General features: G+C 75.1%; 114 protein-coding genes and 2 pseudogenes (2 of these 116 only partly in view). 73 read left to right on the forward strand and 43 right to left on the reverse strand.

Annotation, left to right across the window (positions count from 1 at the left end; genetic code table 11):
- On the reverse strand, positions 1-608 hold the 5' portion of the coding sequence (locus H7X46_RS03530; RefSeq protein ID WP_186358032.1) for a sugar phosphate isomerase/epimerase. The gene continues 241 nt to the left of window position 1, outside the view; 608 of the gene's 849 nt are visible here — the first part of the coding sequence; the start codon lies at positions 606-608; its stop codon lies off the left edge, out of view.
- Positions 609-704: 96 nt separating this feature from the next.
- Between H7X46_RS03530 and H7X46_RS03535 the strand changes: the two genes are divergently transcribed.
- Positions 705-1,610, forward strand: a complete 906-nt coding sequence (locus H7X46_RS03535; RefSeq protein ID WP_186358033.1) for a LysR family transcriptional regulator — start codon at positions 705-707, stop codon at positions 1,608-1,610.
- Between the two features lie 16 nt (positions 1,611-1,626).
- Here H7X46_RS03535 and H7X46_RS03540 read toward each other — a convergent pair whose 3' ends face one another.
- The 3 genes from H7X46_RS03540 to H7X46_RS03550 are packed head-to-tail and all read right to left on the reverse strand — an operon-like array spanning position 1,627 to position 3,757.
- Positions 1,627-1,851, reverse strand: coding sequence for an exodeoxyribonuclease VII small subunit (locus H7X46_RS03540; protein WP_186358034.1), 225 nt, complete (start codon positions 1,849-1,851; stop codon positions 1,627-1,629).
- Positions 1,848-3,116 (reverse strand): exodeoxyribonuclease VII large subunit, encoded by a 1,269-nt coding sequence (gene xseA / locus H7X46_RS03545; RefSeq protein WP_186358035.1) that lies wholly within the window; start codon positions 3,114-3,116, stop codon positions 1,848-1,850. Before xseA ends, H7X46_RS03540 begins: the two co-directional genes overlap by 4 nt.
- Complete coding sequence (locus H7X46_RS03550) at positions 3,113-3,757, reverse strand: lipid droplet-associated protein (protein WP_186358036.1); 645 nt, start codon at positions 3,755-3,757, stop codon at positions 3,113-3,115. The genes xseA and H7X46_RS03550 overlap by 4 nt, the downstream gene beginning before the upstream one ends.
- Positions 3,758-3,859: 102 nt before the next feature.
- Between H7X46_RS03550 and H7X46_RS03555 the strand changes: the two genes are divergently transcribed.
- Entirely contained in the window at positions 3,860-4,822 is a 963-nt protein-coding gene (locus H7X46_RS03555; protein WP_186358037.1) for a 4-hydroxy-3-methylbut-2-enyl diphosphate reductase, read from the forward strand.
- Positions 4,823-4,883: 61 nt separating this feature from the next.
- Here the strand turns inward: H7X46_RS03555 and H7X46_RS03560 are convergent, their stop codons facing one another.
- From H7X46_RS03560 to H7X46_RS03585, 6 genes are all read right to left on the reverse strand, one after another.
- A complete protein-coding gene (locus H7X46_RS03560) occupies positions 4,884-5,426 on the reverse strand; it encodes a L,D-transpeptidase (RefSeq protein ID WP_186358038.1) in 543 nt (180 codons plus the stop codon).
- A 309-nt stretch (positions 5,427-5,735) separates the two neighbouring features.
- Entirely contained in the window at positions 5,736-6,770 is a 1,035-nt protein-coding gene (locus H7X46_RS03565; protein ID WP_186358039.1) for a DUF6542 domain-containing protein, read from the reverse strand.
- A gap of 4 nt (positions 6,771-6,774) precedes the next feature.
- On the reverse strand, positions 6,775-8,370 hold the full coding sequence (rmuC, locus tag H7X46_RS03570; protein WP_370588588.1) for a DNA recombination protein RmuC: 1,596 nt from the start codon (positions 8,368-8,370) through the stop codon (positions 6,775-6,777).
- A 71-nt stretch (positions 8,371-8,441) separates the two neighbouring features.
- Positions 8,442-8,939, reverse strand: a complete 498-nt coding sequence (locus H7X46_RS03575) for a methylated-DNA--[protein]-cysteine S-methyltransferase (protein ID WP_186358040.1) — start codon at positions 8,937-8,939, stop codon at positions 8,442-8,444.
- Positions 8,936-10,414 (reverse strand): AlkA N-terminal domain-containing protein, encoded by a 1,479-nt coding sequence (locus tag H7X46_RS03580; protein ID WP_186358041.1) that lies wholly within the window; start codon positions 10,412-10,414, stop codon positions 8,936-8,938. Before H7X46_RS03580 ends, H7X46_RS03575 begins: the two co-directional genes overlap by 4 nt.
- A gap of 60 nt (positions 10,415-10,474) precedes the next feature.
- Complete coding sequence (locus tag H7X46_RS03585) at positions 10,475-11,041, reverse strand: hypothetical protein (protein ID WP_186358042.1); 567 nt, start codon at positions 11,039-11,041, stop codon at positions 10,475-10,477.
- Positions 11,042-11,399: 358 nt separating this feature from the next.
- Between H7X46_RS03585 and ychF the strand changes: the two genes are divergently transcribed.
- On the forward strand, positions 11,400-12,473 hold the full coding sequence (gene ychF / locus H7X46_RS03590; RefSeq protein WP_186358043.1) for a redox-regulated ATPase YchF: 1,074 nt from the start codon (positions 11,400-11,402) through the stop codon (positions 12,471-12,473).
- Positions 12,474-12,621: 148 nt separating this feature from the next.
- Here the strand turns inward: ychF and H7X46_RS03595 are convergent, their stop codons facing one another.
- The 3 genes from H7X46_RS03595 to H7X46_RS03605 all read right to left on the reverse strand — a co-directional run bounded on the left by H7X46_RS03595 (position 12,622) and on the right by H7X46_RS03605 (position 14,876).
- Entirely contained in the window at positions 12,622-13,401 is a 780-nt protein-coding gene (locus H7X46_RS03595) for an SDR family NAD(P)-dependent oxidoreductase (protein ID WP_186358044.1), read from the reverse strand.
- Positions 13,402-13,599: 198 nt separating this feature from the next.
- Positions 13,600-14,244: a maleylpyruvate isomerase N-terminal domain-containing protein gene (locus tag H7X46_RS03600; RefSeq protein WP_186358045.1), complete on the reverse strand. Its 645-nt coding sequence runs from the start codon at positions 14,242-14,244 to the stop codon at positions 13,600-13,602.
- Positions 14,241-14,876, reverse strand: a complete 636-nt coding sequence (locus tag H7X46_RS03605; protein WP_186358046.1) for a maleylpyruvate isomerase N-terminal domain-containing protein — start codon at positions 14,874-14,876, stop codon at positions 14,241-14,243. Before H7X46_RS03605 ends, H7X46_RS03600 begins: the two co-directional genes overlap by 4 nt.
- A 203-nt stretch (positions 14,877-15,079) precedes the next feature.
- Here H7X46_RS03605 and H7X46_RS03610 point away from each other — a divergent pair, with 203 nt between their 5' ends.
- The 3 genes from H7X46_RS03610 to H7X46_RS03620 all read left to right on the forward strand — a co-directional run bounded on the left by H7X46_RS03610 (position 15,080) and on the right by H7X46_RS03620 (position 16,347).
- Positions 15,080-15,262: a hypothetical protein gene (locus tag H7X46_RS03610; RefSeq protein ID WP_186358047.1), complete on the forward strand. Its 183-nt coding sequence runs from the start codon at positions 15,080-15,082 to the stop codon at positions 15,260-15,262.
- A complete protein-coding gene (locus H7X46_RS03615; RefSeq protein ID WP_186358048.1) occupies positions 15,244-15,963 on the forward strand; it encodes a hypothetical protein in 720 nt (239 codons plus the stop codon). The genes H7X46_RS03610 and H7X46_RS03615 overlap by 19 nt, the downstream gene beginning before the upstream one ends.
- Positions 15,964-16,149: 186 nt before the next feature.
- On the forward strand, positions 16,150-16,347 hold the full coding sequence (locus tag H7X46_RS03620; RefSeq protein ID WP_186358049.1) for a hypothetical protein: 198 nt from the start codon (positions 16,150-16,152) through the stop codon (positions 16,345-16,347).
- A gap of 6 nt (positions 16,348-16,353) precedes the next feature.
- Here H7X46_RS03620 and H7X46_RS03625 read toward each other — a convergent pair whose 3' ends face one another.
- The 3 genes from H7X46_RS03625 to H7X46_RS03635 are packed head-to-tail and all read right to left on the reverse strand — an operon-like array spanning position 16,354 to position 19,367.
- Positions 16,354-17,103: an IclR family transcriptional regulator gene (locus H7X46_RS03625; RefSeq protein WP_370588589.1), complete on the reverse strand. Its 750-nt coding sequence runs from the start codon at positions 17,101-17,103 to the stop codon at positions 16,354-16,356.
- 18 nt (positions 17,104-17,121) lie between these two features.
- Positions 17,122-18,336, reverse strand: a complete 1,215-nt coding sequence (locus H7X46_RS03630; protein ID WP_186358050.1) for a cytochrome P450 — start codon at positions 18,334-18,336, stop codon at positions 17,122-17,124.
- Between the two features lie 47 nt (positions 18,337-18,383).
- Positions 18,384-19,367 carry a 2Fe-2S iron-sulfur cluster-binding protein gene (locus H7X46_RS03635; protein ID WP_370589048.1) on the reverse strand — a complete coding sequence of 328 codons (984 nt, stop codon included), beginning with the start codon at positions 19,365-19,367 and terminating at the stop codon, positions 18,384-18,386.
- Between the two features lie 277 nt (positions 19,368-19,644).
- Here H7X46_RS03635 and H7X46_RS03640 point away from each other — a divergent pair, with 277 nt between their 5' ends.
- The 3 genes from H7X46_RS03640 (at position 19,645) to H7X46_RS03650 (ending at position 21,266) form a co-directional block, all read left to right on the forward strand.
- Positions 19,645-20,208: an RNA polymerase sigma factor gene (locus H7X46_RS03640; RefSeq protein WP_186358052.1), complete on the forward strand. Its 564-nt coding sequence runs from the start codon at positions 19,645-19,647 to the stop codon at positions 20,206-20,208.
- Positions 20,205-20,795 carry an Asp23/Gls24 family envelope stress response protein gene (locus H7X46_RS03645; protein WP_186358053.1) on the forward strand — a complete coding sequence of 197 codons (591 nt, stop codon included), beginning with the start codon at positions 20,205-20,207 and terminating at the stop codon, positions 20,793-20,795. The genes H7X46_RS03640 and H7X46_RS03645 overlap by 4 nt, the downstream gene beginning before the upstream one ends.
- A gap of 90 nt (positions 20,796-20,885) precedes the next feature.
- Complete coding sequence (locus H7X46_RS03650; protein ID WP_186358054.1) at positions 20,886-21,266, forward strand: STAS domain-containing protein; 381 nt, start codon at positions 20,886-20,888, stop codon at positions 21,264-21,266.
- A 75-nt stretch (positions 21,267-21,341) separates the two neighbouring features.
- Here H7X46_RS03650 and H7X46_RS03655 read toward each other — a convergent pair whose 3' ends face one another.
- Positions 21,342-22,412: a 3-deoxy-7-phosphoheptulonate synthase gene (locus tag H7X46_RS03655; protein WP_186358055.1), complete on the reverse strand. Its 1,071-nt coding sequence runs from the start codon at positions 22,410-22,412 to the stop codon at positions 21,342-21,344.
- 231 nt (positions 22,413-22,643) lie between these two features.
- On the opposite strand from H7X46_RS03655, the gene H7X46_RS03660 reads away from it, so the two are divergent.
- Positions 22,644-23,456: a carbon-nitrogen hydrolase family protein gene (locus H7X46_RS03660; protein ID WP_186358056.1), complete on the forward strand. Its 813-nt coding sequence runs from the start codon at positions 22,644-22,646 to the stop codon at positions 23,454-23,456.
- Between the two features lie 28 nt (positions 23,457-23,484).
- On the opposite strand, the gene H7X46_RS03665 is transcribed toward H7X46_RS03660, so the two are convergent.
- The 3 genes from H7X46_RS03665 to H7X46_RS03675 form a co-directional block, all read right to left on the reverse strand.
- The gene (locus H7X46_RS03665) at positions 23,485-23,787 is read right to left on the reverse strand and encodes a 4a-hydroxytetrahydrobiopterin dehydratase (RefSeq protein WP_186358057.1); all 303 of its coding nucleotides are present in this window, start codon (positions 23,785-23,787) and stop codon (positions 23,485-23,487) included.
- 115 nt (positions 23,788-23,902) lie between these two features.
- Positions 23,903-24,730 (reverse strand): hypothetical protein, encoded by an 828-nt coding sequence (locus H7X46_RS03670; RefSeq protein WP_186358058.1) that lies wholly within the window; start codon positions 24,728-24,730, stop codon positions 23,903-23,905.
- On the reverse strand, positions 24,727-25,809 hold the full coding sequence (locus H7X46_RS03675; protein ID WP_370588590.1) for an ATP-binding cassette domain-containing protein: 1,083 nt from the start codon (positions 25,807-25,809) through the stop codon (positions 24,727-24,729). Before H7X46_RS03675 ends, H7X46_RS03670 begins: the two co-directional genes overlap by 4 nt.
- A gap of 114 nt (positions 25,810-25,923) precedes the next feature.
- On the opposite strand from H7X46_RS03675, the gene H7X46_RS03680 reads away from it, so the two are divergent.
- Both H7X46_RS03680 and H7X46_RS03685 read left to right on the forward strand, forming a co-directional pair.
- Complete coding sequence (locus H7X46_RS03680) at positions 25,924-26,748, forward strand: (deoxy)nucleoside triphosphate pyrophosphohydrolase (protein WP_370588591.1); 825 nt, start codon at positions 25,924-25,926, stop codon at positions 26,746-26,748.
- A 96-nt stretch (positions 26,749-26,844) separates the two neighbouring features.
- Positions 26,845-27,810, forward strand: coding sequence for a type IV toxin-antitoxin system AbiEi family antitoxin domain-containing protein (locus tag H7X46_RS03685; RefSeq protein WP_186358060.1), 966 nt, complete (start codon positions 26,845-26,847; stop codon positions 27,808-27,810).
- Positions 27,811-28,052: 242 nt separating this feature from the next.
- Here H7X46_RS03685 and H7X46_RS03690 read toward each other — a convergent pair whose 3' ends face one another.
- Complete coding sequence (locus H7X46_RS03690; protein ID WP_186358061.1) at positions 28,053-28,202, reverse strand: hypothetical protein; 150 nt, start codon at positions 28,200-28,202, stop codon at positions 28,053-28,055.
- A 64-nt stretch (positions 28,203-28,266) separates the two neighbouring features.
- Here H7X46_RS03690 and typA point away from each other — a divergent pair, with 64 nt between their 5' ends.
- From typA to H7X46_RS03745, 11 genes are all read left to right on the forward strand, one after another.
- Positions 28,267-30,222 carry a translational GTPase TypA gene (typA, locus tag H7X46_RS03695; RefSeq protein WP_370588592.1) on the forward strand — a complete coding sequence of 652 codons (1,956 nt, stop codon included), beginning with the start codon at positions 28,267-28,269 and terminating at the stop codon, positions 30,220-30,222.
- 44 nt (positions 30,223-30,266) lie between these two features.
- Positions 30,267-32,159 carry an ABC transporter family substrate-binding protein gene (locus H7X46_RS03700; RefSeq protein WP_186358062.1) on the forward strand — a complete coding sequence of 631 codons (1,893 nt, stop codon included), beginning with the start codon at positions 30,267-30,269 and terminating at the stop codon, positions 32,157-32,159.
- A 290-nt stretch (positions 32,160-32,449) separates the two neighbouring features.
- The gene (locus H7X46_RS03705; RefSeq protein ID WP_186358063.1) at positions 32,450-34,189 is read left to right on the forward strand and encodes an ABC transporter family substrate-binding protein; all 1,740 of its coding nucleotides are present in this window, start codon (positions 32,450-32,452) and stop codon (positions 34,187-34,189) included.
- A 57-nt stretch (positions 34,190-34,246) separates the two neighbouring features.
- Entirely contained in the window at positions 34,247-35,227 is a 981-nt protein-coding gene (locus H7X46_RS03710; RefSeq protein WP_186358064.1) for an ABC transporter permease, read from the forward strand.
- Positions 35,220-36,155 carry an ABC transporter permease gene (locus H7X46_RS03715; protein WP_186358065.1) on the forward strand — a complete coding sequence of 312 codons (936 nt, stop codon included), beginning with the start codon at positions 35,220-35,222 and terminating at the stop codon, positions 36,153-36,155. The genes H7X46_RS03710 and H7X46_RS03715 overlap by 8 nt, the downstream gene beginning before the upstream one ends.
- Positions 36,152-37,222, forward strand: a complete 1,071-nt coding sequence (locus H7X46_RS03720; protein WP_186358066.1) for an ABC transporter ATP-binding protein — start codon at positions 36,152-36,154, stop codon at positions 37,220-37,222. Before H7X46_RS03715 ends, H7X46_RS03720 begins: the two co-directional genes overlap by 4 nt.
- Positions 37,219-38,256: an ABC transporter ATP-binding protein gene (locus tag H7X46_RS03725; protein WP_370588593.1), complete on the forward strand. Its 1,038-nt coding sequence runs from the start codon at positions 37,219-37,221 to the stop codon at positions 38,254-38,256. Before H7X46_RS03720 ends, H7X46_RS03725 begins: the two co-directional genes overlap by 4 nt.
- A 57-nt stretch (positions 38,257-38,313) precedes the next feature.
- Complete coding sequence (tsaD, locus tag H7X46_RS03730; RefSeq protein ID WP_186358067.1) at positions 38,314-39,423, forward strand: tRNA (adenosine(37)-N6)-threonylcarbamoyltransferase complex transferase subunit TsaD; 1,110 nt, start codon at positions 38,314-38,316, stop codon at positions 39,421-39,423.
- A gap of 9 nt (positions 39,424-39,432) precedes the next feature.
- A complete protein-coding gene (mshB, locus tag H7X46_RS03735) occupies positions 39,433-40,341 on the forward strand; it encodes an N-acetyl-1-D-myo-inositol-2-amino-2-deoxy-alpha-D-glucopyranoside deacetylase (RefSeq protein ID WP_186358068.1) in 909 nt (302 codons plus the stop codon).
- Entirely contained in the window at positions 40,338-40,721 is a 384-nt protein-coding gene (locus H7X46_RS03740) for a hypothetical protein (protein WP_186358069.1), read from the forward strand. The genes mshB and H7X46_RS03740 overlap by 4 nt, the downstream gene beginning before the upstream one ends.
- Positions 40,721-41,521, forward strand: coding sequence for a hypothetical protein (locus H7X46_RS03745; protein WP_186358070.1), 801 nt, complete (start codon positions 40,721-40,723; stop codon positions 41,519-41,521). Before H7X46_RS03740 ends, H7X46_RS03745 begins: the two co-directional genes overlap by 1 nt.
- Here H7X46_RS03745 and H7X46_RS03750 read toward each other — a convergent pair whose 3' ends face one another.
- A complete protein-coding gene (locus H7X46_RS03750) occupies positions 41,522-42,604 on the reverse strand; it encodes an N-acetyltransferase (protein ID WP_186358071.1) in 1,083 nt (360 codons plus the stop codon). It lies immediately after the preceding gene.
- Positions 42,605-42,731: 127 nt separating this feature from the next.
- Between H7X46_RS03750 and fdxA the strand changes: the two genes are divergently transcribed.
- The 3 genes from fdxA to H7X46_RS03765 are packed head-to-tail and all read left to right on the forward strand — an operon-like array spanning position 42,732 to position 45,405.
- Complete coding sequence (fdxA, locus tag H7X46_RS03755; protein WP_186358072.1) at positions 42,732-43,058, forward strand: ferredoxin; 327 nt, start codon at positions 42,732-42,734, stop codon at positions 43,056-43,058.
- Entirely contained in the window at positions 43,055-44,158 is a 1,104-nt protein-coding gene (dapC, locus tag H7X46_RS03760) for a succinyldiaminopimelate transaminase (RefSeq protein ID WP_186358073.1), read from the forward strand. The genes fdxA and dapC overlap by 4 nt, the downstream gene beginning before the upstream one ends.
- Positions 44,159-44,205: 47 nt before the next feature.
- On the forward strand, positions 44,206-45,405 hold the full coding sequence (locus tag H7X46_RS03765) for a CynX/NimT family MFS transporter (RefSeq protein ID WP_186358074.1): 1,200 nt from the start codon (positions 44,206-44,208) through the stop codon (positions 45,403-45,405).
- A gap of 6 nt (positions 45,406-45,411) precedes the next feature.
- On the opposite strand, the gene H7X46_RS03770 is transcribed toward H7X46_RS03765, so the two are convergent.
- The 3 genes from H7X46_RS03770 to H7X46_RS29365 are packed head-to-tail and all read right to left on the reverse strand — an operon-like array spanning position 45,412 to position 48,046.
- On the reverse strand, positions 45,412-46,386 hold the full coding sequence (locus H7X46_RS03770) for a CHAD domain-containing protein (protein WP_222131185.1): 975 nt from the start codon (positions 46,384-46,386) through the stop codon (positions 45,412-45,414).
- Between the two features lie 2 nt (positions 46,387-46,388).
- Entirely contained in the window at positions 46,389-47,327 is a 939-nt protein-coding gene (gene dapD / locus H7X46_RS03775) for a 2,3,4,5-tetrahydropyridine-2,6-dicarboxylate N-succinyltransferase (RefSeq protein ID WP_186358075.1), read from the reverse strand.
- 11 nt (positions 47,328-47,338) lie between these two features.
- On the reverse strand, positions 47,339-48,046 hold the full coding sequence (locus H7X46_RS29365) for a helix-turn-helix transcriptional regulator (protein WP_186358076.1): 708 nt from the start codon (positions 48,044-48,046) through the stop codon (positions 47,339-47,341).
- A gap of 480 nt (positions 48,047-48,526) precedes the next feature.
- Between H7X46_RS29365 and dapE the strand changes: the two genes are divergently transcribed.
- The 7 genes from dapE (at position 48,527) to H7X46_RS03815 (ending at position 53,273) form a co-directional block, all read left to right on the forward strand.
- Positions 48,527-49,609 carry a succinyl-diaminopimelate desuccinylase gene (gene dapE, locus H7X46_RS03785; RefSeq protein ID WP_186358077.1) on the forward strand — a complete coding sequence of 361 codons (1,083 nt, stop codon included), beginning with the start codon at positions 48,527-48,529 and terminating at the stop codon, positions 49,607-49,609.
- A 47-nt stretch (positions 49,610-49,656) separates the two neighbouring features.
- A complete protein-coding gene (locus H7X46_RS03790) occupies positions 49,657-50,427 on the forward strand; it encodes a TIGR00730 family Rossman fold protein (RefSeq protein ID WP_186358078.1) in 771 nt (256 codons plus the stop codon).
- A complete protein-coding gene (locus tag H7X46_RS03795; protein WP_186358079.1) occupies positions 50,427-51,002 on the forward strand; it encodes a TIGR00730 family Rossman fold protein in 576 nt (191 codons plus the stop codon). Before H7X46_RS03790 ends, H7X46_RS03795 begins: the two co-directional genes overlap by 1 nt.
- The gene (locus H7X46_RS03800) at positions 50,999-51,976 is read left to right on the forward strand and encodes a glucosyl-3-phosphoglycerate synthase (RefSeq protein WP_186358080.1); all 978 of its coding nucleotides are present in this window, start codon (positions 50,999-51,001) and stop codon (positions 51,974-51,976) included. The genes H7X46_RS03795 and H7X46_RS03800 overlap by 4 nt, the downstream gene beginning before the upstream one ends.
- A gap of 12 nt (positions 51,977-51,988) precedes the next feature.
- The gene (locus tag H7X46_RS03805) at positions 51,989-52,330 is read left to right on the forward strand and encodes a DivIVA domain-containing protein (protein WP_186358081.1); all 342 of its coding nucleotides are present in this window, start codon (positions 51,989-51,991) and stop codon (positions 52,328-52,330) included.
- Entirely contained in the window at positions 52,327-52,914 is a 588-nt protein-coding gene (locus H7X46_RS03810) for a DNA-3-methyladenine glycosylase I (protein WP_186358082.1), read from the forward strand. The genes H7X46_RS03805 and H7X46_RS03810 overlap by 4 nt, the downstream gene beginning before the upstream one ends.
- A gap of 191 nt (positions 52,915-53,105) precedes the next feature.
- Positions 53,106-53,273: a DUF3117 domain-containing protein gene (locus H7X46_RS03815; RefSeq protein WP_186358083.1), complete on the forward strand. Its 168-nt coding sequence runs from the start codon at positions 53,106-53,108 to the stop codon at positions 53,271-53,273.
- A 66-nt stretch (positions 53,274-53,339) separates the two neighbouring features.
- Here H7X46_RS03815 and glgA read toward each other — a convergent pair whose 3' ends face one another.
- A complete protein-coding gene (glgA, locus tag H7X46_RS03820) occupies positions 53,340-54,503 on the reverse strand; it encodes a glycogen synthase (RefSeq protein WP_186358084.1) in 1,164 nt (387 codons plus the stop codon).
- A gap of 136 nt (positions 54,504-54,639) precedes the next feature.
- Between glgA and glgC the strand changes: the two genes are divergently transcribed.
- On the forward strand, positions 54,640-55,875 hold the full coding sequence (gene glgC, locus H7X46_RS03825) for a glucose-1-phosphate adenylyltransferase (protein WP_186358085.1): 1,236 nt from the start codon (positions 54,640-54,642) through the stop codon (positions 55,873-55,875).
- Positions 55,876-55,892: 17 nt separating this feature from the next.
- Here glgC and H7X46_RS03830 read toward each other — a convergent pair whose 3' ends face one another.
- Entirely contained in the window at positions 55,893-56,525 is a 633-nt protein-coding gene (locus H7X46_RS03830) for an O-methyltransferase (RefSeq protein WP_186358086.1), read from the reverse strand.
- Positions 56,526-56,692: 167 nt separating this feature from the next.
- On the opposite strand from H7X46_RS03830, the gene sigE reads away from it, so the two are divergent.
- The 4 genes from sigE (at position 56,693) to tatB (ending at position 60,040) form a co-directional block, all read left to right on the forward strand.
- Entirely contained in the window at positions 56,693-57,343 is a 651-nt protein-coding gene (gene sigE, locus H7X46_RS03835; RefSeq protein WP_222131186.1) for an RNA polymerase sigma factor SigE, read from the forward strand.
- Positions 57,340-57,924, forward strand: a complete 585-nt coding sequence (locus H7X46_RS03840) for a zf-HC2 domain-containing protein (RefSeq protein ID WP_186358087.1) — start codon at positions 57,340-57,342, stop codon at positions 57,922-57,924. Before sigE ends, H7X46_RS03840 begins: the two co-directional genes overlap by 4 nt.
- A gap of 70 nt (positions 57,925-57,994) precedes the next feature.
- Positions 57,995-59,542: a S1C family serine protease gene (locus H7X46_RS03845; protein WP_186358088.1), complete on the forward strand. Its 1,548-nt coding sequence runs from the start codon at positions 57,995-57,997 to the stop codon at positions 59,540-59,542.
- A 51-nt stretch (positions 59,543-59,593) separates the two neighbouring features.
- On the forward strand, positions 59,594-60,040 hold the full coding sequence (gene tatB, locus H7X46_RS03850) for a Sec-independent protein translocase protein TatB (RefSeq protein ID WP_186358089.1): 447 nt from the start codon (positions 59,594-59,596) through the stop codon (positions 60,038-60,040).
- Between the two features lie 31 nt (positions 60,041-60,071).
- Here the strand turns inward: tatB and H7X46_RS03855 are convergent, their stop codons facing one another.
- Together H7X46_RS03855 and H7X46_RS03860 are read right to left on the reverse strand one after the other, a co-directional pair.
- On the reverse strand, positions 60,072-61,478 hold the full coding sequence (locus tag H7X46_RS03855) for an amidase (RefSeq protein ID WP_186358090.1): 1,407 nt from the start codon (positions 61,476-61,478) through the stop codon (positions 60,072-60,074).
- Complete coding sequence (locus H7X46_RS03860; RefSeq protein WP_186358091.1) at positions 61,475-62,464, reverse strand: D-2-hydroxyacid dehydrogenase; 990 nt, start codon at positions 62,462-62,464, stop codon at positions 61,475-61,477. The genes H7X46_RS03855 and H7X46_RS03860 overlap by 4 nt, the downstream gene beginning before the upstream one ends.
- A gap of 125 nt (positions 62,465-62,589) precedes the next feature.
- Here H7X46_RS03860 and H7X46_RS03865 point away from each other — a divergent pair, with 125 nt between their 5' ends.
- The 5 genes from H7X46_RS03865 (at position 62,590) to H7X46_RS03885 (ending at position 67,332) form a co-directional block, all read left to right on the forward strand.
- Positions 62,590-63,087: a DUF3830 family protein gene (locus tag H7X46_RS03865; RefSeq protein WP_370588594.1), complete on the forward strand. Its 498-nt coding sequence runs from the start codon at positions 62,590-62,592 to the stop codon at positions 63,085-63,087.
- Positions 63,088-63,127: 40 nt separating this feature from the next.
- Complete coding sequence (locus tag H7X46_RS03870) at positions 63,128-63,856, forward strand: maleate cis-trans isomerase (RefSeq protein ID WP_186358092.1); 729 nt, start codon at positions 63,128-63,130, stop codon at positions 63,854-63,856.
- Positions 63,857-63,868: 12 nt separating this feature from the next.
- Positions 63,869-64,540, forward strand: a complete 672-nt coding sequence (locus H7X46_RS03875) for a GntR family transcriptional regulator (RefSeq protein ID WP_222131599.1) — start codon at positions 63,869-63,871, stop codon at positions 64,538-64,540.
- 79 nt (positions 64,541-64,619) lie between these two features.
- Positions 64,620-65,549: an AEC family transporter gene (locus H7X46_RS03880; RefSeq protein WP_186358094.1), complete on the forward strand. Its 930-nt coding sequence runs from the start codon at positions 64,620-64,622 to the stop codon at positions 65,547-65,549.
- Positions 65,550-66,075: 526 nt separating this feature from the next.
- Positions 66,076-67,332: an aspartate aminotransferase family protein gene (locus H7X46_RS03885; RefSeq protein ID WP_186358095.1), complete on the forward strand. Its 1,257-nt coding sequence runs from the start codon at positions 66,076-66,078 to the stop codon at positions 67,330-67,332.
- Positions 67,333-67,396: 64 nt separating this feature from the next.
- On the opposite strand, the gene H7X46_RS03890 is transcribed toward H7X46_RS03885, so the two are convergent.
- Entirely contained in the window at positions 67,397-68,545 is a 1,149-nt protein-coding gene (locus H7X46_RS03890) for an Mrp/NBP35 family ATP-binding protein (RefSeq protein ID WP_186358096.1), read from the reverse strand.
- Positions 68,546-68,653: 108 nt separating this feature from the next.
- Between H7X46_RS03890 and H7X46_RS03895 the strand changes: the two genes are divergently transcribed.
- On the forward strand, positions 68,654-69,136 hold the full coding sequence (locus H7X46_RS03895) for a MarR family winged helix-turn-helix transcriptional regulator (protein WP_186358097.1): 483 nt from the start codon (positions 68,654-68,656) through the stop codon (positions 69,134-69,136).
- On the opposite strand, the gene H7X46_RS03900 is transcribed toward H7X46_RS03895, so the two are convergent.
- Together H7X46_RS03900 and H7X46_RS03905 are read right to left on the reverse strand one after the other, a co-directional pair.
- Positions 69,126-69,671, reverse strand: a complete 546-nt coding sequence (locus tag H7X46_RS03900) for a DUF1003 domain-containing protein (RefSeq protein ID WP_186358098.1) — start codon at positions 69,669-69,671, stop codon at positions 69,126-69,128. The two genes, H7X46_RS03895 and H7X46_RS03900, sit on opposite strands and share 11 nt — an antisense overlap.
- The gene (locus tag H7X46_RS03905; RefSeq protein WP_255426073.1) at positions 69,664-71,022 is read right to left on the reverse strand and encodes a magnesium transporter MgtE N-terminal domain-containing protein; all 1,359 of its coding nucleotides are present in this window, start codon (positions 71,020-71,022) and stop codon (positions 69,664-69,666) included. The genes H7X46_RS03900 and H7X46_RS03905 overlap by 8 nt, the downstream gene beginning before the upstream one ends.
- A 73-nt stretch (positions 71,023-71,095) precedes the next feature.
- Here H7X46_RS03905 and H7X46_RS03910 point away from each other — a divergent pair, with 73 nt between their 5' ends.
- From H7X46_RS03910 to H7X46_RS29005, 5 genes are all read left to right on the forward strand, one after another.
- Positions 71,096-72,049, forward strand: coding sequence for a PhzF family phenazine biosynthesis protein (locus H7X46_RS03910; protein ID WP_370588595.1), 954 nt, complete (start codon positions 71,096-71,098; stop codon positions 72,047-72,049).
- 149 nt (positions 72,050-72,198) lie between these two features.
- Positions 72,199-73,158: a CoA ester lyase gene (locus tag H7X46_RS03915; protein ID WP_186358099.1), complete on the forward strand. Its 960-nt coding sequence runs from the start codon at positions 72,199-72,201 to the stop codon at positions 73,156-73,158.
- Positions 73,159-73,203: 45 nt separating this feature from the next.
- Positions 73,204-74,397 (forward strand): acyl-CoA dehydrogenase family protein, encoded by a 1,194-nt coding sequence (locus tag H7X46_RS03920; RefSeq protein WP_186358100.1) that lies wholly within the window; start codon positions 73,204-73,206, stop codon positions 74,395-74,397.
- Positions 74,398-74,582: 185 nt separating this feature from the next.
- Entirely contained in the window at positions 74,583-75,104 is a 522-nt protein-coding gene (locus H7X46_RS03925) for a general stress protein (protein WP_186358101.1), read from the forward strand.
- Positions 75,105-76,175: a methyltransferase domain-containing protein gene (locus H7X46_RS29005; protein ID WP_370588596.1), complete on the forward strand. Its 1,071-nt coding sequence runs from the start codon at positions 75,105-75,107 to the stop codon at positions 76,173-76,175.
- A 21-nt stretch (positions 76,176-76,196) separates the two neighbouring features.
- Here the strand turns inward: H7X46_RS29005 and corA are convergent, their stop codons facing one another.
- A complete protein-coding gene (gene corA, locus H7X46_RS03935; protein WP_186358102.1) occupies positions 76,197-77,297 on the reverse strand; it encodes a magnesium/cobalt transporter CorA in 1,101 nt (366 codons plus the stop codon).
- 370 nt (positions 77,298-77,667) lie between these two features.
- On the opposite strand from corA, the gene H7X46_RS03940 reads away from it, so the two are divergent.
- Positions 77,668-78,171 carry a MaoC family dehydratase gene (locus H7X46_RS03940; RefSeq protein ID WP_186358103.1) on the forward strand — a complete coding sequence of 168 codons (504 nt, stop codon included), beginning with the start codon at positions 77,668-77,670 and terminating at the stop codon, positions 78,169-78,171.
- Positions 78,172-78,207: 36 nt separating this feature from the next.
- Here the strand turns inward: H7X46_RS03940 and H7X46_RS03945 are convergent, their stop codons facing one another.
- Complete coding sequence (locus H7X46_RS03945) at positions 78,208-78,615, reverse strand: NUDIX hydrolase (protein WP_186358104.1); 408 nt, start codon at positions 78,613-78,615, stop codon at positions 78,208-78,210.
- 104 nt (positions 78,616-78,719) lie between these two features.
- Here H7X46_RS03945 and H7X46_RS03950 point away from each other — a divergent pair, with 104 nt between their 5' ends.
- The 8 genes from H7X46_RS03950 (at position 78,720) to H7X46_RS03985 (ending at position 84,200) form a co-directional block, all read left to right on the forward strand.
- Positions 78,720-78,872, forward strand: a complete 153-nt coding sequence (locus H7X46_RS03950) for a hypothetical protein (protein WP_186362997.1) — start codon at positions 78,720-78,722, stop codon at positions 78,870-78,872.
- A gap of 4 nt (positions 78,873-78,876) precedes the next feature.
- A complete protein-coding gene (locus H7X46_RS03955; protein WP_186358105.1) occupies positions 78,877-79,431 on the forward strand; it encodes a PH domain-containing protein in 555 nt (184 codons plus the stop codon).
- Positions 79,432-79,453: 22 nt separating this feature from the next.
- The gene (locus H7X46_RS03960) at positions 79,454-80,329 is read left to right on the forward strand and encodes a PHP domain-containing protein (protein WP_186358106.1); all 876 of its coding nucleotides are present in this window, start codon (positions 79,454-79,456) and stop codon (positions 80,327-80,329) included.
- 51 nt (positions 80,330-80,380) lie between these two features.
- On the forward strand, positions 80,381-81,265 hold the full coding sequence (locus H7X46_RS03965) for a PD-(D/E)XK nuclease family protein (RefSeq protein ID WP_186358107.1): 885 nt from the start codon (positions 80,381-80,383) through the stop codon (positions 81,263-81,265).
- Between the two features lie 13 nt (positions 81,266-81,278).
- A complete protein-coding gene (locus H7X46_RS03970; protein ID WP_186358108.1) occupies positions 81,279-81,890 on the forward strand; it encodes a hypothetical protein in 612 nt (203 codons plus the stop codon).
- A 43-nt stretch (positions 81,891-81,933) separates the two neighbouring features.
- Complete coding sequence (locus H7X46_RS03975; RefSeq protein WP_186358109.1) at positions 81,934-83,025, forward strand: sensor histidine kinase; 1,092 nt, start codon at positions 81,934-81,936, stop codon at positions 83,023-83,025.
- Positions 83,022-83,681 carry a response regulator transcription factor gene (locus H7X46_RS03980; RefSeq protein ID WP_186358110.1) on the forward strand — a complete coding sequence of 220 codons (660 nt, stop codon included), beginning with the start codon at positions 83,022-83,024 and terminating at the stop codon, positions 83,679-83,681. The genes H7X46_RS03975 and H7X46_RS03980 overlap by 4 nt, the downstream gene beginning before the upstream one ends.
- A gap of 123 nt (positions 83,682-83,804) precedes the next feature.
- Positions 83,805-84,200 (forward strand): hypothetical protein, encoded by a 396-nt coding sequence (locus tag H7X46_RS03985; RefSeq protein WP_186358111.1) that lies wholly within the window; start codon positions 83,805-83,807, stop codon positions 84,198-84,200.
- Positions 84,201-84,223: 23 nt separating this feature from the next.
- On the opposite strand, the gene H7X46_RS03990 is transcribed toward H7X46_RS03985, so the two are convergent.
- Positions 84,224-85,396: a hypothetical protein gene (locus H7X46_RS03990; RefSeq protein WP_186358112.1), complete on the reverse strand. Its 1,173-nt coding sequence runs from the start codon at positions 85,394-85,396 to the stop codon at positions 84,224-84,226.
- Positions 85,397-85,492: 96 nt separating this feature from the next.
- Positions 85,493-87,229, reverse strand: coding sequence for a DEAD/DEAH box helicase (locus H7X46_RS03995; RefSeq protein WP_370588597.1), 1,737 nt, complete (start codon positions 87,227-87,229; stop codon positions 85,493-85,495).
- Positions 87,230-87,572: 343 nt separating this feature from the next.
- Here H7X46_RS03995 and H7X46_RS04000 point away from each other — a divergent pair, with 343 nt between their 5' ends.
- Positions 87,573-88,229 carry a ferritin-like fold-containing protein gene (locus H7X46_RS04000; RefSeq protein ID WP_186358113.1) on the forward strand — a complete coding sequence of 219 codons (657 nt, stop codon included), beginning with the start codon at positions 87,573-87,575 and terminating at the stop codon, positions 88,227-88,229.
- Between the two features lie 60 nt (positions 88,230-88,289).
- On the forward strand, positions 88,290-88,520 hold the full coding sequence (locus tag H7X46_RS04005; RefSeq protein WP_186358114.1) for a DUF3107 domain-containing protein: 231 nt from the start codon (positions 88,290-88,292) through the stop codon (positions 88,518-88,520).
- Between the two features lie 82 nt (positions 88,521-88,602).
- On the opposite strand, the gene H7X46_RS04010 is transcribed toward H7X46_RS04005, so the two are convergent.
- Positions 88,603-88,917: a DUF4873 domain-containing protein gene (locus H7X46_RS04010; RefSeq protein WP_186358115.1), complete on the reverse strand. Its 315-nt coding sequence runs from the start codon at positions 88,915-88,917 to the stop codon at positions 88,603-88,605.
- Positions 88,914-89,612, reverse strand: coding sequence for a TetR family transcriptional regulator (locus tag H7X46_RS04015; protein ID WP_370588598.1), 699 nt, complete (start codon positions 89,610-89,612; stop codon positions 88,914-88,916). The genes H7X46_RS04010 and H7X46_RS04015 overlap by 4 nt, the downstream gene beginning before the upstream one ends.
- 46 nt (positions 89,613-89,658) lie before the next feature.
- Between H7X46_RS04015 and H7X46_RS04020 the strand changes: the two genes are divergently transcribed.
- Together H7X46_RS04020 and H7X46_RS04025 are read left to right on the forward strand one after the other, a co-directional pair.
- Positions 89,659-90,594: a diiron oxygenase gene (locus tag H7X46_RS04020; protein ID WP_370588599.1), complete on the forward strand. Its 936-nt coding sequence runs from the start codon at positions 89,659-89,661 to the stop codon at positions 90,592-90,594.
- Between the two features lie 35 nt (positions 90,595-90,629).
- Positions 90,630-91,529, forward strand: a complete 900-nt coding sequence (locus tag H7X46_RS04025; protein ID WP_186358116.1) for an alpha/beta hydrolase — start codon at positions 90,630-90,632, stop codon at positions 91,527-91,529.
- Positions 91,530-91,555: 26 nt separating this feature from the next.
- Here H7X46_RS04025 and H7X46_RS04030 read toward each other — a convergent pair whose 3' ends face one another.
- The 3 genes from H7X46_RS04030 to H7X46_RS04040 form a co-directional block, all read right to left on the reverse strand.
- Entirely contained in the window at positions 91,556-92,188 is a 633-nt protein-coding gene (locus tag H7X46_RS04030) for a TetR/AcrR family transcriptional regulator (RefSeq protein WP_186358117.1), read from the reverse strand.
- 92 nt (positions 92,189-92,280) lie between these two features.
- Positions 92,281-94,122: an HAD family hydrolase gene (locus H7X46_RS04035; RefSeq protein WP_186358118.1), complete on the reverse strand. Its 1,842-nt coding sequence runs from the start codon at positions 94,120-94,122 to the stop codon at positions 92,281-92,283.
- Between the two features lie 3 nt (positions 94,123-94,125).
- Positions 94,126-95,025: a hypothetical protein gene (locus tag H7X46_RS04040; protein WP_186358119.1), complete on the reverse strand. Its 900-nt coding sequence runs from the start codon at positions 95,023-95,025 to the stop codon at positions 94,126-94,128.
- A 153-nt stretch (positions 95,026-95,178) separates the two neighbouring features.
- Between H7X46_RS04040 and H7X46_RS04045 the strand changes: the two genes are divergently transcribed.
- From H7X46_RS04045 to H7X46_RS04065, 5 genes are all read left to right on the forward strand, one after another.
- On the forward strand, positions 95,179-96,171 hold the full coding sequence (locus tag H7X46_RS04045) for an alpha/beta fold hydrolase (protein ID WP_186358120.1): 993 nt from the start codon (positions 95,179-95,181) through the stop codon (positions 96,169-96,171).
- Positions 96,172-96,251: 80 nt separating this feature from the next.
- Positions 96,252-97,424: an adenylyltransferase/sulfurtransferase MoeZ gene (moeZ, locus tag H7X46_RS04050; protein WP_186358121.1), complete on the forward strand. Its 1,173-nt coding sequence runs from the start codon at positions 96,252-96,254 to the stop codon at positions 97,422-97,424.
- A 238-nt stretch (positions 97,425-97,662) separates the two neighbouring features.
- Positions 97,663-100,389: a hypothetical protein gene (locus H7X46_RS04055; RefSeq protein ID WP_186358122.1), complete on the forward strand. Its 2,727-nt coding sequence runs from the start codon at positions 97,663-97,665 to the stop codon at positions 100,387-100,389.
- Between the two features lie 109 nt (positions 100,390-100,498).
- A complete protein-coding gene (locus H7X46_RS04060; protein ID WP_186358123.1) occupies positions 100,499-101,326 on the forward strand; it encodes a TIGR02569 family protein in 828 nt (275 codons plus the stop codon).
- Positions 101,323-102,132: an NAD-dependent epimerase/dehydratase family protein gene (locus H7X46_RS04065; protein WP_370589049.1), complete on the forward strand. Its 810-nt coding sequence runs from the start codon at positions 101,323-101,325 to the stop codon at positions 102,130-102,132. The genes H7X46_RS04060 and H7X46_RS04065 overlap by 4 nt, the downstream gene beginning before the upstream one ends.
- A gap of 83 nt (positions 102,133-102,215) precedes the next feature.
- On the opposite strand, the gene H7X46_RS04070 is transcribed toward H7X46_RS04065, so the two are convergent.
- Together H7X46_RS04070 and H7X46_RS04075 are read right to left on the reverse strand one after the other, a co-directional pair.
- Positions 102,216-102,419: an HNH endonuclease signature motif containing protein gene (locus tag H7X46_RS04070; protein WP_186358125.1), complete on the reverse strand. Its 204-nt coding sequence runs from the start codon at positions 102,417-102,419 to the stop codon at positions 102,216-102,218.
- Positions 102,420-102,527: 108 nt separating this feature from the next.
- A pseudogene (locus H7X46_RS04075) lies at positions 102,528-103,500 on the reverse strand (DUF222 domain-containing protein); the annotation flags it as partial.
- 197 nt (positions 103,501-103,697) lie between these two features.
- Between H7X46_RS04075 and H7X46_RS04080 the strand changes: the two are divergent.
- The 6 genes and pseudogenes from H7X46_RS04080 to nirD all read left to right on the forward strand — a co-directional run.
- Positions 103,698-104,971 (forward strand): annotated as a pseudogene (locus H7X46_RS04080) (integrase core domain-containing protein).
- Between the two features lie 247 nt (positions 104,972-105,218).
- A complete protein-coding gene (locus tag H7X46_RS04085; protein ID WP_186358128.1) occupies positions 105,219-106,586 on the forward strand; it encodes a NarK/NasA family nitrate transporter in 1,368 nt (455 codons plus the stop codon).
- A gap of 2 nt (positions 106,587-106,588) precedes the next feature.
- Positions 106,589-108,715 (forward strand): molybdopterin oxidoreductase family protein, encoded by a 2,127-nt coding sequence (locus tag H7X46_RS04090; RefSeq protein WP_370588600.1) that lies wholly within the window; start codon positions 106,589-106,591, stop codon positions 108,713-108,715.
- A gap of 255 nt (positions 108,716-108,970) precedes the next feature.
- Complete coding sequence (locus H7X46_RS04095) at positions 108,971-110,401, forward strand: FAD-dependent oxidoreductase (RefSeq protein ID WP_186358129.1); 1,431 nt, start codon at positions 108,971-108,973, stop codon at positions 110,399-110,401.
- A gap of 11 nt (positions 110,402-110,412) precedes the next feature.
- On the forward strand, positions 110,413-112,944 hold the full coding sequence (gene nirB / locus H7X46_RS04100) for a nitrite reductase large subunit NirB (RefSeq protein WP_186362431.1): 2,532 nt from the start codon (positions 110,413-110,415) through the stop codon (positions 112,942-112,944).
- On the forward strand, positions 112,941-112,983 hold the 5' portion of the coding sequence (gene nirD, locus H7X46_RS04105) for a nitrite reductase small subunit NirD (protein WP_222131188.1). 353 nt of this gene lie beyond the right edge of the window; the window shows 43 of its 396 coding nt (coding positions 1-43); its start codon is at positions 112,941-112,943; its stop codon lies off the right edge, out of view. Before nirB ends, nirD begins: the two co-directional genes overlap by 4 nt.

Here is a 112,983-nt window from a genome sequence, read left to right on the forward strand (position 1 = left end):
TGGGCGAGGTGCGGGCCGAGCAGCTCGACCGCGGTGTCGTGGTCCTCGTAGCCCTCCACCAGCAGGTTCCCCGCGTCGTAGATGACACCGACCCGTGCGGGGTCGGCGTGCCCGACGACCCGCCGGGTCAGCGAGGCGCTCGGACAGATCGTGCGTTGGTGCAGCTCGAGCAGGGCGCGGACGCCGTGGCGGCGGGAGATCGTCTCGAGGTCGTCGACGAAGCGGCGGGCGCGGTCGGCGAGCTCGTTCCACGGTGTCCCGTCGCGCCACGGGGCACGGAACCGGAACCAGGGGACACCCGCGTCCGCGGCGACGGCGGCCGCCTGCCCGGCCGTGGCGAGGTCACCGCACTCGACGTATGTGTCGAGGCCGATCACCTCCAGCCCGTGCCGACGGCAGCGGGCGGTGACCTCGGTGACCTCGTCGAACCGGAGGGTGCAGCGGTTGTCGGTGAAGACGTCCGTCCCGCGGCCCGCGCCGGTCTCGGTGACCCGCCACTCGATGCCGGTCACACCCTCCGCGGCCGCCACCGCGATCGCCTCGTCCGGGGAACGGTCGTGCAGCATGATCGAGCAGATGCCGATCGGGTTCGTCGTCGCCGCCGTCATGCCGTGAAGTGAACGCTCCCCGTGTTCGAGCTGTCCAAGACCGGCTGAGCCACCCCTGTCATGCCTCACAGGTATGGCCGGGCGCATACTTCGCCGGTGGAGCTGCGTCACATGCGGTACGTCCTGGCGGTCGCCCGGCACGGCTCGTTCAGCCGCGCGGCCGAAGCGCTCCTGGTCGCCCAGCCCGCGCTCAGCCGCCAGATCCGCGACGTCGAGGCCGAGATCGGCGAGACGCTGTTCGAGCGGGGCTCCACCGGGGCCACGGTGACGCCCGCCGGCCGGACGTTCGTCGCCCACGTCCGCCAGGTCGTCGCGCTCGCCGACGCGACCCGCGAGGTGGTCCGGGCGGAGTCCCCGCCGCGCGAGCTCGTCCACGTCGGGCTGCCGCCCGGCCTGTCGCCGCGGTGGACCGTGGCGGTCGGCCGCCGGCTGGTCTCGACGGTGCCGACCGCGTCCGTCCGGTTCGTCGAGGCCGGGAGCGCGGAACAGCTACGGCTGCTCGCCCGCGGCCGGCTAGACATCGCCGTGGTGCATCAGCTGCCGCCCGCGGACGTGCAGTCGCTCCTGCTGGCCACCGAACGGCTCGGCGTCGCGGTCCGGCCCGACCATCCGCTCGCCCGCGCGGACCGTTACCGGCTCGAGGACCTCGACGGCATGCGCATCCTGGTGCACTCGCGCGACCAGATCCCCACCCAGCAGGACGGCCTGCTGGCTGCCGCCGGCTCCGCCGGGATCGAACCCGAATGGATCTTTGCGCGGTTCGTCGAGCACGCGCGGGCGTGCGCCGAGGCCGCCGAGGCGGACGCGGTCATGGCCGGATCGCACACCGCGAACGCCCAGCTGGCCGGGTGGGTCTGGCGGCCCATCGAGGATCTCGATCTCGCCATGAGCACCTGGGTGGTCCGGCGCACCGATGCCCGCGACATCGTCTCGCCCGTGATCGCCGCCATCCGGGAGGCCGACCCGCCGCCGGGGAGCGACGGATCGGTGTCCCGGCGGTAGCGGCTCGCCGCCGGGCTCATCCCTCGCCGGGGTCGGCGGCGTCGGCGAGCTTCTCCTCGATCCGGGCGCGGGCCCCGGCGAGCTGGTCCTCGCAGCGCCGCGCCAGTGCCTCGCCGCGCTCCCACAGCGCGACGGACTCGTCCAGCCCGAGGCCGCCCACCTCCAGGGCGCGGACGACCTCGACGAGCTCGTCGCGGGCCTGCTCGTAGCCGAGGGTGTCGACGGCCGGTCGCTCGCTCATCCGGTCTCCTCCGGGGTGGTCGTGGGGGCGGGATCCGGCTGGTCGGCCGCGCCGGTCACGGTGGCGGCGACGGCGCCGTCGGCGACCCGGATCCGCAGCGCGGTGCCCGCGGGGGCGTCGGTGGCCGAGCGCAGCAGCGGCGGGACGTCGTGCCCGGTGCCGCTCAGCTGCACGATCGCGTAGCCGCGGGCCAGGGTGGCAGCCGGCCCCAGCGCGGAGAGCCGCGCCGTCAGGTGCTCCAGCTCCGCCGCCGAGCGGTCCAGCCGGCGCCGGACCGCCCGGTGCGCGGCGGCCCGGGCGTCGGCGACCTCGCGTTCCCGGGACTCGATCATCCGGAGCGGTTCGGCGAGCACCGGGCGGTGCCGCAGGTCGGCGAGCCGCCGCTGCTCGCGGTCCACCCAGCCGTGCAGGGCGCGGCGGGCCCGGTCGCGCAGCCCGGCGATCCGGGCGGTCTCCTCGGCCAGGTCCGGGACCAGGCTGCGGCCGGCCTCGGTCGGCGTCGAGCACCGGACGTCGGCGACGTGGTCGACCAGCGGGGTGTCCGGTTCGTGCCCGATCGCGGACACGACCGGTGTCCGGCACGCGGCGACCGCGCGGCACAGCGTCTCGTCGGAGAACGGCAGCAGGTCCTCCACGCTGCCGCCGCCGCGGGCCAGGACGATCACCTCGACGTCCGGGTCCCGGTCCAGCACGCGCAGCGCGTCGACGATCTGTTCCACTGCGAGCCCGCCCTGCACGGCGACGTTCTCGATCCGGAACCGCACCGCGGGCCAGCGGGCGGTCGCGTTGGTGACGACGTCGTGCTCGGCGGCCGAGTCCCGGCCGGTGACCAGGCCGATGGTCGTCGGGAGCAGCGGCGGCCGCCGCTTCAGCGCGGGGTCGAACAGTCCCTCCGCGGCGAGCAGGCGGCGCAGCCGCTCGATCCGGGCGAGCAGCTCACCGAGACCGACGGCGCGGATGCGGTCGACCCGCAGGCTCAGGGTGCCGCGGCCCAGGAAGAACGACGGCTTGCCGTGCACGATCACCCGGTTGCCCTCGCTCACCGCGCCACCGGAGTCGCGGACCAGCGCGGACGGGGCCGTGAGCTGGAGCGACACGTCGGCGGCCGGGTCGCGCAGGGTGAGGAACGCGGTGCCGGAGCGGGCGTTGACCTGGGCGAGCTGCCCCTCGACCCACACCGGCCCGAGCCGGTCCACCCACTCGGCGATCTTGCGGGCGACCGTGCGGACCGGCCAGGGGCTCTCCTCCGACGTCGGGGGGTTCACTTCTCCTGGGACAGCGTCGCGATCCGGTTCGTCAGCATCGTGACGTACGGCGGGCGGTTCTCGTGCGCCGTCTCCCAGGCCAGCAGGTCGGACAGATCGTCGATGCTCAGCGTGCGGAGCTTCCCGCGCAGCTGGGGGACCGTCAGCGTCGGGTACTCGGGGACGGCGTTCGGGGCGCTCGCGGTGGCCTCCGGCTGGTTCGACGCCGCGGCGGGCCGCTCGGACCGCGCGATCGGGATGCCGGAGCGTGCCGGGCGCAGCGCCGAGATACTGCCGTTGCGCGGCTCGTCGATACTGCTGCGGCGCGGCTCGTCGAGACTGCCGTTGCGCGGCTCGTCGCCGGCCGGGGCCGAGGTGACCGGCTCCGGGTCGGGGAGCCGGAGGTCGGTGTCGTCGGCGAGGTCGTCGTCGAACGTGGCCCAGCTCGGGACCTCGTCGCCCGCGCGCAGCGTGCCCAGGGCCCGGTCGCCCTTGATGGCCAGCTCGGTGATCCTCTGCTGCACGCGCATCGACACCTGCAGCGCCTGGCTGACCGCGGTCACCGGCAGCTCGACGGCGTGGCGGGGCAGGTCGCGGGCCTGCTCGACGGCCGTCACGACGAGGCCGGCGGCGATCCGCACGGGGAACGGCAGCGGTGACATGGGCGCCATTGTCCCCCGCGCCGGGTGCTCGTGTCGCGCCGGGCGGGTCGAGCGGGTCACGTGTCGCTGCCCGGTCCGATCGTGGTCCGTACGCTGGAGGCCATGTCCGGTTCTGCCAAGCAGGTCCTGCTCGCCAAGCCCCGCGGCTACTGCGCGGGCGTCGACCGTGCCGTCGAGGCGGTGGAGCAGGCCCTCGACAAGTACGGGGCCCCGGTGTACGTCCGCAAGGAGATCGTGCACAACAAGCACGTCGTGGAGACGCTGCGCGAGCGTGGCGCGATCTTCGTGGAGGAGGCCTCCGAGGTCCCCGAGGGTGCGCACGTGGTGTTCTCCGCACACGGTGTCTCGCCCGCGGTGCGGGACCAGGCGAAGGACCGGCAGCTGAGGACGATCGACGCGACCTGCCCGCTGGTGACCAAGGTGCACCAGGAGGCGAAGCGCTTCGCCCGCGAGGACTACGACATCCTGTTGGTCGGGCACGCCGGGCACGAGGAGGTCGAGGGCACCTCCGGTGAGGCGCCGGAGCACATCCAGCTCGTCGAGTCGGCCGCCGACGTGGACAAGGTCACCGTCCGGGACCCGGACAAGGTGGTCTGGCTGTCGCAGACCACGCTCTCGGTCGACGAGACGATGGAGACCGTGCGTGCGCTGCGCGAGCGGTTCCCGAAGCTGCAGAACCCACCGTCGGACGACATCTGCTACGCCACCCAGAACCGTCAGGTGGCTGTGAAGACGATGGCACCGCGGTGCGACCTGGTGCTGGTCGTCGGCTCGCGGAACTCGTCGAACTCGGTGCGGCTGGTCGAGGTCGCGCTCGGCGCCGGCGCCGGTGCCGCCCATCTGATCGACTACGCCAAGGAGATCGACGAGTCCTGGCTCGACGGCGTCGACACGGTCGGCGTGACCAGCGGTGCCTCGGTGCCGGAGGTATTGGTGCGGGGCGTCGTCGAGCACCTCGCCGAGCGCGGTTTCGGCTCGGTGGAGGAGGTCGACACCGCCGAGGAGACGCTGGTCTTCTCGCTGCCCCGCGAGCTGCGCCCGCCGCGCCCCGCCGCCACGCACTGACCCTGGCGATCACGAACGGCCCCGGACCTGCGCGGTCCGGGGCCGTTCGTCGTGGTGGTCGTCAGGCGCGGTCGGCGTGCACCTGCTTGGCCGAGACGACCTGGACCTGGTCGCCGATCTGCAGGTGGTTGAACCAGGTGATCGCGTTGTCCCGGGTGAGCCGCACGCAGCCGGCGGACGGGGCGTCGACCCGGCCCTCGTGGAACGCGATACCACCGTCCTGGAAGAACACCGACCAGGGCATCGGGGCGGGCTCGCCGTTCGTGGCGGTGTACTCGCCGCTGTGGTGCAGCTGCTCCTTGCGGTACACACGCAGCGAGTGCCCGATCGGGGTCTCCTTGCCCGGGCCGCCGGTCGCGACCGGCACCGGGCCGTGGGCGATCTTGCCCTCGTGGAACAGCCAGGACCGCTTCGTGTCGAGGTCGACGCACGCCCGCGCGGTGACCGTGCAGGGGGTGCCGGGGACCAGCGGCTGGTCGCGGAACGCCTGCGCCGCAGGGGTGGAGGCCAGCGCCGTGCCGGCACCGATCAGCGCGACGGCCGTCGCCACGAGCGCGACGAGGACCGCGGGCCGGGGGAAGCGGGTGCTCCGGGTGGTGGACATCGTTCTCCAGGTCGTGCGGCGGGGGAGCGGCGGGGTTCGGGGCCTGCCCTCGCTAGATGTGACGCCCGGGTGGGCGCCAGGTTGCCTCGATTCTCCGGACAGATCGTCGGCCCGGTCGAGCCGGGGTCGGTGCGGGCGGTTCACCTGCGACGACGCGGACGACCGGGTCGAGTCGCCCGAGCCCGGACGTGCCGCACCCTCCCTCGGCGTGCCGCACCCCGCCCGTGAGGTGCGGCACGCCGTGACGGGGTGCGGCAGGTGTGCGGGCGCCGGGTCACCCCGGCCGGCCGCGCGGGCCCCGGGCCGGGGTCACGAGGAGCGGCGGCGTGTCCGGTCGGGTGCGCCGTCGCGAGCCGGGGACGTCCCGCGTGTCGTGGAGGCTCCGCTGCGCGTCCCGGACGCCCCGCCGTGCGTCGCAGCCGACGGGCGCCCGCCCGCGCTGTCGCCGGAGGCGCGGCCGCGCCCGCCGCTCCGCCCGGGTACACGGTCGCGGTTGCCGGTCGCCCCGGGCGCCCGGCCACGGCTGTCGGCTCCGGAAGCACGGTCGTGGCTGTCGGCCCCGGATGCCCGGCCACCTCGGTCGGCTCCGGAAGCACGGTCGCGGCGGTCGGCCCCCGAGGCACGGTCGCGGTCGCCTTCGGAAGCCCGGCTCCGGTTCCCGGCTCCGCGGGCACGGTCGCGGTCGCCCTCGGGAGCGCGGTTCCGGTTCCCGGCGGGCCGGGCCCGGTCGCCGGGGCCGCCGCCGGCCCGTGCCCGGCCCGCCGGGCGGGAACCCGGGCGCGGGCTCCGCGGACCGTCCGGGTCGTGCCCGCCGGGGTCCCGGCCGAGCCGGCTACGCAGCCGCCCGACAGCGTCGTCCGGGCCGAGCCGCTGGCGCACCAGCCGGAACGCGGTGAGGAGCAGGACGGCCGCCGTCGTCACCGCCATCGCCGGGAAGGCGTTGATCAGCGGGGCACCCGCCAGCAGCACGCTCTGGGCGGACAGCCCGCCCGACGGCGCGCCGATCAGCACCGCCATCAGCGGCACGACCACGGCGAGCAGCAGCGGCGGCTGCACCGCGGGCAGGAAGATGCCGCGCCGGCGTACCCAGCCCACCGCGAGCACGCAGCCGAGCAGGTAGCCGATCTCGAAGACCCGGCCGACGGTGCCGATCCGCAGCAGGTCCACGAACACGCCGAGGGCCGTGGCCCCGACGGCCAGGCCGACCGCGGCCACCGGCGGGATGCCGAGCACCGGCCGGAGCAGCGACCGCTCCCGGACCGGCCAGCCACCCCGCCCGGGAGCGGGCGGCCGGGACGACGTCCCGCCGGGCCGGCGGGCCGAGCTCGTACGGGCGGCGGTCACCCGGTCAGCCTAACTCCCCCCGTCGCAGCGAGCCGGACCCCTCGGCCGGGGCCCCGCCGCCGTCACCGGACGGGGCGACGCGGGCGCCGTCCGGCCGGGCCGGGTCCGGCTGCGCGACGCCCGACCACGGTCCGCGGCCCCGCTCGCCGGCCTCGCCGGCCCGCCCGAGGTCCTCCAGCGACACGAGCGACTCCCCGGCGGAGGCCACGAGCTCGGGGGCGGAGATCCCACGCGGGGTGCGGTCGACCGTGGACGGCCCGTCGAGCTCGGCGTCGGTGACCTGGAGCTCGGTGAACTTGCGGGCACTGACCAGCACCCGGGCCTCGAGCGACGACACCGTGCGGTTGTAGCTCTCCACCACCGAGTCGAGGCTGCGGCCCAGCTTGGCGACGTGCGTGCCCATGGTGGCGAGCCGGCCGTGCAGCTCGCGGCCGAGCTTGTGCACCTGCGCGGCGTTGCGGGCCAGCGCCTCCTGCTTCCAGCCGTAGGCGACCGTGCGCAGCAGCGCGACCAGCGTGGTCGGGGTCGCGAGCACGACGTTGCGGCCGAACGCGTGCTCCAGCAGCCCGGGGTCCGAGCGCAGGGCCGCCTCCAGGAACGGGTCCCCGGGCACGAACAGCACCACGAACTCCGGCGTCGGCTCGAACGCCTCCCAGTACGCCTTCCCCGCCAGCTGGTCCACGTGGGTGCGCAGCTGGCGGGCGTGCGCGGTCAGCTTCCGGGCGTGGACGTCCGGGTCCGCCTCCTCGACCGCCTCCAGGTAGGCCGCGAACGGCACCTTCGCGTCCACCACGATCTGCTTGCCGCCCGCGAGCCGCACCAGCATGTCCGGGCGGACCCCGCCGTCCTCGCCGTCCGCGACGACCTGGGTGGAGAAGTCGCAGTGCTCGACCATCCCGGCCATCTCGGCGACCCGCTGCAGTTGCATCTCGCCCCACCGCCCGCGGACCTGCGGGGCCCGCAGCGCGTTCACCAGGGCCCGCGTCTCGGTGCCGAGCTTCTCCGAGCTCGTGGCCATCGCCCGGACCTGCTCGCGCAGCCCCGCGTAGGCCGACTCGCGTTCCTTCTCCACGGACCGCAGCTGGCCCTCGACGCGGCCGAGCGCCGTCGTGACCGGGTCGAGCAGCTGCTCGACGGCCTTGGCCCGGGCCTCCTCGTCGCCCTGGACCCGCTCCGACAGCGCGGCCGTCGCCTCCTTGAGCCGACTCTCGGCGAGCGCCACGAACGCCTCGTTGTTGCGGGCCAGCGCGTCCTGCGACAGCGCGGCGAACGAGTCCTTCATCCCGGCCTCGGCCTCCGCGCGGGCCTGCCGCTCGGCCCGCAGCGCCGCGGTCGCGCCCGCGGCCTCGGACTCGGCGCGCCGGGCCCGCGCGGTGGCGTCCTCGAGGGACTCGTGCAGCTCCTCGATGCGCTCCAGCAACCCGGTCCGCTCGGCACGCAGGCCGGCCGCGTCGGCCCGGGTGGTCGCGGCGGTGTTCGCGGCGACCCGGGCCGCCTCCGCCGCCTCGGCCCGGAACCGGGCGGCGGCGAGCAGCCAGGTGACGACGGCGGCGACGGCCGCACCGAACAGCGTCCCGGCGAGCAGGCTGATGGCATCCACGTCGCGCAGCGTGCACCCGACCCCTGACAGTCACGGCGAACCCGCAGGCCGCGGGCGTGTCCGGGGCCGGCTCAGCCCGCCTCGTGGTCGAGCAGCCACCGCTTCACCGGCAGCCCCCAGCGGAAGCCGCCGAGCGAGCCGTCGGTGCGCAGCACCCGGTGGCAGGGCACGAACAGGGCCGCGGCGTTGTGCGCGCACGCCCCGGCCGCCGCCCGGACGGCGGCCGGGCGTCCCGTCTTCCCGGCGTAGCCGGTGTAGGTGACCGGGGCGCCGGCCGGGACCGTCCGCAGCACCTCCCAGGCGTGCTCGCGGTACGGGCCGGAGCGCTGCCGGACCGGGACGTCGTCGATCGCCGTCAGGTCGCCGCCGAGGTAGCGGTCGAGCGCCTCGCCGACCGGCCCGAGATCGCCCTCGGTGACCTCGTCCGGGGCGAGCGAGTCGTGGATGAGCGGCAGCAGGTCGTCCACCGACGCGGTCCAGCCCGAGGCGAGGACGTACCCGTCGGCGTCGACGACGGCGGTGAACGGGCCGGCCGGGGTGGGCCGGGTCGCGAAGACGGCGGTGGTCATGCGTTCCTCCGATCGGCGGGCACGGCGGCCCGCCACAGGTGGGTGGCGGCGTAGGACCGCCAGGGGGCCCAGGCGGTGGATCGCGCCACGAGCGCGTCCTCGTCACCGGGCAGGCCGAGCGCCGCGGCCCCGCGGCGCACCGCGAGGTCGGACGCCAGCAGCTCGTCGGGCTCGCCCAGCACCCGCATCGCCAGGTAGCCGGCGCTCCACGGCCCGATCCCGGGCAGCGCCCGCAGCTCGGCGCGCAACGCGGCGGGATCCCGGCCGGCGTCGAGGATCAGCTCACCGGACGCGAGCGCCGCGCACAGCCGGCGCAGCGACGTCGCCCGCCGTGCGGGACCGGCGAGTTCCACGCCGGCGAGCGTCTCCGGAGCCGGGAACAGCAGGTCGGGGCCGTCGTCGTCGTGGAGCGCGGCCGGCAGCGGCGTCCCGTGCGCGACGGCCAGCCGGGACGCCGCGGTCCGCGCCGCCGCCACCGACACCTGCTGGCCCAGCACCGTGCGGACCGCGGTCTCTGCCGGGTCCGCGGTCCCGGCCAGCCGGATGCCCGGTGTGGCCGCGACCAGCGGTGCGAGGACCGGGTCGGTGGCGAGGGCAGTGTCGATCGCGAGCGGGTCCGCGTCGAGGTCGAGCAGCCGGCGCAGCCGGGACACGGCCGGCCCGATGTCGCGCGGGTCGGCGGTCCGCAGCGTCGCGAGCACCGCGCCGGGCCGTGCGGTCAGGTCCAGCGCGACGGCGGCGGGGCCGTGCGGCAGCCGCAGCGTGCGCCGGTAGACACCGCCGTCGACCTGCTCGACCCGGTCGACCGCCCGTGCCGCCAGGTGCTCCAGCAGCCCGTGCGGATCGAACGGCGCCCGGTACGGCAACCGGAGCGTGATCGTTCCGGGGCCGGCCTGCGGGGTGCCCCGCCGCCGGGCCGCCTCGGCCCGCAGCCGCGAGGGCGGCACCCCGTACACGGCGCGGACGGTGTCGTTGAACTGGCGGACGCTACCGAACCCGGCCGCGAACGCGACGTCCGCGAGCCCGAGCGGGGTCGTCTCCACCAGCACGCGGGCGGTGTGCGCTCGCTGCGCGCGGGCCAGGGCGAGCGGGCCGGCGCCGAGCTCGGCGGACAGGATCCGGCCGAGCTGGCGCGGCGAGTACCCGAGCCGCGCGGCGAGCCCGGGCACCCCCTCCCGTTCGACGACGCCGTCGGCGATCAGCCGCATCGCCCGCCCGGCCGCGTCGGCCCGCAGGTTCCACTCGGGTGATCCCGGGACGGCGTCCGGCAGGCAGCGCCGGCACGCCCGGTACCCGGCCGACTGGGCGGCCGCCGCGGTCCGCAGGAACTCGACGTTGCGCGCCTTCGGCGGCGGTACCGGGCAGGACGGCCGGCAGTAGATGCCGGTGGTGCGCACAGCCGTGACGAACTGGCCGTCGAACCGCGCGTCCTTGGCGGCGACGGCGCGGTAGCAGGTGTCGTGGTCGAGCAGCACGGCATCGACTCTGCCACCGCGCCGCGGCGCGGACTCGCGGGAATCGGTCGCGGGTGTCGGTCAGTTCCGGCGGCACATCGAGCCGGAGATCCAGCCCTGCCGGCAGGCGTACTCGACCTGCTGCTCGCGCTCCTCGGCGTTGTCCGGGGCGCCGCGGGGCGGCGTGCCGCCGTCGTCGTCGCGGTCCGGCTGCGGCCGGCTCGGCCGCTCCGCGCCGCCGTCGGAGCCGCCGCCGGAGCCGCCCGTGCCGCCCGAGCCGCCCGAGCCGCCGGAGCCCGAGCCGCCGGAGTCACGGGAGCCGTCCGAGCCGCCGGAGGCGCTGCCGGACCCGTCCGCGGATCCACGGCCCGAGCCGGACGACCCCGAACCGGAGCCGCCGGAACCGGAGGATCCCGAACCGTCGGGCGCCGGGTCAGCGGAACCGGTCTCCGGGGCCGGCGGTGCGGGCGCGGGCGGCGGGAGGACCGGCGGCGCCGGCGGGGGCGGGGCGGATGTCGCGGGCGGCCGGGGCGGCAGCGCCGGCGCGTCGGACCCGGTCGACGTCAGCGACACCGCCGACACGGTGCCGGCGGTGGCGAGCACCGCCACTCCTGCGGTCAGCAGCGCGTGCATTCCCGGCAGGCGCATGAATCCCCCTCGGTCTCGGCACGGTGGTCCCGGCCCGCGTCGGGCGTGCGCCCGGACGGGTGAGGCGCCCCGGCCGTACCGGCGAACGATGCGCCACGACCGGGTGCTCGGCGTAGTATGGCGTACGCCTCTCGGAGTAGTGACGGCGACGGTCGGTGACGTGCCGGGCTCACCTGTCGATCGCCGCCGATCCCGCGTCGCCGCACGGGTTCGGTGCCCGCCGCACAGGCCACGACTTGTGCGGCGCCCGCCCAGCCTGTGCGGCACCCGGTCAACCCGTGCGGCGCCGCCCACACCGGTGCGCGGTGCCGGCCACCGGCTCGAACCGGGCCGGTGCGCGCGACTACCCTGGTCGTCCGTGTCCCTCACCCTCGGCATCGTCGGTCTGCCCAACGTCGGCAAGTCGACCCTGTTCAACGCGCTGACCCGGAACGACGTCCTCGCCGCGAACTACCCGTTCGCCACGATCGAGCCGAACGTCGGGGTGGTGCCGCTGCCGGACTCCCGCCTGGAGAAGCTGGCCGAGATCTTCGGTTCCGAGAAGATCCTCCCGGCGACGGTGTCGTTCGTCGACATCGCCGGCATCGTCAAGGGGGCCTCCGAGGGCGCGGGCCTGGGCAACAAGTTCCTCGCGAACATCCGCGAGTCCGACGCGATCTGCCAGGTCGTGCGGGTCTTCGACGACCCGGACGTGGTGCACGTCGACGGCCGGATCGACGCCGCGAGCGACATCGAGACGATCGCGACCGAGCTGGTCCTCGCCGACCTGCAGACCCTGGACAGGGCGCTGCCACGGCTGGAGAAGGAGGCGCGCACGCACAAGGACCGGCGCCCGGCGCTGGAGGCCGCGCAGCAGGCCCGGGCCGTCCTCGACGAGGGCAGGACGCTGTTCCAGGCCGGTGTCGACCCGGAGCCGCTGCGCGAGCTGACCCTGCTCACCACGAAGCCGTTCCTCTACGTGTTCAACGCCGACGAGGCCGTCCTGTCCGACGAGACCCGCCGCAAGGAGCTCACCGACCTGGTCTCCCCGGCGCAGGCCGTGTTCCTGGACGCCAAGGTCGAGGCCGAGCTGCTGGAGCTGGACGAGGAGTCCGCCGCCGAGCTGCTGGCGTCCATCGGGCAGGACGAGCCCGGCCTGGCCCAGCTGGCCCGGGCCGGTTTCTCCACCCTGGGGCTGCAGACCTACCTGACCGCCGGGCCGAAGGAGGCCCGCGCGTGGACGATCCCGCAGGGCGCCACCGCCCCGCAGGCCGCCGGCGTGATCCACACCGACTTCGAGCGGGGCTTCATCAAGGCCGAGATCGTGTCCTACGACGATCTCGTCGCCGCGGGTTCGATGAACGCCGCCAAGGCCGCCGGGAAGGTCCGGATGGAGGGTAAGGACTACGTCATGCGGGACGGCGACGTGGTGGAGTTCCGGTTCAACGTGTAGCCGGGAGCGTTCGCGCGCTGGTCATCGGGGGTGTCGTCCTTCCGTTGCCCGCACGAGGGCGGCCAGGCCGAGGCCATCCGCGTACCGCTGGCCGACTGTCTGACATGCGGGAGCTGCGAGTCGCGCGCGGTCGTTCCGCCGGGAGCAGTCACGATCCGCCCGTCGCGGGGACGACCGCTCCGGTGACGTAGGAGGCGTCGGGACCCAACAGCCAGCTGATCACCGCGGCGATCTCGTCCGGCTCGGCGACCCGCCCCATCGGGATGCGACCGGCGATTCGTGCCGGTCGGTCGGGATCTCCGGACCGGGCATGGATACCCGTCGCCGTCGTGCCCGGTGCCACGGCGTTGACCCGCACCCCGAGTGGTGCGACCTCCTTCGCCAGACCGACCGTCAGTGCTTCCACTCCGGCCTTGGCCGCGGCATAGGCGACGTACTCGTGCGGTGCTCCCGACGAGGCGGCGACGGAGGACACGTTGACGATCGAGCGCCCGGACGGATCCGGCTGCCAACGGCGGACGGCGAGCCGGCACAGGAGGACCGGCGCGACCAGATCGACCTCGATGGCACGCCGGATGTCCTCGGGTCGGGACCGTGCCAGATCGCCCAACGGGTAGGTGACTGCGGCGTTGTTGACCAGCGCGGTGACGCGACCCATCGCGTCGGCCCGGTCGAAGACGGCTTCCATGCCGTCGAGGTCGGTCGCGTCGGTACGGACGGCACACACCCGCTCCGGTTCCCCGATCTGCGCCACGAGGTCGGCCGCTGCCTCGGCAGCGTCGACGTAGGTGAAGCAGACGGACATGCCGAGCCGGACGCACCGGCGCACGACCGCAGCGCCGATTCCCCGAGCGCCACCGGTGATCAGGACGACCTCCGGGGCGCGGCTGCCCGCCAGAGCTCGGTGAGCCCGTTCCTCCGTGCTCATGCGGGCCGTCCCCGGTGCCGGGATCGCGTCGGTCGTCTGCTCCCGAGGGCGATCGGACGTGGTCTGAGAGAGCGCATGCCCGCGTTCCTACCGTCCCGGGCTGACAGGACCCTGATCCCGGACGGCCGCGGCACGAGGATGCCGGCGTGGCGGACATGACGAAGGCCGGCACGACGAGCGACCCGAACCACGCGGTCATCAGCCGAACAGCGGCTCGAACCCGCCGCCCGGCCGGCCGAGCAGGTGGCGCAGCAGGGCGACGGCGCCGCTGGTGCCGGCCGCCGCGGCAACCGCCGTGTGGAGCGCGCTCCGCAGCGCCGCCTCCGAGGGAGAGAACGGCATGCCCGTGGCCGCCGCGATGTCGAGGCCGTGCACCGTCAGCTCGAAGGTGCGCGTCGGCAGGTAGTCGCCGAGGTGCATTCCACCGGCCACGGTGCTGATCACCGGGTCTCCCCGGACGGCACGGAGCACCTCGCGGGCCCGGGTGATCGCGGCGCGCACGGTCGCCGCCGGATCCGGCCCGAGCCGGCGCCCCGCATCGTGACCGCGCTCGGCGACCGCGCGGGCACCGGCGTCACCGAGGGCCCGCACCCGCACCAGGTACTCGCCCGCGCTGCGGCACGTCACGGCGTCCGGTCCCGGCTCCTCGAGGTATGCGGTCACGGTCGTCACCGCACGCAGGGTGTGCCCCACCAGCGCCCGCACGTCCCACTCGCCGAGGCCGGGCAGGTCCCACCGGTCGCCGGTGATGCGGTCGCAGAGGCCGGCGAACGTGTCTGCCACCGCCAGGAAGGTCGCGGACTCGGCGCTGACGATCGCCGCCCGTTCCCCGTCGGCGGTCATGACAGCAGCGGCACGGCCGGATCACCGGTCGCGATGCGGCCGGTGGCGACCCGTACCAGCTCCAGGCCCCGCCACCGCGGCGGCCGGCCGGTCGCCTCCTCGTAGGCGGCCGCGAACACCCCGCACACCAGCGCGACCGCTGCACCCACCAGGGGGCCCGGACGCTGCGGGCCGAGGCGGCGGTGCAGATCGTCTCCGTGCGTGACCAGCTCGATCAGCCGGGTGAGCAGGAAGTCGTCGCGCCGCAGCGGGCCCCGGCGGCCGAGCACCACGTCGGGGAGCCCACCGTCGAGTGCCTGCCATGTCTCGTCCGCGAGCCGGTCGACGGTCCGGAGCTCGGCCCCGCGCGCGGACGCTGCGATCCCGGCCGTCTCGGCGGCGATCCGGTGCTGCGCGGGGGCGTACCCGGCGACGTACTCGGCGATGCCGATCGGCTCCCGGCCCGCCGCGGACCCGAGGTCGGCGACCATCCGGAGCCCGAAGCCGAGGTGGACCACCAGGTCGCCGACGGTCCATCCGCCCAGACCGGACGGCTCCGACGCGTGGTCGAGCACCCGCTCGTCCTCGATCCACGCCCGCAGGACCGCCCACTGGTCGCGCAGCACGCGCTCGACCTCACTGGTGGTCGTCATGGCGTGACGGTAGGGCGTGCCGCTGACAGCGCGCTGACCGTAGGACGACATGGCGCCACCAGCCGCCCGTCAGCCGGCCCGTCAGCCGGTTGTCAGGCGACGCGGCCAATGTGGTCGTACCGGGCGGATACGCTGCGACCGGGCCCGCCGAGGCGGACCCGGAGTGAGGTAGGTGGGCCATGGCCGGGTTCGACGGCTCCTCCGTGGCAGCGTCTCGGCGCAGCTCCGAGCGTGCGCTGTGGCGGCTGGTCGAGGCGTATCACGCGCTGGTGTACTACGCGCCCGAGCGCGCGCCGGCGTACACGGCGCTCGGTCTCAAGGGCGGCTGGATGGGATACTTCGCGAGCCGCTCGCGGCACTGGGCACGGTGCCGCCCGATGTGGTGACGGCCTGCTTCTACGGGTTCGCACCGCGGATGGTCGAGCGGGCGCTGCCCGACGCCTGGCGGTACACGACGCCCCAGCAGGCGCTGGATGCGCGGCTCGGTGTGTTCGACCGGGCGATCCGCCGGCACGTCGGTGACCGCGTCGACGACCTCGCCGTGGGCGCCCTGGTGACACGGCTCGTCGAGATGGTGGACGCGTTGCCGTCGGCGGGCGCCCCGCTGTTCGCCGCGCACCGCGCCCTGCCCCGGCCGACCGTGCCTCACCTGGCGTTGTTCTGGGCCACGACGGCGTTGCGGGAGTTCCGCGGCGACGCGCACGTCGCCGCCCTGCGCGCGGCGTCGCTGGGCCCCGCCGCCAGCAACGTGCTGATGACGGCCCTCGGCCTGGTGCCGCAGGACCATCGCCGGTATCGCGGCTGGAGCGTCGACGAGTGGGAGGCGGCCGCCGCCGACCTGACGGCGCGTGGCTGGCTCGACGAGGACCACACGGTGACGCCGACGGGTCGGCGCGAGCGGGCGGCGATCGAGGACCTCACCGACGCCATGACCGCCCACGCATGGGCCGGGATGCCGGACGGGGCGCTGCGCGCGACGGTCACGGACCTCACCGCACTGACCGAGCCGGTGATCACCGCAGGGGGCGTGCCCTATCCCAACGGGATGGGCATGGCGCCCGCGGCGGAACTGGCGGTGACCGAGTGAACGACCGGCCGCTGGTCCGCATCCTCGGCCCGATCACGGTCGGCCTGCCGTCGGGGGAGGAGGTGGCGCCGGCCCGGCTGGATCGCGCGTGCTCGCCCACCTCGTGCTCGCCGACGGACGCGGGGTGCCCGCGGACGATCTCCTCGAGGCGATCTGGAGGCCGTCGCACTCACCCACGACGACGCCGTGACGCGGGCACGGGCGCTCGGCGGGGCACGGCAGCTGCGACGGGTCATCCGCTCGCCGCTCCCGGCCCCGATCGCGACACCGCTGCGCGCCGTGCACGACCGGCTCGCTGCGCGCTGGGGAACCGACCTCACACGCCTGCTCGACGAGGGTGGGCAGCAGGCGCGGGCGCTCGCGGGCCTCGGCGCACCGTCCTGACCCGCCTCAGGGAGGGGCGGCGGCCCCGTAGGCCCGTGCGATCCCGTGCGCGGCCGCCCGCAGCGCGGCGACGACACCTGCGGCCCGGCCGTCGTTCGGCTGCACGGTCCCCAGCGCGGCGACCACCGTGCCGGTCCGGTCGCGGACGGGGGTCGCGATCCCGGCGGCGTCCGGATGGACGTGCCCCTCGGTGATCACGTAGCCGTCCCGCCGGATCCGCGCCAGCAGCGCTCGCAGCTCGCGCGCGTCGGCGACGGTCGCAGGCGTCAGCCGCTCGAGCGGGGAGGCGAGCACGTGTTCCTGCAGCTCGGGGCTGCTGTGGGCGAGCAGGATCAGCCCGGACGACGACACGTGCAGCGGCAGCCGCCCGGCGATCCTGGTGAGGTTGATGACCGCGCCCGGTGCGGACAGCCGCTCCAGGAAGATCACCTCGGCGTCGTCGAGCACGCCGAGCTGCACGTGGTGCCCGACCGCGGCGTGCAGGTCCTCGAGGAACGGCATGGCCGCCTCGCGCAGCGACAGGGTCGGCGACGCCCGCTGGCCGAGCTCCCACAGCCGCATCCCCACCCGGACCCGGCCGGTCGGGGTGCGGCTCAGCAGCCCGTGCTCGACGAGCTGCCCGACCAGCCGGGACGCCGTCGCGATGTGCAGGCCGGTCGCCCGCGCGATCTCGGCGACGCCGGCCTCGGCCCGGTCGGGGGTGAAGACGGCGAGGATGCGCACGGCGCGTGCGAGCACCGACTCCCCGCGGGTCACGCGCCGATTGTGCCCGGTCTAGGCGACGCGGACACGGACCGGCAGCGACTCCCACGACCGCAGGGTGTTGTTGCGGCGGCGCCGGGCAGGTCCGGACAGCTCGATCGTCTCGACCCGCGCGGCGAGCGCCCGCAGCACCGACTCGGCCTCCAGCCGCGCGACGTGCTGGCCCACGCACTGGTGCAGGCCCATCCCGAACCCGACGTGCCCCGACGGGTCCCGGCCGAGGTCGAACGCGTCCGCGTCCGGTCCCCAGCGGCGCGGGTCGCGGTTGGCGGACCCGAGGAACATCAGGACCTTGCGCCCGGCCGGGATCGGCACCCCGCCGAGCTCGGTGTCCCGGGTGGTGGTGCGGAAGAACGTCTGCACCGGGGACTCCCAGCGGACCGCCTCGTCGAAGGCCACCCGGGACAGCTCGGGCCGCTCGCGCAGCCGCGCCCACTGCTCCGGGTGGGTGGCGAACGCGTGGAGCACGGCCGCCAGCCCGTTCACCGTGGTGTCGACGCCGGCCGAGAGCAGCGACCGGACGACCAGCGGTGCCTGGTCGTGGGTGATGTCCCCGCGGTCGGCCGCCGCCCAGATCGCGGCACCGAACCCGTCGGGGGTCAGCGCCTCGCGTGCGCACTGCGCGTTCACCCACGCCGAGAGCTCGGCCATCCGCGGGAGCTTCTGCTCGAGCAGCGCGTTGCGCGGGCCGAAGGCGTTGAACAGCAGGTCGCCGTAGGGCAGCAGGTTCTCCCGGCCGTCCGGGCCGAGGCCGACGGCGTCCGGGAACACCCGCAGCGGGAAGGCCTCGGACACGGCGGGGACGGCGTCGAACTCGCCTCCGGCGGCCAGCAGGTCGTCGACCAGCGCTTCGGCGTCGGCGGCCCAGCGGTCGCGCAGCCTGCGCAGCGCGCGCGGACCGAGGATCGCCGACAGCACCCGCCGGGGCGCGTCGTGCCGTGGCGGGTCGGCCTCCAGCAGCAGCGACGGCGGCCGCCACGGTGGCTCGTGGTCGAAGTCGGCCAGTCCGACGCCCGCCCCCGACCGGAAGGTCTGCCAGTCGCTCAGCGCCGCCCGCACCTGCTCGTCGCGGCCGAGGGCGTCCACGTCGTAGCGGCTCAGCCGGGCGACCGGCCCGGCCTCGCGCAGCCACCGGTGGAACGGGACCGGGTCGTCCAGCAGCTCGGGGCCGAACGGGTCGGCGTCGGTGACCGGGACCGGGTGGGCGGGGTGCTCGGCGAGCGTCACGGCAGCAGCTCCATCGGTGCGGTGGGGGATCGGAGGTCGAGGACGGGTCAGAGGTCGAGGACGAGGCGGGGCCCGCACGAGCGCGACACGCACACGAACATGCAGTCGCCCGCCGCGCGGCCGGCGTCGTCGAGGATCGAGTCGCGGTGGTCCGGTTCGCCGGCCAGCACCGGTGTCTCGCAGGTGCCGCAGGTGCCCTGGCGGCAGGAGGACAGGACGTCGACCCCCGCCCCGGCGAGCGCCTCCAGCACCGTGCGGTCGGGCGTGACGGTGACGGTCGCGCCGTTGCGGGCCAGCTCGACCTCGAACGGGGCGTCCCGCACCGGCGCGCCGGCCTCCCGGGCCACGAACCGCTCGGTGCGGACCGCGTGCGGCGGCCAGTCCGCCGTCGCGTCGGCGAGCGCGGCGAGCAGCGGCGCCGGGCCGCACGCGTAGACGCGGGTGTCCGCGTCGGGGCCGCCCAGGAACCCGGGCAGGTCCAGCAGGCCCGTCTCGTCCTGGGGCGCGACGCGGACCCGGTCGCCGTAGCGGGCCAGCTCGTCGAGGAACGCCATCGACGACCGGGTCCGCCCGCCGTAGAGCAGCTGCCAGTCGGCGCCGAGCAGGTCGGCCTGGTGGATCATCGGCAGGAGCGGGGTGATCCCGATGCCGCCGGCGACGAAGCGGTAGCGCCGGGCCGGGACGAGCGGGAAGTTGTTGCGCGGCCCGCCGAGCCCCACCGTGTCCCCGGCGCCGAGCCGGTCGTGCACGTACGCCGAGCCGCCGCGACCCGCGGGTTCGCGCAGGACGGCGATCCGGTAGCGGTGCGCGTCCCAGCGGTCGCCGCACAGCGAGTACTGCCGGACGGTCCCGTGCGGCAGCACGAGGTCGACGTGGGCGCCCGGGGCCCAGTCCGGCAGCCGCCGCCCGTCGGCGGCCACCAGCTCCAGCGACACCACGCCGTTGGACTCGTCCCGTCGGGCACCGACGACCACGGTGGCCGCCGCGTCGGCGACGGCCCGTCCGGGGTCCCGGGCGGTGCGTGTGTCGATGCTGGTCACGGGGTGCCCTCCTGTCATCGGGTGTGGCAGGAGCATGCAGCGGGGCCGGCGAGCCGAGGAAGGCGACTCTCGTTCACCGAGAGCCGGGCAGGATGTGAGCCAGGTCACGGCGGTCCGGCCGTGACGATCGCGGTGACGCCGTGTCCAACAGGTGTCGGGGTCCCCGGGGGAGCACGTCGCACCGTGTCCGGCGACGTCCATCGGGCCGCGGCGGCCGGGCCCCGTGGGGGCGGGGCCCGGCTTCGTACGTCGGGGGAGCGGAGGTGTGGTGACAGCGGGGGACGACGGTGCGGACGGCCTCGACGCCGCTGCGGACGCCTGGCTGGTGGCGAAGGCCAAGAGCGGGTCCCCGGACGCCTACGAGGTGCTGGTCCGCCGGCACCGCGACCGGATCTACCGGATCGCGCTGCGGATGGTCGGCAACACCCACGACGCCGAGGACATCTCGCAGGACGTCGTGCTCCAGCTGTGGACGGCGCTGACCGGGTTCGCCGGGGACAGCATGTTCACGACCTGGATGTACCGGATCGTCGTCAACCGGTGCCTCAACATGATCAACCGCCGGCAGCGGCACGAGCCGCTCGACGACCTCAACGTGCTCACCGCCCCGGGCGCGGACACACAGGTGATGGCCGAGGGCCGGGCCCGTGCGGCGCTCGCCGCGGTGACCGCGCTACCGGCCGAGCTGCGCGCCCCGATCGTGCTGGTCGACGTGGAGCAACTCAGCTACCAGGAGGTGGCCGCGATCCTGAACGTGCCCGAGTCGACGGTCCGGGGGCGCCTGTACCGGGCACGTCGTCAGCTCGTCGACACCCTGCGGGAGTGGGCATGAGCGCCGGGGAGCAGGACGCGATGGGCACCGAGCGCCTGGTGTGCGGCCGCTCGGCCGACGAGCTGATCGACCAGGTCGCCTCCGGCCGGGGCGACCGGCGGGACGCGCACCAGCAGGACTGCGTGCACTGCCGGGCCGCGCTGGCCGAGTACTCGCGGCTGTGGTCGCCGGTCCAGGACCTCGCGGCGGAGAAGATCACCGCTCCGGAGGGACGCTTCGACCGGATGATGAGCACGCTGCGCGGTGTGCTGTCCGAGCCGGACTACGCGACGCTGCCCGGACCGGACGGGGTCACCCGGATCGCGGCGCGGGTCGTCGTCGTCACCGCCCGGCGGTCCGCGCAGCAGGTCCCCGGGGTCCGGGTGGCGCTGAGCCGCAAGCTCGACGGCGACGCCCCCGGCTCGGGCGTCTCGGCCGGGGTCGCGGGCACGAGCACGGTCATCGAGATCGTGCTGGCCGCGAACTACGGGGAGGACCTGCACGCCCTCGCCGACCGGGTCCGCCGGACCGTCACCGAACGGGTCCGGGCCCTCACCGGCCTGTCGGCCACCGAGATCACCGTCGTGATCGACGACGTCCTGGAGTGAAGGGGTGTGGCAGTGCAGGCGTGCCTTCGTGACCGTACGGTCCCGCCCGACCGGCGGGGCGTCCGTGGCTGCTCCCGTGAGGCCCGGGCCGTGACCCCCGCACCCGGCGCCCGGCCGATGCTGCGGCTCGACGTCGTCGGAGGCCCGGGGCGTCCGGTGCGGGTGCGGTGCCTCGGTGAGGTGGACACGACCACCGCCGCGCAGCTGGAGCGGGACCTGTGCCGGTGGATCGACGCGTCGTGCTGCGTGCTGCTGGACCTGTCGAGCCTGGAGTTCGTCGACGCGTCGGGGCTGTCCGGCCTGGTCGCGGCGTTCGAGCACGCGCGGCGGGCCGGGCACCCGCTGCGCCTGGGCCGGCGGTGCTCGCGCCCGGTGCGCCGGGCCCTGGCCGCGTCCGGACTGCTGACGCTGTTCGACGAGGCCGGGGCCGGGCCCGGCTGCCCGCGCCACCCCGGCACAGGACGGGCGTGAGCCGGACCCGGCGACCGGGCCGGTGACCGCCGAGACGGGGGCCGTGCGAGGGGGCACGGCCCCCGTCGTCCCGCCTCAGCGACGGCCGGAACGCACCGCGGCCGCCAGCGTGCCGAGCAGCTCGTCGGTAGTGTCCCAGGACAGGCACGCGTCGGTGACCGAGCGGCCGCGCACCATGCCCGGGCCGACGTCCTGACGCCCCGCCTCGAGGAAGCTCTCCATCATCAGCCCGGTGACCGCGCGCTCCCCGGCACCGATCCGCTCCGCCAGCTCACCGACGACGACGGCCTGGCGCACGTGGTCCTTGCCGCTGTTGCCGTGGCTGGCGTCGACGACGACCCGCTCCGGCAGGCCGGCCGCGCGCAGCCGGCCCGCGACGTCGGCGACATCGGCGGCCGAGTAGTTGGGCCGGGCGCCGCCGCGCAGGATGACGTGCGTGTCCGGGTTGCCGGTGGTGGTGACCAGCCCGGCGAGCCCGTCGGCGTTGACCCCCATGAACACGTGCGACGCGGCCGCCGCCCGCATGCCGTCGACCGCGGCGTTGATGTCGCCGTCGGTCGCGTTCTTGATCCCGACCGGCATCGACAGCCCGCTCACGAGCTGGCGGTGCACCTGGCTCTCCGCGGTTCGCGCCCCGATGGCCCCCCAGGTCACGACGTCGGCGATGTACTGCGGGGTGATCGGGTCGAGGAACTCGCAGCCCACCGGCAGGCCCAGCGCGGAGATGTCCAGCAGCAGCCTGCGGGCGGTGCGCAGGCCGCGGTTGACGTCGAACGTGCCGTCCAGCCCGGGGTCGTTGATGAGGCCCTTCCAGCCGACGGTCGTGCGCGGCTTCTCGAAGTAGGTCCGCATCACGACGCACAGCTCGCCGGACAGCTCGTCGGCGCGGGCCGCGAGCCGCCGGGCGTAGTCGGTGGCGGCGTCCGGGTCGTGCACCGAGCACGGGCCGACGACGACGAGCAGCCGGTCGTCGGTGCCGTCCAGGACGTCGGTGACGGCGGCCCGCCCCCGGGTGACGGTGTCGGCGACGGCGGGCGTGCACGGCAGCTCGTGGCGCAGCAGTGCGGGCGAGATCAGCGGGCTGATCCGCTCGATGCGCCGGTCGTCGAGCGGCGTGTCGAGCAGCGGGGCGGAGGGGGTACTCATGTGGAGGACGGCGGTCCTTTCCCGGCGGACCGCCCCGGAGCACCTCGCCCGAACCGGTCCGTGAGCCGGCTCGAGGGGATGGAGGTCAGCGCGCTACGGCACCGGCCGACCCATCCCGGGCCGGCTGGCGAAACCAGTAGTAGTACGCGCGCAGCACGCCTCGACCGTACCGCACCGGTGGCCCCCGGATCGACCGGCGTGTCCGCGGCCCGGTCGTGGTACGACCGACACATGCGGATCGCACTGGCCCAGATCTCGTCCACCCCGGACCCGGAGGAGAACCTCGCCGAGGTCGGCAGGCGGGCCCGGGACGCGGCCGCGGCCGGGGCGCGGCTCGTCGTGTTCCCGGAGGCCACGATGTGCTGCTTCGGGGTCCCGCTCGGCCCGGTCGCCGAGCCGCTGGACGGCCCGTGGGCGAGCCGGGTGCGCGAGGTCGCCGCCGGCGCCGGGATCACGGTGGCCGCCGGGATGTTCACCCCGTCCGGCGACGGCCGGGTCCGCAACACCCTGCTCGTGACCGGTGCGGGGGTGGACACCCACTACGACAAGATCCACATGTTCGACGCGTTCGGGTTCGCCGAGTCCGACACGGTGGCACCCGGGACCGAACCGGTCACGGTCGACGTGCCGGACGCGGCCGGCGCCGGCACCGGTACGGCCCGGGTCGGCCTCACCACCTGCTACGACGTTCGGTTCCCCGGGCTGTACCAGCGGCTCGCCGACACGGGGGCCGCCCTGCTGGTGGTCCCGGCGTCCTGGGGTGCCGGGGAGGGCAAGCGCGAGCAGTGGGAGCTGCTGGTCCGGGCCCGCGCACTGGACACCGGGTCGTTCGTCGTGGCCTGCGACCAGGCCGACCCGACGACCGTCGGCCGGGAGCACGGCAAGGCCCCGACCGGGATCGGGTACAGCCTGGTGGCCGGCCCGCGCGGCGAGGTGGTGGACGCCCTCGGCGCCGAGCCGGGCCTGCTCGTCGTCGACGTCGACCCGGCCGCGGCCGAGCGGGTCCGCGAGCAGATCCCGGTGCTGCGCAACCGCCGCTTCTGACGCGCCCTCGTCGGCGCGGCGCGGCGGGTCAGCCGCCGGCCGCGGAGATCCGGTCCGAGATCTGGCCGGCCAGATCGGTGTCCTTCGCGGTGAGCCCGCCCTCGGAGTGCGTCGAGAGCCGGAAGGTCACCTTGGAGTACCGGATGTCGATGTCCGGGTGGTGGTCGGCCGCCTCGGCGTCCTCGGCGACCCGGTCGACCAGCCACACGGCGGCGACGAAGTCGGGCAGCCGCGCGGTGCGGACGATCGTGTCGCCGTCCCGCTCCCAGCCCGGGAGCTTCTGCAGGGCGTCGGTGATCTCGGCGTCGGACAGCAGGGGGGTCGTGGCCATTGCCCCATCGTGGCGCAGACCGGGCGCTCCGGCGCGCCGGAGCGGCGCTGATGCCTCGGCCCTCGGCCGCCGGGCCTCGGTGCTGATGCCTCGGCCCTCGGCCGCCGGGCCTCGGTCAGCCGTCCCGCCGGGTCAGCAGGAACAGCGTGATCCCGGCGCCGGCGACGGCGAACCCGCCGGCCCGCACCGTCGTCGCCCAGAGCGCGCCGGTCTCCGCGGGCACCGCCGTCACCGCGGCGAGTACCTCGTGCCACTGCCCCGACGGCAGGACCGGCGCCGCCGGGCGCCAGACGGCCGCCACCAGCGGCGCGATGGTCAGCGCGGCGAGCCCGGCGGCGACGACGGCGGCGGGCCGGCGGACCGCCGCGGACAGCGCCAGCAGCAGCAGGCCCGCGCCGGTCAGCTGCCCGGTCATCCAGGCGCCGAGCAGCAGCGCCCGGCCGAGGGTGGCGGCGGTGCCGTAGGGCCCGGTCCCCAGCACCAGCGACCCGGCCACCAGCCCGGCACCGACCACGACGGCCGCGGCCGCCGCCGCGGCGGCCGCCACCGCCGACGCCTTGAGCAGCAGCAGCCGGCCCGGGCCGACCGGGGACAGCCGCAGGCCGTCCAGGGTGCGCCGGCCCCGTTCGGTGGCGAACGCGTCCGCCGCGACCAGCACCACCGGCATGCCCAGCGAGAACGCGGCGAACTCGGACAGCGCGACGGCCACGACCCCGAGCGCGTGCGCCGCGTGCGCCGGCCCGCCGGACAGCGCGACCGCCGCGAGCACCGGGACCAGCACGGCGGCACCCAGGACCACCGCGGTCCGCGGGCGCAGCAGGGCCAGCTCGAGCTCGGAGCGCAGCAGCCGGGGCAGCGGGGCCGCCGTCCGGCGGCGGGCGCGGTTCCGCGCCCGGGGATCGCGGGCCGCGTGCGGGGGCCGGACACCCGCCCGGGGGCTCATCGGAGGGCCCCGTACGGGACCGGTGCCGCCGGGTGCTCGGGCTCGGCGGGTGACGCGACCGCGTCCGGGAACCCGGGCCCGGCAGCCTCCGGGTAGGTGAACGCCGGTGCCGCCACGGGCGGTCCGGGGTCACCGGTGAGCCGCGCGAACACCTCCTCGAGCCGCGCCGCCGGCCGGGTGATCTCGTGCACCGCGACGCCGGCGTGCACCAGCACGGCGACGACGTCCGGCGCGGGCGGCCCCGGCGGCACGGTGACGCGGGCGCCGGGCCCCGCCGCGGCGTCGATCCCGCGGGCCCGCAGCGCCCGGACCGCCCGGTCACCGTCCGGCGTGGTCACCACCAGGCCGGGCCCGGTGCCGAGCAGGGCCCGCAGCGGGCCGGCCGCGACCAGCCGGCCCGCCTGCAGCACGGCGACGTGCGTGCAGGTGGCCTCGATCTCGGCGAGCAGGTGCGAGCTGACGACCACGGTCGCGCCCGCCGCGTTCATCTCCGCGATCAGCCGCCGGACGTCCCGGGTCCCGGCCGGGTCGAGACCGTGGGTGGGCTCGTCGAGCACGACCAGCCGGCGCCGGGTCAGCAGCGGGACGGCCAGCCCGAGCCGCTGCCGCATGCCGAGCGAGTACCCGTGGACCCGCCGGTCCGCGGCCCCGGTCAGCCCGACCCGGTCCAGCACGGCGGCGACGGCGACCGGGATGCGGGCCGTGTCCAGCAGCGGCTCGGCCGCCGCGTACCGGAGCAGGTTCTGCCGGCCCGTGCGGTGCGGGTGCAGCGCCGGGCCCTCGATCAACGCGCCCACGTGCGGCAGCACCTCCGCGGCCCGGCCGGGGAGGCGCCGGCCCAGCAGCTCCACGGCCCCCTCGGTCGGCGCCAGCAGGCCCAGCAGCATCCGCAGCAGCGTCGTCTTGCCCGCACCGTTGGGCCCGAGCAGGCCGAGCACCGCACCCATCGGGATGTCGAGATCGACCCCGTCGACGGCCCGGACGGCGCCGAACCCGCGGCTCAGCCCGATCGCGCGGACGGCGGGCGGCCGGCCGGGGACGGCGTCGTACGGCGGGTGCGCGGTGTGGGTCGGCGGCACGGGGTCAGCGTGACCGGCCGCGGCCGCGAGCGCGGCGTTTCCGCGAGATCCGCCGTGGTCCGCTTCGGTGCGCCGGCCGTGGCGGCCGCGCCGTCCCTTGCGAGGATCACCGCCGTGCCGGTGCTGCGCCTCGACCATCACGTGGACGGACCGCCGCGGCTGGTCGCCGGGGTGCTGCGGGAGACCGCGCCGTCGGCGGAGGCCGTCGCCCGGGCCGGGGCGCGCCTGACCGCGCCGGTCCGGTTGCTCGTCGCCGGGGACGAGGTCCGGGTGGCGCTGCCCGGCGGGGTCCTCGCCTGCCGGACCCGGGTGACCGGGGCCGGGGTGGACGGCCTGCGGTCCGAGCTCGCGGCGGGCCCGGCCGCGGCGCTGCAGCACGTCACCCGGGTGATCCCGGACGGGTGCGGGACGCTCGTGCGCGACGAGCTCGCCTGGGCTGCGCCCGGCGGCGCGGCGGGCCGGCTCTCGGACCCGGTGCTGCGCCGGTGGGGGCGACGGCTGCTCGAGGCCCGCCGGGACGTCGTCGCCGGCCGGGTCGCCGAGCTCGGCCGGGCCCCGGCCGTCGTCGGGGCGGCGATCGTCCGGGACGGGCGGCTCCTCGCCGCGCAGCGCTCATACCCGGCCGAGCTCGCCGGGCGGTGGGAGCTGCCCGGGGGCGGGGTCGAGCCCGGCGAGCCCGAGCCGGACGCGCTGGTCCGCGAGTGCGCCGAGGAGCTGGGCGCGCGGATCGTCGTCGGTCGCCGGATCGGGACCGACCTGCCGATCGGGCGGCGGGTGCTGCGCATCCACACCGCCCGGCTCGCGCCCGGGTCACCCGAGCCGGAGGCCCGCGAGCACCGGTCGCTGCGCTGGGTGGGCCTGCGGGATGTCGCGGCGCTGGGCTGGCTGGACGCCGACCGGGCGGTCGTCGCCGAGCTGGTCGCGCTGCTGCGGGGGTGACGGGCGCCGGGGTTCACCCGCGGCGTGCGGTGCCGAACCGGTGATCGTCGCCGAGACCCGGTGGAACCGCCCGGGCGCGGCCGTCGTCCAAGCCGCATGACCCGCACAGCCACCCCACCCGCCCCCACCGCCCTCGACGCGCTGATCGCCGCGCAGGGCGGACTCGTCACCCGGAGCCAGGCGACCCGGCTCGGCCTGTCCCCGGACGCGATCGACCGGCTGCTCGCCGCGCGCCGCTGGGTCCCGGCGCACCCGCGGGTCCACCGCGACGTCCGCTACCCGGCCACGGAGGAGACCCGGGTCCGGGCGGCCGTGCTGTGGGCCGGCGCGGGCGCGGTGCTGACCGGGGCGGCCGCGGCGTGGTGGTGGGGCCTGCTCGACACGGCGCCGGAGGTGGTCACGGTGACCGTGCCGCGGCGCCGGGCGCCGCGGCCCCGGGCGGGTGTCCAGGTGCGCCGCCGGGGGCTCGACCCGGCCGACGTCGCCGAGCACGCCGGCCTGGCCGTCGCCGCGCCGGCACTCGCGGTCCTGGAGTCCGCGCTGGACCCGGACGTGGCGGGGGAGGCGTACCTCGCCCGGATCCTGGTCGGAGCTGCCGGAACAGCCGGGGCCGGGCGGGCGGGGCGCATCGCCGCGCCACCGCCGGACCTGGCCGCGCTCGCCGCCGCCCGGGCCCGCAACGCCGGAGCGCACGGCTCGGCGACGACCGCCCGGATGCTCACGTCCGCGGCCCGGCAGGCGTCCACGAGCGCCGTGCACCGCCTGCGCGCGCTGCTCGTGCAGGAACGGCTGCCGGGCTGGTGCAGCGACCACGAGGTCGCCGGCGTCGTGCTGCGGCTGGCGTTCCCGGCCTCCCGGGTCGCCGTCGAGGTCCGCGGCGACGGCCCGGACCCCCTTGCACGGCCCGGCGGACCCGCCTGGCGGCATGCGGTGCTGCGCCGGCAGGGATGGCAGGTCCACACCCTGGAGCCCGCCGACCCGTGGCAGCGGCCCGAGGCCACGCTCGCCGGGCTGCGGGGTGCCCTCGCCGGGACCGGCCCGGCCGGCCGCGCCGCCGGGTGAGCGTCTGATGACCGAACTCCTCGCACCCACGGTGGCCGACCCGACGGTGTGATTCCGCCCATGCGCCCGAGGGCCGTCACCGGGCGCGTCCGGACCGCGCCGGCCGGTCCCGGGCACCGGCGATGCCGCCTCCCGGGGCGCTCCCTCGTGGACGGCGCGACGGCAGCACGGCGCCGTCGGGTGGATCTTCCGGCCGGTCGCCGGCCACGGTGTCCCCGCTGCTCACCCGCCCCGGAACGCGATCAGTAGATGCGCGCGACCTTCAGGGCCCGCTCGTAGGCCTTGCCACTCAGCTCGTCGGCGCCGGCCTTGCGCAGGCGCATCGCGACGACCGGGCAACGCGCGCAGCGTTTCGGTTTCGAACGGCAGCATTTCTTCTTGACCTTGCCCATTGTCAGGTCAGGCTAACCTGCACCGCACGCCGGGGACAGGCCTTGCAGCCGATACCGTGGTGGTGTGACCATCCCACGTTCCGCCTCGGCTCTCGACGCTGCCTCCGCCATCGGAAGCGACGCCGTGCCCGATTCCGCGGGCCGCCCCGAGCTGCGCAACGTCGCGATCGTCGCGCACGTCGACCACGGCAAGACCACCCTCGTCGATGCCATGCTGCGCCAGTCCGGCGCCTTCGGCGAGCGCACCGAACCCGTCGACCGGATCATGGACTCCGGCGACCTGGAGCGCGAGAAGGGCATCACGATCCTCGCCAAGCACACCGCGGTGCGCTGGCACGGATACACGATCAACGTCGTAGACACCCCCGGGCACGCCGACTTCGGCGGCGAGGTCGAGCGCGGCCTGTCCATGGTGGACGGCGTCGTGCTGCTGGTCGACGCCTCCGAGGGCCCGCTGCCGCAAACCCGGTTCGTGCTGCGCAAGACCCTCGCCGCCCACCTCCCGGTGATGCTCGTGGTCAACAAGACCGACCGCGGCGACGCCCGGATCGCCGAGGTCGTCGACGAGTCCCTGGAGCTGCTCCTCGAACTGGCCGACGAGCTCGAGCTCGACGAGTCGGTCACCGCGCACCTGCTCGACCTGCCGGTCGTCTACGCCTCCGGCCGCGCGGGCAAGGCGTCCCGGCTGCGCCCCGCCGACGGCGAGCTGCCCGACTCCGACGACCTGACCCCGCTGTTCGAGACGCTGCTCGACGTCGTCCCGGCGCCGGCCGACGACCCGGACGCGCCGCTGCAGGCGCACGTCACCAACCTCGACGCGTCGAGCTTCCTCGGCCGGATCGCGCTGTGCCGGGTCCGGGCCGGCGTGCTGCGCCGCGGCCAGCAGGTCGCCTGGTGCCGCGAGGACGGCACCACCCCGCGCGTCAAGATCACCGAGCTGCTGCGGACCGAGGCGCTGGACCGGGTCCCCGCCGACGAGGCCCGAGCCGGTGACCTCGTCGCCGTCGCCGGGATCGCCGACGTCACCATCGGCGACACGCTCGCCGACCCGGAGCGCCCCGCCGCGCTCCCGCGGATCGCCGTCGACGAGCCCGCCATCTCGATGACGATCGGCACCAACACCTCGCCGCTCGCCGGCCGCGACCCGGTCCCGGGCAAGAAGCTGACCGCGCGCCTGGTGAAGAACCGGCTCGACGCCGAGCTGGTCGGCAACGTCTCGGTCCGGGTGCTGCCGACCGAGCGCCCGGACACCTGGGAGGTCCAGGGCCGCGGCGAGCTCGCGCTGGCCGTGCTGGTCGAGACCATGCGCCGGGAGGGCTTCGAGCTCACCGTCGGCAAGCCGCAGGTCGTCACGAAGACGATCGACGGGAAACTGCACGAGCCGTTCGAGCAGCTCTCGGTGGACGTCCCCGACGACAGCCTCGGCGCCGTCACCCAGCTGCTCGCCGCCCGCAAGGGCGAGATGGGCGACATGGTGCACGGCGAGGGCCGGGTCCGGATGGAGTTCCGGGTCCCGTCCCGCGGTCTCATCGGGTTCCGCACCGAGTTCCTGACGATCACCCGCGGCGCCGGCATCGCCAGCCACGTCTTCGACGGCTACGGCCCCTGGGTCGGCGAGATCCGCACCCGCAGCAAGGGCTCGCTGATCGCCGACCGCTCCGGCCCGGTGACCGCCTACGCGGTCGACCAGCTCGCCGACCGCGGCACCCTGTTCGTCGGCCCGACCACGATCGTCTACGGCGGCATGGTCGTCGGCGAGTACACCCGCGCCGAGGACCTCGAGGTCAACATCTGCCGGGAGAAGAAGCTGACCAACATCCGCTCCTCCACCGCGGACGAGCTGGTCAAGCTGACCCCGCCGACGATCCTGTCGCTGGAGCAGTCGCTGGAGTTCTGCGCGGCCGACGAGTGCGTCGAGATCACCCCGCAGAACGTGCGGATCCGCAAGATCGAGCTGGACCCGAACCTGCGGGCCCGGGCCCGTTCGCGGGCCAAGGCGGCGGCGAACGCGGCGAAGTGAGACCGGGGGCGGGCCGGCTCGGGGGCGGCGGCGATACTGCCGGAGTGACCGCACGTCGACCGTTCCGAGCGCTCCCCGCGCTGCTGCTGGCCGGCCTGCTGGCGCTGACCGCGTGCTCCGCGGACCCGCAGCCGGCGCCCCCGCCGGAGCCGGCACCGCCGACCGAGCCGGTCACCAGCCCGACCCGGGTGGTGGCCGGGATCGACGAGCTGGGGCCGGGGTTCAACCCGCACCTGCGCTCGGACCAGTCGCCGGTCACGACCGCGATCGCGGCGATGGCGCTGCCCTCGGTGTTCCGGCCCGACGCCCAGGGCGTGCCCCGGCTCGACCGCACCGTCGCCACCGACGCGAAGGTCACCTCGCAGAGCCCGTTCACGGTCAGCTACGAGCTCAACGTCGAGGCCGGCTGGTCGACCGGGGCCCCGATCGCCGCCGAGGACTTCGTCTACCTGTGGCAGCAGATGCGCAGCCGGCCCAACACGATCAACGCGGCCGGCTACCGGGAGATCATCGACGTGCGCTCGCGGGCCGCGGGCAAGGCCGTCGACGTCGTCTTCGCCGAGCCGTACCCGCACTGGCAGGAGCTGTTCGACAACCTGCTGCCGGCGCACCTGCTCAAGGATGCGCCCGGTGGCTGGACCGCGCCGTTCCGCAACGGCGTCCCCGCATCGGGCGGCCCGTTCCGGCTCATGCAGGTGGACCGGCTGCGGGGCGAGGTCCTGCTGGCCCGCAACGATCCGTACTGGGACACCCCGTCGGTGGTCGACGAGATCGTCCTGCGCCGCATCCCGCCGAACACGCTGCCGACCGCCCTGCAGAGCCAGGGCATCGACCTCGCCCTCCCGGACGCCCGGCCGGACGTGACCCGGGCCCTCGACGTGCTCGCCCGCTCGCCGGAGCCGCCGACCGTGCAGCGCGGCCCGCGCCCGGCGGTCCAGCAGCTGTCGTTCCGGACCCAGGACGGGCCGCTGGCCGACCCCCGGGTGCGCGAGGGCGTTGCCGCGTCCCTGGACCGGGACGCGATCCGGGAACGGGTCAACCCCGGCTCCGTCGCCGCCGACGCGTTCGGGCTCGCCCCCTCCGACCCGGGGTACGCGCCGACCGCGCCCGCCGGCGCGCCCGGCCGGCCCGACCCGGCGGCCGCCGCCGCGGCGTTCACCGAGGCCGGGTACGTGCGCGGCGCCGACGGCCGCTGGTCGCTCGGCGGGCGGCCGCTGACCGTGGTGGTCGGCGCCGGGGCCGAGCGCAGCGAGGACGTCGAGGTCGCGCGGGCGGTCGCCGAGCAGCTGGAGGCGGGCGGGATCGGTGCGACCGTCGTCGCCCCCGCCACCCCGGAGCTGCTGACCAGCGCGGACGTGCCGCCCACGCCGCCGACCACGACCGCACCGGCGCCCGGCGCCGGCGGCGCTCCCACCACCACCACCCCGGCGCCCGGCGCCGCCCCGCCGCCCGGCGCGCAACAGCCGGCCCCGGCGCCCACGCCGGACCCGGCCACCGCGCCGACCACGACGAGCACGGCCCCCGGCGGGGGCGGCCCGGTCGCGGTGGACATCGTCGTCGCACCGCGGCCGGCGTACGGGGCGATCGGGCCCCGGCTGGACTCCGACTACGGCTGCCCGCCGGACGACGTCCCGGACGACCTGCCGGGCACGTCCTGCTTCCCGGCGCTGCAGCCGCTGCTCGACGAGCTGCGCACCGGCCCGGCGGACCCGTCGGTCGTCGTCGAGGCCGAGCGGGTGCTGTGGCGCCAGCTCCCCGCCCTGCCGCTCTACCAGGCCCAGGGACTGGTGATCAGCAACCGGGAGACCGACGCCGCGACGCACGTGACGCCCGGCCCGATCGAGACCGGCCCGATGAGCGGGGCCCGGACCTGGGCCGAGCCGGCGGGCTCGAGCGAGGTCGTCCCGACCGACGAGGCGGGCGAGCCCGAGAACTGACGCGCCACCGCGTCGATGAGTGGTACGTGTGTACCAAACAGGTTGCGAAGTGCGGTGAAGGTCTGCCGGACACCCGTGCGCGTTGTTAGCGTCCGGTCCGTCCGCGACCGCGCTCGTCGACGTGGAGGTCACCCTTTGGACACGATCGACGACGGGGCGTCGCGGTGGGGCGACGCGATTCCTAGCGTTCCTCCGGACGCGTTACCCGGCAGTACATCCGGGCGCTCGTCCCGTCCGAGCGGGTGCCACACCGGCGTGCACCCCACCGATCTCGAGAGGCACGTTCGACGATGAGAATCAAGGCGGCGGCCGCGGTCGCGGTGGCGGGCGTGAGCGCCCTGCTGCTCAGCGCGTGCGGCGTGGGGGGCGGCGGTGGAGGCAGTGCCACCGCCAGTGGCAACTTCGCCGACTGTCCCGCGAACGTCAACACCTGCAACGCCGTTCCGGCGGACCAGCTGCAACGGGGCGGTACGATCACGTTCGCGATCGAGAAGAACATCCCGAACTGGAACGTCGTCTCGGCCGACGGCAACGTGTTCGAGACCGGCATGGCCACCCAGGCCTACCTGCCGGCCGCGTTCAAGACCCAGCCGGACCTCAAGCTGGCGCTCAACACCGACCTCATGGTGTCCGCCGACCTGGTCAACCCGACCACCATCGTCTACAAGATCAAGCCCGAGGCGGTCTGGAGCGACGGGACGCCGATCAGCGCCCAGGACTTCATCTACGCCTGGAAGATGCAGAGCCCGGCCCGGTGCCCGGACTGCTCCACCGCGGGCAACGGCGGCTGGGAGCTCGTACAGAACGTGACCGCCTCCGACGGCGGCAAGACCGCGACCATGACGCTGAGCAAGCCGTTCACGGACTGGCAGAACTACTTCAGCTCCGGCCAGCCCCTCTACCCGGCCCACATCGCCGCCCAGCACGGCGACCTCAACACCCCGCAGGGCGTCGCCGCCTCGTTCGACTGGTTCGGGAAGAACCCGCCGACCTACTCCGGTGGCCCGTACGTCGTCGAGCGCTGGCAGGACAACCAGGCGCTGACGCTGGCCCCCAACCCGCGCTGGTACGGGGCGACCAAGCCCACGCTGGACAAGCTGATCATGCGGGTGATCACCGACGCCACCCAGGAGCCGATCGCCCTGCAGAACAACGAGGTGCAGGTGATCTACCCGCAGCCGCAGGTGGACATCGTCCAGCAGCTCCAGCAGATCCCGAACGTCTCCCAGCAGCAGCAGCTCGGCCTGACCTGGGAGCACTACGATCTCAACCTGCGCAACCCGGCCCTGCAGGACAAGGCGCTGCGGCAGGCGATGTTCACCGCGGTGAACCGGCAGGACATCATCGCCAAGACCGTCGGGCAGTTCAACCCCGAGGTCGGGCCGCTGAACAGCCTGATGTTCCTGCCCCAGCAGGAGGGCTACACCGACAACATCGCGCAGACCGGGCTCGGCTCGGGCGACGTCGAGCGGGCCAAGAAGATCCTCACCGACGCCGGCTACACCGGGGTCGGGCAGGCGCTGGTCGCCCCGGGCGGGAAGCCGGTGCCGGCCATGCGGATCCGCTACACGGTCGGCAACGCCATCCGGCAGAACGAGAGCGAGCTGTTCGCCGGCTACATGCGTCAGCTCGGGATCAACGTCACCGTCGAGCCGACCGACGACCTCGGGACCACCCTGACCGCCGGTGACTACGACATCATGGTGTTCGCCTGGGTGCAGTCGCCCGCGCCGTTCGCCAACGCCCAGCAGACGTTCCTGTCGACGTCCGGGAACAACTTCGGCCAGTACAAGAACCCGGCCACCGACAAGCTGCTGACCGAGGCGGCGTCCTCGGTGGACAAGGCGGCGGCCACGGCGAAGCTGAACGAGGCGGACCGGATCATCCTCGGGGACGCCTACGTCCTGCCGCTGTACCAGAAGCCGGTCCTGCTCGCGACGCAGAACGGCGTCGCCAACGTGCGGAGCAACGCGAGCCTGAACGGGCCGATGTACAACGCCGGGGAGTGGGGCCTCCGCACCGGCGGCTGACCCGGCCCGGCCGTCCCGGCCGCCCCCGCGGCGGCCGGGACGGCGAAAGGACTGCACATGCTCATCTACGCCGTGCGCCGGATCGTGGTCTCGATCCCGATCCTGCTCGTGTCCTCGTTCGTCGTGTTCTGGCTGGGGACCCTGTCCGGGAACCCGCTGACCCCGCTGATCCTGCGCAACCCGCCGCCCCCGCCGCACGTCCTCGCCGCCGAGGCGGACCGGCTGCACCTGAACGAACCGCTGGTCCCGCGGTACCTGTCGTGGCTCGGCGGGGTGCTCCGCGGCGACTTCGGGCCCTCGGTCATCGCCACCCAGGACATCGGCGCCGAGCTGGGCGCCCGGTTCTGGGTCACCATGCGGCTGATCATCGTCGCGATGGTGATCGCACTCGTGCTCGCCGTCCTGGTGGGCGTCTACACGGCGGTGCGGCAGTACTCGAAGGCCGACTACACCGCGACCTTCCTCGGGTTCCTGTTCCTGGCGATGCCGTCGTTCTGGCTGGCGATCCTGCTCAAGCAGGGCGGCATCGACTTCAACACGATCGTCGGCGACCAGGTCATCTACACCATCGGCGCGTCGTCGGTCCCGGCGCCGCCGGGCTTCCTCGCCCGGGTCGTGGACATCGCCGGGCACCTGGTGCTGCCGACGATCGCCCTCGCGCTGATCTCCTACGCCGCCTGGAGCCGCTTCACCCGGGCGTCGATGCTCGAGACGCTGAACTCCGACTACGTGCGGCTCGCGCGGGCGAAGGGCCTCTCCCGGCGCACCGTCATGTTCCGGCACGCCCTGCGCACCGCGCTGATCCCGCTGACCACGGTGACCGCGCTCGACGTGGCGACCATCCTGGGCGGTGCGGTGATCACCGAGCGGGTGTTCCAGTGGCGCGGGCTGGGGGACTTCCTGATCGAGTCGATCCGGCAGTTCGACACCTACGCCGTGACGTCCTGGCTGCTGGTCTCGGCCGCGATCGTGATCGCGTTCAACCTGGTCGCCGACCTGCTCTACGGCGTCCTCGACCCCAGGATCCGCTATGCCTGACGCCTCGACCACGCACCGTGCCGGGTCGGCGCCCGCCGCCGTCGCGGGCGCGGCCGACGACCGCGAGTTCACCGTCGCCGAGCGCAGCCAGGGCCGGCTCGTGCTGCGCCGCTTCCTGCGGCACCGGGCCGCGATGGTCAGCCTCGTGGTGCTGGTCGGGCTGATCCTGCTCGCCTACGTCGGCGGGGCGCTCTGGCGCTACGACGTCGGCGAGATCACCCCGGACAACTCGGCGGCCCCGTCGCTGCAGCACCCGTTCGGCACCGACGCCGTCGGCAAGGACCAACTCGCCCAGGTGCTCGGCGGCACCCGGATCTCGCTGCAGGTCTCGGTGATGGTCGCCGTGCTGGCGACGCTCGTCGGCACGCTGTGGGGCTCGGTCGCCGGGTACTTCGGCGGCTGGATCGACACGCTCATGATGCGGATCGCCGACCTGGTGCTGACGCTGCCGCTCATCGCGGTGGCCGCGATGCTCGCCCACCACTTCGGCGGGACCTGGTACCTCATCGGGCTGGTCATCGCCGGCCTGTACTGGGCCTACGTCTCCCGGGTCGCGCGCGGCGTCGTCCTGTCGCTGCGGGAGAAGGAGTTCATCGAGGCGGCCCGGGCGCTGGGCGCGTCGAACTCCCGGATCATCCTGCGGCACCTGGTCCCCAACGCGCTCGGCTCGATCTTCGTCAACCTGACGATCCTGGTCGCGTTGGCGATCCTGCTGGAGACGGCGCTGTCCTACCTGGGCTTCGGCGTGCAGACGCCGGACACCTCGCTGGGGCTGCTCGTCTCGGAGGCACAGACGGCGCTGACCACCCGGCCGTGGCTGTTCTACTTCCCGGGCCTGTTCATCATCACGATCGCGCTCACGATCAACTTCATCGGCGACGGCCTGCGTGACGCGTTCGACCCGCAGCAGACGAAGGTGCGCCAGTGACAGCAGCTACCCCCGAGGCGGTCCTCGAGGTCTCCGGGCTCACCGTCACGTTCCCGAGCGACGAGGGCCCGGTCCGCGCCGTCCGCGGTGTCGACTACCGGCTCGGCCGCGGCGAGGTGCTCGGCATCGTGGGCGAGTCCGGGTCCGGCAAGTCCGTCACCTCGCTCGCGGTGATGGGGCTGCTGCCCCGCACCGCGCAGGTGACCGGCGAGATCCGGTTCGACGGCCGCGACCTGCTCACCCTCTCCGAGCGTGAGCTCAACACGGTCCGCGGCGAGCGCATCGCGATGATCTTCCAGGACCCGATGACCTCTCTGAACCCGGTCTACACGGTCGGCTACCAGATCGAGGAGGCGGTGCTCGCGCACCGCGACGTGTCCCGGGCCCGGGCCCGGGAACGGGCGGTCGAGCTGCTGGAGCTGGTCCGGATCCCGAACCCGGAACAGCGCGTCGCGTCCTACCCGCACGAGCTGTCCGGCGGCATGCGGCAACGCGTGGTGATCGCGATCGCGATGGCCAACGACCCGGACGTCATCATCGCCGACGAGCCGACGACGGCACTGGACGTGACCGTCCAGGCCCAGGTCCTGGAGGCGCTGCAGGCCGCGCAGCGGTCGACCGGCGCCGCCATGGTGCTGATCACCCACGACCTGGGGGTGATCGCCGGCCAGGCGGACCGCGTGCTGGTCATGTACGCGGGCAAGCCGGTCGAGGTCGGCGGCGTGGAGGACATCTTCTACCGGCCGCGGATGCCCTACACGCTGGGCCTGCTCGGCAGCCTGCCCCGGCTCGACCGACCCACCGAGCGGCTGACGCCGATCCCGGGATCCCCGCCGTCGGTGGTCGCGATGCCGCCGGGCTGCCCGTTCACGCCGCGCTGCCCGCTGGCCACCGAGATCTGCGGCCGGTCCGAGCCGGAGCTCGCCGAGGTCGGCGACGGGCACCGCGCCGCGTGCCACCACTCGTCGCAGGTGGACGGTGCGGCGCCGCAGGACGTGTTCGGTGCGGACCCGGCCCGTGGCGAGGCCGAGGATCAGGCCGCGGTCGGAGCGGAGGGCACCCGGTGAGCCACCCGGCGGACACGGCCACGACGACGGCGCTGCTGTCGGCCCGCAACCTGGTCAAGAACTTCCCGATCCGCTCCGGCGGCCTGCTGCGCCGCACCGTCGGCACCGTCCAGGCGGTCAGCGACGTCTCGTTCGACATCGCCGAGGGCGAGACCCTGGGCCTGGTCGGCGAGTCCGGCTGCGGCAAGTCGACGCTGGCCCGGGTCGCGCTCAACCTCGTCCCGGCGACCTCGGGCGAGGTCCGGTTCGGCGACCAGCGGATCACCGGGCTGTCCGGGGCACGCATGCGGTCGCTGCGCCGGCAGATGCAGCTGGTGTTCCAGGACCCGTACGCGTCACTGGACCCGCGGATGCCGGTGAGCGAGCTGATCGCCGAGCCGCTGCGGATCCACGGCTGCTACGGCGACGGCGGCCGGCAGCAGGTGCGCGACCTCATGGCGACGGTCGGGCTGCGCCCCGAGCACGGCAACCGCTACCCGCACGAGTTCTCCGGCGGCCAGCGCCAGCGCATCGGGATCGCCCGCGCGCTCGCGCTGGCGCCCCAGCTGATCGTGCTCGACGAGCCGGTGTCGGCGCTGGACGTGTCGATCCAGGCGGGCGTGCTCAACCTGCTGCAGGAGCTGCAGGGCGAACGGGGGCTGTCGTACCTGTTCGTGTCGCACGACCTGTCGGTGGTGCGGCACATCGCCGACCGGATCGCGGTCATGTACCTGGGCAAGATCGTGGAGACCGGGCCGGCGGCCGCCCTGTTCGGGGCTCCCGGGCATCCCTACACGCACGCCCTGATCTCGGCGATCCCGCTGCCGGACCCGCGCCGCGAGCGGGCCCGGGAGCGGATCACCGTCGTCGGGGACCTGCCCAGCCCGGCGGATCCGCCGTCCGGCTGCCGGTTCCGCACCCGCTGCCCGAAGTTCGCGCTCGAGCTGACCCCCGACGAGCAGCAGGCGTGCGTCGAGACCGAGCCCGCCCTGGTCGACCGGGGCGCCGGGCATCCGGTGGCGTGCCACTACGCGGAGGCGCGCTCGCTGCTGTGAGCGCTGTGAGCGGGGTCTTCCGGTCGGCGGCCCGCGGCCGGTGGGACACTGGTCGGCGTGTCGCTGGTGCTGGGGATCGAGACGTCGTGTGACGAGACCGGGGCGGGCCTGGTCCGGGACGGGGTGCTGCTCGGTGAGGGCCTGGCGTCGTCGGCGGACGAGCACGCCCGCTTCGGCGGGGTCGTCCCGGAGGTCGCGGCCCGCGCACACGTGAGCGCCGTGGTGCCGATGGTGCGGGCGGCGATCGAGGCGGCCGGGGTGTCGCCGTCCGACGTGGACGCCGTCGCCGTCACCGCGGGACCGGGCCTGTCCCCGGCCCTGCACGTCGGCGTCGCCGCGGCGAAGGCGTACGCGACGGCGCTGGACGTCCCCCTCTACGGCGTGCACCACCTGGCCGGGCACGCCGCCGTCGACGTCCTGGAGCACGGGCCGCTGCCGGAGCGCTGCGTCTGCCTGATCGTCTCCGGCGGGCACACCTCGCTGCTGTCGCTGTCCGACCTGGCCCGCGACCCGGTCGAGCACCTCGGCGACACCGTCGACGACGCGGCCGGCGAGGCGTTCGACAAGGTCGCCCGGCTGCTCGGGCTGCCCTACCCGGGCGGGCCGTCGGTGTCGCGGGCCGCCCTCGACGGGGACCCCGCCGCGATCGCGTTCCCCCGGCCGATGACCGGGCCGCGCGACGCCGTGTTCGGGTTCTCCTTCTCCGGGCTGAAGACGGCCGTGGCCCGGCACGTCGAGGCCGCGCAGGACGCGGGGCGCCCGGTCCCGGTCGCGGACGTGGCGGCGTCGTTCCAGATGGCCGTGGTCGACGTGCTGGTGCGCAAGGCGCTGCGGGCCTGCGCCGAGCGGGGCGCGGACACCCTGCTGATGGTCGGCGGGGTCGCGGCGAACCGGGTGCTGCGCACCGAGATGGAACGTGCCTGCGCGGACGCGGGGATCACCCTGCGGGTGCCGGCGCCCCGGCTGTGCACCGACAACGGCGCCATGATCGCCGCGCTGGGGGACCTGCTGGTGCGGGCCGGGATCGAGCCGGCCGGGCTGGCGACGACGGCGGTGCCCACGGTGGCGCTCACCGGGGCGTCGGTCCCGGTGCCGGCCGCGACCGGCGAGGCCGCGGACTTCCCGCTGCCGACCACCGTCGCGGAGCGGGCGAGCAGCGCCCCGTAAGCTCCGCCGGTGTCTCCCGCCCGACCGTCGCCCGGCCGCCGCCTGCTGCTCGTCCACGCCCACCCGGACGACGAGACCCTGACCACCGGCGGCACCATCGCGCGCTACACCGCCGAGCCGGACACCGGTGTCACCGTCGTGACCTGCACCCTCGGCGAGGAGGGCGAGGTGATCCCGCCGGAGCTGGCCGAGCTCGCCCCGGACCGCGGTGACCAGCTCGGCGGGTACCGGACCCGTGAGCTGGACGGCGCGCTCGCCGCGCTCGGCGGCCCGGACCACCGCTACCTCGGCGGTGCCGGGCGCTGGCGGGACACCGGGATGGTGCTCGCCGGGCACGGCACCCGCGCCGCGCTGCCCCCGGACCTGCACCCGCGGGCGTTCGCCGCGCCCGCGGTGTTCGGCACCCAGCTCGCCCAGCTGCTGGAGATCGTCGACGAGGTCCGCCCCCAGGTGCTGGTGTCCTACGCCGACGACGGGGGCTACGGGCACCCCGACCACGTCCGCGCGCACGAGCTGACGGTCGCCGCCGCGGCCGCGCGACCGGACGTCGTCGCGAAGCTGTACTTCACGGTGCGCTCGGCCGCGCTGCTGGCCGACGGGCTGGCCGAGCTGCTGCAGGCCTGCGGCGGGGACCCGGCACGGACCGGGCTGCGCTGGCCGGAACCCGACGAGCACCCCGGGCACGACGCCGCCGCCGTCACGACCCGGCTCGACGTGTCGGCCCACGACGACGCGCGGATCGCCGCCATGCGGGCGCACGCCACCCAGATCGACGTCCGGACCGGGGACGGGTGGGCGGCGTTCGCGATGAGCAACACGATCGTCCAGCCGTTGCTCGGCGTGGAGGAGTTCGTGCTGCACGGGGCGGACCCGGAGGAGATCATCGAGACGGACCTGTTCGAGGGGGTGGAGCCGTGAGCGACCCGACCCGGCTGCCGTTCGCCGGGCTGCTGCTGCTGATCTCGGTGCTGCTGGCTGCCGTCGAGCTGATGTTCCAGATGCTCTACATCGGGCCGGTGCCGGTCCCGGTCGGGACCGTGGTCGCCGTCGTGTCGCTGCCCTGGCTGGTGCACACGACGGTCACCGAGATCTCCCCGACACCCGCCGGTGCGGCCGCGCCGCTGCTCGTCTGGTTCGTCTCGGTGCTGGTGCTGGGCATGCTGGGTCCGGGCGGTGACGTGCTGCTCCCCGGCACCTGGCAGTCGCTGCTGTTGCTGCTGGCGGGGTCGGCGGCCGGCCTGCACGCGTTCCGCCGGGCCGTCGAGAACCTGGCCGGTGGGCCGAAGGGAGTCCGGTGATGATCGGGAAGATCTCCGACGAGCAGATCGTGACCGTGCTGCGCCCGTTCGTGCGGGCCACCCGGCCGGTGCTCGACGGGCTGCGCGAGTCCGACCCGTTCGGCCTGCGGGCCCGGGTGACGCCGGACGGTGCGGGCGCCCGGGACGTCCCGCCGGAGGAACGCTCGCTCGCCGACAAGATCCTCGACGCGCTCGCCTCGGTCCAGGTGCCCGGGACGGCGGCCTGGGCCCGGATGGACGTCGACGCCCGCGCGCACTGGTGGGTCTACCGGGTCGGCCGGTTCACCACGTTGATCGCCGCGATCCCCGGCCTCGGCGGCGCGCTGGCGCGGACGCTGCCGGTGTCCGATGCCGTCGGCGCCGCGGGGGAGGGGCTGCTGCTGGTCGCGCTGGCCGGTGAGCACGGCGTCCGCGACGAGGACCGGCTGGTGGAGCTGCTGGCGGCGGTGCTGTTCCGGCGTGAGCTCGCCCTCGGCGACCGTGCCCTGACCCCCGCGGAGGACGCCGCCGCCGACGCCCGCGCCTCGGAGCTCACCGGGGACCTGGCGGAGTCGGGGACGCGCGCGACGCTGAAGAAGGTCGGCGCCGCGGTCTGGCGGCTCGGCCGGGCGCTGTGGTCGGTCGAGGAGGAGCTCGACAAGCGGCCGCACGGACGCTTCTACCACGAGTGGCTCGGGATGCTGCCGGTCGTCGGGGTGCTCGGGAAGTACCTGGGGGAGTGGTCGGGTCTCAAGCGCGCGGCCCGCGAGGGCCGCACCTGGCTGGACCGGCACGGGCTCGCCGCCCGCCCCGGGGCCTGATCAGCCCGGTTCTGTCCGGCCGGGCACCAGGTAGTGCGACCGGTGGTGCTCGGACCAGCCCTCCCGCGCGTACAGGGCGCGGCCGCCGGGATTCCCGGTCGCGACCTCGACGACGGCGTGCCGGGCGCCGCGGGCGGCGGCCCAGGCGAGCGCGGCGCGGGTGAGCCGGGTGGCGAGCCCGCGGCGGCGGAAGCGGGGCAGCACGGTGAGCCGGCCGAAGTGCACGTGGTCGCCGACCACCGCGGCGCGGACCGCCGCGACCGGGCCCTCCTCCGGGTCGTCGAGCACCCCGAACCCCACCACCTCCGGCACTCCTCTGCTCTGCTCACCGGGGCGCGCGGGGGCACCAGCACGGGCCGCTTTGCTCTGCTCACGAGGGCGCACCGGACTCGCCGCATTGCTCTGCTCACCTGGGGGCGCCACCCCGAACGGGCCGTCACCGGTCAGGACCGCCAGGGCGGGGGAGCCCGCAGGGAAGGGGCCCTCGCCGGTCACCGCCCACCAGGCCGCGGTCGGGCGGGCCGGCCAGTCGGGTGCCGCCACCACGGGTTCCACGCCGGTCACCAGCACCAGGCTCTCCCCGTCCCCGGCCGGCAGGACCTGCCAGCCGGCGTCGAGGACCCGGTTCGACCACGGCGAGCCCACCGGGGCCTGCACGCGCGGGGCGATCCCGTGCGCGGCGGCGAACGCCTGCACCCGGGCGAGCGCCTGCTCCACCGGCATCCCGGGGTCGCCGAGGGCGAGCGCGGAGTTCGCCCGCTTCGTCCAGCCCCCGGCCGCACGCAGCACCCAGCCGCCGAGGTCCTCGCGGACCGGCGCCGGCCAGGCCGCGGCCCGGACCCGTTCGAGCTCCGCCACCGCGGCCCGGGAGGCCCGCCGCGCCGGTGCCGGCGGCACCTCGCGGACGGCGACGATGGCGTCCCGGGCCACCCGCACCGGCCCGGTCCGGGTGTGGACGGTCACCGTCCCCGGCTCCTCGGACGTGAGGTTCCCCACGGCGTCGGTGAATCTCGGGCCCGGCGCACCGTCCGGGGCGATCCGGTGCCGGAGCGCGACCCGGCGTCCCAGCAGCTCGTCCAGCATGGCGCCGACCACCTCACTCCTGCCCCACTCCGGGGCGAGGGTTAACCTGCGGGAGTCCCAGTTTGACCGGGCACCCCACCACCACACGATCTCCGGGTGCCCGCGGCCCGAGTGGAGGACCACCGAAGTGACCTACGTGATCGCCGAGCCCTGCGTCGACCTGCTCGACAAGGCGTGCATCGAGGAGTGCCCGGTGGACTGCATCTACGAGGGTGGCCGGATGCTCTACATCCACCCCGACGAGTGCGTCGACTGCGGTGCGTGCGAACCGGTCTGCCCCGTCGAGGCGATCTACTACGAGGACGACGTCCCGGAGCAGTGGGCCGCCTACACCAAGGCCAACGTCGACTTCTTCGACGAGCTGGGCTCGCCGGGCGGCGCCTCGAAGGTCGGCAAGGTCGACTACGACGTCGAGCCCGCCAAGAGCCTGCCCCCGCAGGAACACGACGAGTGAACCGGCTGAACCTGCCCGACTTTCCCTGGGACTCGCTGACCGCGGCACGCGAGCGGGCCGCGGGCCACCCGGACGGGATCGTCGACCTCTCGGTCGGCACCCCGGTGGACCCGGTTCCGGGGCTGCTGCGGGACGCCCTGTCCGGACCGGCGGCCGCGGAGCCCGGCTACCCGACGACGCACGGCCCCGCGGCGTTGCGCGAGGCGGTCGCCGCCTCCCTGCAGCGGCGCTTCGGCGTGCCCGGGGTGGACCCGGCCGCGGTCCTACCGACGATCGGGTCCAAGGAGCTGGTCGCCTGGCTGCCGACGCTGCTGGGGCTCGGCGCCGGGGACACCGTCGTCATCCCCGAGCTGGCGTACCCGACCTACGAGGTGGGGGCCCGGCTGGCGGGCGCCGGCCACATCCGGTCGGACGGCCTGACGGCGGCCGGCCCGGCCCGGGTGAAACTGATCTGGCTGAACTCGCCGTCGAACCCGACGGGCCGGGTCCTGCCGGTCGAGCACCTGCGGAAGGTGGTCACCTGGGCCCGCGAGCGGGGCGCGGTCGTCGCCTCCGACGAGTGCTACCTGGGCCTGCCCGGCGTGGCCGACCCGGCGCCGCTCTCGGTGCTGCACCCGGACGTGTGCGACGGCGACCACACCGGTCTGCTGGCCGTGCACTCCCTGTCGAAGGTGTCGAACCTGGCCGGGTACCGCGCGGGGTTCGTGGCCGGTGACCCGTCGCTGGTCGCGGGCCTGCTCGAGGTGCGCAAACACGCCGGGATGATCGTCCCGCGGCCGGTGCAGGCCGCGCTGGAGGCGGCGGTCTCCGACGACGGGCACGTCGCCGAGCAGGCCGACCGGTACGACGCCCGCCGCTCCCGCCTGCGGGCGGGGCTGGAGAAGGCCGGGCTCGAGATCGAGCACTCGTCGGCCGGCCTGTACCTGTGGGCCACCGCCGGTGAGCAGTGCAGGCAGACCGTGGACCGGCTCGCCGAGCTCGGGATCCTGGTCGCGCCGGGCGAGTTCTACGGCCCCGCAGGCGCGCGGCACGTGCGGGTCGCCCTGACCGCGCCGGACGAGCGCATCGACACGGCCGTCGAGCGGCTCGTCGCCGGCTGACCCGCGGGGCGCCCGGTCCACCGTCCCCGTCCCGCGAAGGATCACCGATGAGCAGGTCGCCGGCCCGACAGGGGATCCGGCCGGCGCTCGTCCTGCTGGGGGTGCTGGCGCTCGCGGTGAACCTGCGCGCCGGGCTGGCCGGGTACCCGCCGTTGCTGGAGACGGCGCGGGCGGATCTCGGCATCGGCGCCGGCCCCGCCGGGCTGGTCCAGGCCGGCGCGGTGCTGATGATGTCCGCCGGCTCGTTCGGCGCCGCGCCGCTTGCCGTCCTGCTCGGCCGGGAGCGCCTGCTCGGCGCCGCCGTCGGGGCGATCGGGGCGGGCAGCCTGCTGCGCGCCGTCGCCGTGCTGCCCGCGCTGGTCGTCGGCAGCGTGCTGATCGGGCTGGGTATCGGCGTCGCCGGGGTACTGCTGACCGGTGTCGTCAAGGAGCACCTCGCCGAGCGGGCCGGGGTGGTGACCGGGGGCTACGTCGTCTCGATGATGATCGGCGCGACGGTCGCGTCGGCAGCCGCCGTGCCCCTGGCCGTCGCGTTCGGTGGATGGTCCCTGTCGCTGGCGGTCTGGGCGGTGCCCGCGGTGCTCGCCGTCGCGGTGTGGACCCCGGTGGCCGGCCGGATCGGGCGGGCCCGACCGGTCGCCCCCGACGGCGAGGCCACCTCCGTCACCGACGAGCTGTGCACCTGGCGGGACCCGTTCGCCCGCCGGGTCGCCTGCTACCTCGTCGGCTCGTCGACGATCTTCTACGGCTGGATGACCTGGTTGTCGCCGTTCTACGAGCAGCAGGGCTGGTCGCCGCAGGCCGCGGGCCTGCTGCTGGCGGTGTGGAGCATCGTGCAGATCCCCGCCGCCCTGCTGATCCCCGCGGCTGCGGAGCGGCGCCGCCGGTGGCGGTTCTGGGCGTCGACGACGGTGCTGAGCAGCGTCGCCGGGACCACGGGTGCGCTGGTGCTGCCCGCCCCGGGGACGCCGTTGCCATGGCTGTGGGCAGCGTTGATCGGGATCGGTGTCGGGGCCGGGTTCCCGCTCGGGCTCGCCCTGATCGCGTGGCGGACGCCGACGCCGGCCCGGAGCGCCGCGGTCAGCGGGTTCGGGCTCGGTGTGGGTTACTGCGCGGCCGGGATCGCCCCGCTGGTGATGGGGCTGGTCATCGACCTCGGGGGGTTCGCGCCCGCGATCGTCCTGCCGCTCGCCGGGGGTCTGCTCCAGGCGGTCGCCGTCCGGCTGCTCGGCGACCGCCCGGGGTAGCACCGGTCAGAGCTTCCCGGCGCGCTCGGAGAGGACCAGCCAGGCGTCCCACCACCGGGTCCGAAGTGCCTCGGCCCGGGCCCGCTCGCGCTCCACGAGCCGGCCGCCGACGAAGACCTCGTGGGCGTCCGGGGCGGTCCCGAGCTCGTCGAGCAGGACCCGGATGCGGTGCTCCGCCACGCAGGCGTCCTGGTGGTCACCGAGGACCTCCTGGAGGCCCTCCGCGGCCGCGAGCATCTTCTTGACCCGTTTGGAGTCCTTCGTGCGCTCGCCGTCCTCGTCGCGCATCGCCGGTTCGACGAGCTCGCCGGTGTAGCGCAGCCGTTTGGTGCGGATCCGCAGGTCATGCAGAGTCATGTCCGGCGGGTTCGGCCCTGCCCGGTGCACGGCCTTGGTGAGCTTGCCGCTCTCGGCGCGCACCAGGTCGATCAGCGCCGGGCGGGCGACACCGTCCGACGGCTCGGGCAGCGGCGCGGACACGGTCTCGACCAGGCGCCGCCGCAGCGTGGCGTGCCGGTCCGAGTCGAGCTCGTCCAGCATCGCCGCCCGGGCCGCGACCCGGTCGCCCTCCAGCACCGCGATCAGGCGGTCGCCGGCGGCGTGCTCGGCGGCCGGCATCGTCGCCACCCCGCCGCGCAGCCGCTCGATCATCACGTCGAGGTCCCGGACGGGGCCCAGCGCGCGCCCGAGCCGGCCCAGCTCGCGCCGGAGCCCGTCGGCCCAGGTGTGGTCGAGCAGGGGCCGGGCGGCCTTGAGCGCGGCCCGCATCCGGCGCACCGCGACCCGCATCTGGTGCAGCTCCTCGATGTCCGAGCCGTCCCGGACGCCGGGCTCGTGGTGCAGCATCGCGCGGAGCCGCTTGTCGAGCAGCGCGCGGACGTGGTGGACGGCCGGGTCACGCGGCCCGGCCGTCAGCGGCTCACCGAGGTCGGCCACGCCGTACAGGTTCGAGGGAGGCTGGGGCGCCCCGTCGATGCTCATGTCTAGTTGGCGTGCAGCGCGGCGTTGAGCGCGATGCCCTCGCCGGTCCGGGGCAGGGCCTCGACCGCACCGGTGACGGAGTTGCGCCGCAGCAGCAGCCCGTCCTGGCCGGAGAGGGTGCGCGCCGCGGCCGTCGACCCGTCCGGCAGCGTCACCTTCGTCCCCGCGGTGACGTAGAGGCCGGCCTCGACCACGCAGTCGTCGCCGAGCGAGATGCCCAGGCCGGCGTTGGCGCCGAGCAGGCAGCGGCGACCGACCGAGATGACCTCCTTGCCACCCCCGGACAGCGTGCCCATGACGGAGGCGGACCCGCCCAGGTCCGAGCCGTCACCGACGACGACACCGGCGGAGATCCGGCCCTCGACCATCGACGTGCCCAGGGTGCCGGCGTTGAAGTTGACGAAGCCCTCGTGCATGACGGTCGTGCCCTCGGCGAGGTGGGCGCCGAGCCGTACCCGGTCGGCGTCACCGATGCGGACCCCCGACGGGACGACGTAGTCGACCATCCGCGGGAACTTGTCGACGTGCGTCACGGTCACCGGGCCGCGGGCGCGCAGCTTCGCGCGGGTCAGCTCGAACCCGGCCACCGGGCACGGGCCGTGGTTGCTCCACACGACGTTGGCCAGCAGCCCGAACTGGCCCTCGAGGTTCACCTGGTGCGGCTGGACGAGCCGGTGGCTGAGCAGGTGCAGGCGCAGGTAGACGTCGGCGGCGTCGGCGGGGGCGTCGGCCAGCGAGGCGATCTCGGTGCGGACGATCTCGGTGCGGACGCCCCGCAGCTCGTCGGTCGAGACCAGGGGCGCAAGGACGTCGGCGGGATCGGTCGCCTCGGCCCCGCCGAGGGCGGGCGCCGGGTACCAGACGTCGAGGACGGTGCCGTCGGTCGTGACCGTGGCCAGGCCGGTGCCGGAAGCGCGTTCACGGCGGTACTCGGTACTCACGGGCGCCGAACCTACCGTTCCGGGGACGGTCGCGGGGCAGGGACGTCCGTGCGCCGGGCCACGTCGGCCGCCGACATCTGGGCGGTGGCGAGCAGGGCCGCGGCCTGCAGGTATCGCTCGACCCGCTCGGCCGGGAACGGCGGGGGTGCCGGAGGCGGAAGACAGCCGCAACGCTCGCACCGGCACTGCCGCTGGATCCAGAACTCCACCGTCGGCGGCGGGTGCGCGGTCCAGAACTGGTTCACGCGGACCTCCCAGACGCTGCGCCGGCGCATGACGTCCCGCATCACCCGGTCCCGCTTGAACGTCTCGGGTGGCCGCGCCAGGCCGAACCGGTCGCCCCACCAGTCACCAGGGGCCGGATCCAGGATCGTGTCCAGGTGCGACGGGTAGCGGCGGCCGGCCCCGTCCCGGAGGTCGTCTCCCGGCGGGTCCTCCATCGGCGGCACCCGGCGGTTGTTCTCGTCGACGGCGACCAGCCGCACCCCGGCGACGGCGAGGATCGTGGTGAGCGTCTCCAGACCGGGCGTGAGCGTGCGGCTCTCGATCCGGCCGATCGTCGACCGTGCCAGCCCGGTGCGCTCGGCCAGCTCGCGCTGGGAGAGATCGGCCCGCCGGCGGACGGCCCGGACCAGGCCGGAGATGTCCGGGAGCACCACGTCGACGGGAGCGGGTGGCGGCTCCTCGGGTAGCCGGCTACCGGCATCGATGCTGCTCATGCCACGAGCTTGACCCGGATTCGGCCGGCGGGAGCAAACCAATTCGCAGCCTGTGGACAGCTCGACCGCTTGTGGATAGAACCGGGCCGGTGGACCCGCCGGGCCGCACCCCCGTCGGTGCTCCGTGCAAGGGGCCCGGCCGGCCGCACTGATCACGTCGAGCTGCCGGCGGCCGGCCGCCGGCGGCGGCACCTGGTCCTCCGTCACTTTGCTCTGCTCACCGGGACGCGCCAGGTGCGCAGAGGTGAGCAGAGCAAAGGGAGGCCGGGCCATCACCCACCGCCCGGCGGCGGCAGACCGCGGCGGCAGACCGCGGCGGGAGACCGCGGCGGGAGACCGCGGCGGCAGACCGCGGCGGGAGACCGCGGCGGCAGACCGCGGCGGCAGACCGCGGCGGGCGCCGGGTGAAGACGATCACGAGGCGTGCGCGGTGGTGGGTGCGGGCCCGGAGGGGCGGCGCCGGTCGGTAGCGTCGGCCGGGTGACGAGGACGCCCGTGCTGGACCTGACCGCCGACCCGGTGACGCTGACCGCGGCGATGGTCGACGTCCCGAGCGTCTCGGGGGAGGAGACGGCGCTGGCCGACGCGCTCGAGCAGGCGTTGCGCAGCCAGGCCCCGCACCTGGAGGTGCTCCGTTCCGGTGACGCGGTCCTCGCCCGCACCCGGCTGGGGCGCCCCCACCGGGTGCTCCTGGCCGGGCACATCGACACGGTGCCGGTCGCGGACAACGTGCCGTCGCGGCGGGCCGGCGGGCTCGTGCACGGCTGCGGCACGTCCGACATGAAGTCCGGCGACGCCGTCTTCGCCCACCTCGCGGCCGCGCTGCCCGAGCCGCGGCACGACGTCACGTTCGTGTTCTACGACTGCGAGGAGGTCGAGGCCGACCGCAACGGGCTCGGCCGGATCGAGCGCGAGCACCGGGACTGGCTCGACGCCGACCTCGCGATCCTCGGCGAGCCGACCGACGGCACGCTGGAGGCGGGCTGCCAGGGCACGTTGCGGGTCGAGCTGCGGACCTCGGGGCGCCGGGCGCACTCGGCGCGCTCCTGGCTGGGCGACAACGCGATCCATCGGGCCGGGGAGATCCTCGCCCGGCTCGGCCGCTACGAGGCGCGCGAGGTCGACATCGACGGCTGCGTCTACCGGGAGGGCCTGCAGGCGGTCCGGATCGGGGGCGGGGTCGCGGGCAACGTCGTGCCCGACGAGTGCGTCGTCACCGTCAACTTCCGGTTCGCGCCGGACCGGTCCGCGGAGCAGGCCGTCGCGCACGTCCGGGACGTGTTCGCCGGATTCGAGCTCACCGTCACCGACCTCTCGCCGGGCGCGCTGCCGGGCCTGTCGGCGCCGGCGGCCGCCGAGTTCGTCACGGCGAGCGGCGCGACCCCGCGGGCGAAGTACGGCTGGACCGACGTCTCCCGGTTCGCCGCGCTCGGCATCCCGGCCGTCAACTACGGGCCCGGTGACCCGAACCTGGCCCACACCCGGGAGGAGCACGTCGCCGAGGACGCCATCACGGCCTGCGCCGCGGTGCTGCGGCGCTACCTCGCCCCCGCGCAGCCCTGAGCCATCCGGGCGCCGGGCGGCCGCGGCCGCGGAATACCGTGAGCCGCATGGCCGACCAAGACGCCGATCCCCGGAAGCTGCCGGAGAAGCAGCGCGGCCCGGTGATCCTGCGCCGCAGCCGCAGCATCGAGCCCACCACCACCGACCAGCGGCTGCTCGACTCGCGTGGGCCGGCCGACTGGGTGCACACCGACCCGTGGCGGGTCCTGCGGATCCAGGCCGAGTTCGTCGAGGGCTTCGGGATGCTCGCCGAGCTGCCCCGCGCCGCGACCGTGTTCGGGTCGGCCCGCACGCCGGTGGGCTCGCCGGAGTACGAGCTGGGCCGCGAGCTCGGTGCGCGGCTCGCCGGTGCGGGCTTCGCGGTCATCACCGGCGGCGGTCCCGGCACGATGGAGGCGGCGAACCGGGGCGCGTCGGAGGCCGGCGGGCTCTCGGTCGGACTCGGGATCGAGCTGCCGTTCGAGCAGGGCCTCAACCCGTGGGTGGACCTCGGGATCAACTTCCGGTACTTCTTCGCGCGCAAGACGATGTTCGTGAAGTACTCGCAGGCGTTCGTCTGCCTGCCCGGCGGGTTCGGCACCCTCGACGAGCTGTTCGAGGCCCTCTGCCTGGTGCAGACCAAGAAGGTCACCAAGTTCCCGGTCGTCCTCCTCGGCACCGAGTACTGGGGCGGGCTCTACGACTGGATCGCCAAGACCGTCCTGGGCGACGGGAAGATCTCCGAGAAGGACCTGGACCTGCTGCACCTCACCGACGACATCGACGACGCGGTGGACGTCGTCGGCGAGGCGTACCACGCCTGGGAGGAGACGCACTGATGGCCGGCCCGGGACCGGGGTTCGCGGTCTGCGTCTACTGCGCCAGCTCCGACGGGGTCGCGCCGCACTACGTGAAGCTCGCCGACGCCGTCGGGCGGGCGGTCGCGGCCCGTGGCTGGACGCTGGTCTCCGGCGGCGGGCGGCGCTCGATGATGGGCGCGGTCGCCGCCGGGGCCCGCGCCGCGGGCGGCCGCACCGTCGGGGTCATCCCGCGGTCGATGGTCGAGCGGGAGTGGGCCGACCACGACAGCGACGAGCTCGTGATCACCGAGAGCATGCGGGAACGCAAGCAGGAGATGGAGGACCGGGCCGACGCGTTCCTCGCCCTGCCCGGCGGGCTCGGTACCTGCGAGGAGCTGTTCGAGGTGTGGTCGGCCGGCGTGCTCGGCCTGCACGGGAAACCGGTCGTGCTGCTCGACCCGGACGGCCACTGGGACGGCCTGCTCGACTGGGTCGCGGGGCTGGGTGGGCGCGGCTTCGCGACGTTCGAACCGATGGGCCGGCTGCGGGTGGTGCGCTCCGACGCCGATCCGGTCGGTGCCGCCCTCGACGCCTGCGCCCGCCCCGTCGGATGACCGGGCCGGACGACGCCCTCGCGAACCGGCTGGCGGCGGCCAAGGACGGCCGGCGCGTCGCCGTCGTCCTCCCCGCACTGGACGAGGAGACGACGATCGGTCCCCTCGTCGAGGGACTGCTCCGGTTCACCACCGGCCCGGACGCGCTGGTCGACGACCTCGTCGTGCTCGACTCCGGCAGCGCCGACCGCACCGCGGAACGCGCGGCCGCGGCCGGTGCGCGGGTGCTGTCCCGGGAGCGGGCGCTGCCCGGTGTCCCCGTGCTGCCCGGCAAGGGTGAGGCGATGTGGCGGGCGGTGGTCGCGCTGGGCGGGGGACGGGCGCCGGCCGACGTGGTCTGCTTCGTCGACGCCGACCTCGTCGACCCGCACCCCGACCTCGTCCCGCGGCTGCTGGCACCGCTGCTCACGCGGCCCGGCACCGCGTTCGTCAAGGGCTACCACCGGCGTCCGCTGGGCGGCCCGGACGGGCACGACGGCGGCCGGGTCACCGAGCTGCTCGCCCGCCCGCTGATCGCCGCGTTCCGGCCCGGGCTGCGGCACGTCCGCCAGCCGCTCGGCGGCGAGTACGCGGCCACCCGCGAGCTGCTCGACCGGCTGCCGTTCGCCACCGGCTACGGCGTCGACATCGGGCTGCTGCTCGACACCGCGGCGCTGCGGGGGCCCGGTGCGGTCGCGCAGGCCGACCTGGGCGTCCGGCGGCACCGCAACCGTCCGCTGCACGAGCTCGCCCGCACCGCGCGCGAGGTGCTCGCGACGGCTCTGGACCGCTGCGGCGTCCCCGACTCCGGCGCCGGGCTGCTCGGCGTGCTTCCCGCCGACGGCCCCGGTGAGCCGGGGTGGCGCACCGAGATGCACCCGCTCGTGCAGGTCGACCGGCCCCCGCCGGTCGACGTCCGCGCAGGTCACCCGGCCGGGCCCGTTCCGTCCGGCGCGCGGCCGCGTGGGGTGGGCGCCGCCGTCGCCGGCTCGTGATGTGATGGCGGCATGGGGACCGCGCTCGTGTACGTGCTCGTCCTCGCCGTCGTGGCGACGCTGGTCTTCGTGCTGGCGGCCGCGGTCTTCGGTCGCGGCGAGGAGCTCGCCCCGCTGGCCCCGGACGCGACACCGACCCGGCTGCCGGCCCGCGAGGTCTCCGGCGCGGACGTCCGGGACCTGCGGTTCCAGCAGGTCCTGCGCGGGTACCGGATGGCGGAGGTCGACTGGGCACTGGACCGGCTGGCCGGCGAGCTGGACCGGGTCCGGGCCGACCGGGACGAGCTGAACCAGCGGGTCGCCCGGCTGGAGGCCACGATCGCGCGGATGCGCGCCGAGGAGGAGCGGCGGTGACCGGCGACGGCCGGGGCCGCTGCGACTGGGCCCTGTCCGCCCCCGACTATCTCGCCTACCACGACGACGAGTGGGGGCGCCCCGTCCACGGCACCGCCGCCTGGTTCGAGCGCCTGACCCTGGAGGGATTCCAGTCCGGGCTGTCCTGGATCGTCATCCTGCGCAAGCGTCCCGCGTTCCGCGAGGCCTTCGCGGGCTTCGACCCCGAGCAGGTCGCCCGCTTCGGCGACCGTGACGTCGCCCGGCTGCTCGCCGACTCCCGCATCGTCCGCAACCGGCAGAAGATCGAGGCCGCGGTGTCGAACGCGCGTGCCGTGCTCGACCTGGCCGACGCCGGCGACGACCTGGGGGAGTTCCTCGCGTCGTTCGCCCCGGACCCGCGTACGCACACCCGCCCCGCACGGATCGAGGACGTCCCGGCCCGCACGCCCGAGTCGGTGGCGATGTCGGCGGCCCTGAAGAAACGCGGCTTCCGGTTCGTGGGACCGACCACCTGCTACGCGCTCATGCAGGCGACCGGACTGGTGGACGATCACGTGGGGTACTGCTGGCGGGCCGGTGCGCCACGCGCGGGCCGACCGTGAGCGCCGGCGGTGGGCGCCGACGGCCTCCGGCGCGTTGCGCTGCGTGAACGCCGCGGCGATCGCTGCCGAGCCGTGATCGCCTCGGTTGCACCCCGCCGCCGGTCATGGGGAAGAATGGAGGTCCACGGTCGGCGCGTGCCCCGAGCGCGTCCCCGCGGAACGACTGTTGTGGATTGACGGAGGACGGACGAATGGCCGCGATGAAGCCCCGCACCGGCGACGGGCCCCTGGAAGTGACCAAGGAGGGCCGGGGCATCGTGATGCGCGTCCCGCTCGAGGGTGGTGGACGTCTGGTCGTCGAGATGACCCCGGACGAGGCCACGGACCTCAGTGAGGCACTGAAGGCGACCGTCGGCTGACGCCGCGGAGCCGATCGGGGGCGGGGTCGCGACGGGCGGCCCCACCCCTGCCCGAGGGCCTCGGGCTCAGGCCACGCTCTCGTAGACCTCGACCGTCCGCCGCGCCATCTCCGCCCAGGCGAACTCGGCGACCGCGCGCTCCCGCCCCCGCTCTCCCATCGTGGCCGCCCGATCCGGGTCCGCCACCAGTGCGTTGACGCCCTCGGCGAGCGCCTTCTCGAACGCGTCGGTGTCGGCCGGGTCGTAGTGCGCGAGCAACCCGGTCTCGCCGTCCGCGACGACCTCCGGGATCCCGCCGACGTCGGAGGCGACCACCGCCGTCCCGCAGGCCATCGCCTCCAGGTTGACGATGCCCAGCGGCTCGTACACCGACGGGCACACGAACACCGTCGCCGCGGACAGCAGCTGCCGCACCTCGGTGGTCCTCAGCATTCGCTGGATCCACACGACCCCGGTGCGTGACGCGGCCAGCTCGGACACCGCACGCTCGGTCTCGGCCGCGATCTCCGGGGTGTCCGGGGCGCCCGCGCAGAGCACCACCTGCGCCGCGGGATCGAACCGGTGGGCCGCCGCGACCAGGTGCCGCAGCCCCTTCTGCCGGGTGATCCGGCCGACGAACACCACGATCGGGCGGTCCGGGTCCACGCCGTTCTCGACGAGCGCGTCCCGTGCCGGGTCGGGGGCGTAGAACCCGGTGTCGATCCCGTTGTGCACCACGTGCACCCGCTCCGGGTCGATCGCCGGGTAGGCGGCCAGCACGTCGCGGCGCATCCCGTGCGAGACGGCGATGACGGCGTCCGCGGCCTCGTAGGCCGTCCGCTCCACCCAGGACGACAGCCGGTACCCGCCGCCGAGCTGCTCGGCCTTCCACGGCCGCAGCGGCTCCAGCGAGTGCGCGGTGACGACGTGCGGCCGCCCGTGCAGCAGCCCGCCGATGTGGCCGGCCATGTTGGCGTACCAGGTGTGCGAGTGCAGGACGTCGCAGCGCTCCAGCTCGGCGGCCATCGACAGGTCCACGCCGAGGGTCGTCAGGGCCGCGTTGGCGCCGTCCGGCAGCGGCGGCGCGGAGTGCGCCCGGGCGTCCGCCGGGGCGTCGCTGCCCGGCTCGGCGAAGCAGTGCACGTCGACGTCGACGAGCTCGCGCAGCGCGGGCACGAGATGCCCGACATGGACTCCGGCGCCGCCGTAGACGGCGGGCGGGTATTCACGGGTGAGCAGGCCGACGCGCACGGGCGGTGACGCTACTGCGTCCCGGCTCCGCCGCGCGAGCCCGCCGGAGGAGCGCTGCGGGCCCGACCCGGTCCGATCCCGTCCGCCGCCAACGGACGTATGGCCCCGCCACCGTGGGCCTACTAGTGTTCACGCCATGCGACCGACGGCGTCCGGGCGGCTCCCCGGGAGGGTTCTCGGCATCGTGCTGGCCGGCGGTGAGGGCAAGCGGCTGTGGCCGCTGACCGCCGACCGGGCCAAGCCGGCGGTCCCGTTCGGCGGCAACTACCGGCTCATCGACTTCGTGCTGTCCAACCTCGTCAACGGCGGCATGGACCGGCTGTGCGTGCTGACCCAGTACAAGTCGCACTCGCTCGACCGGCACATCTCGACGACCTGGCGGCTGTCGTCGGTGCTCGACCAGTACATCACCACGGTGCCGGCCCAGCAGCGGCTCGGCCGCCGCTGGTACACCGGCTCCGCCGACGCGATCTACCAGAGCCTCAACCTCGTCTACGACGACCAGCCCGAGTACATCGCCGTCTTCGGCGCCGACCACGTCTACCGGATGGACCCGGCGCAGATGATCTCCGAGCACGCCGAGTCCGGCGCCGGTGTCACCGTCGCCGGGATCCGGGTGCCCCGGGCCGAGGCGAAGGCGTTCGGCTGCATCGCCTCCGACGAGTCCGGGAAGATCACCGAGTTCCTGGAGAAGCCCTCCGAGCCGCCGCACGTCCCGGACGACCCCGAGGTCACGTTCGCCTCGATGGGCAACTACGTCTTCACCACCGAGGCGCTGCTCGACACGCTGCGCTCCGACGCCGCGAACGCCGACTCCGACCACGACATGGGCGGCGACATCATCCCGGCGCTCGTGGAGCGGGGCGAGGCGCACGTCTACGACTTCGCCGACAACGTCGTCCCCGGCGCGACCGAGCGGGACGCCGGTTACTGGCGCGACGTCGGGACGATCGACGCCTACTACGACGCGCACACCGACCTCGTCTCGGTGCACCCGATCTTCAACCTCTACAACCAGCGCTGGCCGATCCGGACCGCGACGCCGGCGCTGCCGCCGGCGAAGTTCGTCGAGGGCGGCATCGCGCAGGACTCGATCGTCGGCGCCGGGACGATCATCTCCGGGGCGATCGTGCGCCGGTCGGTGATCAGCCCGAACGTCAGCGTCCAGGGCGGGGCGGAGGTCTCCGACTCGGTCGTGCTGCCGGGCGCGCGGATCGGCCGGGGCGCCGTGGTGCGCCGGGCGATCCTGGACAAGAACGTCGTCGTCCCGGACGGCGCGCTGATCGGGGTCGACCTCAACCTCGACCGCAGCCGGTACACGGTGTCGGCCGGCGGCGTCGTCGTCCTCGGGAAGGGCGTCACCGCCCAGTAGGCCGCGTCACCGCCCGGTCACCGGCGCACGGCGCACAGCATGCCGTCCGCCACCGGCAGCAACGCGGACAGCAGCCGCTCGTCGTCGCGGACCAGGGCCGCGGTCTCGCGCAGGGCCGCCGTGCCCGGCGCGTCCGCGGAGGCGTCCTCGGCGACCCGGCCACCGTCCAGCACCCCCTCGAGCACCAGCACCCCACCCGGCCGCAGCAGCCGGATCGCCTCGGCGAGGTAGCCGGGGTACTCGCCCGGGACGGCGTCGGCGACGACGAGGTCGTAGCCACCGTCGGTGAGCCGGGGGAGGACGTCGAGCGCCATCCCGTTGATCAGCCGCAGCCGGCCCGGCCCGTACCCGGCGCCCAGGAACGTGCGGCGGGCCGACCGCTGCAGTTCCGGGTCGACGTCGATGGTGGTCAGGACGCCGTCGGAGGACATGCCCCGCAACAGGTACAGCCCGCTCACCCCGGCCCCGGTGCCGATCTCCACCACCGCCCGGGCCGAGATCGTCGCGGCCAGCACGGACAGCGCCGCCCCGCCCGCCGGGGTGATCGGGTGCGCGCCCGCGGACGTGCCGAGCGCCCGGGCGCCGGACAGCGCGTCGTCCTCGGTGAGGTAGCCGTCGGCGTACGCGGCCGCCCCCGCGGGTGTGCTCATGGCGCAAGATTATCTGCCGGCCGGGCGTCGGCGATTTCACAGACTTCTCTCAGACGCGTTTCACATGCTCCTCATCACCGGCGGGCACCCTGTACTGCAACGAACGAGACCTCGCGGCCTGCCGGTGCCCACCGGGCGGCCGCGACACACGGAGGTGCCCCACCCCGATGCCTGCTCCTGGTACAGACGACGACGCCCCGGCCGGGGACGCCGCCGCCGGCACCCGACCCGGCGAGGGTGCCGACTGGACCCCGCCCAGCTGGGACGAGGTCGTCCGGGAGCACGCCGACCGCGTATACCGGCTGGCGTACCGGCTGTCCGGCAACCCGCACGACGCCGAGGACCTCACCCAGGAGACCTTCATCCGGGTGTTCCGCTCGCTCGCGTCGTACAAGCCGGGCACGTTCGAGGGCTGGCTGCACCGCATCACCACGAACCTGTTCCTCGACATGGTCCGCCGCCGGGCGCGGCTGCGGATGGAGGGGCTGCCCGAGGACACCGACCGGCTCCCGGGCGGCGGGCCCGAGCCGGAGACGGTCTTCGCGATCAACCACCTCGACCCGCACCTGCAGGCCGCGCTGGACGAGCTGCCGCCCGACTTCCGGGTCGCGGTCGTGCTGTGCGACGTCGAGGGCCTCTCCTACGAGGAGATCGGCGCCACCCTCGGGGTGAAGCTGGGGACGGTGCGCAGCCGCATCCACCGCGGGCGGACCGCGCTGCGGGCCTCGCTGGAGCGCCACCGCGCTGCCGAGGCCGCGGGTGCGCCCGCCGGATCGGTGGCAGGGGAGCACGGCACGGTGGCAGAGTTGGTTCCGTGACCGATCGACGGCGTTTCCAGGTCGTCCCCCCGGACTGGGGGGAGACCCACCTGACGCTCGAGGCGGTCGTCGCGTACGTCGACGACGAGCTGGCATCCGGTCCGCGGGACCGGGCGAACCGGCATCTCCAGCGCTGCGCCGACTGCGCGGCCGAGGTCGCCGAGCAGCGGCGGGCCCGGTCGGCGCTGCGCGGGGCCGACGCCCCGACCCTGCCGCCGTCGTTGATGAGCTCGTTGCGCTCGATCCCGCAGGACACCGAGCTGCCCCCGCCGCCGGCCGGCCTGGCGCTCACGCCGGAGGGCGAGCTGGTCTCGGTGCTGCGTCCGGGCGCGTTCGACGAGGCGGACACCCGCCGGTCGCGGCGCTCACGGCGGGTGCGGTTCGGCACCGGTGCCGCCGTGTCCGGCCTCGCGCTCGGTGCGCTCGCGTTCGGGTTGCCGGCCGCGACGACGCAGGAGCCGGCGCCCGCGCCCGGTGTGCCGGGGCCCGGGTCCGCCGCCGTCGCCCGGTTCGCGACCACGCCCTCGCCGGCGGCCACCCCGGCCCCGGCCGTGCGCAACGCGGGCCTGCCGCCCCGCTGACCGCCGTCGATACAGGGACTTCACCGCCCGGCGGGCACCCTGACCCGGTGCTGTGGGGGATGGAGCGCCGATGACCGAGACCCCGGATCCCCGGGACGGTGACGGCCGGGACGACGGCACTGCCCCGGTCCGGCTGCGGCCCCGCCCGCTCGACCGGACGGACCCCGATCCCGCCGAGCGCGCCACGTTCGGCCGCCCCGCCGGGGTCGAGTCGTCGTTCGCCCCGCCGCCGTCCCACACCGCACGTGACGACGGCCGGTCCGCGGCGCCACCCCCCACCGCCGCGGTCGCCCGGGCCTTCGGGCGCCCGTCCGGGGACCGGGCCGGGCTGCAGCGCCCGCCGGGATCGTCCCCGGACGGGCCGGCCACCCCCGGTGAGCAGAGCAGGGAGCCGTTCTGGCCCGGCGGATCCCCCGGCGACCCCTGGCGGGACCCGGGGACCCCGGTCGTCGCCGCGCCCCCGCCCCGCGACGCCGACCCGGCACCGGGCCCGGTTCCGGACGCCCCGCGGCTGAGCGTCCGCGAGGTGCTCTTCGGCCGGCGGGTCCAGCCCCGGGCACTGGCCATCCTGGGCGCGCTGGCGCTCGGCGTCGGGGCGCTCGGCGGTGTCGTCGGGCACTGGACGGCGTCCGGCGCGAGCGCGCTGACCAGCCCCGGAGCGGTGCTGGCCACGGCGGAGGAGGCGAAGGAGCGGCCGCCCGGCTCGGTGCCCGACGTCGCGGGCCGGGTCCTGCCGTCGGTCGTCTCGCTGGAGGTGACCGTCGGGAACCAGGCAGGCAACGGCTCCGGTGTCGTCATCGACCCGGAGGGCTACGTCCTGACCAACGACCACGTCGTCGCCCCCGCCACCGGGCCCGGCCAGGGCACGGTCGAGGCGGTGTTCGCCGACGGGTCCCGGCTGCCCGCCACCGTGGTCGGCACGGACCCGCTGACCGACCTGGCCGTGGTGAAGGTGCCGGTCGCGAACCCGACCGTGGCCGCGATCGGCCGGTCGGCAGAGCTCGCCGTCGGCGACGCCGTCGTCGCGATCGGGTCGCCGTTCGGGCTGGCGGGCACGGTCACGACGGGCATCGTCTCGGCCGTCGACCGGCCGGTGCGGCTCGACCCGGAGGGCAGCGGCGGCGACGCGGTGATCGACGCCGTGCAGACCGACGCCGCGATCAACCCCGGCAACTCCGGCGGCCCGCTGGTGGACGCGACCGGCGCCGTCGTCGGGATCAACACCGCGATCCGCAGCGCCGGGAGCGCCGAGTCCGGCGGGGAGGGCGGCTCGATCGGGCTCGGGTTCGCGGTCCCGATCGACGACGCCCGCGCCGTCGCGGAGGAGCTGATCCGGACCGGCCGGGTCGTGCACGCCGACCTGGGCGTGAACGCCCGCTCGGTGACCGACGGGACGACCGACGGCGCCCAGGTCCAGAACGTCGTCGCCGGCGGCCCCGCGGCGGTGGCCGGGATCGCCGACGGCGACGTCGTCGTGCGGGTCGCGGGCCGGGCCATCGCGGGCGCCGACGAGCTCGTCGTCGCCGTCCGCGAGCACGAGCCGGGCGCGCAGGTCCCGATCGAGCTGGTGCGCCAGGGGCGCCCGCTCACCGTGACCGCGACGCTCGGGCAGCGCTAGGAAGCCGGGCGCGCGGGGCGGCCGAGCGGCGGCGCGCCGTACCCTGTCGGTGTGTTCGAGAACATCGGCATGTGGGAGATCCTCGTCCTCGTGGTCGCGGGTCTCTTCATCCTCGGCCCGGAGCGGCTCCCCGAGGCCGCCCGCTGGCTGGGCAGCGCCGTGCGCCAGGTCAAGGAGTACGCGACCGGCGCCCAGAACCACCTGAAGTCCGAGCTCGGCCCGGAGTTCGACCAGATCCGGCAGCCGCTCGACGACCTGCGCAGCCTGCGGTCGTTCAACCCGCGCCGGGCGATCACCCGGACCCTGTTCGACGACGGCCCGTCCCCGTCGAACGGCCACGCCGCGGGCGCTGCCGGAGCCGCGGCTGCCGGCGCGGCGTCGAGCACCTCGTCGAGCACCCCGGCACCGGCCGCTCCCGCGGACCCGCCCCCGGCCCGCCCCGCACCGCAGCCGCTGGCCGCGGGCGAGCAGCCCCCGGTCGACCCCGACGCCACCTGACCCCGGCGCCACCCGTCGCGCTCGGTGCGGGTCAGCCCAGCAGCGGCGGTCGGCGCCGGTGGTGCCCGGTCGCCTCCTGGTAGGCGTGCGCGGCGGCCAGCACGCGGGCGTCGGCGTGCCGCGGACCCACGACCTGCAGCCCCACCGGCAGTCCCGCGGAGGTGAACCCGCACGGCACCGACGTCGCCGGCTGCTGGGTCATGTTGAACGGGTAGGTGAACGGCGTCCACGACGTCCAGCGCGGGTGCGGCCAGCCCTCGGGCACCTCGCGGCCTCCGTCGAACGCCGTGATCGGCAGCGTCGGGGTGAGCAGCAGGTCGTACTCGTCGTGGAAGGCGCCCATCAGCGTGCCGAGCTCGTTGCGGACGGCCATCGCGCCCAGGTAGTCGAGCGCGGACACCCCCGCGCCCTGCTCGGCGATCTCGACGAGCGCGGGGTCCATCGCCCGTCGCGCCTCGGCGCCGAGCGGTTCGAGGACCTTCGCCGCCGCGGAGAACCACAGCGTGTGGAACGGTTCGAGCGGGTCGGCGAACCCCGGGTCGGCGGTCTCGACGGTCGCGCCGAGCGTGGTGAACACCTCGACGGCGTCGGCGACCAGCGCCGCGATCTCGGGGTCGACCCGGACGAACCCGAGCGCCGGCGAGAACGCGATCTTCAGGCCCTCCGCGCCGGCGGCCAGCCGCTCGACGGCGGACTCGCGCGGCGCGTCGAACACCCACGGGTCGCGGGTGTCCGGCTGGGCGACGACGTCGAACAGCAGCGCGGCGTCGGCGACGGTGCGGGTCATCGGGCCGACGTGCGCGAGGGTTCCGAACGCCGAACCGGGGTAGTGGGCGACGCGGCCGTAGGTGGGCTTGTGCGCGACCGTCCCGGTGAACGCGGCCGGGATGCGGACCGAGCCGCCGGCGTCGGTGCCCAGCGACAGCGCACCCATCCCGAGCCCGACCGCGGCGGCGCTGCCCCCGGACGAGCCGCCCGCCGTCTTCGACGGGTCCCACGGGTTCGTGGTGACGCCGGTCAGCGGCGAGTCGGTGACGCCCTTCCAGGCGAACTCGGGGGTGGTGTTCTTGCCCAGCAGCACCGCACCGGCGGCGCGGACCCGGGCCACGGGCGGGCCGTCGACCTCGAACGGGCCGTCCGGTGACGTCGTGGTCGACCCCTTGCGGGTCGGCCAGCCGACCGTCAGCAGCATGTCCTTGATCGAGGTCGGGACGCCGTCGAGCGGGCCGGCCGGCTCGCCGGCCTGCCAGCGGGCCTCGGAGTCCTTGGCCTGGGCCAGCGCCGAGTCCGCGTCGACCAGGCAGTACGCGTTGACCGCCCGGTCGTGCTCGGTGATCCGGTCCAGCGCGTCCCGGGTCGCCTGCACCGGCGAGATCTCCCCGGAGCGGTAGCCGGCGAGCAGTTCGGTCGCGCTGAGATCCGCCGTCGTCTCGCTCACGTGTTCCCTCCGGTCGCCGAGCTCACGTACCCGCGTTCCTTGTCCACGACGTTGCGCAGCTCCCGGCCCGCGCGGTAGCGCTCCAGGTTGTCCGCGAACAGGTCGACGAGCATGTCCCGCCAGCCGACGACGTCGCCGGACATGTGCGGGGAGAGCAGCACGTTCTCCATCGCCCACAGCGGCGAGTCCTCGGGCAGCGGTTCGACCTCGAACACGTCGAGCGCGGCCCCGGCGATCCGGCCGGTGCGCAGGGCCTCGGTGAGGTCGTCCTGCACGACGAGGGGCCCGCGGCCGACGTTGATCACCCGGGCCCGTTCGGGAAGCAGCGCGATCGTGCCGGCGTGCAGCATGCCGCGGGTCGCGTCGGTGAGCGGCGCGGCCAGCACGAGGTGGTCGGTGTCCGGCAACAGGTCCGGGAGCTCGTCGAAGCCGTGCACGTCGTCCGAGGCGCGCCGCCCGACCAGCCGCACGGTCAGCCCGGCGGCGCCGAGCAGCTGCGCGATGGCGTGCCCGATCGGCCCGCCTCCGACGACGGTGGCGACCTTCCCGGCGACGGTCTCGGTCTCCCGGTGCTGCCAGCGGCGCTGCTGCTGCAGCCGCAGCGAACCGGCGGTGTCCTTGGCGAACGCGAGCACGGCGCCGAGCACGAACTCGGCCATCGGCCGGTCGAACACCCCGCGCGAGTTGGTGAGCGTGACCGGCGTGGCGAGCAGCTCCGGGAAGGCGACCCGGTCGACGCCCGCGCTGGCGGTGTGCACCCAGCGCAGGTCGCCCGCCCGGTCGGCGCTCCAGGCCTGCTTGACCGCGTCGGAGGTGAAGTCCCAGGTGAGCAGCACGTCGCTGCCGGGCAGTGCCGCGGCCAGCTCGTCGGCGGTCGAGACGAGCCGGAGACGGGCGTCCCCGATCCGGGACTCGAGGCCGGGCGGGGTGTCGGCGCCGTGCAGCACCGTGATGACAGGTGGGTCCTGACCAGCGGAAACCGGCAAAGCACGATCCTGTCGGTCGGGGGGCGGGCGGCGTTGACACGCTAGGAAGCGCACCTAGGATTGTCAACAATCCACCTATCCGGTGGAGCGTTCCCCGCACCCACGACCGGCCCCAGGGGGTCCGAGTGTCCAAGCTGATCAGGATCGAACTCGCCAAGCGCGGTGTCTCCTGCACCGCGGAGCTGCTGGAGAAACAGGCGCCGCGGACGTCGGCCGCGGTGTGGGAGGCGCTCGCCGGCGGCCCGCTGGGCGGCGACGCGCAGCACGCCAAGTACGCGCGCAACGAGGTCTACACGATCGTCCCGCGGTTCGGGTCACGGATCGGGCAGGAGAACCCGACGGTCACCCCGATCCCCGGCGACGTCTGCTACTTCGACTTCCACGGCGGCATGCTCGACGCCGCGTTCAAGGACGACCAGGGCATCGACGCCGACGCAGGCGGCATCGACCTGGCGATCTTCTACGGCCGCAACAACCTGCTGCTCAACGGCGACGTCGGCTGGGTCCCGGGCAACGTGTTCGCCACGATCGTCGAGGGGCTGGACGCGATGGCGACGGCCTGCCACGACGTCTGGCGCTCGGGCAGCGTCGGCGAGCGGCTCGTCTACTCGCGGGCGTCGTGACCCTTGCGGGACGGGCGTGCTCTGTAGGATTGTCGACAACATGAGCACGGTCGGCATCCTGTACCCCGGCTACTCGGCCGAGGACGACTACCCGCGCGCCGAGAAGCTGCTGACGGACGGCAGCAGGCTCCCGCTGGTGCACACCGAGATGAGGGTGGACGCGCACCGCACCGACGCCCTCATCGACATCGGCGGCGACGACGTCCTCGCCGAGGGCGCCCGCCGGGTCGCCGAGGAGGCGGGCCCGCTCGACGCGATCGTGTGGGCGTGCACCTCGGGCAGCTTCATCTTCGGTCCGGAGGGCGCCGCCCGGCAGGTCGCCGAGCTGGAACGCGCGGCGGGCGTGCCGGCGTCGAGCACGTCGTTCGCGTTCGTGGACGCCTGCCGGCGGCTCGGCGTGTCGACGGTCGCGGTCGGCGCGACCTACCCGCCGGACGTCGCCGGGGCGTTCGTCCAGTTCCTCACCCACCACGAGATCTCGGTGCTCACAGTGTCGGCGCGCGACATCATCACCGCGGCGGAGGTCGGGACGCTGCCCACGGCGACCGTGCTGGACTTCGCCGAGGCCGTGTCGTCGGACGCGCCGCAGGCCGACGCGGTGCTGCTGCCGGACACGGCGCTGCACACCGTGGAGATCCTGGACGCGCTCGACGCCCGGGTCGGCAAGCCGGTCCTGACCGCCAACCAGGTCAGCATCTGGCAGGGCCTGCGGCTGGCGGGCTCCGACATCGACCGCCCCGGCCTGGGTGCACTGTTCCGGAAGGGGTGAGAGGGCGTGGGCCTGGACGCCTCGGAGCTGGAGCCGGTCAGCCGGCGGTCCACGGCGGAGATCGTCGCGGACCGGATCCGGACCGCGATCATGCGTGGCACGTTCGCGCCCGGGACCCAGCTCGGTGAGGTGGACCTGGCCGCACGGCTCGGCGTCAGCCGCGGGCCGCTGCGCGAGGCGATGCAGCGCCTGGTGGCCGAGGGCCTGCTGCGCAGCGAGCGGCACCGCGGGCTGTTCGTGCGCGAGCTGGGCCCGGACGACGTCCGCGACGTCTACCTGGCCCGCACCGCGGTCGAGCGGGCGGCCGCGCTCCAGGTCCTCGCCGGGGACCGCAGGGCCGCCGTCGTCGCGCTGGAGATCCCGCTGGGGGCCATGGCGGCGGCGGCCGCCGCCGGTGACGCGGTCGCGCTGGCCGACGCCGACCACGACTTCCACGCCGCGCTCGTCGCCGCGTCCGGGAGCCCGCGGCTGCGCCGGATGACCGAGGGGCTGCTGGTCGAGACCCGGATGTGCCTGGCCGCGTTCCAGAAGACGGCGCCACCGGCCCCGCAGCTGCTGGCCGAACACGAGCGGCTCCGCGACGCGCTGCGCGACGGGCGGAGCGAGCTGCTGCTGGACCGGCTGGCCGCGCACATGGACGACGCCGTGCACCGGATCCTGGCGGCGATGCCCGGCGCGGCGTGACCCGGGCCGGCGTGCGCCCGGTGTGAGACCGCGCGCTGGGCGAACCACCAGGTCGTTGCTGTACGTAAGGTAAGGGCACGTGACGGGCGTGCTCGAGGGTTTCCTGGTCATCGGCGTCGTCGTCGGTGCGGGATACCTCGTCGGCCGCGCCGGCCTGCTCGGCGAGCACGGCTCGCGGGTGCTGGCCCGGGCCGCGTTCTTCGTGGCGACGCCCGCGCTGCTGTTCTCCACGCTCTCGCACGCCGACGTGGGTGCGGTCTTCTCCTCGGGGCTGCTCGTCACCGCGGTCACCAGCTCGCTCGCGTGCCTGCTGTTCGTGCCGGTCGCGCTGGCGCGCCGCCGCCCGGCGGGGGAGGCCGTCGTCGGGTCGATGGCGTCCGGCTACGTCAACGCCGGCAACCTCGGCATCCCGATCGCGACCTACGTGCTCGGCGACCCGGCGGCCGTCGCGCCGGTGCTGCTGTTCCAGCTCGCGGTGCTGACCCCGCTGTTCACCACGCTGATGGACGTCCTGCCCGGCGACGGCCGCGGCGAGCGACCGGGCTGGGCCCGGGTCGTGCTTGCGCCGCTGCGGAACCCGATCGCGATCGCCACCGCCGCCGGGCTGGTCGTGTCCGGGACCGGCATGCAGCTGCCCGAGCCGGTGACGGCGCCGGTCGAGCTGCTCGCGGACCTCGCCGTGCCGGCGATGCTGCTGGCGTTCGGACTGTCGCTGCACGGGGCCCGGCGCCCCGGCACCGGTCCGACGGCCGGCTCGGTGTGGAGCGCGGTCGCGATCAAGAACGTGGGGCACCCGCTGCTCGCCTGGGCGTTCGCCGCCGGGGTGCTCGGGCTGACCGGGCCGGCGTTGCTGGCGGCCGTCGTGCTGGCGGCCCTGCCGACCGCCCAGAACGTCTTCGGCTACGCCGTGCGCTACGAGCGCGCCGTCACCCTGGCCCGGGACGCCGCACTGGCCACGACCCTCGCAGCGGTGCCGGTCCTGCTGGTCATCGCCGCCCTACTGGCCTGATCCCGATCATCCCCGCCCGCCCGGGCGGTGCCCTGCTCGCACCGCTCTGCTCTGCTCACCGGGGCGCACCACCGGCCCGGACCTGGGCCTTTGCTCTGCTCACCTCTGCGCATACCCCTCGGGGGCGGGCCTCACGGGATCAGAGCCGGCGAGGTGTGGGCGCCGTCCTCACCCGTTCCGTCGAGGCGCACGTTTCCTCCCGGCCCGCGGCGGGTTCGTGCAGATGACGTTCGACCTGGCCGTCGGTCAGCACGATGTCGACCGTGCCAGGGCGGGAACGTGCAGGTCGACGCACCGTCGCGAGTCGATCAGCGCGTTCCCGCCGTGAGCAGGGCAGATTCGTGCGGATCACGGGGTGGCGCGCCCCGGTGAGCAGAGCAAAGGCCCAGGGGAAGCCCCTTGCCCCGGGCCGGGACTCGTGGTTCCCTAGGATTGTCGACAACTCGACAACTTCGCCGCCGACGGCTCGGGTCGACACCTCCCGGGGACCCGTCCGGAACCTCGACGCATCAGGAGCTGCGATCCCATGGCACAGCTGTCCCCGCTGCTGAAGCAGGCCACCCCCGTCCAGGCAGCCCGCGGTGAGGGCGTCTACCTCTACGACACCGACGGGCGCCGGTTCCTCGACTTCACCGCGGGCATCGGCGTCACGTCGACCGGGCACTGCCACCCGGCGGTCGTGCAGGCGGCGCAGGACCAGGTCGGCACGCTGATCCACGGCCAGTACACGACGGTCATGCACCAGCCGCTGCTCCGGCTCGCCGACCGGATGGGTGAGGTCCTGCCGGAGGGCATCGACTCGGTGTTCTTCGCCAACTCCGGGTCCGAGGCCGTCGAGGCGGCGGTCCGGCTGGCCCGGCAGGCCACCGGCCGCCAGCTCGTCGTCGCGTTCGACGGCGGGTTCCACGGCCGCACGATGGGCGCGGCCGCGCTCACCACCTCCGGAGCCAAGATCCGGGCCGGGATCGGGCCGCTGATGGGTGGGGTCGCGTTCGCGCCGTTCCCGTACGCCTACCGCTACGGCTGGACCGAGGAGCAGGCCACCGAGTTCGCGCTGCGCGAGCTCGACCGGGCGCTGGCGAGCTCGGCGCCGGCGGCGGACGTCGCGGCGTTCATCGTCGAGCCGGTGCTCGGCGAGGGCGGCTACGTGCCGACCCCGCCGGCGTTCCTGCAGGGCCTGCGCGAGCGGGCCGACCGGCACGGCATCCTGCTGATCGCCGATGAGGTCCAGACCGGCTACGGCCGCACCGGCCGGTTCTGGGGCCACCAGCACGCCGAGGGCCTCGTCCCGGACATCATCGTCACCGCGAAGGGGCTCGCGTCCGGCTTCCCGCTGTCCGCCATCGCCGCCCCCAAGGCGATCATGGAGAAGGCCTGGCCGGGTTCGCAGGGCGGCACCTACGGCGGCAACGCCGTCGCCTGCGCGGCCGCGCTCGCGACCCTGGACGTCGTGCTGGGCGAGAACCTCGTCGAGAACGCGCGGGTGCAGGGCGAAAAGCTGCTCGCCGGCGTCCGCGAGTCCGCGCAGGGCCGGCCCCGGATCGGGGACGTCCGCGGGCGGGGCCTGATGGTCGGTATCGAACTCGTCGACGCCGAGGGTCGGCCGGACGGCGCGACCGCCGCGAAGGTGCACGCGGCCGCCGCCGAGCAGGGCCTGCTGCTGCTGACCTGCGGTGTCCACGGCAACGTCGTCCGCATGATCCCGCCGCTGGTGGTCACCGCCGAGCAGGTCGACGAGGGGCTCGCGCTCTGGACGAAGGCGCTCGACGCCGCGCTGGGATGAGCACCTCCCGCGCGGGCACGGACGGCCCCGCACCCCGGACCGGGGTGCGGGGCCGTCCGGTGTGTCAGCGCCCGACGGGGGAGATGTTGAGGCTCATCCCGGCCAGGCCGCGCGACCGCACGGTGAGCTTCTCCGCGACCGCGTCCAGGGCCTGGGCGGCGGCGGACTCCGGCGTGCCGAGCACGATCGGGACACCGGCGTCCCCGCCCTCGCGCAGCGCGACGTCCAGCGGGATCTGCCCGAGCAGCGGCACCGGGGCCCCGAGGATGCGGCTCAGCGAGTCGGCCACGATCTGCCCGCCGCCGGAGCCGAAGATCTCGTTGCGGGAGCCGTCGGGCATCTCCATCCACGACATGTTCTCGACGACGCCGGCCAGCCGCTGGCGGGTCTGCGTGGAGATAGCCCCGGCCCGCTCGGCGACCTCGGCCGCCGCCTGCTGCGGGGTGGTGACGACGAGCAGCTCCGCGTTCGGGACCAGCTGCGCGGTGGAGATCGCGACGTCGCCGGTGCCCGGGGGCAGGTCGAGCAGCAGCACGTCCAGGTCGCCCCAGTAGACGTCGGACAGGAACTGCTGCAGCGCGCGGTGCAGCATCGGCCCCCGCCACACGACCGGGGTGTTCCCGTCGGTGAACATGCCGATCGAGATGACCTTCACGCCGTGCGACTGCGGCGGCATGATCATGTTCTCGACCTTGGTCGGCCGGTCCGCCGCGCCGATCATGCGCGGGACCGAGTGACCGTAGATGTCGGCGTCGACCACGCCGACCTTCAGCCCGCGGCGCGCCATCGACGCGGCCAGGTTGACGGTGACCGAGGACTTGCCGACCCCGCCCTTGCCGGAGGCGACGCAGTAGACGCGGGTCAGCGAGCCGGGCTGAGCGAACGGGATCACGGGCTCGTCGGCGTCGCCGCGGAGCGACCGGCGCAGCTCGGTGCGCTGCTCGTCGCTCATCACGTCGAGCTCGACCTCGACCCGCTCGACTCCCGCGACCTTCGAGACGGCCTCGGTGACCCGCGACGTGATGGTCTCGCGCATCGGGCAGCCGGCGACGGTCAGGTACACGCCGACCTCGGCCAGCCCGTCGGCGGACACGGCGACGCTCTTGACCATCCCCAGCTCGGTGATCGGCTTGTGGATCTCCGGGTCCTCGACGGTGCCGAGTGCGGCGCGCACGGCCTCCTCGACGGTGCTGGTGCTGCCGGTGACGGACATGAGCTTCTACGACCTCTTTCTCTCGCGGCACCCCCCATGCTACGTGGGCGTGCGGCACGGTCCGCGTGTCTGCCTCGGCCACCGGGGATCTGAGAACATCGTCCGGTGATGGAGGAGACGGTCGGCGCCCCGGAACGCGAGGGCCCGGGGCGGCGGCGCGTCGTCCCGAGCCCCGCCGAGCTCGCGTCCTGGCGTTCGTTCCTGCGCGCCCACGCCGGCATCACCAAGCAGCTCGAGAGCGAGCTCGAGGACGAGCAGCAGATCTCCCTGGCGACCTACGACGTGCTGGTCCAGCTCGCCGAGGCACCGGGACGCCGGCTGCGGATGACCGAGCTGGCCGACGCGGTCCTGCTGTCCCGGTCCGGGGTGACCCGCCTGGTGGACCGGCTGGAACGGATCGGCCTGGTCTCCCGGGCGAAGGTGGCCGCCGACGGGCGCGGGGTCACCGCCCGGCTGACCGACGCCGGCTACGAACGGCTGCGGATCGCGGCGACCACCCACCTGCGGGGGATCCGGCGGCACTTCGCCGAGCGGCTCGACCCCGACGACCTGGCCGACCTCGAACGGATCTGCCGCAAGCTCATCCCCTGAAGCGTTCCCGCTTCCGGGGCTGCTTGCGGTCCGCCGGTGGCGGGCCGCTGCCGGCGGCGGCCCGGGCCACCGCGTCGTCCAGCCGCTCGGACAGCTTCTCCAGCTCGCCGCGCAGGTAGTCCCGGCTCGCCGTCTCCCCGACGGCGAGCCGCAGCGCGGCCAGCTCCCGGGCCAGGAACTCGGTGTCGGCCTTCGTCCGCTCGGCCCGGCGCCGGTCCTCGTCCAGCGCGACCCGGTCCCGGTCGTCCTGCCGGTTCTGCGCCAGCAGGATCAGCGGTGCCGCGTACGCGGCCTGGGTCGAGAACGCCAGGTTCAGCAGGATGAACGGGTACGGGTCCCACCGGCCCCACCAGCCGACCAGGTTCAGCACGATCCACACCACCACGACGATGGTCTGCATGGCCAGGAACCGGCCCGTCCCGAGGAAGCGGGCGATCCGCTCGGACAGCCGGGCGAAGCCGTCCGGATCGACCTCGAAGCGGCGCCGCCCCACCCGCGGCTGGTCCAGCCGCCGTCCTCCACCGGCCTCAGGCACCACGCACCCCCGCATCGCTCGCACCGTCGCCGGACCCGCCGTCCCCGCTGCCGTCCGTGCTGCCGTCCGTGCTGCCGTTCCCGCTGCCGTCCCCGCCGGCGCGGTGCCCGTCGGCGGGCGCGAGGTCGCGGTCCCGCCAGCCCTGCGGCAGCAGGTGGTCCAGCACGTCGTCGACGGTGACCGCGCCGAGCAGGTGGTTCTCGGCGTCCACGACCGGGCCGGCCACGAGGTTGTAGGAGGCGAACCAGCGGGTCACCTCGCCGAGCCCGACCTCGGGCCCGAGCTGCGGCAGCTCGGTGTCCACCATCCCGGCCACCAGCTCGAACGGCGCCGCCCGCAGCAGCTGCTGGGCGTGCACGCACCCGAGGTAGCGCCCGGTCGGGGTGGCCGTCGGTGGCCGGACGACGAACACCATCGACGCCAGCGCGGGCGGCACCTCCGGGTTGCGGACCCGGGCCAGGGCCTCCGCGACCGTCGCGTCCGGCGCCAGGGTGATCGGCTCCGGGGTCATCAGGCCGCCCGCGGTGTCCCACTCGTAGCGCATCAGCCGGCGCACCGGCTCCGACTCGCCGGGCTCCATGAGCTCCAGCAGCCGGCCGGCCTCGTCGTCGGACAGCTCGCCGAGCAGGTCGGCGGCGTCGTCCGGGCTCATCGCCTCCAGCACGTCGGCCGCCCGGTCGTGGCCCAGGTAGGTCAGCAGCTCGCGCTGGTCGGCCTCGGACAGCTCCTCGAAGACGTCGGCGAGGCGCTCGTCGTCGAGGGCGTCGACGACCTGCCGCTGGCGCTCGTCGGGCAGCCGGGACAGGGCCGCCGCCACGTCGGCGGGCCGCATCGTGTCGAACACCGCGAGCAGCCGGTCGGCGCCCTGGGTGGCGGCGACGTCCAGGCCGGACACGGCCTCCCACGCGTACACCTCGACCCGCGCCCGCCGCGAGAGCCGGGTCCGGCGGAACCGCACCGCGACCCGGGTCACGACCCGGTCCCGGGTGCGGGCCGGTTCGATCGCGACGTCGACGACGACCCCCTCAGCCCCGGACTCGCGCACGGTGACCGTCGAGTTCAGCAGCTCGCCCAGCACCAGGGTCTCGTTGGGGCGCTTGTCGAAGCCGCGCAGGTTCACCGACCCGCTCGCGAGGGTCACCGCCGAGGGCGCCACGTCGGCCACCCGGAGCATCGGCACGAATATGCTGCGCCGCGCGGACAGGTCCACGACCAGGCCCAGCACCCGGGGCGGGCGGCTGTCGACCCGCAGCGACACGACGACGTCGCGGACCTTCCCGATGTGCTCGCCGTCCGGGCCGAGCACGGCCAGGCCCGCCATCCGCGCGACGAACACCCGTGCCGAGGCCATGCCGCGAGCCTATGCCCGCCGGGGAGGACGGGCCCGCCGGGCGCGCTCGGCCGGGTGATTAGGCTGCGCCCACGTGAGCGAGCCCCGCAGCGACCTCCCCGACGGACCGGACGGCGACACCGGGCACGTGCCAGTCCCCGACCCCCTCCGCTACGACGTCGTCGACGTCTTCACCGACCGCCCCTACGCGGGCAACCCGCTGGCCGTCGTGCACGGCGCCGAGGCGCTCTCCACGGCCCGGATGCAGGCCATCGCGGCCGAGTTCAACCTGTCGGAGACCACGTTCCCGCTGCCACCGACCGGCGACGGCGACGAGTGCGCCGACTACCGGGTGCGGATCTTCACCCCGAAGCGGGAGCTGCCGTTCGCCGGGCACCCGAGCGTCGGCACCGCGTGGGTGCTCGCCCGCGACGGCGTGATCGGCCACGGCGACCGCGTCCAGGAGTGCGGGGCCGGGCTGCTGCCGGTCCACGTCGACGGCACCGGTGCCCGCGTCGAGGGCGGCGCCCCGTCGGTCGGCGCGGAGCTGGACGCGGTCCGGCTGGCGGCCGCGCTCGGCCTCGGCCCGGAGGACGTCGACGGCGCCGCCGTGCCCGGGATCGCCGGTGCCGGCACGGACTTCGCGATCCTGCTGGTGCGCCCGGACGCCGTCGCCCGCGCCGTGCCGGACCCGGCAGCGCTGGCCGCGGCGACCGGCGGGGCGGCGACCGGGCTGCTGGTCGCCGCCGTCGACGCCGCCGCCGAGCGGGTGCACGCCCGGATGTTCGGCATCGGGATCGGCGTCCCCGAGGACCCGGCGACCGGGTCGGCGGCCGTCGCGCTGGGCGTGTTCCTGGCCGACCGCGGCCTGGTCGGCGACGACGGCGACCACACGTTCGTCGTCACCCAGGGCGTCGAGATGGGACGGCCCTCGACGCTGCACGCGGGCGTGCGCACCGCGGGCGGCCGGGCCGTCGCCACCTGGGTCGGCGGGACCGTCGCCGCCGTGGCCACAGGTTCCCTCACCCCGCCTCCCGAAACCGGGTGACTCGCGGGTAACCCGGGCTGACCTCCGGCGGGTGAGAAACCAATCACCTGGACGGGGCGATCGTCGGGCGGTCGTGCCAGCATCACCCTCAGCCCGGACGCCCGCCGTCGCGCACGGCGGGTGAGACGAACTCGACGAGGAGCCTGCCCGTGAGCACCACCCTCCGCGCCCGCCGGTCCTGCCTGGCCGTGCCCGGCTCGAGCCAGAAGTTCATCGACAAGGCACGCTCGCTGAACTCCGACCAGGTGTTCCTGGACCTGGAGGACGCCTGCGCCCCGCTGGCCAAGCCGGACGCCCGCAAGACGATCGTGGCGGCGCTGAACGAGGGCGGCTGGGGCGAGAAGATCCGGGTCGTCCGGGTCAACGACTGGACCACCGAGTGGACCTACCGCGACGTCGTCGAGGTCGTGGAGGGCGCCGGGTCGAACCTGGACGCGATCATGCTGCCGAAGGTGCAGACCCCGGAGCAGGTCGTGGCCCTGGACCTGCTGATGACCCAGATCGAGAAGACCATGGGCTACGAGGTCGGCAGGATCGGCATCGAGGCGCAGATCGAGAACGCGCTCGGCCTCACCAACGTCAACGCGATCGCCACGGCGTCCCCCCGGGTCGAGACGATCATCTTCGGCCCGGCCGACTTCATGGCGTCGATCAACATGAAGTCGCTGGTCGTCGGCGAGCAGCCGCCCGGCTACGACGTCGGCGACGCCTACCACCACATCCTCATGGCGATCCTCATGGCCGCCCGCGCGCACGACAAGCAGGCCATCGACGGCCCGTACCTGCAGATCAAGGACGTCGACGGGTTCACCCGGGTGGCCGGCCGCGCGGCCGCGCTGGGCTTCGACGGCAAGTGGGTCCTGCACCCGAGCCAGATCGATGCCGCGAACGAGACGTTCTCGCCGTCGCAGGAGGACTTCGACCACGCCGAGAACATCCTCGACGCCTACGAGTGGTTCACCTCGGAGGCCGGCGGCAAGAAGGGCGCCGCGATGCTCGGTGACGAGATGATCGACGAGGCCAGCCGCAAGATGGCCCTGGTGATCTCGGGCAAGGGCCGCGCCGCGGGCATGACCCGCACCGACCGGTGGACCCCGCCGGAGTCCTGAGCGGCCCCGCGCACCGCTGACCACCGACGTTCAGGAGGAACCACCATGGCCCGGCTCGCCCAGACCGCCGGCTTGACCGACATCCAGCAGGAGATCCTCTCCACCGTCCGCTCGTTCGTGGACAAGGAGATCATCCCGCACGCCACGGCGCTGGAGCACGAGGACGCCTACCCGCAGGACATCGTCGACGGGATGAAGGAGATGGGGCTGTTCGGCCTCATGATCCCGGAGGAGTACGGCGGCCTCGGCGAGTCGCTGCTGACCTACGCGCTGGTCGTCGAGGAGATCGCGCGCGGTTGGATGAGCGTCTCCGGTGTGATCAACACGCACTTCATCGTCGCCTACATGCTCCGCCAGCACGGCACGCAGGCGCAGAAGGAGCGCTACCTGCCGAAGATGGCCACGGGCGAGACCCGCGGCTCGTTCTCGATGTCCGAGCCGGACCTGGGCTCGGACGTCGCCGCGATCAAGACCAGGGCCGTGCAGGACGGTGACGACTACGTCATCGACGGCGCGAAGATGTGGCTGACCAACGGCGGCACGTCGAACCTGACCGCGGTGCTGGTCAAGACCGACGAGGGCGCCGAGAAGGCGCACCAGAACCTGACGACGTTCCTGGTCGAGAAGCCGGTGGGCTACGGCGAGGTCGCGCCCGGCCTCATCGTGCCCGGCAAGATCGACAAGATGGGCTACAAGGGCGTGGACACCACCGAGATGGTGTTCAAGGGCCACCGGATCTCCGGCGAGCAGATCCTCGGCGGGGAGCGCGGCAAGGGCTTCGCCCACATGATGGACGGCGTCGAGGTCGGCCGGGTCAACGTCGCCGCCCGCGCGTGCGGCATCGCGATCCGTGCCTTCGAGCTCGGTGTCGAGTACGCCCAGCAGCGCTCCACGTTCGGCAAGCCGATCGTGCAGCACCAGGCCATCGCGTTCAAGATCGCCGAGATGGCGACCAAGGTCGAGGCCGCGCACCTGATGATGGTCAACGCGGCCCGGCTGAAGGACCGCGGTGAGCGCAACGACGTCGAGGCGGGCATGGCCAAGATGCTCGCCTCGGAGTACTGCAAGGAGGTCACCGAGGAGGCGTTCCGCATCCACGGCGGCTACGGCTACTCCAAGGAGTACGAGATCGAGCGGCTCATGCGCGAGGCGCCGTTCCTGCTCATCGGCGAGGGCACCTCGGAGATCCAGAAGACGATCATCTCGAAGGGCCTGCTGCGCGACTACAAGCTGCGGTAGCGGTCACCCCGACGGCCCCGTCACCCGGCGATCCCGGGCGGCGGGGCCGTCCGTCGTCGCGACGCGGCCACGGTCGCGGGACATGGCCGACACGATCCCTGCGTCGTCGCTAGGCTCGCCGGGCACACCGGGCGGCCGTCGATCGTTGTTCCGGTAGCGAAGCGGACGTTCACGAGGAGTACGCCATGACCAACCCCTTCGGCGGCCAGGCTCGGCCGGCACCGGGCCTGCCCCAGCTGCCCACCCCGCCGACCGGGTGGCCGGTGGGCTCCTACGCCACCTACGAGGAGGCGCAGCGGGCCGTCGACCACCTCGCCGACTCCGACTTCCCGGTGCGCGACGTGACGATCGTCGGCGTCGACCTCATGCTGGTGGAACGCGTGATCGGCCGGCTGACCTGGGGCCGGGTCCTGGCCTCCGGCGCGGCCTCCGGCGCCTGGCTGGGCCTGTTCGTCGGCCTGCTGCTGTCGCTGTTCTCGCCGGACGGCAGCTTCCTGCCGATCCTGGTCGGGCTCGGCTCCGGCGCGGTGTTCGGCCTGGTCTTCGCCGCGGTCGGCTACGGCGCCAGCAAGGGACGGCGGGACTTCCAGTCCGCCAGCCAGATGGTCGCCGGCCGCTACGACGTCCTGTGCGAGCCCCGCAACGCCGAGCAGGCCCGCGAGATGCTCGCCAAGCTCGCGATGGGCGGGCCCGGCGGGGGTTTCTGAGTGAGCGGCGGCACCCGGCAGGGCGAGGAGATCCGGCCCTCGACCGTGCACCGGGCCTACGGGCGCGGCGCGAGCGGCTACGACGCCTACGTCGGCACGATCCCCGGGTACCGGACCCACCTGCGGGTCTCGGCGTCCCGGATGGGGCTCGGTGACGGCCCCGGCCTGCGGCTGCTCGACATCGGGTGCGGCACCGGCATCTCGACGGAGGCCCTGCTGACCACGGTCAAGGGCGCCGAGGTCGTCGCGGTCGACGCCTCCACCGAGATGCTCGCGGTGGCCCGCCGGAAGAACTGGTCGCCGCGGGTGACGTTCGTGCACGCCCGGCTGGAGACCCTCGCCGAGGCCGGCATCGAGGGCCCGTTCGACGGGATCCTCGCCTCGTTCCTGGTGTCGAACCTGCCCGACGCCGAGCACGGGCTCCGGCGGCTGCTGTCGCTGCTGGCGCCGGGAGCCCCGCTGGCCGTGCACGACTACGCCGTCGGCGGGGCCCGCGGGAAGGCCCGCTGGACGACGGCGAACTGGACCTACCTGCTGCCGATGGCGTCGATCCGCTGGGGTGTCCCGGACCTGGCCCGCTACCGGATGAAGCGGGTCGGGGGTGCGGGCGGGCCCGAGCAGATGGTGCACCGGATGAAGCGGGCCGGGTTCGACGACGTCCGGGTGCAGACCGTCGGCGGGCCGCTGCAGCACGTCGTGCACACCTTTCTCGGGCGCCGCCCGGACGAGCCGGACGTCGTGGGGGAGCGGCAGGCGAGGGCCGCACCGGCCGCCGAGCCGGATGCCGCCGGCGCGGGGGAGCTCGACGAGGGCGGCCCGGGGGACCCCGGCTACGCCGACGAGCTCCCGGCGGAGGTCCGGGACGGCAGCGCCGATTCCGCCGATTCCGCCGGCGCCGACCCGGACGGCCGCGCCGGCCCGGACGACCCCGACGACCGGCGCTCCGGCGACCCCGACGACCGGCGCTCCCCAGGCGACCCGGCCGACCGGCCCCGCGGCGGCGGGGTGACCCGGTCGGGGGAGGGCGGCGACGACCCGCCCACCCCGCCGTCCGGCACCCCGGCGGTCTGACCCCCGCGCGGTCGGGCGGGCCTACAGCCAGCCGTTGCGCCGGAAGTTGCGGTACAGGGCCCCGCAGATCAGCACGATGCCCAGCAGCACCATCGGGTAGCCGTACTTCCAGTGCAGCTCCGGCATGTAGTCGAAGTTCATGCCGTACACCCCGGCGATCATGGTCGGCACCGAGATCAGGCCGGCGTAGGCGGTGATCTTCCGCATGTCGTTGTTCTGCCGCATGCTGATCTTCGCGAGCACGGCGTCGACCAGCGTCGTCAGGAGCTCGTTGAACCCGGCGACCTGCTCGGCGACGCCGCCGAGGTGGTCGTCGACGTCGCGGAAGTAGGACCGGACGTCGTGCGGGACCAGCGCGCTGTAGCCCTCGGAGAGCTTGCGCATCGGCCCGACCAGCGGCATCACGCAGCGGCGCAGGTCGAGGATCTCGCGCTTCATGACGTAGATCTGCTCGGGGTTCATCGTCGAGCGCGGCGAGAACACCTCGGCCTCGACGGCGTCGATGTCGTCCTCGATCTGCCGGCAGACCTCGATGTAGGAGTCGACGATGTGGTCGGCGATGGCGTGCAGCACGGCCGCCGGCCCCAGCGCCAGCTGCTCCGGGTCGTCCTCGAGGCGGCGGCGCACCTCGCGCAGCCCGGAGTGCCGGCCGTGCCGGACGGTCACCACGAAGTCCCGCCCGAGGAACGCCATGACCTCGCCGGTCTCGACGATCTCGTTGGCCGTCGTCGGGTCGGCGTGTCCGACGTAGCGGACGGTCTTGAGCACCATGAACAGCGTGTCGTCGTAGCGCTCGAGCTTGGGCCGGTTGTGCGCGTGCACGGCGTCCTCGACGGCGAGCTCGTGCAGGCCGTAGGTCTCGGCGACCCCGGAGATCTGGGTGTCGTCGGGCTCGTGCAGGCCGATCCAGACGAAGCCCTCGCCGCGCTCGCGGACCTCGGCGATCGCCTCGTCGTGCGTCCACCGGCCCGGCAGGCGCTCGCCGTCGACGTACACGGCGCAGTCGACGACGTAGGCGGACAGCGGGACCCGCAGCCGGTTGGCGACACTGGCCGGGGTCGCGCGCCGGTCGCGGCGGCCCGCGGAGCGGAGCGTGGGACGGAGCTGGGACAGCGAGGGCATCACGATGGGACCTCCGGGCGGGCCGGGAGCACGCCCGCGTGCGGCGGGCGTGGCCTGGACGTGCGGCCGCGCCGTGGCGGGCCGCCGGACTCGCGACACGCCTCCCGCCGGTCAGCCCGGGGACACGCTCCGGACCGGGCGCAACGGGAGGCGGCACGTACTGCTCACCGGTGTCTGGGGCTCGGACGACACCGCGCTCACCTCCCCTGCTGCTGGGACCGTCTCCATGCTCATCGCTCGTGCACCGCGAAACGTGTCAGGAATGTGAGATCCCCGACCGTGCACGTGTGAGCCCGGCCGCCCCGGGTCGTGGCGGCCGCCGGATAGATTACCCCGGCAAGTGATCTACAACGTGAGGGGAGCGTGAACGGTGCAGTTCGGGCGCTACTACGAGGAGTTCGAGGTCGGTGCGGTGTACAGGCACTGGCCCGGCAAGACGGTCACCGAGTACGACGACCACCTGTTCTGCCTGCTCACGATGAACCACCACCCGCTGCACATGGACGCGCACTACGCGGGCGAGACGACCGACTTCGGCAAGAACGTCGTGGTCGGCAACTACATCTACTCGCTGCTGCTGGGCATGTCGGTGCCGGACATCTCCGGCAAGGCGATCGCGAACCTCGAGGTCGAGTCGCTCAAGCACGTCAAGCCGACCTTCCACGGGGACACGATCTACGGCGAGACCGAGGTCCTGGACAAGACCGAGTCGAAGTCGAAGGACGACCGCGGCGTGGTGTACGTCGAGACCCGCGGCTACAACCAGGACGGCACCGTCGTCTGCACCTTCCGCCGGAAGGTGATGGTGCCGAAGCGGTCCTACGGCGAGGCCCGCGGCGGCGAGCAGCCCGGGCGTCCGACGCCGAAGGTCTGAGCCCCCGACGGCCCCGCGGCGGTCGGACGCGGCGGTTCAGATGCGGGGCAGGCAGTCCCAGCCGCGCAGGGTCTCGGTGAGGCCGTCGACCACCGGGAGGACGGCGTAGGCGGCGCGGTCGACGAAGCGGGCGTCGTCCGCGTCGTCGCCGGGGCACGGGACCGCGGCCGAGCCCGGAGCGACGGCGCACAGGTAGTCCGCGATCCGGTACGGCCCGCGGTGCACCACGCCGACGAGCCGTCCCGGGCGGACGGTGAGCCCGGTCTCCTCGGCCAGCTCGCGGACGACCGCGGCGTGGTCGTCCTCACCCGGCTCGACCCGGCCCCCCGGCACGGACCAGAGGCCCCGCCCGGGATCGTTCGCCCTGCGCACCAAGAGCAATCGGCCGTCCGGGTCGAACAGGATTCCACCCACGCAGGCGACGTGTCGGCTACTGTCGGTCATCCGGAATGACGGTACGCTGCTCGGGTGCCGGTACCCCGTGCCCGCGGGGCTCGGGTACCAATGTCGAGGTTGTTCCCAACGGGCCGGAACGGGTGACGGGTAACGTGCGCAAGATTCTGATCTTCGTCGCTGTGGCGCTGGGTATCTTCCTGGTCGTGACCGCTCCCCAAGCGGCGGCGAACTCGGTCACGAACGTGGGCAACGTGCTCTACGACGCCGCGCAGTCGGTGTCGACGTTCGTCACGTCGCTGATCTGAGTCCGTGCTCGCGCCCCGGGAGATCGACGAGTACCTGCTCCCCACGGAGCGGCGGGTCATCCGTGTGCGCCAGCACTGGGCCGTCATGTTCAAGCACATCTGGCAGACGGCGGTGTTCATCCTCCTCGTCGTCGGCGTCGAGCAGTACATGGACGGCTCGACGACGGCCGCCGTCGACGTCCTCGTCGACAACCTCGCCTTCTACCTGGTGCTGGTGGCGGTCCTGCGGTTCACCGCGCTCACGATCCTCTGGTGGGTCGAGCGCATCGTGATCACCGACAAGCGGGTGATGATCGCGCAGGGGATCATCGTCCACAACGTCGGCATGATGCCGCTCGGCAAGGTCACCGACCTGACCTTCCAGCGCTCGCTGTCCGGCCGGATACTCGGCTACGGGACGATGGTGGTCGAGTCGGCGGGTCAGATCCAGGCGCTCAACCGGATCGACTACATGCCCCGGCCGGAGGAGATCTACGAGGCGCTCTCCGAGCTGGTGTTCGGGGAGAAGGGCAAGACCCGCGCCACCGGCGCGCTCGCCAAGCCGCGCTGGCGGCGCTGACCCGCCCGCTAGGGTCGCGGGCGTGGTCCGGCCCGTGATCGATCTGCACACCCACTCGACGGCCTCCGACGGCACCGACAGCCCCGCCGGCCTGGTCCGGGCGGCGGCCGCCGCCGGGCTGGACGTCGTCGCGCTCACCGACCACGACACCACCGGCGGGTGGGACGAGGCGGTCGCCGCGCTCCCGCCGGGGCTGGCCCTGGTGCGGGGCGCCGAGTTCTCCTGCCTGAGCCCGACCGGGCGTGCCGGGGAGCACCGTTGCTCGGTGCACCTGCTCGGGTACCTGTTCGACCCGGAGCACCACGCGGTCGTCGCCGAGCAGGAACGCCTGCGCACCGAACGGGTGCAGCGGCTGCACCGCATGATCGAGGCCATGGCCGCGGACGGGTACCCGGTCGACGTCGAGACCGTCTTCGCGCACCTGCCCGAGGGCGGTAGCGCGGGGCGGCCGCACCTGGCGCGGGCGCTGGTCGCCGCCGGCGTGGTCGCGTCGGTGGACGCGGCGTTCGCCGAGCTGCTGCACAACGACAGCCCGTACTACGTGCCGCGGGCCGACACCGCCGTCGAGACCGCCGTCGAGATGATCTCCGCCGCGGGTGGGGTCGCGGTGTTCGCGCACCCGCTGGCCCGCACCCGGGGACGGGTGGTCGAGCCGTCGGTGCTGGTCGACCTGGCCGGCCGCGGGCTCGCCGGCGTCGAGGTGGACCACCCGCACCACAGCCCGCAGGACCGGGCGCTGCTGCGGGAGCTCGCGGCCGAGCACGGCCTGCTCGTCACCGGCTCCAGCGACTACCACGGCACCAACAAGACGACCCCGCTCGCCGCGGAGACCACCGATCCGGGGGTCTACGAGCGGCTCGTCGCGCACGCCACGGGTGTCGAGGTCGTGACCGGCTGACGGCGGCGGCCGCGCGAACGGGCCCGGTCACCGGCGCTGTACGGTGGGTGAATGGCCCGGACCACCCCGCCCTCCACCGGGTGCCCGGACGGCCAGCTCGGCCTGGACCTGCTGGATCCGGACTTCGGCGCGACCGCGCTGCACCGGGTGACCCCCGCCCGGCTCGACACCTGGCACGCCTGCCCGCGGCGCTACCGGATGCTGCACGTCGACCGTCCGGCGCCGGCCCGGGGCGGCGCGTTCGCGCACACCACCCTGGGCGCGGTCGTGCACCTGGCCCTGCGGTCGCTGGCCCGGCTGCCCGCGCACCGGCGGACCCCGGCCGAGGCGGCCGCGCTGGTCGGCCGGCACTGGTCCGACGAGGGGTTCGCCGACCGGGCCCAGGCCGCCCGCTACCGGGACCGCGCCGGCGACTGGCTGGCCGCGGCCGCGGAGGGCCCCGCCGGGCGGGCCGAGCCGGTCGCGGTCGAGCGGTGGGTGAGCGCGCCGGCCGGAGGCCTGCTGGTGGAGGGCCGGATCGACCGCCTGGACGACGACGGCGCCGGCGGCCTCACCGTCGTCGACTTCAAGACCGGGCGCCGGGTCCCGTCCGCCGCCGACGCCCGGGACTCGCGCCAGCTCGCGCTCTACGCCGTCGCCGCGGGCCACGTCTTCCGGCGCCCGTGCCGGCGGGTCGAGCTGCACCACGTCCCGAGCGGGACGGTCGCCGGCTGGGAGCACGACGACGCCTCCCTCGACGCGCACGTCGCCTCGGCGGAGGCGGCCGTCGCCGCGGCCGCAGGGGCGACCGCCGAGCTGGCCGGCGGCGCGGACCCCGGCTCGGCGTTCCCGGTGCGGACCGGCGCGCACTGCGGCACCTGCCCGGTCCGGCGGCACTGCCCGGAGGGGCGGGCCGCCGTGCCCGAGCCGCGTCCGTGGGACCTTCTCGTCCCGTGAGCGTGAGCGTCCCGTGAGCACCCCGCACCCCGGCCCGCACCCGCGTCCCGGCCCGCCCCGGCGACCCGGCCCGCCGGACCGGCGCGGCCCCGGGCCCGCGGCCCCGCCCGGGCGACCGCCCGAGCCGCCGACCCGGCCGATCGGCGGATCCGGGAACGGCGCGCACCGCGCCGGCGGTGCCGGGCACGGCTCCCGGCGCGGGCGGCCCGGCGCCGCCCCGCAGGACGAGCACCCCGCGTCCCGCCCGCCGGCGGAGCACCCCGCGGCCCGCCCACCGGGCGGAGGCCGGTCCCGGCGCGGCACCCACCGGCCCGTCCGGCCCGCCCGGCCCGCGGCGCCGGCGGGTCCCTCGGCCGCCGGGCGGGTCCTGCGCGGGCTCAGCGGGGTGCTGGCCGGCGGTCTCGTCGTGCTCGCGCTCGGGCTCGGGGTCGTCGCGTGGCTGGCCGGCCGCAACGGGGTGCCGGGCCCGGGCGCGGCCGACCTGACCGCGCACCTCGTGGCGGCCGCCGTCGCCGTCGCCGGGCAGGTCGTGGCCGACCGGCGCGGGGACCGGACCGGGACCCTGGCCGCGCTCGGCGTCGTCGGCACGGTCGGCCTGGTGCTCGGGGTCGGCTGGTTCCTGTAGCGCACCTGGCCGCCGTCCCGGCCCGCCTGGCTACGCTGGCACCGTGAACCGGGCCCTCGTGGTGCTCACCTGCGTGGCGTTCCTCACGCTGGGGGTCGGGGCGGCCGGGACCCCCGTGGTCGTCCCGGTGGTGCTGCTCGGGGCCGCGTTCACGGCGCTGGGCACGGCCGGTTTCGTGTGGGTGCGGCGTCGGGGCCGGCGCGCCTGGGCGGCGGTCTACGTGGTGGTCCAGCTGGCGCTGGCGGTGGCCGCGTTCGCGTTCGACCAGGGTGTGGCCACCACCCTGTTCTTCGTGGTGCTGGTGAGCCAGTGCGTGCTGCTGCTGCCGCGCGCCGCCGTCGTCGTGGTGATCCTGCTCGTCCCGCTCGTGCACGCTCCGATGCCGTGGCAGCAGGCCCTGCGCGAGGGGATGGGCCTGTTCGCGGCCGTGGTGTTCGCGGCACTGTTCACCGAGCTGGTGCAACGGGAGCAGCGGATCCGTGCCGAGCTGGCGCAGGCGCACGCGCAGCTGCGGGACTACGCGGCGCAGGCCGAGCGGCTGGCCACCGCGCAGGAACGCAACCGGCTGGCCCGGGACATCCACGACGGGCTCGGCCACGCCCTCACCGTGGTGCAGATGCAGGTCAAGGCCGCCCGCGCGGTGCTGGCCGGTGACCCGGGGAAGGCGGACGCGGTGCTGGCCAAGGCGCAGCAGCAGTCCGAGGACGCGCTCGCCGAGGTGCGGCGCTCCGTGCACGCCCTGCGCGAGCCGCGCGCCACCCCGCCGCTGCCGGAGGCGCTCCACGCACTGGCCGAGGAGAACTCCGCCACCGGGATCCCGACCACGCTCACCGTGACCGGTACCGCCCGGCCGCTGCCCGACGAACCCCGGGAGGCGCTGTACCGGGCGGCGCAGGAGGGCCTGACCAACGTGCGCAAGCACGCCCGTGCCGGCCGCGCCGACCTGCTGCTGGACTACACCGGCGACACCGTGCGCGTCACGGTCCGCGACGACGGCGTGGGGGCCTCCGACGGCGCGGCGACGGGCTTCGGGCTGGTCGGGCTGCGCGAGCGCGCGGCACACCTCGGCGGGCGGCTGCAGGTCGGGACCGCGCCGGGCCAGGGGTGCACGGTGACGATGGAGGTGCCGGGGTGACGGCGGTGCGGGTGCTGCTCGTGGACGACCAGGCGCTGTTCCGCGAGGCGCTGGCGACCCTGCTCGCCGTGCACGACGACATCGAGGTGGTCGGCGAGGCGGGCGACGGCGACGAGGCGCTGCGCCGCGTCGCCGAGCTGGCGCCCGGCGTGGTGCTCATGGACCTGCGCATGCCGGTGCTCGACGGTATTGCGGCGACCCGCAGGCTGCGGGTGGAGCGACCCGAGATCCGGGTGATCGCCCTGACCACCTTCGACGACGACGAGGACGTGTTCGCGGCCCTGCGCGCCGGCGCCGTCGGCTACCTGCTCAAGGACGTCTCGTCGGCGCGGCTGGTGGAGGCGGTGCACGCCGCGGCCCGGGGCGAGTCGGTCCTGCAGCCGTCGGTGGCGGCGAAGGTCGTGGCCCGGGTCGCGCAGCTGCCCGAGTCCGGTGCCGCCGGCCCGCGCCCGCAGCCGCTGGTCGTGCCGCTCTCGGAGCGGGAGCTGGAGGTGCTGCGCCTGCTCGCCGACGGCCACAGCAACCGGGAGATCGCCGGGTCGCTGTTCCTCGCCGAGGGCACGGTCAAGAACCACGTGACGAACGTGCTGGCCAAGCTCGGCGCCCGGGACCGCACCCAGGCCGCGCTGCGCGCCCGCGCCCTCGGCCTGATCTGACCGGCCGATCCGCACGGACGGGCCGCGACCAGGCCGGGCGTGCCGCGGGTCATGCCCGGACATGACCCCGGCCGTGACCTCCGGCGCATGGCAGCGGCGCCGCGGACGGCGACCCTTTCCACCATGACAACCACCGAGATCACCCGCCCCCGCGGCACCGCCCGCAAGCTCGCCCGCTTCGTCGGCCACTACCTGGAGATGGTCGTCGCCATGATCGTCGGCATGCTGGTGCTCGACCCGCTCTGGCCGGCCGAGTGGATGGCACGTGCGGACGTGCACGCGATCCTGATGGCCACCGACATGACGGTCGCGATGGCCCTGTGGATGGCGATCCGCCGCCACTCGTGGTCACGGACCACCGAGATGTGCGCCGTGATGTATCTGCCGTTCGTGGCGCTGCTGGTGCCGTACTGGCTCGGGCTGCTGTCCGCGAACGCCCTGATGGTCGCCGGCCACGTCGTGATGTTCCCGCTGATGCTCGCCGCGATGGTGTGGCGGCGCGCCGACTACTGGCACTGATGTCGATCCGGCACGGGTGCACCTCAGGCGGGGCCGAGCACCACGACCTCGGTCCCGCGCAGCTCCACCAGCAGGCCGCCCTGCGCGGCGACCTGCACCGGGCCGCCCCAGCCGCCCCGGTCGACGGGCACGGTGCGGGAGACGGCCCCGGTGTCCGGGTCGACGACGGCCAGCCCGGCCGGGACCGGGACGAGCAGGCGCTCGCCGTGGCGGGTGCCGGGGCCCACGGTGCCGGGCACCGCCCAGCGCGGCTGCAGCGTGGCCCCGTCGAGCGCGACGGTGGCGCCACCGGTCCACCAGTAGCGGGTGGTCGCGTCGGCGGAGGTCCGGGCGACGCCGTCGGCGGGCACGCTGAGCTGTGCCCCGGCGGCGACCGGGAACTCCCCGATCTTGCGCCCGCCGCGGTCGTACAGCGCGAGCCGGGGGACACCGGGCAGCAGCACCGCGGCGCGTTCCGGGGAGACCGCGACGAGCTGGGCGCCCTCGGTGCCGATCCCGGCGGACGAGTCGAACGCCGGCCGGTCGCCCTCCGACCCGCTGGGCCGGATCACCGACAGCCGCTCGGAGGCCTCGCCGGGGCAGCGTTCCAGCACCCCGGCCCGGTCCCGGGCCGAGGCGAACGAGCGGAAGGTGCATCCGGCACGGGGCTGGTCGCCCGGTTCCTCGGGGGCGCGGACGGTGCCGTACTCGGCGGTGCGGACGAGGTCGGAGCGGAACGTCTCGACGTAGTCCACGCCGGTGGCCAGCACCGGGTCCTGGCCGATCAGCCGGGTGCCGGGCCGCGCGTCCAGGGTCCGGGTCGGGCCGCGCTCGCCGGAGTCGGGGCCGAGCGTGGTCAGCTCGGAGCAGTACTGGTCGTTGCGGTAGAGCGCGAGGACCCGGCCGTCGGCGAACCCGGTCGTGCACAGCGGCAGGTCACGGGTGTAGCTCCAGCGTTCGGCCCCGGTGGCCGCGTCCCGGCCCGACACCCGGGACCCCTCGGCGACGACGACGCCCGCTCCGGCCACCAGGGGCACCGGGGTGGCCGGGCTGGATGCCCGCCACAGCTCGGTGAGGCGGGCCGGCACCGCGGTGGCCGGCGGCGGGGGAGCCGGCGGTGCGGTCGCCGGCACCGACTCGGTGTTCGCGGCCGGGCTCTGCGCCCCGTAGAGCAGCGCGGCCCCGCCCAGCACCAGCACGAGCACCGCGGCGACCATGCGGTCGCCGCGGTGACGTCGTTCGGCAGGTACCCGCGGCCCGTGCAACCACCGGCGCCGCAGGTCACGCGACCGCAGCACGCTCCGCGGGGCTCGTCAGCTGGCTGCGGCGTCGGTGTCGCCGGTGGACCCGTCGGCGCCCGAGCGGCGGCGGCCACCCCCGCGACGACGGCGGCGGCGCGGCGCGGACCCGCCGCCCTCGCCGGCACCGGCGTCGGCCGCCGGGCCGTTCTGCGGGGCGGCCTCACCGGTCTCGGCCGGTGCGGAACCGGCCTCGACGACGACCCCGCCGCGGGTCCGCGTCCGGGAACGGCTGCGGCGCGGCCGGCGGCCGTCACCGTCGTCCTTCTTCGCCGCGGCGTCCCGCCCGGTGCGCCCCCCGCGGGGCTTGCGGGAGCCCTGGTGGTCGCCCTCGGCGTCGAGGTACTCCGCCTCCAGCCCGGCCCGGGTGCGCGCGGACAGCGGCAGCCGCCCGGTCGCGCCGGCCGGGATCTCCAGGTCGGAGTACAGGTGCTCGGACGTCGAGTAGGTCTCGACCGGCTCGTCGATGCCCAGGTTCAGGTCGTCCGAGATCATCTTCCAGCGGGGGATCTCGTCCCAGTCGACCAGGGTGACGGCCACGCCCTCGCGCCCGGCGCGCCCGGTGCGGCCGATCCGGTGCACGTAGGTCTTGGCGTCCTCCGGGCACTGGTAGTTGAGGACGTGCGTGACCCCGGTGACGTCGATACCGCGGGCCGCGACGTCCGTCGCGACCAGCACGTCGATCTTCTCCGAGCGGAACGCGCGCAGCGCCTGCTCGCGCGCACCCTGGCCCAGGTCGCCGTGCACGGCGGCCGCGGCGAACCCGCGCTCGGCGAGGTCGTCGGCGACCCGCTGGGCGGTCCGCTTGGTCCGCGTGAAGATCATCGTCAGGCCGCGGTCCTTCGCCTGCAGGACCCGGGTGACCAGCTCGACCTTGTCCATCGCGTGCGCGCGATAGACGAGCTGCTTGGTGCGCTCGTGGATGGAGCCCTGGTCGGCCTCCTCCGCACGGATGTGGGTCGGCCGGGTGAGGAACGCCCGGGACAGCTGCACGATCGGGCCCGGCATGGTGGCCGAGAACAGCATCGTGTGCCGCTGCTCGGGCAGCATCCGCAGGATCCGCTCGACGTCGGGCAGGAAGCCCAGGTCCAGCATCTCGTCGGCCTCGTCGAGGACGAGGGCCTTGACCCGGCCGAGCACCAGGTGGCGCTGCTCGGCGAGGTCCAGCAGCCGGCCGGGCGTGCCGACGACGACGTCGACGCCCTTGCGCAGCGCCTCGAGCTGCGGCTCGTAGGCGCGGCCGCCGTAGATCGCGACGACGCGCACGCCCAGGTTCTTCCCGGCCGCGGCGATGTCCCGCGCGACCTGCACGCACAGCTCGCGGGTTGGGACGACGACGAGGGCCTGCGGCACGTCCTTGGTGCGGTCGGCGGCCTCGCCCTCGGCGGTGGCGGCGGGCTGCTCGCCGGGCGGGGTGATCCGCTGCAGCAGCGGCACGCCGAAGCCCAGCGTCTTACCGGTGCCGGTGCGGGCCTGGCCGATGACGTCCTCGCCGGCCAGCGCCAGCGGCAGGGTCAGCTCCTGGATCGCGAAGGTGCGGACGATGTCGTTCTCCGCCAGCGCGGAGACGATCTCGTCGCGGACGCCGAGCTCGGCGAAGGTGGGCGGGAGCTTCTCGCCCTCGGCGGGGAGTGGGGAGCCGGACGGGGCGTCGGCCCGGGTGATGCCGGTGGCCTCGAAGCCGGGGTCGGCCTCGGGCGGGGTCTCGGGGGACCGGCTGTTGCGGTCGGACTCGGTGTTGCGGTCGGACACGGACAGGGTGATCGCCTCTCTCCGCGCACAGGAGCCGTGGCGTGGTTCGTCGACCGGCACCGGGTCCGTGGTGGACCGGGCGGGAGAACCGCCGAGGCGCTGCGCGCACCAGGTCGTGTGCGGGTCCGGTGAGGCGTGGCGGCCCGTGATGGCCGCCCGTCCCGTTTCCCGGTCCCGCGCGGTGGGCGCGTCCGCCCTGTGAATCGGCGACGCGCTGCGGCCATCCTACCCGGTCCGGCCCGCGTGACACGATGCGCGCACCGCGTGGCGCGGGGTGAGATGCCTCGCTCCGGGGCGTGCGAGGGCTCCGGGGCGCGGATCGCGTCCCGTTAGGGTGGCGCGCATGACGACCGATGCCGGCGGGCCGAGCCCGGTGACCGTCGAGCTGCTCGGCGTGCTGGCCTACGGGGAGCTGTCCGCGTTCGACCGGCTCGCCGAGGACGCCCGGGCCGCGCCGACCCTGGCCGGTCGGGCGCAGCTGTCCTCGATGGCGGCCGCCGAGATCGGGCACTTCCGGCTGATCGAGGAGCACCTCGGCCGGGCCGGGATCGCGGTCGCCGACGCGATGGCGCCGTTCGTGGCGCTGATCGACAGCTACCACGCGTCGACGGCCCCGCGGAGCTGGCTGGAGTCGCTGGTGAAGGCCTACCTCGGCGACGGGCTCGGCGCGGACTTCTACCGCGAGGTCGCGGGCTGGGTGGACCCGGCGACCGGGGAGCTGGTCCGGCGGGTGCTCGCCGACACCGGGCACTCGACGTTCGCCGAGCGGGAGGTGCGGGCGGCCTGCGAGGCGAACCCGCACCAGCGGGACCGGCTCGCGCTGTGGGGGCGGCGGCTCCTCGGCGAGGCCGTGACGCACGCCCAGCGGGTGGTCGCCGAGCGCGACGAGCTGGCCGAGTTCATCGTGCTCGGCTCGGGCGAGAAGGGCGGCGTCGGCGGGCTGATCAAGACGGTCCAGTCGGCGCACGGCAAGCGGATGAGCCGGCTCGGGCTGTCCTGAGCCGATCTCGACTAGCCTGGCGCCGGCAAGGATCGCAGTGACGGATCGGGAGGACCACCGGTGAAGGTCAAGATCGGCATCGCGGAGACCCCGCGGGAGCTCGTGGTGTCCAGCGACCGCACGCCGGACGAGGTGGCCCAGCTGGTGAGCGGGGCGATGAAGTCCGACGACGGGCTGCTGGACCTCACCGACGACAAGGGCAACCGGTTCGTCGTCCCGGTCGCGCGGATCTCCTACGTGGAGATCGGCCCGGTGGGTGAGCCGAAGGTCGGGTTCGGCCTGGGCGGCTGAGCAGGCCACGACGGGACCGGCCCCTCGCACGGGGGGCCGGTCCCGCCGGTGTGTCCCGGCGCAGTGTGTACCGGCCCGGTGGTCAGTCCGTCTCGGGCGGTGGGGGACCGTCGAGGCCGAACGGCGGCGGCCCGGTCCCGGTGATCCGGAACCGGTTCCACGGGTCCGGCTCGGACAGCGTCCCGACCGCCGCGTGCCCCGGCGTGCGGATCTCCGCCGGGCCGCCGCGGGTGCCGAGCAGCTCGCCCAGCCGCCGGCAGGCGCGCACCCGGCCCGACCAGTGCAGGCGGCCGTCGAACGGCTCGTGCCGGGCGTCGAGCAGGACCTCGACGTCGATCGTCTCGCCGGCGACGACGAGCGTGGCCGGCCCGCGGTAGCCCTCGTCGTCGGCGGTCACCGGTCGTCCTCCGTGCCGGTCGGGGCGTGCGGGTCGGGCACCAGCCGCAGGATGTCGGCGCTCGCGGTGGGCCCGTCGATCCCGGCGACGCCCGCGATCCCGCCCCAGATCAGCGCGGACAGGTAGTTGGTGAGCGAGTCCCGGCTCATCGTGCGCCGGTCCAGCCACCACTCGCCGGCCGCCTGCACCATGCCGATCAGGCCGTACGCCCAGGCCTCCGCGCCCCCGGAGTCGCGGCCCGCGGCGCGCAGCCGCTCCCCGAACAGGGTGGTGAGCAGGGCACCGATCCGGCCCCGGACGTCCTCGGCGATCTCCGCGCCGGCCTCGGGCTCGGCCGGGTTGGCCACCACGAACCGGTACAGCTGCGGTTCCTCCTCGATCATGCCGAGGAACGCGTCGATCACCGCGGCGACGTGCTCGATCGGCTCGGCCTCGATCGCCAGCACCGGGTAGATCCGCTGCATCAGCAGCTCGGCGGCGTGCTCCCCGACCGCGCGCTGCAGGTCGGCGCGGTCGGCGAAGTGCCGGTAGAGCACGGGCTTGGTGATGCCGGCCGCGGCGGCGATCTGCGCGACGGACACGCCCGGCCCGTGCTCGCGGACCGCCTCGACGGCGGCCGTCACCATCTCGGCCCGTCGTTCCTCCCGGCGGCGCATCCGCGCGTCCGGCTTGACTTCCCTCTGCTCCTGGGGCACGTTACCATTGGTAACCGTTACTGGCGGTAACAGCAAGGAGGCTGCGGTGTCCGGGACAGCACGGACCGTCGGGCGGCAGGCCCGCACCGGAAGCAAGACGAACCTGGCCGACCGCGAGGACACCGCCCGGCGGCTGCTCCGCAGCTCGGTCGACAAGTGGTACGACCCGGCGATCGACATCGACTGGGACGCCCCGCTGGACGAGGGCAAGTACGGGATCGTGCCCGAGCGCGTCTCGATCTACGGCACACCGCTGTGGGACCGGCTCACCGAGGAGCAGCGGGTCACGTTGAGCGTGCACGAGTTCTGCAGCGTCGCCCGCATCGGGCTGTGGTTCGAGATGATCCTCATGCAGATGCTGCTGCGCTACGCCTACGACCGCGACCCGCGCCGCGCGCACATCCAGTACGCGCTGGTCGAGATCGCCGACGAGTGCCGGCACTCGATGATGTTCGCCAAGGCCACCGAGCGGTACGGCGTGCCGGACTACGCACCCCGGCGGCTGACCCACGAGCAGGGCCGGCTGATGAAGATGCTCGGCACCGGCCCGGCCATGTTCGCCGGCACCCTCTACGTCGAGGAGATCCTCGACCAGCTGCAGCGCGAGGGGATGCGCGACGAGCGCGTCCAGCCGCTGTCCCGCATGATCAACAAGATCCACGTGACCGAGGAGGCGCGGCACGTCCGCTACGCCCGCGAGGAGCTCCAGCGGATCATGCCGAAGATCAACTACGCGGAGCGGGCCTGGGCGCGGTACCTGACCGCGCGGATCGCCTTCGTCGTCGCGCGGAACCTCATCCACCCCGAGGTGTACCGCAGCGTGGGCATCGCCCCGTCGGTCGGCAGGCGGGCCGCCCTGGCCAACCCGCACCACCACGAGATGCTGCGCTGGTCGGCGCGCAAGGTCGTGCCGTTCCTGCGCGAGCAGGGGATCGTCGGCGGGCCGAGCGAGGCCCTCTGGAAGCGCGCCCACCTGGTCTGAGTGGCCTGATCCGAGTGGCCGAGGAGGCGCGACCGATGAGCAGGCGGATCGTCACCCGGGACGGGACCGGGCTGTACGTGGCCGAGTCCGGCCCGGCGTCCGCGCCGGTGACCGTGCTGCTCGCCCACGGCTGGACGCTCGACGAGCGGTGCTGGGCGCCGGTGGCCGGTGCGCTCGCCGCCACCGTGCCGGCGCCGCGGGTGATCCGCTACGACCACCGCGGCCACGGCCGCTCCGACGACACCCCGGACGAGCTCAAGACCCTCGAGCAGCTCGCCGACGACATGGCCGAGGTGATCGGGCAGCTGATCCCGTCCGGGCCGCTGGTGATCGCCGGGCACTCGATGGGCGGGATGACGACGATGGCGCTGACCGAGCGGCACCCGGAGCTGGTCGCGTCCCGGCTGAGCGGGGTGGCGCTGGTCGCGACGGCCAGCGGCGGGCTCGGCGCCGCCGCCACGCTCGGCATGACCGGCCTGCCCGCGGCGCTCTTCCTGGCCGGGAAGGACCGGTTGACGGCCAGCCCGCTGTGGACCGGCCGGCGCGCGCTGAGCGCGCGCCCGGCGCTGCTGCGGCCGGGGCTGCAACCCCTGCTGCTGGGGCGGCGTCCCGGGCCGACGGCGGTGCGGGCGACCTGCGAGGCGATCGCCGCCTGCCGCCCGACGACGGTCTCCGGCTTCACCCCGACGCTCACCGCCCACGAGCGCGACGAGGCGCTCGAGACGTTGGCCGAGCTCCCCGTCGAGATCATGGTCGGCTCCCGGGACCGGCTGACCCCGCCCCGCTACGCCCGCCGGATCCGCGACCGGCTGCCGCGGGCCGGGATGACGGTGTTCCCGGACGCCGGGCACATGCTGCCCGTCGAGCGCGTCGGCGGGGTGACGGCGCGGATCGCGGCGCTGGTCCGGCAGGCCGCCGGGGTCACGTCGACGTGACAGGCCGGGCCTGCTCCACGCCTGCGCTACGCATGCTCGGTGCCGTCGGTCAGCTTCGGGAAGCCGCCGATGCCCCGCCAGGCCAGCGACGCCATCAGGGCGATCGCCTCGTCCCGGGGCACCCGCTGGTCGGAGTCCAGCCAGTACTGGGCGCCGACCTGGCTCAGCCCGACCAGGCCGACGGCCAGCAGCCGGGCCCGGTCGTGGTCGAGGCCCGCGTCGGTGGTGACCGCGCCGGCGACGGCGTCGATGCAGCGGTCGAGCGCGCTCTCGACGACCGCCGCGGCCTCGGCGTCGCCGCGCAGGTCGGACTCGAACACCAGCCGGTAGGCCCGGCCCTCGCCCGCGACGAAGTCGAAGTAGGCGGCGACCGCGGCCTGCACCCGCTCCTTGTTGTCGTGGGTGCGTTCGATCGCCCCGGACACCCGGTCCACGAGTTCCTCGGCGTAGGTCGTGAGCAGCGCCTGGTACAGCTCCAGCTTCCCGGGGAAGTGCTGGTAGAGGACGGGCTTGCTGACGCCCGCCCGCTCGGCGATGTCGTCCATCGCGGCGGCGTGGTACCCCTGGTCGGCGAAGACGTCGCGGGCGGCCAGCAGCAGCTGCGCGCGTCGCGCGCCGCGGGACAGCCGTGCGCCCCGAGGCGTGGCGGTTCCGGTCATCGGCCCCCTACCTTTCACCCGGTGTGAGGTCACCCTACCCACAGGTAACCGGGAAACACGAACACTCCGTCCACGGAACCGGCATCCCCGTTCTACGTCCGGATCCGGAGCCGCCGGGCACGCACCGCGAAGGCTCCGAGCAGCGGTCCGAGCGCGACCAGCGGGGCCGGTGCCCCGGCCACCGCGGCGGCGGTCCCGAGCACGGTCACGGCCGTCGCGGCGACGATGCCGGTGCGCGCGTGTACCCGGCCCCTCCGGGCCAGCCCGACGGCGGCCGCCACCGTACCCGGGCCGCCCCGGACGACGATCCGCGCCGGTCGCCCGTCCGGCCCCGGGGCCGGCACGAGCTCGATCGCCAGGTCGGCCCGCGCCAGTGCCGCCTCGTCGGTGCCGGGGTCCGCCGCGACCGCGACGGTCCGGCCACGCACCTGCAGGCCCGCGACGGCGGCGGCCCGGCAGGCCGGGCCGAGACCGGGCCGGACCGCGTCCGGGTCGTCCGGGTCCAGGCCGGCGGCCGCGCCGAGCGCGCGGGCGGCGGCGTCGCCGTCCGGGGTGAGCAGGACCGGTTCCGTGCCTGCGGCCCGCAGGGCATCCACATCGGACCGCACGGCCGGGTGCGGTGCCCGGCTCAGTGCGAGCACGGCGCGGGCGGCACCGTCCCAGGCGACCGCGACGACCGCCCGGCCGCCGGCCTCGGCGCGTTCGCGGTCCGCGGCGAGCCCGGGCGGCAACCGGATGCCGTGCTCGAGCAGCCAGCACGGGGACCCCACGAGGACGGCGTGCGCGACGACCGTGGTGCCGGCCCGTGCCGCGGCCTCTCCGGCTCCCTCCTGCGGGCGCCCGGTGTCCGTCACCAGCTCCGCGACCAGCCCGGACGCGCCCAGCCCCGGCTGCTCGTCGGGCTCGGCGACATCCGGCAGGCCGCCGGGCACCGCGGCCGCCAGCGCCCGCGCGACCGGGGCCAGGGCCGAACCGGGCGCGGCCGCGGCGGCGACCGAGCCGGCCAGCCGCAGCACCGGCGCAGGGTCCTCGCCGGAGGCGGCGTGCACGGTGACCCGGCCGGGCCCGGAACCGGTCAGGACGTCCGGGCCGGCGAGCGCGACGGTGTCCACCCGGTCGGCGGGGCGCGGACCGCCGGCCGGGTCGGTCCATCCGACCGGGTCGAGCCACCCCGTCCCGGCCGGGACCGGCAGGGGGAGCCGCACGTCCGCGCCGGCGGCCCGGTCGGCGGCCCGCACCCCGGCCGGGACGGCGGCCAGCAGCGCGACCGGGCAGGCCGCCAGCAGCACGGCCAGCCCGGCCGGCACCGCCGCCGTCCACGGCTGCCCCGCGCCGGCCCGGAACCCGGTGACCGCGAGCGCCAGCAGCACCGCGGCCGGGACCAGCAGCCCGCACCACCGGTCCGCGGCCACCCGCAACCCGTCGGGCTCCCGGGAGCGGGGCAGGCGCCGCGACCACCACGGCACCCCGATCGCGTCCCCGCGGCCCGGGTCCTGCACCGCGATCGCGGCCACCGTCAGCAGCGCCGCCATCCCCGGAAGCAGGGCCGGCTCCGGGGCCGACGTCACGTCCTGCAGCAGGGCCGCCGCGCCGGGCGCGGGTACCACCCGGCCGGCCGGGGCTCCCGCGAGGAGCGCAGGCGGATCGCGCACCGGCACCGCGGCGAGCAGCACCGCGGCCGGCCAGGCGAGTGCCGGCAGCGTGGCCAGCGAGACCCCGACGTCGGCGGTGACCACCCCGGCGCGCAGCGCGCGGGCCGCGGCCCGGTGGCCGTCCCGGCCCACCCCCAGGACGACGGCCGCCGCCACGACCACCCCGGCCACGGCGGCCGCGGTCGCGAGCGGGCCCGGCAGCGCGGCGAGGAGTGCGGCGAGGGGGAGCACCACGGCGGCCACGGCGGCGCCCGCGGCCACCACCAGCGGTGATCCGCGCACCGCTCAGCTCCCGCGCGCCGTGGGCACGGTGAACTCGCACGAGCGCAGCTCGCCGCCGGACCGATAGTCGACGAAGAGCCGGTAGCTGCCCGCGGCGGGCACCGACGCGGTGAACGCGATCCCGGGACCGGCGCGGTCGTCCGGCCGGGCCCCGGTGACCTCCGGCGTCGCAGGGAACCGGGCGAGGTCGCCCTGCCGGACCGCCGTCATCAGGCCGAACGCGCCGCCGTCGACCGGTTCGAGATCGGTGACCGGGGCGCCGTCCCGGCCGACGGTCACGTAGAGCCGGGACCGCCCGCCGGGCAGCAGCGCGCCGTCCACCCGGACCTGCTGGTCGCCGGTGCCGCACCGGCCGGAGCGGTCCTCCGCCGGGAACTGGAACGCCCCGTAGGGGCCGGGGACGTGCAGGTCGGCGCCCAGGTCGACGCGGGGGCCGCCGGTCGGGGTGAACCCGGCGTAGAGCCGCCACACGCCCTCGCCGGGGAAGGTCACCGGGGCCCGCCACACGCCGTCCGGGCCGCGGGTGGCACGCAGCCGGGTGTAGCCGGCGACGTCGCGCCGGATCACCGCGACGTCCATCGCCGGCGATCCGTCACCGGGCGTGTCGAAGCCGGTCACCGGCCGGCCGTCCGAGCCGGTGACGGTGAACGCGACCTCGGCCGGCTTCCGCCAGGGGTACACCAGGCGCGCCGGGGACAGCGTGTAGCCGGCCGCCGTGCTCAGGACGCCACCCGGCTCGGCGGCGGCCGCCTCCCGGGTGGACGCCGGGAGCACCTCGTCGTCGTCGGCGGTCGCGAGCGTGGCGGTCGCGCTCCCCGCGGTCCAGGCCCCGGTGAGGACGAGCACCGACGCGGCGGCGAACGCGGCGAGCCGGGCGGTGGCCGATCCCGCGCTGCGCGCCATGTGCCCTCCCCGTCCTCTCGGTGTCACCCCGGTACAACGCCCGAACGGCGATCTCGTTGCGCTCCGTGTACACCCGGACGCGCCGGGTGAGTGCTGCGAGACGGAGGCCATGGTGGCCGCTCCTCGCGGCCGCCGGCACGTCATGCTGGGGGAATGGCCGCCGTGACGACGCTTCCCGTTCACCCGCCCGCCACCCGGCCCGGCCGGGGAGCCGGGGCGGCGGCGGAGCCGCGCCTTGCCGACCCCGCCACGCTCGGGCCGCTGCCGCCCGAGCAGCCGCCGTGGCCGGGACGGACGGTCACCGCGGGCGGGGTCGCGCTGCACGTCCGGGAGACCCCCGGCGACGGCGCCGCCGAGGCGGTCTACGTGCACGGGCTGGCCGGCTCGGCGACCAACTGGACCGACCTGGCGGGGCTGCTCGGGACGCGCGCGGCCGGCCTGTCGGTCGACCTGCCCGGGTTCGGCCTGTCCGAGCCGACGGTGTCCCGCGACTTCACCCCGGACGGCATGGCCGACGCGCTGCTGTGCTGGCTCGCCGGCCGCGGCCGGCCCGTGCACCTGGTCGGCAACTCGCTGGGCGGGCTGATCGCCATGACGGTCGCCGCCCGCCGTCCGGAGCTCGTGCGGTCGCTGGCCCTGGTGTCGCCGGCGATGCCGGACCTGCGGCCCGACCCGCGCCGGTTCTCCGACCCGCGGATCGCGCTCGCCATGGTGCCGGTCCTGGGGCGGGGTGCCCGGCGCGCGCTGGCCGCCGAGCCGCTGCGCAGCCGGGCCGAGCGGATCGTGAAGGTCTGCTTCGCCGACCCGCGGCGCGGCTCCGAGCGCCGGCTGGAGGAGCTGGTCGCCGAGCACGCGCACCGGGCGACGCTGCCGTGGGCGGCCGAGGCGACCGACGCCGCCACCCGCGGCCTGCTCGCGCTGTGGGCCGGCCGGGCGGTGTGGCAGCGGGCCGCGCGGGTGCGGGTGCCGTCGCTGGTGCTGTGGGGTGCGCAGGACCGGGTCGTGTCCCCGCGGCTGGCCCGGCGCACCGCGGCGGCGCTGCCGGACGCGCGGCTGCTGGTGCTGCCCCGCGCCGGGCACGTCCCGCAGATCGAGCGGCCCGAGGACGTCGCCCGCGCGGTGGCCGGGCTGTGGGACGAGACGTGACCCCGTCGTCGGGGAAGATGGAGCGCGCACCGCGCGTTGAGACGCCCGAGACCCCGAGATCTTCTCAAGGAGTGGACGAGATGGCGCTACCGCCACTGGTGGAGCCGGCTGCCGAGCTCACCAAGGACGAGGTCGAGCGGTACAGCCGCCACCTCATCATCCCGGACGTCGGGATGGACGGGCAGAAGCGGCTGAAGAACGCCAAGATCCTGGTCGTCGGTGCCGGCGGGCTGGGTTCGCCGGCCCTGCTGTACCTGGCCGCGGCCGGCGTGGGCACGCTCGGCATCGTCGAGTTCGACGTCGTCGACGAGTCCAACCTGCAGCGCCAGGTCATCCACGGCGGGTCCGACGTGGGCCGGCCGAAGGCGGAGTCGGCTCGCGACTCGATCCGCGAGGTGAACCCGTTCGTCGAGGTCCGGCTGCACAACGAGCGGCTGACCAGCGAGAACGTCCTCGACGTGTTCCGGGACTACGACCTGATCCTGGACGGCACCGACAACTTCGCCACCCGCTACCTGGTGAACGACGCCGCGGTGCTGCTCGGCAAGCCGTACGTCTGGGGCTCGATCTTCCGGTTCGAGGGCCAGGCCTCGGTGTTCTGGGAGGACGCCCCGAACGGGCAGGGCCTCAACTACCGCGACCTGTACCCGGAGCCCCCGCCGCCCGGGATGGTCCCGTCCTGCGCCGAGGGCGGCGTGCTGGGGGTGCTGTGCGCGTCGATCGGCTCGATCATGGTGAACGAGGCGATCAAGCTGGTGACCGGGATCGGCGAGCCCCTGCTCGGCCGTCTGGTGATCTACGACGCCCTGGAGACCACGTGGCGCCAGGTGAGGATCCGCAAGGACCCGGACACCCCGAAGATCACCGAGCTGATCGACTACGAGGCGTTCTGCGGCACCGTCACCCAGGAGGCCCAGGACGCGGCGGCCGGCAACACGATCACCGTCGGCGAGCTCAAGCAGATGATCGACGCGGGCAAGGACTTCCAGCTCATCGACGTCCGCGAGCCGCACGAGTACGAGATCGTGAGCATCCCGGGCGCCCGGCTGATCCCCAAGGACCGGATCCTGTCCGGCGAGGCGCTGGCCGAGATCTCGCAGGACAAGCCGGTCGTGCTGCACTGCAAGTCCGGTGGCCGCTCCGCGGAGGCACTCGCCGCGCTGCACCGGGCCGGTTTCTCCGACGCCGTGCACGTCGGTGGTGGCGTGCTGTCCTGGGTCAAGCAGATCGACCCGTCGCAGCCGACCTACTGACGCGTCCCGCGACGACCGCACACGGCCGCCGTCCCGCATGCCGGGACGGCGGCCGTCGTCACTCACGGTGAGTGGCCGCCCGTTGACTGGGCGTTTGGCCCGGTTCTGATGGGCCGCTCGGGTGGTCGGCCCCCGTTCGTCCTCGAAAAACCGCCGTGCGGCGAAACATGACCACCGACCGTCGCGACATCTCCATGCACGCCGGCGGCCGGCGGACGAGGTGGGCGGGGAGGTCCCGGTGGACGAACCGGTGCGCAGCTGCGCCCTGGAGGGGTGCGACGAGCCGGTCGAGCCGGTACACGGACGTCCGCAACGCCTCTACTGTTCCGCCGCGCACCGCCTGGCGGCCCGCCGCATCCGCCGGGACGCCGCCCGGGCCGCCGTGGACGCGCAGCTCGCCGAGACCCTGCCGTGGTTGCGCGAGCCGCACCTGGACGGGGCAGGTGGGGCCGCCGGTCCTGGAACCCGTGGGGCCGACGGGGCCACCGGGTCCGGAGTCGGCGGGGCCGGCACCGGCGCGGCCGGCGCACCCGGTGCCGGCGGGGCCGTCGCGACGGGCCGGGCCGGGCCGGCCCGTGCAGCCGGCACGGCCGCGGTGCCCGAGGACGGCCGGGGCGTCGCCCGGGTGCGCGGGGTGCGAGGTCCCGCGTCGCGGCCCGGCGGAGCCGGCGCGTTCCGCGGAACGCGGTCCGACCCCCGCCACCCGGCCCCGCGACTGCGGAGACCGCGCACCCTGTTGCAGCACCGTCGCAGCCTCGCGCTGGTCGCGGCGACCGCGGTCCTGCTCGGTGGGTACGCGCTGACCGCGGGGCCGGCCGACGTCGAACCCCCGGCCACGCAGGAACGCTCCGTGGACGACTGGGCCGGCCAGGCCCGCGTCGCGCTGAGCTCCCTGGACGAGCAGCTGGGCTCGCTGGAGCGCGCCGAGCAGGCCTGGCAGCGCTCGCCGTACGCGGGTCGGGACCGCCCGGCCGAGCTCGTGCGGCTGGAGCAGCGGCGCGCCACGCTCGTCCAGCAGCGGGCCGCGCTGACCTCCCAGCTCGACGCCTACGCGGCCCGGCCGGCGGTGGCCGACGAGCTCGCGCTGGCCGAGCAGCAGCTCGTCGAGCTGGAGGAGATCGTGGCCGAGCTGCCGCCGCCGGCGCGGCGGACCGTCGACCAGGTCGCCGCCGCGATCTCGCTCGAGGAGCAGCGCGACCTGCGGGCCCGGCGGCGGGATGCGTGCGCCGACGAGCTGAAGGCGATCGACGACGGCGTGGAGCGGGCCCGGCGCGCGCCGCTGCCGGTGGACCGGTCCGGCACCGAGAAGGTGTCCGGCGACGTGCTCGCCCTCGCGCGCGGTGACGCACCCTCGGCTCCGGAGCCGGCTGTGCCGCGGCGATCCCCGCAGGTCCTGGCCGGCGGCCGGGGCACCACCGGTGACCGGGAGCGGGACGACGTCGGCACCAGCGGCCCGCCGGACCCGCGCGGGCCCGTCGACGAGACGGTCCCGCGGGCCGAGGGACCGCAGGGTGCGTCGGCCCGCGGCCCGGGGAGTGCCCCGGCCGCGTCGGGGAACGCACGGGACGGAGAGCCCGGGAGCGCGGCGGGGGCCGTGGCCCGGCCGGGGGAGACCCTGGGGCGCGCGGCGTCCGACGCCGCCGACGGCGTCGCGTCGCTGACCGGTGCCCGCTCGGGTGAGCCCGGCAGGGACGCCGGGACGCGCCGGACCGACGGTGCCCGTCGGCCGGACGCGGGCCGGGCCGGGGCCGGGCCCGGAGAGAAGCCAGGTGCCGCGCGGGACGCCGGAGACCGCGCACGCAAGCCCGCTGAACGGGCTCGTGGAGCCGGGGACGCGGTGGTCCGTGGGGTGGGCGACACCGTCCGAGGAGCCGGAGACACCGTTGCCGGAGTGGGGGACACCGTGCGACCGGCCCCGGCCCCGACTCGTCGGGGCGGGGACACGGCGCGTCGGGGAGGCACCGGAGGCGACGCACCTCGCCGGGGCGGGGGCGGCGCGGCCGGGAACGCAGCCCGTGAGGTCGGTGACGCCGCCGGCGGGCTGGGACGGACCGTCGACGGTATCGCCGGCGGTGTGACCGGTGCCGGGGCGGACAGCCGCCGGGAACGATCGTCCGGCGCGGAGCGCGCTGTGCAGGACGACGGCCGCGCCGGTAGGCGAGGTGGCGACTCCGAGTCCCGGCGCGGCACCGATGGCCGGGGTGGCGACTCGGGGTCCCGGCGCGGCACGGACGGCCGGGGTGGGAACCCGGAACCGCGGCGCGGAACGGACGCTCGCGAGAAGGAAGCCAGGTCGGAGGAGCGCCGGACCCGGAACCGTGACGCGGCTGCCCGGCCCGGCACCCGCGAGGAGCGGACCGGCTCGGACTCCCGTCGTACCCGGTCCCGGTCGGAGGACCGCCGCTCCGGGGCGGACGGTGCCGGCCCCCGGTCGGAGGGCCGGGGTACCGGATCCGGCTCCGAGACCGGCCGGTCCGGATCGGGAGCGGGGGAGCGCGGCGGAGGCAGCCGGGCTGCGGAGGCGTCACGTGCCGCGTCCCGCAGTGTTGCCGGCGCCGTCGCCCGGCCCTACGTCGAGGCGGCGATGGGTGAGGAAGCGGCCGCCGCCGTGCTCGCCGAGGTGGACCGGCAGGCCGCCGCGGAGACGGCCCGCCGGGGCGGTGACGGCTCGTCCCGGAGCGATGCGGACGGGCGCGATTCGCGAGGGTCCGGGTCGAGCGGGCGCGACGCGGACCGGAACGCCTCGGGCGAGTCCGGCCGCGCGGAGTCGAGCGACACCAGCGGTGCACGCAGCAGCCGGTCGGGCCGCGACGGCCCTGGTGGCGGTGGGTCCGGCCGCGCGGAGTCGAGCGACACCAGCGACGCGCGCAGCACCGAATCGAGCCGCACCGGCCCGGATGGCGACAAGTCGGGCAGCGACCGGGGCGACAGGGGAAGCAGCACCTCCGCGGACACCGGTAGCTGACCGGACGTGGCCGTCCGGTGGACGCCGTCACCCGATCGTGATATCAGCACCGGGTCGTTCTGGCGTGGCGCGGTCGGGGCCACGCGCTCACGCAGGTACCGTCCCCGCCGTGACCGCAGCCCGCACGCTCGCCACCGCGCCGGCCGCGAGCGCTCTGCCCGAGCACGTGCGCGTCGCGTTCGGCGTGCGCGACACCGCCCCACGTCCCGTGGTGTGGGCGGGACAGCGGGCCTGGCAGTGCGACGACGTGCTGCTCCGCCCCGTCTCGGACCACGTCGTCGCGGCCTGGTCGGCGACCGTCCTGGAGAACCTCGAGGTCGACGGTGTCCGGCTGGCCCGCCCGGTCCGCTCCAGCGACGGCCGCTGGGTGGTCGGCGGGTGGGCCGCGTCCCGCTACGTGCCCGGCGCGCCCGAACCCCGACACGACGAGGTCGTGGCCGCGTCGCTGCGCCTGCACGCCGCGACCTCGACCGTCCTGCGTCCCCGGCTGCTCGACGACCGCGACGACCTGCTGTCCCGTTCGGCGGCCGCCGCGTTCGGCGAGCGGAAGCTGGACCTGCACCCGGAGACCGGCGGCCGGCTGTTCGGCGAGCTGGCCGCGCACCGGCGGACGATCCGCCTCACCCCGCAGGTCGTGCACGGCGAGCTGTTCGGCGCGATGCTGTTCGACCCGACCGGCCGTCCGGCCGTGCTCGACCTGGTGCCGTTCTGGCGGCCGGCCGAGTGGGCGGCAGCCGTCGTCGTCGTGGACGCCGTCGCCTGGGGCGGCGCCGACGAGGACCTGATCGAGCGCTGGTCCGAGCTGCCGGAGTGGCCGCAGTCGCTGCTGCGTGCGGTGCTGTACCGGCTCGCGCTGCACGCCCAGCACCCGGACGCGACCGCCGAGTCGCTGGCCGGGATCGAGCGCGTCGCCGGGCTGGTCAGCCGGCGGATCTGACGCTCGTGTCCCTGCTGCTGACCGGTGCCGCCGGGAACATGGGGGCGCTGCTGCGGCCCCGGCTCGCCCGCGCGGACCGAACGCTGCGCCTGCTCGACACCACCCCGCTCACCGCCGGTGCGGGGGAGGAGGCCGTGACCGGGTCGGTGACCGACCCGGACGTCGTGGCCGCGGCGGTCGCGGGCGCGGACGCGGTCGTCCACCTCGCCGGGATCAGCGGTGAGGCGGGCTGGGACGAGATCCTGGAGGTCAACGTCGCCGGCACCCGGACGGTGCTGAACGCGGCGGTCGCCGCCGGTGTCCGGACCGTGGTCCTGGCGTCCAGCAACCATGCCGCCGGCTTCCGCACCCGGGACGACGGCGTCCCGCTCCCGGCGACGGTCGAGCAGGCCCCGGACACCTACTACGGCTGGAGCAAGGCCGCGACGGAGGGGCTGGGACGGCTGTACCACGAGCGGTTCGGGCTCACCGTGGTCAGCCTGCGGATCGGCACCTGCTTCGAGAAGCCGGCGGGCGCCCGCGCCCTGGCGACCTGGCTGTCCCCGGACGATGCCGCCCGGCTGGTCGGGGCCGCGATCGACCCGTCGACCCGCGGCCACCACGTCGTCTGGGGGATCTCGGCGAACACCCGTCGCTGGTGGTCGCTCGCCGAGGGCGCCGCGATCGGGTTCCGTCCCCGCGACGACGCCGAGGCGTACGCCGCGGAGATCCTCGCCGGCGGCCCGGAGCCGGACCCGGCGGATCCCGTGCACCACCGGGTCGGCGGTGGGTTCTGCGACGTCCCGCTCGGCGCGCCGATGCACTGACAGCGGAGATCTCGCGCCGCCCCACGGGCGCGCTGCGGTGATCGCCACGTGCCCGGGCGACGGTGGGCGCTTGGAGGCGGCCGTCAGGCCGCGGTGGCGGGGCGGGGTTGGTGGCGTGGTTGTTGCAGGGGGTCGATCCAGCGGGGTGGGACGAACTCCGGTAGCCCGTCGCGGATCCGGACGATCCATCCGGGGTGGTGCAGCAGCCGGTGGTGCAGCTTGCACACCATCACCGTGTTCGACAGTGCGGTCGGTCCGTCGATCTCCCACGGGACGATGTGGTGCACCTCGCACCAGGACGGGGGCCGGTCACAGCCGGGGTGGGCGCAGCCGCGGTCGCGGGCGGTGACCGCGCGGCGTAGCCCGTCCGGGATGGTGCGTGTGGCCCGGCCGATGTCGAGGGGTTGGCCGGCGCCGTTCATCACGATCGGCACGACGGCGGCGTCGCAGGCCAGCATCCGCAGGTTCTCCGGGGTGAGCCGGCCGCCGAAGTCCAGCAGCGCGCCCGTCGCCCGGTGCTGCAGGTCCTCCAGCCCGATCAGCACGTTCAGCATCGGGCGCCGCCCACCGGTCTCGGGCAGCTCCCCGCGCTCGAGGGACCTGCGCGCACAGGTCGGCCAGGGCGTCGGCCTGGCGTTGTTCGGGGCGGCGGTCGTCGAGGTGGTCCCGCGGCGCGGCCAGCGCGTCGACGGCGGCGGCGATCGCGTCGAACCGGGCCGCGTCGTCGAACCGGCCGCTGATCCGGCCCCCGGACCCGTCGCGGTGGGCGACCACCGTGAGCGTGTTCACCGACGGGGGCGGGGCGTCGTCGGGGGCCGGGCCATCCTGGTCGAGGGCCTCGATCAACCGGCGGGCCCAGGTGTGCAGCTCGGAGGGGTTGTACACGCAGGCGTGCTCGGCGATCTCGGCTTCGGCCGCGGCCAGCCGCTCCGGGGACACCCGCCGTGCCGCATGCGAGTCCAGCACGGAGGCGATCACGTCCACGTGCCGCAGCCCGATCCGGCCCTCGGCGAACCGCTGCGCGGTCGCCGGCAACCGCGGCGGCTGCACGCCGCCATCCAACCCGGTACGCGGATGCACCTGCTCGGCCGCCCGGGTGCGGCGCCGCGCCTCCGAACGCTCCCAGTTCAGCAGGTCCGCCAACCCCGCCGCCGGGGTGCGGTAGCCGCGCTCGGCGAACGTGCCCCGCCGCTCCAGGGCGCCGATGGTGGCCACGGTGACCCGGTCCAGGCGGCGGACCGCGCCCTCGCACAGGGTCAGCACCGACAGCAGCTCGTCATCGGAGGCAGCCGGGCCCGCGGCCTCGTCGAGTGCGGCGATCGCCTCGGTGAGCAGGCGGTGCGCGGCGGCGAGCCGGTCGCTAGGCATGCCCTCATTCTATTCGAACATGTGTTTGATCGACTGTCCGTCGCCGCAGGTCGACGACTGTCATGTCTCAGGACATCGGTGACGGTCCTGTGTCAGGACATCGGTGACGCTGTGGGTGTTGTTGGTGGTGACACTTCCGTCGTGAGGCTGTGGCGGTGGCCGCCCATGACCCCATCGACCCTCGTGTCCGCCTCGCGATCTCGCAGTGGCCTGATGACGCGCCGCGGGGGGCGGTTTCGACGTTCTGCATCGAGCACAACATCTCGCGCAAGTCGTTCTATGAGCTGCGGAAGCGCGCTCGCGTTGACGGGCCCGCAGCAGTGCTCGTGCCCAGGTCCAGGCGTCCGGGATCGAGTCCGTCGAAGCTGACCGAGCAGGTCAAGGCCCACGCTGTTGCGGTGCGGGCCGCGCTTGAAGCGTCCGGTCTGGACCACGGCCCGATCAGTGTTCACGAGAAGATGTGCGCGATGGGCCTGGGATCGGTGCCCTCGACGGCGTCGTTGGCAAGGATCTTCCGTGAGGCCGGTGTCGCCCGACGCGAGCCGCGTAAGAAGCCCCGCTCGGCGTGGCGGCGGTTCGTCTACCCGGCGCCGAACGCGTGCTGGCAGCTCGATGCCACCGAGTACGTGCTGACCGGCGGTCGCAAGTGCGTGATCTTCCAGCTCATCGACGACCATTCCCGCTACGCGCTTGCCTTTCACGCCGCGGCCGGTGAGACCGCCAAGGACGCGATCGCGGTCTTCGACAAGGCCGTGGCCGCCCACGGCGTGCCGCAACGGCTGCTGTCGGACAATGGGCTCGCGCTCAACCCGTCGCGACGGGGCATGGTCGGCCGGCTCGTGGCACATGTCGCCGCACTGGGCACCGAGGCGATCACCGGCAAGCCGCACAAGCCGACCACCCAGGGCAAGAACGAACGCTTCCACCAGACCCTGTTCCGCTACCTCGACAAGCAGCCGCTGGCCGCCACACTCGCCGAGCTCCAGGCCCAGATCGACGCGTTCGACCACCTCTACAACTCCGAGCGCCCTCACCAGGGGCTGCCCGGACGGATCACACCGCTGGCTGCGTGGGAGGCCACTGCCAAGGCCGACCCACCCCGCCCGAAGCCGGACCGGCCCGTCTACCGGCCACCGGCCCCCGTCGTGGCGCCCCGGCCGACCCCGCCCGCAGACCTGCCCGCCGGCACACGGCTGAGAACGGTGAACTCCGCCGGAGTCCTCTACCTCGACAAGGTGCACTACAAGATCGGCGGCGAGCACGCGTTCGGACAGGTCCTCATCGTCACCGACGGAGACCAACCAGGCGACAAGATCATCGTCACCGACCTCGACGGCGAGATCCTCGTCGAGCGAACCCGACCCGCTCCCGGCATCCGCTACGTCGGCAACGGCCGCCCCCGCGGAAGACGCCCGAAGAACCCGGGAACGTCACCGAAGTCCTGACACATCAACCGTCACCGATGTCCTGATGCAGAGCTGTCACCCATGTCCTGAGACATCACACCGCAGGTCGACGACCGTTCGGCGACGCCAGGTGCGACGTCGAGCAGCGGCGGGACGGCCGTCGCGGGGAGCCGGAAGGGCCGCGCCTTCTCACACGGTGCCCCACCCCCGTGTGAGCGAAGCGTTTCGGGCCTGTCACGCGGGGCCACCCGCCGGAAACGAGCGCTCCCTAGCGTCGTCGGCGACCTGCACCCCGGCGATCAGGAGAACCCGTTGACCACCACCGCTGACCCCGGCCGTCGTTCCGGCGGCCGCTGGATCGAGCACTGGGACCCCGAGGACGACGGCTTCTGGGAACGCACCGGCCGCAGGATCGCGAACCGCAACCTCTGGCAGTCGATCTTCTCCGAGCACATCGGGTTCTCGGTGTGGACCATGTGGTCGGTCCTCGTGCTGTTCATGGGCCCCGAGTACGGGATCGACGCCGCCCAGAAGTTCTTCCTCGTGGCCGTGCCGACGCTCGTCGGCGCGGTCCTGCGGCTGCCGTACACGTTCGCGGTGGCCCGCTTCGGCGGCCGCAACTGGACGGTCTTCTCCGCGGCACTGCTGATCGTCCCGCTGGCCCTGGCGCTGGTCGTCATGGAGCCGGGCGTCTCGTACGCGACGCTGCTGGCCGTCGGCGCGGTCGCCGGTGTCGGCGGCGGCAACTTCGCCTCGTCGATGGCCAACATCAACGCGTTCTTCCCCGAGCGGAGCAAGGGCTGGGCGCTGGGGCTGAACGCCGGCGGCGGCAACCTCGGCGTCCCCGTCGTCCAGCTGCTGGGCCTGCTGGTGATCGCGGTGCTCGGCGCCGGTCAGCCGCGGGTGCTGATCGCGCTCTACCTCCCGCTGGTGATCGCCTCCGCGGTGCTGGCGTGGCTGCGGATGGACAACATCGCCGCCATGACGAACGACGCCGGCGCCTTCACCGAGGCCTGCCGGGACCGGCAGACGTGGATCATGTCGTTCCTCTACGTCGGCACCTTCGGCTCGTTCATCGGGTACTCGTTCGCCTTCGGGCTGGTGCTGCAGAACCAGTTCGAGCGCACCCCGCTGCAGGCCGCCGCGGTCACCTTCATCGGACCGCTGATCGGGTCGCTGATCCGCCCGGTCGGCGGGAAGCTGGCCGACCGCTACGGCGGCGCGGCCGTCACGCTGTGGAACTTCGCCGGCATGGCCGTGGCCACCGCGATCATCATCGCCGCGTCCGGTGCGCGGTCGCTCGCGGTCTTCACGCTCGGCTTCATCCTGCTGTTCACGCTGTCCGGCATCGGCAACGGCTCGACCTACAAGATGATCCCGGCGATCTTCACCGGGCGGGCCCGGGTCGCCATCGCCGACGGCGCCGACCGGGAGGCCGAGCTCGGCACGGCCCGGAGGCTGTCCGGCGCGGTGATCGGCATCGCCGGTGCGGTCGGGGCGCTGGGCGGGCTGTTCATCAACCTGGCGTTCCGCCAGTCGTTCCTGACCGTGCAGTCCGGCACACCGGCGTTCTGGGCCTTCCTCGCCTTCTACCTGGTGTGCATCGGCGTCACGTGGGCGGTGTACCTGCGACCGAAGCAGGTCTCCGTCCCGGGCGGCGCGGCGCTCGCGCGGGTCTGAGCGTGGCGCCCGAGCAGGACCGGACCGCCACCCACTGCCCGTACTGCGCGCTGCAGTGCGGGCAGTGGGTGAGCCCGACCCGTGAGGTCGACGCCCGCGAGTTCCCGACCAACGCCGGGGGGATGTGCCAGAAGGGCTGGACCTCCTCTGCTCTGCTCACCCATCCGCACCGGCTGATGTCCCCGCTGGTCAGGGACTCGCGGGCGGACGGGTTCCGGGAGACCGACTGGGACACCGCGCTGGGCGGGGTCGCCGCGCGGCTGGCCGCGCTGCGTGCCGAGCACGGACCGGATTCGGTCGCCGTCTTCGGCGCGGGCGGGCTGACCAACGAGAAGGCCTACCTGCTCGGCAAGTTCGCCCGGGTCGCGCTGGGCACCTCGCAGATCGACTACAACGGCCGGTTCTGCATGTCCTCGGCGGCCGCCGCCGGGAACCGCGCGTTCGGGGTGGACCGCGGGCTGCCGTTCCCGGTGACCGACCTGGACTCGGCCGAGCTCGTCGTGCTCGCCGGCGCGAACGTCGCCGAGACGATGCCGCCGCTGATGGCGCACCTGACCACGGCGCGGCTCGTCGTGATCGACCCGCGGCGCACCCCGACCGCGGAGCGCGCGATCGCCTCCGGCGGCCTGCACCTGGCGCCGCGGCCGGGCACCGACCTGGCGCTGGCGCTGGGGATGCTGCACGTCGCCGTGGTCGAGGGGCTCCTGGACACCGCCTACCTGGACGACCGCACGACCGGGTTCGACGACGTCTGGCGGGTCGCGTCGCAGTGGTGGCCCGAACGCGCGGAGCGGGTCTGCGGTGTCGCCGCCTCCGACATGCGGACCGTGGTGCGCTGGCTGGCCCGGACCCGGCGGCGCTACGTCCTCACCGCGCGCGGTGCCGAGCAGCACGCGCACGGCGTCGACACGGTGTCGGCCTGGATCAACCTGTCACTGGCACTCGGCCTGCCGGGACGTGCCGGCTCCGGCTTCGGGACGATCACCGGGCAGGGCAACGGGCAGGGCGGGCGCGAGCACGGGCAGAAGTCCGACCAGCTGCCCGGCTACCGGCACATCACCGACCCGGCCGCGCGGGCGCACGTCGCCTCGGTGTGGGGCGTCCCCGAGGTGTCGCTGCCCGGGCCCGGCCGCAGCGCGGTCGAGCTGCTCGATGCGCTCGGCCGTCCCGGCGGGCCCCGGGCCCTGCTGGTGTTCGGCTCCAACGTGCTGGTCTCCGCCCCGGATGCGCGCGCCGTCGCCGACCGCCTGGACGCGCTGGACCTCCTGGTCGTCGCGGACGTCCTGCCCGGCGAGACGGCGTCGCGGGCCGACGTCGTGCTGCCGGTGGCCCAGTGGGCCGAGGAGGAGGGCACGATGACCAACCTGGAGGGCCGGGTGCTGCGCCGCCGCCGCGCACTGTCCCCGCCGCCGGGTGTCCGCACCGACCTCGAGGTGATCTCCGGGCTGGCTACGGCGCTGGACGCGCCGGGGGAGTTCCCGGCGGACCCGGAGGCCGTGTTCGACGAGCTGCGCCGGGCCTCGTCCGGCGGGATCGCCGACTACACCGGCGTCACCTACCCCCGCCTGGACGCCGGTGAGGCACTGCACTGGCCGTGCCCGGCCGAGGACCATCCGGGGACGCCGCGGCTGTTCACCGAGCGGTTCGCCCGTCCCGACGGCCGGGCCCGGATGGTGCCGGTGGACCACGTCGAGCCGGACGAGGACGTCGACGCCTGCTTCCCGCTGCGCGTCACCACCGGGCGGGTCCTCGTGCACTACCAGTCCGGCGCGCAGACCCGCCGGGTCGCCGAGCTGGCGGACGCGTCCCCGGAGGTGTTCGTCGAGGTACACCCGGACACCGCGGCCCGGCACGGCCTCGCCGACGGCGACCTCGCCGACGTGACCTCCCGCCGCGGGACGACGACGGCGCGGGTCCGCTGCGTGCCCTCGCTGCGGCCGGACACGCTGTTCCTGCCGTTCCACTTCGGTGGCGCCGGTGCGGCGAACAACGTCACGAACCCGGCGCTGGACCCGGTGAGCCGGATGCCGGAGTTCAAGGTTGCCGCGGTGCGGCTGGAGCCGGCCCGCGCCGATGCAGCCGTGCTCCCCGGAGGGCCGTCCCCGGCCGCGGCGACGAACTCCCGCTGACCGGCCCGGACACACCCCACCGGACCCGCAGACGCTCACCGAACCGGGCGTCGCTCACGCGATCGCGCGAGCGACGCCCGGTTCCGTGAGCGTTCCCGGGCGCGCGTGTACCGAGCGGCCGGGGAGCGCGCCGCGACCGGCGTCACTGCCCAGTGCCCGTCTCACGGGTGCCGGGTGCCGAGAATGAGCGCCTTGTAACCGCCCTGTCATCGCGGGTCGCAGGTCCGTAACGGCGCGTTCCTACCGTCGGTGGCCATGAGCAGGCGTGTGGTGGTGATCGGGCACGGCATGGTCGGCTCCCGGTTCGCCGAGGAGATCCGGCGGCGCGACCCGGACGGCGAGCGGGTGACCCTGACCGTCCTCGGTGCCGAGCCGTTCCCGGCGTACAACCGGGTGCTGCTGTCCACCGTGCTCGCCGGTGGGTTGCGCCCCGGCATGGTCGCGCTCCCGGCGGTCGACGGGGTCGAGGTGCACCTCGGGGTCGCCGCGACCGGGATCGACCGGGCGGCGCGCGTCGTGCACGGCGACGACGGCACCGCCCACCCCTACGACGAGCTCGTCCTCGCCACCGGTTGCCGCGCCTGGCTGCCGCCGATCGACGGCCTGGGCGACGACGGCGTCCCCGCACCCGGGGTGAGCCTGTTCCGCGACCTGGACGACTGCGACCGCATCGGTGCCGCGGCCGTGCCCGGGGCCCGGATCGCCGTCGTCGGCGGCGGCCTGCTCGGTGTCGAGGCCGCGCGCGGGCTGACCGGCCGCGGTGTCGCCGTCACCCTCGTGCACCCGTGCATGCACCTCATGGAACGCCAGCTCGACATGGAGGCCGGTGACGTCCTGGCCGACGCGTTGCGCGGGCTCGGGGTCGACGTCCGGTGCGGGGTCGGCGCCAAGGCCTGGGACCCGGCCACCGGCCTGGACTGCGACGACGGCAGCCGGATCGCCGCGGACGCCGTCGTCGTCGCCGCGGGGGTCCGCGCGAACACCGAGCTCGCCGTGGCCGCCGGCCTCGCCGTCGGCGAGGGGATCCTCGTCGACGACCGCCTCGCCACCGACGACGGCCGCGTCCACGCGATCGGCGACTGCGCGCAGCACCCGCACGCCGCCGCCGGGCTGGTCCAGTCCGGCTGGGAGCAGGCCGCGGTGCTGGCCGACCTGCTCACCGGGACCGACCCGGCGGCCCGCTACCGCGGGACCCGGCCGGTCACCCGGCTGAAGGCGACCGGTGTGGACCTGGCCGCGGTCGGGGACGTGGCGGCCGGCGACGAGCAGCTCCGGTTCTCCGACCCGCGGCGCGGTCGCTACGGGGTCCTCGCGTTGCGCGACGACCGCGTCGTCGGCGCCGTGCTGATGGGCCTGCCCGACGCCGCCGCGACCATCACGGGCCTCTACGACTCCGGCGCGCCCGCCCCGGAGGACCGGCTGGCGCTGCTGCTCGGCCGGGCCCTGCCCGGCGAGGCCACGCCGGCCGCCGACCCGGTGCGCCTGCCCGGGTCCGCGATCGTCTGCCGCTGCAACAGCGTCACCAAGAACGCGCTGGTCACCGCGTGGCGCGCCGGCGCGACCGACGTCGACGCGCTGTCCCGCCGCACCCGCGCCGGCACCGGCTGTGGCGGCTGCCGGGACGCCGTCTGCGGGATCCGCGACTGGCTGGCAGAGGCCGACCCGCCGCAGGAGGACGCGGCATGAGAGGGGAGCACATGAACCGTCTGGTGGTGGTCGGGAACGGCATGGTCGGGCACCGGCTCGTGTCCGCGCTGCGCGACCGGGACCCGGCAGGCGAGTGGCGGATCACCGTCCTCGGCGAGGAGACCCGCCGGGCCTACGACCGGGTCGCGCTGTCGTCCTACGTGGACGGGCGCTCCGAGGAGGAGCTGCGGCTCGACGACGACGACCTGCACGGCGACCCGCTCGTCGACTACCACCTGGGCGACGCCGTCACCGGGATCGACCGGGACGCCCGCCGGGTGACGACCGCGTCCGGCCGCACCCTCGGCTACGACGCCCTGGTGCTCGCCACCGGCTCGTACCCGTTCGTCCCGCCGGTCGAGGGCCGGGACCTGCCCGGCTGCTTCGTCTACCGCACCCTCGACGACCTCGACGCGATCAAGGAGGCGGCCGCGGCGGCGGTCGCGACGACGGCGCCCGGCCGTCGCTCGGCGGTCGTCGTCGGCGGCGGGCTGCTCGGCCTGGAGGCGGCCCGCGCGATGCGGCTGCTGGGGCTGTCCCCGCAGGTCGTCGAGATCGCGCCGCGGCTGATGCCGGTCCAGGTCGACGAGGGCGGCGGGGCGCTGCTGCGCCGGCTGGTGACCGAGCAGGGCATCGCGGTGCGCACCGGGGTGTCGCTGACCGGGGTCGCCGACGACCGCGGCCGGCTGGTCGCGACGCTGTCCGACGGCGTGGAGCTGGACGCCGACCTCGTCGTGTTCTCCGCCGGCATCCGGGCCGCCGACCAGCTGGCCCGGGCCTGCGACCTGCCGGTGGGGGAGCGGGGCGGGGTGCTGGTCGACGACCGCTGCCGCACCCCCGACGAGCACGTGTGGGCGATCGGGGAGTGCGCCGCCCTGGAGGGCCGGACCTACGGGCTGGTCGCGCCCGGGTACGCGATGGCCGAGGTCGTCGCCGACCGGTTGCTCGGCGGGCGGGCGCGGATGACCCCCGAGGAGCTGGACATGTCGACCCAGCTCAAGCTGCTGGGGGTCGACGTCGCCAGCTTCGGGGACGCGCACGCCTCCACCGAGGGCGCGCTGGAGATCGTCGTGAACGACCCGGTCGCCGGCACCTACTCGAAGCTGGTGGTGAGCGACGACGCGTCCACCCTGCTCGGCGGGGTGCTGGTCGGGGACGCGTCCCGGTACGGCTCGCTGCGGCCCCTGGTGGGCGCACCGCTCCCCGACGACCCGGTCACGCTCATCTCGAAGGGCGGCGCCGAGCCGGACGCGTCCGCGCTGCCGGACTCCGCGCAGATCTGCTCCTGCAACGCGGTCACCAAGGGCGACCTGTGCGCCGCGATCGACGGCGGTGCGCACGACGTGCCCGCGCTCAAGGCCTGCACCCGGGCCGGAACGACCTGCGGGTCCTGCGTCCCGGCCCTGAAACGGATCCTGGAGCAGCAGGGCGTGGAGGTGTCGACGGCGCTCTGCGAGCACTTCGACCGGCCCCGGGCCGAGCTGTTCGAGATCGTCGCGGGTGCGGGGATCACGTCGTTCTCCGCGCTGATCTCCCGGTACGGCCGCGGCACCGGCTGCGACATCTGCAAGCCGGCCGTCGCCTCGATCCTCGCCTCGCTGGGCAACGGGCACGTCCTCGACGGCGAGCAGGCCTCGCTGCAGGACACCAACGACCACTTCCTGGCGAACCTGCAGCGCAACGGCACCTACTCGGTGGTCCCGCGGATCCCGGGCGGCGAGGTCACCCCGGAGGGCCTGATCGTCATCGGCGAGGTCGCCCGGGACTTCGGGCTCTACACGAAGATCACCGGCGGGCAGCGGATCGACATGTTCGGCGCCCGGGTGGAGGACCTGCCTGCGATCTGGGCGCGCCTGGTCGACGCCGGGTTCGAGTCCGGGCACGCGTACGGCAAGTCGCTGCGCACGGTGAAGTCCTGTGTCGGGACGACCTGGTGCCGGTACGGGGTGCAGGACTCGGTCGGGATGGCCGTCGAGCTGGAGCTGCGGTACCGCGGGCTGCGGAGCCCGCACAAGCTCAAGGCCGGGGTGTCGGGGTGCGCCCGGGAGTGCGCGGAGGCCCGGTCCAAGGACTTCGGGGTGATCGCGACCGAGACCGGGTGGAACCTCTACGTCGGCGGCAACGGCGGGTTCACCCCGAGGCACGCCGAGCTGCTGGTCTCCGACGTGGACTCGGCGACGCTGATCCGGACGATCGACCGGTTCCTCATGTTCTACGTCCGCACCGCCGACCGGCTCCAGCGCACCGCGCCGTGGATCGAGGCGATGGACGGCGGCCTCGACCACCTGCGGTCGGTGATCGTCGACGATGCGCTCGGCATCTGCGCCGAGCTGGATGCCGCGATGGCCCGGCACGTGGCGTCCTACACCGACGAGTGGGCCGGGGTGCTGAACGACCCCGACAAGCTCGCCCGCTTCGTCTCGTTCGTCAACGCGCCGGGTGCGCCCGACCCGACCATCCGGTTCGTCGAGGAACGGGGACAGCAGGTCCCGGCCCCCGGCGAACCCGTGCTCATCGGACTCCCGGAGGTGGCCGCGCGATGACCGCCCGGCTCGACACGTCCGTCATGGCAGGAGCCCCCA

The organism is Pseudonocardia sp. C8, from assembly GCF_014267175.1.
In the GTDB taxonomy this organism is placed as follows: Bacteria; Actinomycetota; Actinomycetes; order Mycobacteriales; family Pseudonocardiaceae; genus Pseudonocardia.

Coding starts and splice junctions, on each gene's coding strand:
- H7X46_RS03870 (WP_186358092.1), top strand. CDS start 63,128: ATGAGCACGGTCGGCATCCTGTACCCCGGCTACTCGGCCGAGGACGAC.
- H7X46_RS03645 (WP_186358053.1), top strand. CDS start 20,205: ATGAGCGCCGGGGAGCAGGACGCGATGGGCACCGAGCGCCTGGTGTGC.
- H7X46_RS03540 (WP_186358034.1), bottom strand. CDS start 1,851: ATGAGCGAGCGACCGGCCGTCGACACCCTCGGCTACGAGCAGGCCCGC.
- H7X46_RS03965 (WP_186358107.1), top strand. CDS start 80,381: ATGGCCCGGACCACCCCGCCCTCCACCGGGTGCCCGGACGGCCAGCTC.
- H7X46_RS03710 (WP_186358064.1), top strand. CDS start 34,247: ATGCTCATCTACGCCGTGCGCCGGATCGTGGTCTCGATCCCGATCCTG.
- H7X46_RS03685 (WP_186358060.1), top strand. CDS start 26,845: ATGACCCGCACAGCCACCCCACCCGCCCCCACCGCCCTCGACGCGCTG.
- H7X46_RS03895 (WP_186358097.1), top strand. CDS start 68,654: ATGGAGGAGACGGTCGGCGCCCCGGAACGCGAGGGCCCGGGGCGGCGG.
- H7X46_RS03765 (WP_186358074.1), top strand. CDS start 44,206: ATGAGCAGGTCGCCGGCCCGACAGGGGATCCGGCCGGCGCTCGTCCTG.
- H7X46_RS03985 (WP_186358111.1), top strand. CDS start 83,805: ATGACAACCACCGAGATCACCCGCCCCCGCGGCACCGCCCGCAAGCTC.
- corA (WP_186358102.1), bottom strand. CDS start 77,297: ATGCCCTCGCTGTCCCAGCTCCGTCCCACGCTCCGCTCCGCGGGCCGC.
- glgC (WP_186358085.1), top strand. CDS start 54,640: ATGCGACCGACGGCGTCCGGGCGGCTCCCCGGGAGGGTTCTCGGCATC.
- H7X46_RS03815 (WP_186358083.1), top strand. CDS start 53,106: ATGGCCGCGATGAAGCCCCGCACCGGCGACGGGCCCCTGGAAGTGACC.
- H7X46_RS03550 (WP_186358036.1), bottom strand. CDS start 3,757: ATGTCACCGCTGCCGTTCCCCGTGCGGATCGCCGCCGGCCTCGTCGTG.
- H7X46_RS03805 (WP_186358081.1), top strand. CDS start 51,989: ATGGGGACCGCGCTCGTGTACGTGCTCGTCCTCGCCGTCGTGGCGACG.
- H7X46_RS03670 (WP_186358058.1), bottom strand. CDS start 24,730: ATGAGCCCCCGGGCGGGTGTCCGGCCCCCGCACGCGGCCCGCGATCCC.
- H7X46_RS04040 (WP_186358119.1), bottom strand. CDS start 95,025: ATGGCGCGCAGCGCGGGATCGGCCACCGCCCGGCTCGCCGCGTTCGCC.
- H7X46_RS03890 (WP_186358096.1), bottom strand. CDS start 68,545: ATGTCCGTCACCGGCAGCACCAGCACCGTCGAGGAGGCCGTGCGCGCC.
- H7X46_RS03990 (WP_186358112.1), bottom strand. CDS start 85,396: ATGGTCGCCGCGGTGCTCGTGCTGGTGCTGGGCGGGGCCGCGCTGCTC.
- sigE (WP_222131186.1), top strand. CDS start 56,693: ATGCCTGCTCCTGGTACAGACGACGACGCCCCGGCCGGGGACGCCGCC.
- H7X46_RS04030 (WP_186358117.1), bottom strand. CDS start 92,188: ATGACCGGAACCGCCACGCCTCGGGGCGCACGGCTGTCCCGCGGCGCG.
- H7X46_RS03595 (WP_186358044.1), bottom strand. CDS start 13,401: ATGAGCACGGAGGAACGGGCTCACCGAGCTCTGGCGGGCAGCCGCGCC.
- H7X46_RS03920 (WP_186358100.1), top strand. CDS start 73,204: ATGGCCCGGCTCGCCCAGACCGCCGGCTTGACCGACATCCAGCAGGAG.
- H7X46_RS03715 (WP_186358065.1), top strand. CDS start 35,220: ATGCCTGACGCCTCGACCACGCACCGTGCCGGGTCGGCGCCCGCCGCC.
- H7X46_RS03790 (WP_186358078.1), top strand. CDS start 49,657: ATGGCCGACCAAGACGCCGATCCCCGGAAGCTGCCGGAGAAGCAGCGC.
- H7X46_RS03750 (WP_186358071.1), bottom strand. CDS start 42,604: ATGCTGGACGAGCTGCTGGGACGCCGGGTCGCGCTCCGGCACCGGATC.
- H7X46_RS03795 (WP_186358079.1), top strand. CDS start 50,427: ATGGCCGGCCCGGGACCGGGGTTCGCGGTCTGCGTCTACTGCGCCAGC.
- H7X46_RS03800 (WP_186358080.1), top strand. CDS start 50,999: ATGACCGGGCCGGACGACGCCCTCGCGAACCGGCTGGCGGCGGCCAAG.
- H7X46_RS03925 (WP_186358101.1), top strand. CDS start 74,583: ATGACCAACCCCTTCGGCGGCCAGGCTCGGCCGGCACCGGGCCTGCCC.
- moeZ (WP_186358121.1), top strand. CDS start 96,252: ATGGCGCTACCGCCACTGGTGGAGCCGGCTGCCGAGCTCACCAAGGAC.
- H7X46_RS29365 (WP_186358076.1), bottom strand. CDS start 48,046: ATGAGCAGCATCGATGCCGGTAGCCGGCTACCCGAGGAGCCGCCACCC.
- H7X46_RS03555 (WP_186358037.1), top strand. CDS start 3,860: ATGTCCGGTTCTGCCAAGCAGGTCCTGCTCGCCAAGCCCCGCGGCTAC.
- H7X46_RS03770 (WP_222131185.1), bottom strand. CDS start 46,386: ATGAGCATCGACGGGGCGCCCCAGCCTCCCTCGAACCTGTACGGCGTG.
- H7X46_RS04025 (WP_186358116.1), top strand. CDS start 90,630: ATGAGCAGGCGGATCGTCACCCGGGACGGGACCGGGCTGTACGTGGCC.
- H7X46_RS03660 (WP_186358056.1), top strand. CDS start 22,644: ATGCGGATCGCACTGGCCCAGATCTCGTCCACCCCGGACCCGGAGGAG.
- H7X46_RS03945 (WP_186358104.1), bottom strand. CDS start 78,615: ATGACCGACAGTAGCCGACACGTCGCCTGCGTGGGTGGAATCCTGTTC.
- H7X46_RS03745 (WP_186358070.1), top strand. CDS start 40,721: ATGATCGGGAAGATCTCCGACGAGCAGATCGTGACCGTGCTGCGCCCG.
- H7X46_RS03560 (WP_186358038.1), bottom strand. CDS start 5,426: ATGTCCACCACCCGGAGCACCCGCTTCCCCCGGCCCGCGGTCCTCGTC.
- H7X46_RS04000 (WP_186358113.1), top strand. CDS start 87,573: ATGACGACCGATGCCGGCGGGCCGAGCCCGGTGACCGTCGAGCTGCTC.
- nirB (WP_186362431.1), top strand. CDS start 110,413: ATGAACCGTCTGGTGGTGGTCGGGAACGGCATGGTCGGGCACCGGCTC.
- H7X46_RS03705 (WP_186358063.1), top strand. CDS start 32,450: ATGAGAATCAAGGCGGCGGCCGCGGTCGCGGTGGCGGGCGTGAGCGCC.
- H7X46_RS04095 (WP_186358129.1), top strand. CDS start 108,971: ATGAGCAGGCGTGTGGTGGTGATCGGGCACGGCATGGTCGGCTCCCGG.
- H7X46_RS03845 (WP_186358088.1), top strand. CDS start 57,995: ATGACCGAGACCCCGGATCCCCGGGACGGTGACGGCCGGGACGACGGC.
- H7X46_RS03885 (WP_186358095.1), top strand. CDS start 66,076: ATGGCACAGCTGTCCCCGCTGCTGAAGCAGGCCACCCCCGTCCAGGCA.
- H7X46_RS03830 (WP_186358086.1), bottom strand. CDS start 56,525: ATGAGCACACCCGCGGGGGCGGCCGCGTACGCCGACGGCTACCTCACC.
- H7X46_RS03690 (WP_186358061.1), bottom strand. CDS start 28,202: ATGGGCAAGGTCAAGAAGAAATGCTGCCGTTCGAAACCGAAACGCTGC.
- H7X46_RS03575 (WP_186358040.1), bottom strand. CDS start 8,939: ATGACCACCGCCGTCTTCGCGACCCGGCCCACCCCGGCCGGCCCGTTC.
- H7X46_RS03585 (WP_186358042.1), bottom strand. CDS start 11,041: ATGCGCCTGCCGGGAATGCACGCGCTGCTGACCGCAGGAGTGGCGGTG.
- H7X46_RS03665 (WP_186358057.1), bottom strand. CDS start 23,787: ATGGCCACGACCCCCCTGCTGTCCGACGCCGAGATCACCGACGCCCTG.
- H7X46_RS04045 (WP_186358120.1), top strand. CDS start 95,179: ATGGCCGCCGTGACGACGCTTCCCGTTCACCCGCCCGCCACCCGGCCC.
- H7X46_RS03605 (WP_186358046.1), bottom strand. CDS start 14,876: ATGACGACCACCAGTGAGGTCGAGCGCGTGCTGCGCGACCAGTGGGCG.
- H7X46_RS03905 (WP_255426073.1), bottom strand. CDS start 71,022: ATGGCCTCGGCACGGGTGTTCGTCGCGCGGATGGCGGGCCTGGCCGTG.
- H7X46_RS03600 (WP_186358045.1), bottom strand. CDS start 14,244: ATGACCGCCGACGGGGAACGGGCGGCGATCGTCAGCGCCGAGTCCGCG.
- H7X46_RS03655 (WP_186358055.1), bottom strand. CDS start 22,412: ATGAGTACCCCCTCCGCCCCGCTGCTCGACACGCCGCTCGACGACCGG.